We start from the raw sequence: 108,832 nt of genomic DNA, 5'->3' as shown, positions 1-108,832 counted from the left end.
CAAGCATCCCGGCCGGGACATCGTGTTCCTCCTCCGTTCGGGCGCTGTGGACCTGACGCTCGGCGACGAGACGGTGTCGCTCTCTCCCGGCGACGTCGTCCGGTTCGACGGTGATCAGGACATCTCCCCCGCCGCAACGGCGGACAGCGAGGCACTTCTCGTTCTGGCGGCGTCGTCAGAGTAAACTCACTCGAACAGGGAGATCGCCGTTTCGATCCGCTCGTCGTCCGCACTCTTCGCCGCGTCCTGTAGACTTGCTCGGGGGACAGCGAGCAATCGGTCGACGAGCCGTTCACTCAGTTCTTCAACTGCCAGCCGCTGATCAGCCGTCAGTTCACCGTCCTGCTGTAGCTGTGACAGCGTCCGTTCGAGTTGCTCCCGTTGAACCTTCGCACCACGGCTGTCGATACGAGCAATCGCTTCTTCGACATCGACAGGCGGCTCCGTGTTCTGATTCATCTGTGCCAGATGACCGTCACTGTCGCGTCCTCAGTCTCAACACTTTCGAAGTCGTAGCCTCTGTCTTCGAGTTTCGGGTAGAGGTGCTGTGGTGCACGGTCGTTGAACTGGACGAGGACGGTGTCGTCGTCCAAGTCCGCGAGCAACTCCAGCGTCTGCTTGAGCGGCTTTGGCGGCCCCAGCGACTGCACGTCGAGGCGTTCCGTCGGCGCATCATCGGGCGCACCAGTTTCCGAAACCAGGGCCGCGGTTTGCGCTGTTGGCTGGTGGTTCGACGTCATGTGTTCCTGTTCGGTTGTGAGCGGGCCGACCCTTTCCCCGAACATATTCGGCCACATTGCCAGCAGGGACAGGGTTGTACTAGACAACAATGAGCGGAATACCCGCCGACGTGGATGCAGACGCCGCACCGCCGATGACGGTTCCGCTGCGTCATTTCGTCGTCGCGCTGGCGTTTCTGGTCGCCGGTGTCACTGTCGGGATCGTCGAGGGGCGGGCCGGCCACCTCGCGCAGGTCCACCTCCTGCTTGCAGGGTGGGTCTGTGTCACTATTATGGGTGCGTTGACACAGTTCGTCCCGGTCTGGTGTGGGATCGAACTCCATTCGCGCCGCCTCGCCGCTGCGCAGTTACCACTCGCCGCGGTCGGATTCGCGGGTCTGGCCGCTGGCTTCCTGTCGGCGACACCTGCCCTGTTGCCGGTTGCCGGAGCGTTCGCGCTGCTCGGTGTCTGGACTCTTTGTTACAACATCGGTCGGACGCTACTCGCTGCGGAGCCCGACGTCACGGCGATTCATTTCGGCTGGGCACTGGTGTTTTTCGCCCTCGTGACGGCCGCTGGAATAGTGCTGGCTCTGGACCATGCTGTCGGCGTCCTTCCGCTGCTGGGAATCGGCCGACAGGGACTCTTGCTTGCCCATGGAACACTCGCCGTGTTCGGCGCGGTGCTGACGACTGTCGCGGGCGCGCTGGCCCAGCTCGCCCCGATGTTTACACAGGCCGACACCGGCAGAATCGACACGGCGGTTCAGCGGGCTGAAACGGCTGTCTATCCGTTCGGCGTTCTTGGGCTGGCCGGCGGTCGCCTGGTCGGCTCTCCCGTTCTGGCCCGGCTCGGCGCAGTTATCGTCGCTGCTGGTCTCGGCGTGGTCGGGGTACTTCTGGCACGACAGCTTATCGGAGCGCGAGTCGAGTGGTCACCGATGCTGACCCGCTACAGCGTCGCGGCGCTGTCGCTGTTTCTCTGGGCAGGGTTGACGGTAGTCGCATGGTGGAACGACCCGCTGGCGTACGCTGGGCTGCTCGGTCAGCCGTCGACGGTGCTGCTCGTCGGCGGCATCGGCTTCATCGTCCTCGGGACGCTGTATCACGTCGTCCCGTTCATCGTCTGGGTCCACCGGTACAGCGACCGCCTCGGCTTCGAGGACGTGCCGATGGTCGATGACCTGTACGACCACCGAATCGCAGCAATAGATGGCGTTGCACTAACTATCGCGTACGGCCTCCTCGTGAGTAATCAGTGGCTCGAGACACCGGACGGCACGGCGTTGGTCGCCGGAGGGCTCGCATTTCTCGGGACCGGCCTGTTCGCGGGCAACCTCGTTGCCGTCCTCGTCGAACACAGCCCGCAATCGCTGCCAACACTGCTGACCGGTCGTGAACACACGCCCGCCGAGGACCCGTAACTCAGTTCGTCGTGGTCGGCTGGTCAGTGTACAGCGAGTATGTCAGAATAAAGAACCCAACAGCGGTGAACAGTTCCTCGACAGTGACGCTCTGTGCTACCGGCATGCCGACGATCTGGTGGAGGCTGCCGCCGAGTATTGCGCCCAGTGTGACGAACCCGATACCGAGACAGAGCGCTCGCATCGCCGGTGCCTGCGTGCGGCGGTATGCGCGGTAGGTCAACGTCGTCAGTATCACACCGCAAAACAGCGTGACTGTCTTCATCCCGATTAACAACACGGCGTTCGCTCCAAGCATGGCTCTGATTGACACGTCCAGATAAATATACCGTCCGTGGCGTTTCCAGTCGATGAGAATCCTCGTGTCACGAGGCGATACGGACCAGTTGCCCGCTCCGACTGAAATCGAGAAGCAAGAGACGAAGAGATCGCCGCGCGGGTACGTCGCGTGGTCACTACCGAACGTACAGCGAGTACAGGATGATACCCAGACCGATGGCCGTCAGCGAACTCGACGTGAAGACGCCCACCGGAAGCAGGTCTTGACCGAGATACCTGCCGACCGCGATGTCGAGGACACCGCCGGCAAACGCACCGAGGGTCACCACCCCGAACCCGTACGTGAGCCACTTGTGCTGAGGGCTTTTCGTCCGGCTGTACGCCTGATACGAGTAGTACGTTATCAGTCCGCCGAGAATGAGGATCAGTGTCTTCGAGACGACGATGCCGACCTGTGAACTTGGAATGTGTACCATGGTTATGTCTCCTTTCGCACCTCAGACCAGAGGTTTTCGAGCCGTTGGTCCGGCGTCCGAGCACGATGTGAGATGTCGACGGTAAGCGACAGTTCCTCGTCGAGACTGATGACGACTTCCTCGAAGTCGATCGCATATCGGCTCGCGTGTTGGCCGTCTGACCGGACCTCGACGCCCTCGTACAGCAACGAGGACTCCGTCAGCAGTTCGAGTTTCCGGTAGGTCGTCGATAGCGGTACGCCGCTCCGGTCGGATATCTCGCTCGCCGTCAACGGTTCCTCCAGTACGCTGACAATAGCACGACAATCCTCGTCGTCGAGTGCGTCGAGGACCGCCTGTAACTCCGGCGTCTCCTCGTCAGCGAAGGGGTCCCGGACCATCCTTGCTCGACACTGCCCGTCCAAGACGTTTAATGTAACCGACTTGGGAGCGCTTACCGCCCGACACAGCCGACGTTTGCGCCACACAGCACGCAATATATGGGGCACTTATCTGTAACCGTTCGTTCGTTCCCAGCAACTGAGAACGCTTCTGTTGGCCTGAGAACTCGCTTTGGGGGTTTATACTGTGGGCCATTACGCTCAATTGCTTATGGAAGACCAGATCGGCGCACCCGGATCGGGCATCTCCCGTCGTGACTTCGTGAAAGCCTCCGGCCTCGGTGGCACGGTCGCGCTTGCGGGCTGTACCGCTCCAGGTGAGGTTCCAACCGAAGAGTCAGTCGACACCAGCACAACCCCAGCGGAATCCGACAGCGATCTTCCGACTACGTCGCCGCCTGAGATCGTCAACGTCGACGAGCAGGGTGGCGAAGTGACGCTCTCCTCTGTCCCAGCCAAACACGAGGCCCATCCCGGCGAGTCGATGGGCGGCCCCGTTGAACTCCCGAAGGTGTGGGCGTTCAAAGCCGACGACGGCGAACCGAGCGTCCCGGGGCCGATCCTGCGGACGACCGAGGGCGAGGACATGGAAGTCACATTCGACAATACGGACGGTATGCGCCCGCACACGGTCCACTTCCACGCCGTCCAGAAGCAGTGGGAAGACGACGGTGTCCCGACGACAACGGGCATCCGTATCGATCCCGGCGAGAAACACACCTACACTATCCCCGCGAACGTGACAGGCACGCATCTCTACCACTGCCACTACCAGACCCACCGCCACATCGACATGGGGATGTACGGCATCTTCCGCGTCGATCCCAAGGGGTACGAACCGGCCGACAAGGAGTACTTCATGACGCTGAAGGAGTGGGATTCCCGGCTCAACCGCCAGATGGCTGGCATGGATGCTAGCTACGATCCGCGGAACCGCCGCCCCGATACCTTCACTGTCAACGGTAAGTCGGCACCCCGGACGCTGCACCCGGAGGACGGCTCGCCGATCATCGTCGAGCAGGGCGATACGGTGCGCATCCACATGTGTAACAACGGGTACATGGACCACCCGATGCACATCCACAACCACCGCTTCCAGGTGACCCACAAGGACGGCGGGAAGATTCCGGAAGCCGCCCGCCACGATCAGGACATCACCAGCATCCCGCCCGCCGGACGGCACACGATCGAGTTCGAAGCCGACGCCGACCCCGGCATCTACCTCGCGCACTGTCACAAGGTCAGCCACGCGATGAACGGGACCGCGTACCCCGGTGGGATGATCACCGGTGTCGTCTACAAAGAGGCGATGGACACTGACATCTTCAAACAGTTGATGGATTACGCCGGCTACGACGCGTAAGGCCGCATTTCGGTAGGCTGCACGAGTTGACTGGTCTTTTTCGCAGTACATCTCGACCGAATTGTCCCTTCTCGCCGTCCGCAGAACACATGTTCCATCGGACAATAAATGAGATAGGGCTATACAGAACCAGTTGTCTTGGAAGTTGAGACTACAGCGGGTTTCGTAGATCTTTGATTCGCAGCGTCGGGCGGATTAGACTCGTCAAATCGCGCCGATCTATGTTGGCAAGGTCGAAACTGCAATCATCAAAGCCGCATTCAAACGGTTTATGAGAGTTATCGAGGTTCGTGAGTACGGACCCCCAACCGTCCTTCAAGTGGCAAACCACGAACAACCAGCTCCATCACACAACGAACTCCGGATCGAAGTCGAAGCCGCGGGGGTCAACTTCGCTGACGTGATGCACCGTCGTGGCACGTATCCCAGCGGCCCTGCTCCCCCATATGTACCTGGGTTTGAGGTTGCTGGAATCGTTGATGCCACCGGATCTGCTGTTGACGCATTCGACAGTGGCGAGAGAGTCGTTAGCTATGTTGCAAGCGGAACAGGCGGCTATGCCGAGTACGCACTCGCCAAACCTGTTCATACATTCCACGTTCCAGATTCGGTTTCGCTTCATGAGGCAGTGGCAGTTCCTATCCAATTCCTTACTGCACATAATTGCCTGTTTGAGTGGGGAGGTCTCGACGAGAATGACCAAGTCCTCATCCATGCAGCAGCTGGTGGTGTCGGTACCGCAGCCGTACAGCTTGCTCGGGAAGCCGGTGCAGACGTGTTCGGTACAGCAAGCACTGACGTGAAGCTCGACCGTATTGATGCTCTCGGCTGTGACCATTGCATCAACTACGAAGAAACACCGTTTGTCGAAGCGATTGATACCTTGACCGACGGAGAGGGCGTTGATCTCGTACTTGATGGCGTTGGCGGGGAAGTCCACCACAACAGTCTACGGGCACTCGCCCCGTTTGGGCGGTTGGTCGCCTTCGGTGTGGCGAGTGGTGAGGGAACGCAATTAAATTCCAGTGGGCTACTCACAAAGAATCTTCAAGTCTATGGCTATCACTACGGCGGTGCGCTCGCAGAAGCCCCCGACCGTGTCCTCGACCCTGCTGATGGTATTTTGCAACAACTCGCCAACGGAACGCTTGAAGCTGTGCTCGATAACACCATCCCACTCGAAAAAGCCGCAATGGCCCACCAGCGACTGGAAAATCGGACCAATGTCGGGAAAATAGTGCTTACTCTTTGAGCGGAAATATGCACACCTCCTGAACAGTAGTTCCAGATTGACATCTTTTGAGTCCTCCCGACCTGCCCACACCATATGCATTGAGATAACCAGTCTCAACGTCTGAATTGCCTGTTTATGCATACCTGTCTGGAACACTGACGGCCACACGTTCCGTCATACACGAACTCCGCATGAAATTGGCGTGATGACACCATTCCGGGTATCGGGCTGTGCTATCTGGCCCTCACAGTTCTCCAATGACGAGGCACGTCTTGCAACCGCGTGGGAACGCCGGCAACTGAGTAGTTCCCAGTTGCTGAGAACACGCTAGTCCCGTTTTTCTTGGGGAGTCTAACAGGGGGATATGGAAGAGTTCGACCACGAGGTAGACGCCCCGCGCGGCGCAACGAGTCGCGAGTGGGAGGTGTTCGTCCGTGAGGATACGGCGGATCCACTCACCCACGTCGGCAGTGTCAGTGCGCCGTCCGCTGACATCGCCAGAGAGCAGGCAGCGTCGCTGTTCGCGCGCACGGCTGTCACACTGTGGTTGTGTCCCGCCGACGAGACGCACCGCTACCAGACGGATGCTGCGACACTCGGAACGGGGAAAACGGGGGACGACGCCACTATGAGCGTCGACGAGATGGAGTCTGAGACGCTCCGGGGTGGGAACCGATGATCTCGGTCTCGAAACTGCTCTGTGACCTCGACGCTGAAGGGGACGGCCTCCGGTACGACGCGGCAGACGAGTCGACCAAACGCCAGATCCGGGATGAGAAGCAACGGCGGCCGGTCGTCGTCTGGAACGTCACCAAGCAGTGCAACCTCTACTGTGACCACTGTTACGCCGCCGCCGACACCGAAATCGCCGATGGAGAGCTCTCGACGGCCGAGGGGAAGGCACTGCTCGAAGACTTAGCTGACTACGGCGCGCCGGTGGTGCTGTTCTCCGGCGGCGAGCCGCTCGTCCGCAACGACCTCGAAGAACTGGTCGCCTATGCGAACGAGGTCGGCGTCCGACCGGTGCTTTCGACCAACGGGACGCTCATCACCGAGGAACGCGCCCAGTCGCTCAAGGATGCCGGACTGAAATACGCCGGCGTCTCCGTCGACGGCCTGCCGGAGCGAAATGACGACTTCCGCGGGGTCGACGGCGCGTTCGAGGGCGCGGTTCAGGGAATCGAGAACTGCCTCGATGCGGGACTGAAGACCGGCCTCCGGTACACGATCACCGAGCGCAACGCCGCCGACCTGGAGGGTGTCGTCGACTTGCTGACCGACGCGGGCGTGGATCGCTTCTGTTTCTACCACTTGGACTACGGCGGCCGCGGGACCGAGATTGTCGACGCCGACCTCACACCTGAGGACCGCCGGCAGGCGGTGAAACGAGTCTGTGACATGACTCGCGAGTACCACGACCGCGGAGAGGAGATCGAGACGCTACTGGTCGGGAATTACGCCGACGCGGCCTACCTCGTCGAGTACGCCCGCGAGCACATGAGCGACGCACAGGCCCAGCGAGTGTACGAGTACCTGCGGGTCAACGGCGGGGACCCGACCGGCGAACGCGTCGCCGATGTGGACTACCAGGGCAACGTCCACCTCACGCAGTTCTGGCAGGGGTACTCGCTGGGGAACGTCCGCGACCGCTCGTTCGGTGCCATCTGGGAGGACGAGTCGAACCCGCTGCTTTCGGCGCTACGCAACCGCGAAGAGCATCTCACGGGCAAATGCGCTGACTGCCGCTACGCAGAGGTCTGTCGCGGGGCCTCTCGGCTCCGGGCACTTACTGTCGAAGACGACCTGTTCGCCCCGGACCCGCAGTGCTATCTGGAGGACGCCGAGGTCCACGGGCCGCCGCTCGACACCGGCGAGAACTCGATAGCAGGCGGGAGCTCGGCTGACTGAACCGCCAGCGTCCAACCCCATTTTAATCCCCATCAAGCTGAGGGGGACGACTCATTCCTGCGTGCCGGTAATTGCTATATGCGACCGTCGATTGACGGTCGTATCGTCGGGAAACGCACGCTCAGTCTCGTGGGACAGATGGGCGTTCCTTCGGGCATTCGGCCGCCATGGACACGGCGGCCGGTTTGTTCTCTGTGAGCACTGGGGCGGACCGGGGCGTTTTTGCCCTGCCCCCCGTTATCGACACCTGTGCAGTCGGTTGAGCTACACGCGCATTCGTCGCTGTCGTACGACGGCCGGGACCCGGTCGAGCTCCTCTTAGAGCAAGCCAGCGCGGTCGGACTTGACGCGCTGGCCGTGACTGACCACGACGAAATCGATGCCAGCCTCCGGGCAGCCGAACTCGCCCCGGAGTACGGTCTCGTCGGGATTCCCGGGATGGAGGTCACGTGTGCCGCCGGACACGTCCTCGCCCTGGGGATTCAGGAGGCGATTCCGCCACACCTTCCGTTCGACGAGACGCTCGACCGCATCCGCGACCAGGGCGGGCTCGCGGTCGTTCCCCATCCGTTCCAAGAGTCCCGCCACGGCGTGTTAGAACACATCTCGAAAGACGAACTCGCCACCGCCGACGCCATCGAAGTGTACAACTCGCGGCTGCTGACCGGACGGTCGAACCGGCAGGCCGAGCGGTTCGCGCGACGGCGGGGGCTGCCGATGACTGCCGGCAGCGACGCCCACATCGCGGAGATGGTCGGGCAAGCGATCACCAACGTCGGCACGGACGAGCGGACAGTCGAAGCGATTCTCGACGCCATCCGTGAGGGCAAGACGACCGTCGAGGGCAAGCGGACGCCGTGGCGCATCAGCTTCCGGCAGGCCGCTGGCGGGGCGAAGCGACGGGTCAAGAACGGCATCGTGGAGCTCCTACAGTGATGCAGGGAGCCGATGCGGACACCGTCGCCGACGCCCTCGCAAGCGGCGACGCGCTCTCTGGTACTAGTGGGTACGCGGGCGAACTGGACGGGACGCTCGTCCGGGACGTTCTCGGGCGATACCCGCTGTTCGTGGAGCGTGCGGTCTCTGACGAGGCGCGACTCGACCCCGGGCAGTGGAGCCACGACCCGACGGCGCTGGTCGACCCGCGGTCGTTCCCTGCCGGATATGTTCGCGACGAGGCGGGGCGCAGACGCCGCTTTGCGCTCCCGTCGCCGAATCCGTTCGATACCCGTGAAACGGCAATCGAGCGGGTCCGCACTGCTGTCGAAACGAGCATCGACGCCGTCGACACTGCTTCCCTCGCAATTGCGTTCTCCGGCGGCGTGGACTCGGCGCTGCTGGCGGCCAGACTTGACGCGCCGCTGTACGTTGCCGGGTTCCCGGACAGCCACGATGTCGAGGCGGCGCGGTCGGCCGCCGACCTGCTGGGAACCGAGGTCCGCGTGGTCGAACTCACCCACGACGCCATCGAGCGGGCCGTCCCTGAGATCGCTCGCGCCACCGCACGCACGAACGCGATGGACGTACAGATAGCGCTCCCGCTGTACCTCGTCGCCGAGCGGGTCGCCGCAGACGGTTTCGACCGACTTGCGCTCGGCCAGGGAGCCGACGAGCTGTTCGGCGGCTACGCGAAAGTCGCCAAGGCTCCCGAGGACCCGCGTGTCGAGGCCGACACCGTCCGTGGGGCACAGCAGGAGGTCATCGCCTCCCTCCCCGACCAGCTGGAGCGGGACGTGCTCGCCTTGCGGGCCGCCGGTGTCGAGCCGGTAACGCCGCTGTTACACGACCGCGTTATCGGTGCCGCGCTCCGGTTAGATGGCGACTTGCTCGTCGACGGCGAGACGCGGAAAGTCGCGCTCCGGGCGGCAGCCCGGGAGTCGCTCCCGGACGAGATCGCGGATCGGGACAAGAAGGCCGCCCAATACGGCTCGCTGGCCGCCCGAGAACTCGACCGGCTGGCGCGACAGGCCGGCTACAAGCGGCGGATGGACGACCACGTCACGCAGTACGTCGAATCACTCGTGGAGTGAGCCGGCTACGCCTCGCGGACGGATTCGATTGCTCGCTGGCCGACCTCGACGACATCTGCCGGGAGTTCGTCGCTCCGGTCCTGTAAGTCATCAGCGGAGAACCATTCCCAGTCGTCGGCCGGCTGCTCGCCCGGTCCCGGTGTGATGTCGCGGCTCTCTGCCCGGCCGTAAAAAATGAAGTCGATGTGCTGGTGACCGACATCGCCCTCTGCGTTGACGTTGATGTCTTCGAGCAGGAAATGCTGTGGTTGGGGTATCGACTGGACCGTCTCGCTCTCGATGTTCTGCTGTGGAGCGATCAGGTCCACGTCGAGGCCAAGTTCCTCGCGCGTCTCGCGGAGCGCGGCCTCGTGAGGCAGTTCGTCGCGGTCGATGTGGCCGCCGGCGGGCAGCCACATATCCAGTTTATCGTGTTCGTGCAACGCGATGCGACCGTCGCTGACGACGTAGACAGTTGCGACAAAATGGCGAGTCGTCTCCATACCAACCGAACGGCACAGCCGGCCGTTTAGGTTACGATACCAGTTACGGGTGGATGTTGTCTTCGGCTTCCAGCAGTTCGTGGTAGCGGTTACGGATGGTGACCTCGGAGATGTTGGCGACCTCGCTGACCTCGCTCTGGGTCACCTTCTCGTTGGTGAGCAGCGAGGCGGCGTAGACGGCGGCCGCAGCGAGGCCGACCGGCGACTTTCCGGAGTGAACGCCTTCCTCCTTCGCGTTCTGGAGGAGCTGGCGGGCGCGCCGTTCGACCTCCTCGGAGAGGTCAAGGTCCGACGCGAACCGCGGGACGTAGCTCTCGGGGTCGGCCGGCTGGATTTCCAGACTGAGTTCGCGGACAACGTAGCGATAGGTGCGGGCGATCTCGTCTTTCTCGACGCGGGAGACGCCCGCGATCTCGTCGAGCGACCGGGGTGTGCCGGCCTGCCGTGCGGCGGCGTACAGCGACGCCGTCGAGACACCCTCGATGGAACGGCCGGGCAGGAGGTCTTCGTCAAGTGCGCGACGATAAATGACGCTAGCCGTCTCGCGAACGTTCTCTGGCAGTCCGAGCGCGGAGGCCATCCGGTCGATCTCGCCCAGCGCCTGCTTGAGGTTGCGCTCCTTGGAGTCGCGGGTGCGGAACCGCTCGTTCCAGGTGCGCAGGCGCTGCATCTTCTCTCGCTGGCGCGAGGACAGGGAGTTGCCGTAGGCGTCCTTGTCCTGCCAGCCGATGTTGGTCGAGAGGCCCTTGTCGTGCATCATGTTCGTCGTCGGCGCTCCGACGCGTGATTTCTCGTCTTTCTCCTTCGAATCGAACGCGCGCCACTCGGGACCGGGGTCGATCTCGTCCTCCTCGACCACCAGCCCACAGTCTTCACACACCGTTTCACCGCGCTCGCTGTCGGAGAGTAACGCCCCGCTGCACTCCGGACAGACGAGCGTTTCCGACTCCTCTTCGTCCGTCTGCTCTGTCTCCGTTTCGCGCTCGTTCGAGTATCGGCGGATGCTGGTATCGGTCATTTGTTGGGGGGTGGGACAACCGGGTATCGTACCCGAAAAACGTGTTGTAACCAATTGTTGTATCTACGGCGACTTAAAACTTTTGTCTGTTTCAGAAGTCCAATTTTCGAAACGGAAAACAAGAGTTGGCAAATCTTGTGTATTCCCTTCACTAATTGTTAATAGGTCTATAAGTATGCCCGGTGTTTCGAAACGCTTACCGCGCATCCAGCACTCCGGCCCGACATGAGCGACCCCGCCGTCGATCCCGAGGAGGTCCGGCATGTCGCCGACCTCGCCCGTGTCGACCTCGCAGACGACGAGATCGAGCGGTTCACTGAGCAATTTGTCGACATCCTCGATGCGTTCGAAGCGCTCGACGACGTCCCAGAGACAGAACGGGAGGCCGATCTCTCGAACGTGATGCGCCCCGACGAGACACGTGAAAGCCTCTCGCAAGAGGAGGCACTCCAGAACGCCAGCGACACCGAAGAAGGGCAGTTCAAAGGGCCGAAGGTGTCGTAGATGACGGAGTACAACGGCTACGTCACCGACGAGACCATCGAGGGTGCGGACGACGGCCCGCTGGCGGACAAGACTGTCGCGGTCAAGGACAACATCTCCACCGAAGGCGTCAGGACGACCTGTGGCTCGGCGATGCTTGAAGACTACGTGCCGCCGTACGACGCGACAGTCGTCGAACGGCTGAAAGACGCTGGCGCGACCATCCCCGGCAAGACGAACATGGACGAGTTCGGGATGGGGACGACCACCGAAACGTCGGCGTTCGGGGCCGTCGAGAACCCCGTTGCCGAAGGTCGCGTGCCGGGCGGCTCCTCCGGCGGGTCGGCTGCTGTCGTCGCCGCTGGCGACGCCGACCTCGCACTCGGAAGCGACACTGGCGGCTCTATCCGCTGTCCGGCCGCTTTCTGTGGCGTCGTCGGCATCAAACCGACCTACGGGCTGGTCTCCCGGTACGGCCTCGTCGCCTACGCCAACAGCCTCGAACAGATCGGTCCAATTGCGCCATCCGTCGAAGGCGCTGCGGAGCTGCTAGATGTCATCGCCGGGCCGGACGAACACGACGCGACGACGCAGGAAGCGCCCGAGGCCGACGGCTCCTACGCAGCGGCCGCCGACGGGGACGTCGACGGACTCTCTATCGGCGTTCCGACGGAACTGCTCGACGGGGCTGACGAGGCGGTCGTCGAGACGTTCTGGGATGCCATGGACGATCTCGAAGCTCAAGGCGCGAGCTATCACGAGGTCGACCTCCCTTCAGTCGAGCACGCCGTCGAGGCGTACTACGTCATCGCGATGTCCGAGGCGTCCTCGAACCTCGCGCGGTTCGACGGCGTCCGTTATGGGCAATCGGGCGGCTACGACGGCAACTGGAACGAGTCCTTCGCGAACGCCCGCGAGGAGGGCTTCGGCGAGGAAGTCAAGCGCCGAGTGCTCCTCGGGACGTACGCCCTCTCGGCGGGCTACCACGACAAGTACTACAAGAAGGCACAGGACGCCCGCGCCTGGGTCAAGCAGGACTTCGACGAGGCGCTTGACGACGCTGACGTACTCGCCTCCCCGACGATGCCAGTGCCGCCGATGAAACGCGGCGAGAGCCTCGACGACCCGCTCACGATGTATCTGGCCGACGCCAACACGACGCCGGTGAACCTCGCGAACCTCCCGGCGATCTCCGTCCCCGCCGGCGAAACCGACGACGGCCTGCCCGTCGGGCTCCAGTTGGTCGGACCGGCGTTCGGCGAGCGGGAAATTATCCGGGCCGGCAGCGCGCTGGCCTGAGGGCAGGCCCCGTACGCTTTTTGTTCGTTCCACCGAATAATCGGTCATGGCGGCCCTCCAATCCACGACGTGGCCCCTCCGCGCGCGTCTCGTCGCGCTCGTAGTGGTGCTCGTTGCCTTCGACGCCGTCGCTGTCGCCGTCGCGTACGTGCTCGGCCACGTCGCGTTCGGCCTCCTGCCGCTTGTCGGGTACGACACCGGGACGCTGTTCTGGACGATGGGATTCGATATCGTCGCACTGTGGCCGGTCCTTCTCGTCGGGACACCACTCGTCCTCGCCGTCCAGTCCATCTACGGCTACCGGATGACGCTCCGAGATGCTGGGACGAGCGCAACCGAATCCCCGGTGTCCGACCCCGGGTCCGTCGATGAGATGCGGGCGCAAATACGGCGCAGCGAAACCGCCGACCGCCTCCGAGAGCGGGTGGCTCGGCTGGCACAGACGGCGGACATGGCGACACCGGACGTGACAGTTATCGATGCGGAGTCGCCGAACAGCTATGTCGCTAGTCGGCCCGGCGAGCAGACGCTGTTCGTGACTACGGCGCTCGTGGACCGACTCGACGACCGGGAACTCGACGCTGTCATCGCCCACGAACTGGCTCATCTCAAGAACGGCGACGCGTTCGTCATGACTGCGGCCGCATTTCTTCCGACCGTCAGCGCGCTGTTTACTCGCACGCTCGGGAAGACAGTGCAGTACTCGGGGCTTTGTCACTGGTTCCTCGGCGGTGACGACCGGGACGGGACGTGGTTCGCTGGCGGGAACATTCAAATCGTGATGCTGCTCTTTGCTGTCATTGCGATGCCGGTCACGGCCGCGCTGTATCTCGCCAGCACGGCCTGTTACCGGCTGCTGTCCAGAATCCGGGAGTACGCCGCCGACGCCGGCGGCGTCGCCATCTGTGGTTCCCCGGCAGCACTCGCCAGTGCACTGGAGACGCTGACAGACGACCAGCGCCCGGACAGGGACATCCGAACCGCCGAGACCGGCGTCCGAGAACTCTGTGTGGTTCCACACGCCATTTCGCCCGACGAGCAAACCCCGCCGGAAGGGCGGGCCGAACGGCTCGCTCGCCGCTGGCAGAGCGTCACCGAGCGGCTGCTGCCCGGGTCCCATCCAGATGTCGACGACCGCATCGCTGCGCTGGCGGAGCGACAGTCTGCCCTCGACCAGTACGAGCAGCCGTGACGAATGGGTACAGTTTACTCGCCCGCGGCCCGAGAGAGCGTATGAGCGACGATGCCGAAGGACGACTCAGCTGGCTCCACTGGCCGACGGTGCTAAAGGGGCTGGCGCTGGGAATCGGGGCCGGCCTGATACTGGCCGTGTCACTGGGGGATTTCTATCTCGGGATACTTCTTGGAACACTCAACGGGCTCGCGTTCGGTATCGGCTGGTCGCACTCGCGGGCCTGAGTCGTGCGAATCAGAGGCCGCGCGGATGACGGCTACAGCACGTTGTCGTACACGTCGGCCAGCTTGTCGATGGCGTGGTCGACGCTGATACCCTCCCGCCGGGCAAGACAGCGCTCCCGAAGCTGCGCCTGTTCGTCGAGGACACGCTCGATAGCCCGGCGGAAGCCGTCAATGTCGCCTTCGTCGTAGGAGTAGCCGGTTTCGCCGTCCTCGATGGTGTCGCTGAGTGCGCCGGCGTCGACACCGGCGACGGGCGTTCCACAGCAGTTGGCCTCCAGCGCGACGAGACCCTGCGTTTCGACGGGGCTGGGGAACGCAAACACGTCAAGCGTCGAGTACAGTTCGGGGAGTTCTACACGGTCCAGAAAGCCGAGGAACCGCACGTCGACGTCGCTGTGTTCGGCTGTCGCTTCGAGCGATTCACGGGCCGGACCGTCACCGGCGAACACGACAGTCACGTCCAGCCCCTCGCAGGCGGTGATGATGTCTTCGAGGCACTTCTCGTAGCCATGGCGGCCGGTGTAGCCGACGATAGGGCCGTCAGGGAGGTCGTGGCGGTCCCGGAAGTCGGTCGTGTCGACCGGTTCGAACACGGTCGTATCGACGCCGTTCGGGACGACTGTCACTGGTGTATCGAGGCCGATAGACTCCCGGAGATGGGTCGCTGCGCGCTCGCTTGGCGCGATAACGGTGTCGGCACGGCCTAGGAACCAGCGTTCGTAGCTCTCGGCGCTGGAGCGGACCGCTGACTCGACAGCGCCGTTGAAGGAGACGTACTCGGCGTACTCGCTCGTGGGCGTGTGATACGACGCGACGAACGGGATATCGAGCTTTCCTGCGAGTCGCTGGCCCGCCATCCCGAGGCTAAACGGCGTGTGGGCGTGGACCAGTTCGGCATCGCGGACGCCCTTCGGTATCTGTGGCATCCCGAGTCGAAACCCCTCGTAGAACGGAAAGGGAAGGCTCCGGACCGGATACTCGTTCTCGGACGGGGAATGGTCGCTGTTCGGATAGACCACACCCATGCGACCGCCGCGGTCGCGCCAGCGGTCCCGCCACGTCTGGACCGTATAGGTCACCCCATTGACGGTCGGCAAGTACGTGTCGGTGAACGTCGCGACGTGCGGCAGTGTCATCGCCGCGGCGTAGCAGGACCAGGGCTTAAACCGTTGCCATTGGCAAGCCATCAATCAGAAAGTTGTCATACCCTAACAGGTGCCAGAGTTCTTTTCAGGGACCGTTGTGGATTGTGGACAATGGATCGGGACGGCTGGCTGTACGCTTGGGCACTCGCATCGGTCGCGCTGGGTGCGGGCTCACTGCTCGTGCCGCTGTATTTCGTCGCTATCGGCGGCGAGACGTTCATGCTGGGCGTTCTCGCCGGTGTGGCCGCCGCCGCGGGTGCGCCGGGGGCACTGGTTTTCGGCCGCGTCGCCGACAAACGGGGGAAGCGTCGGTCGCTCGTCCTGCTCGCACTGGGATTGGCGACTCTCGCGCTGGTGGTGGTCTCGCTCACGGCGGAGCCGTGGCTGGTCATCGTCGGCAACGGTCTCCTGTGGTTCGCGGCGGGCGCTGCCGCCCCGGTGCTGACGCTGCTTGTCACCGCCGGAACCGTCGAGCGGGACTGGCCGGCGCGGTTCGCCATCCTGAACCGCTACCAGGGCTGGGGCTGGGCTGGTGGGTTAGTCCTTGGCCTCGTGTGGACGGCATTGCTCTCTAGACCACTTGGAGAGATTGCCGCCCAACAGTCGCTACTGTGGGTATGTGCGGCCGCCGTCGGCCTGTCGGCGTTTCTCGCGGCGAAGTGGCTGCCGTCCGATCCCGAAGAACTTGACCGTCCACGAGGCAGTCGGATGGTGCGGGCTATCGCCCGGTCGCGTCGGCTGCCGGTCCGGAGCGCGACGTTCCCGGGCGGTCCGGGCCGGCTGTACTGGCTCACGCGGTCGATACATCCCCGAGAAGTCGCGGCCCGGTTCTCCCCGTCGCTGACGATCTACTTCGGCGCTGTCATCGCTTTCTTCGTCGGCTTCGGCGTGTTCTGGGGGCCGTTGCCGCTGTATCTCTCGCGGACGCTTGGCTACGAGTCGGGGATCGTCTTCGCGCTGTATCTCGTCTCCAGCGTCGGCTCGGCGCTGTGGTACGGCCGCGCTGGTGAACTTGCCGAACGCTACAGCCCGAGCGGGCTTCAGGTCGGAAGCCTGCTGGCCCGTGCAGCGCTCCATCCAGCTGTTGCCGCTGTGGGCCTGCTCCTCCCGGCCACACTCGTCGGCACAGCCGTCAACGGTGTCGTGTTCGCCCTCATCGGCGTCGCCTGGGCCGTCATCGCCGTCACCGCGGCCAGCGTCGTCACCCAACTCGCGCCGTCAGCGATTCGCGGCGAGGCGCTCGGGTTGTACACCGCTATCTCCGGGCTGGCGAGCGGCGTCGGGTCGATACTCGGCGGCTGGCTCGGGGGCTACGACTTCCTGCTCGCGTTCGGTGTCGCCGGTGCTCTGGTGCTGGTCGGCGCGGCACTGGTCGCGGTCGTCTGGCGTCGCTCGCCGTCAGCGTCTGTCGACAGCGAACCGGTCTCGGCATAGCAACTGTTCGCTTCAAACGCCGCTCAGGCCAGTTCTTCGTACGTCTCGACCAGCCGACGGCCGACCCGGTCTAAGCTGTGTTCTCTGGCCGTCTCCTTGGCGTTCTCACCAAGCCGCTCCCGCAGCTCGGGGTTCTCGGCGAGTCGCTCCAGCGCCTCGCGGAACTCCGCCTCGTCCGCGCAAATGAGGCAGTCGTGACCGTCTTCGTAGTACTCTCGGAACACTGGAATGTCCGAGAGGACGACCGCCTTCCCGCAGGCCATCGCCTCCAGTACGGCGATGCCCTGATTCTCGGCCTTCGTCGGGAACAGGTACACGTCGCCGGCCCCGAACGCACCGCGGATATCCTCGATCCAGCCGGTAAAGGTCACGTTCTCTGGCGGGTCGTTCACCCACCGGGAGACAGTCTTGGAGGCCTGCGGCCCGGCGTCGTAGGGGCCGAACCACGCGAAGTCGTGTTCCGTCTCCTGTGCGAGTTCACAGAACGTCGTCAGCCCCTTGCGCTCGAAGACGTTGCCGACGGCGAAGACGACCATCCCGTCCAGATCGTAGCGCCGCCGGTAGTCCTCGCGCAGGTCCTCGTGGCCCGCCAGCGCGTCGATGTCGACGCCGTTTGTCATCGGCCGTATCGGCGCATCGACGGGGTAGGATTCGAGGATATCCTTCGTGTACTCGGAGGGACAGAGCACGAGGTCAGCCTGTGAGTAGAACCACCGGAGGTAGCGCCCCAGCGCCGGCGCGATCAGGTTCGATCCGCGGAAACTGTCCCGGAAGTCCTCGCGGGTGACGTGGGCGTGGAGAACGAGCGGGATGTCTGCCTGCGCCGCGTACCGGGCCACGGCGACGGAGCCGGGTCCGATCATGTTGCAGTGAGCGATGTCGAACTCTCGGAACATCGGATCGTTGAACGCGATATTGCCACCCAGCGCCCACGCCGGATGGCCCTCCTGCCAGGGCGTCGTCTCCACCTCGATGTCGGTCTCGGACAGTGCCGCCCGCTGGTGGTCCACGGCGGTGCCGATGCCCGACCGATCGAGGCGGTCGGCTAGTTCGAGATAATTCAGGACGCGCACGTCCTGGGCAACTCCGGCGGGGACGAAAATCCTATCGACTTCACCCAAAAAACGGACCTGATACGCAGAGTGGTCCACGACCCTTTTCCGCTGGTCAAACAACTACAGGGTGGGACTTTCTGGCTGTTCACAAAGTTTCCAAACTATGACCTCACATCTGCTAGCTCGTTCGGAAGGCATTTTCCCGACGCCGACACAGTACCGCCAATGACGGACGAGGCGACCATCGCCCGTGAGCGGATCGAGCGCCTCCAGTCGCTCGCTCGCGAGGCCGTTCAGGCCGGCAACGAGGAACGCGCTCGGTCGTACGTCCGTCGCGCTCGGCGCGTCGCTGAACGCCACCGCCTGCGGTTGCCACGGTCGTTCGAGCGGTCGACGTGTGATGCCTGCGACACGTACCTCCTGCACGGCCACAATGCCCGGTCCCGAACGCAGTCCGGCCACGTCGTCATCACGTGCGACTGTGGGTCACAGTCCCGCTACCCGTACGACTGAGGATTCTTTACGACTACTGGTTTTAAGGGGCTGTCCTCGCTAAACGGTGTACATGAGTGATTCTTCTCGACAGTCGCGGATACACGACCTCGACGCGACGCTTCGCGTCGGCAAACACGGCATCGAATCCGTCGCAGACGAACTCGACGACCAGCTGGAGAACACGGACCTCGTGAAGGTGAAGTTCCTCCGGTCGTCACGGGGCGGCACGACGGCCGAGGAACTCGCCGACGACCTGGCTGAGATGGTCAATGCTGACGTGATTCAGGTCCGGGGCCACACCGCGGTGTTCGAGAAATGATGCAGGTCCAGCCCCTCGCGGACCTGCTCGCCGGGCTCGGCGTCCCAGCCGCCGGCTCCATCGCCTCAGCGGTGGTTTTCGTCGTCGTCTTCGTCCTCGTCTACATCCTGGGGAAGGCGATTGTCCTGCCCATCGTCGACCGCTCGCTCAAGTCGCGCGACCTCGATACCCACGCTCGGCGACCGCTGAAGAAGGTCGTCAGCATCGGTATCGTGTTCGTCGCCATCTCCGTCGCCTTCGGGATGGCCGAGTACGGGAACTTCCTGCAGTCGCTGGCGACCATCGCCGCGGCGGCGACGCTGGCCATCGGCTTCGCGATGCAGGACGTCATCTCGAACTTTGTCGCCGGCGTGTTCATCTACACCGACAAACCGTTCCGGATCGGCGACTGGATCGAGTGGGACGGCAACTCCGGCGTCGTTGAGGACATTAGCCTCCGTGTTACCCGCGTCCGGACCTTCGACAACGAACTGCTGACCGTGCCGAATTCGAATCTAACTGATGGCGTCATCAAGAACCCTGTCGCCAAGGAGCAACTCCGCTTGAAGTTCGTGTTCGGCATCGACTACGACGACGACATCGACGAAGCGACTGAAATCATTCTCGACGAGGCTAGGGCACACCCAGAGATAATGGACGACCCCGAGCCATCTGTTCGCCTCGTTGAACTCGGTGACTCCTCTGTCGGACTGCAGTCCCGTATCTGGATCAAGGACCCGAGTCGGTCCGACTTCGTCAAGACCCGCGCCGAATACGTCAAAGCAGTCAAACAGCGCTTCGATGCCGAGGACATCAACATGCCGTACCCGAACCGGACCATCGGCGGCGGTCTGGAGATGACCGGGCTCGACAGCGTTGTGGAACCGGCTGACGACTGAGCCACCGCTGACGCAATCTCGTCACGGGAGACCACGACACACCGACGTTTTACGAGCTGTGTGACGCTACGTGTGGTTGGAATCTCCGTGCTGGTTCTTTCCGTATTCGCTTCCCGAAAAGTAGGACAGACATCTCACAGTCATTCGCGTAGAACTGACTCCCTCAGATGGCCCTTTGCTGCTGACGAACCGCTCGCAGCAAGATGCTACGGTAGCTGAGAGATTTGAACCACAGTCGGAGCGAACTCCTCCCTGATACAAATCCCTCAGCCGACGCTTCTCGGTTCTCACTGTCGTTCGCACAAAAGTCACGGGCGCTGAGGGATTTGAACCCCCGACGGTTTGGTCCGAAGCCAAGCACTCTGTCCAAGCTGAGCTAAGCGCCCTACGTACAATGGTATGATGGTGTTATGGTTTAAACCAACCGGTTCCGCCGCGCCATGGGACCGCAGTCACGTGATTACTCCGAGACCGCTTCAGCTGTGTCAGAATCGGTGTCAGCGGCGACCTCGGCCACGACCGCCTCTGTGTCGACGCCTCGTTCTTCGGCGAGTGCCTCGATGAGCGCGCGCTGTTCGGCCAGTTCCTGCTCCATCCCGTCGACGCGGGTGTTTGTCTCGTCGACAGTGCTTCGCAAGTCCTCGAGCTGCGTCTTCAGCTCGTTGACCTTCTTGTAGAGGTCCTCGGCGATGTCGGCAACCTTCTGTATCTTTTTCGCGGTGGAACCCAGTCCCATGGCCACGGCTACGGCGAGCCGACATTTCCTCGTTTCGCTCGAACGTCGCTGTTAAGACGCCGCCGGACCGAGCGGCGATATGGACGATTTGCGGCTCGCTCCGGCTGTTGGCATCGTCGGCTGCGTTCTGTATCTCCTTGCACTCGTGGTCCCGTACGGGCTCGTCGAAACAGCGAGTGCCGTTGGGGCGTACTACAGTTCGGGGGCGCTATCCCCGCTACTGCCCGGGGTATTCGCGCTGGTCTGCATCATCGTGTTGGCGGCTGGCCGCGAAGGGCGGTCGGACCCAAGTATCGCGGCGGGCGCGAGTATCGGCATGGGCGTGTTCATCGTTGCCCTGAGCCTCCTCTGGGCAGTCACCGTTCCTGAGAGCCTCGTGCTGGGGCTGACTGAGTCGACGCTGATGGAGTACCACCGCTGGGGTGTCGTCCTCGCGGGCATACTCATTCCGGTTGGCGGGACATGGTTCGCACGGGCACTGGACCTGCTGTAGGCCGGTCTGTCTACCGGCGCGTCGTCCAGCGATCTGTGGGCGCATCCGAAAGGCCCTTATGGGGCGGCGGTGGACTTTTAGATGGACTAGGTCGGGGGGCTAGGCCCCCCTCCTCGCCCGCACTGTGGTCTTGAGCGGGGACCGAACACCGGGGGCGTCCGGTCTGACGGACGTGGACCCCGTAAGCTAACGTGGAAGCCTCGTCCCACGGGGACGGCGGTCCGCGTGGTCGCACCTGCAGGGGTGTGCCCACGTGGTTAAACGATGGCACTCCGCCAGGCACGGAAGTGAGCAGCGGACCATCGAACACCCGTCGCTCGTGGGGTCGCGGGGTGGAGGAGGCAAACGGGATTACCCGCGTCCGAACGCCGGGCCATCCTGGCTGTCCGTTCCATTCATACCTGCGTTTAATTTCCCTGAGTAGCTGTATTGCAGGCATTTTCGCGAAGTACTATCGACGCTATCTGTAAGTAGCGCGGTAACCGCTCACCAGAGGGAAACGGCTGAAAGTGTTCCCATCACCTGCTGGGCGATCACAAAAGACGGTAGTTTTGAATTGAAATGCCACAAATAAGAGGGTAAATGGGCTTCTGCATCCTCTAACCACTTCATAGGACCGTAATTTGGGCGTATCGTTAGAAATATGCGATATATAAATCTAAATATAGATTTATATGTGGATATTAATCTCATCTGCCAATAGCCCTGAACGGTGAGACTACTCTTTACTGGATATCATCAAAATCCGAGTACCCTACTGACTTCGGGTAAACGATAGTTATCGATGGCACCCTCGGAGATTACAGTGACCCGCCGGCGCTCCACTCCTGCAGTTCCTTCCGCCGGATTTTCCCGCTGGTCGTCTGTGGCAACGCATCGGCGAACTCGATCTCGCGGGGGTATTCGTACTCGGCGAGGTTCTCTCTGACGACGGACTGGATCTCCGAACGGAGCGTCTCGTGGGCCCGAGCGTCTTCAGCGGCTTCGACGTATGCCTTGATGATCTCGCCGCGCGTGTCATCGGGCACACCGATCACACCGGCCTGGACCACGTCGGGGTGTTCGAGAATCGCGCTTTCGACCTCCATCGGCCCGACCCGGTAGCCACTGGTGATGATGACGTCGTCCTTGCGCGATTTGAACCAGACGTAGCCGTCGTCGTCCTGTCGGGCCAAGTCGCCGGTGACGAACCAGCCCTCGACCTCCTTGGCTGCGGTTTTCTCTGGCAGATTCCAGTACTCGTCGAAGAACACCGAACGGTCGTGGGGTCGTAGCGCTATCTCACCGAGTTCGCCGGCCGAGAGCGGCTCAGCAACGCCGCTGTCAGCGGCGTCGGGGTCTAGTATCGTCAAATCGTACCCCGGTAACGGCTTGCCCATGCTGCCGGGCTGGGTGTCGAACCAGTTCGAGTTGTTGGCGACGACGAGGTTCAGTTCCGTCTGGCCGTAGAACTCGTTGATGGTGACTGAATCGAACGTCTCCGCAACCCAGTCGACGATTTCGGGCGTCAGCGATTCGCCGCCGACGGCAAACGTCTCGATGGCGAGGGCGTGCGCCGCTGTCGGGTCCTCGACGTCCATCAGCATTCGGAGGGCGGTGGCTGGCATGAACGACTGAGTGACATCGAACTCCGAGAGAAGGCCGAACGCGTCGTCGGCCTCGAACCCCGATGCGGGATAGCCGACGATGGTCCCGCCGTGGTGCCACGTCGCGAAGAGGGTCCCGCCGAGCGCCGCGCCCCAGGCCCAGTCCGCGGGCGTCCAGACCGTCGCGTCCGGTCCCAGCCCTTGATCGAAGAAGTTGTACGCGGCTGCGGCTCGCCCGAGCCAGAGCGCGTGTGAGTGCCGGACGCCTTTCGGCGGCCCCGTCGACCCGCTCGTGTACAGTATCGCCGTGTCGGTGTCCGGCGTGGACTCGTAGGGTTCGATATCGGCATTGTCCGGCTCGGCGAGCACGTCCTCAAAGGCGTGGACACCGCCCGCCGGCGCGTCGGTTTCGATTTCGACGACGTGTTCCAGCGCCGGGCAGTCGTCCCGGACTGCATCGATATCGTCGCGTACGGCCGGGTCGATAACGGCCACAGACACACCGGCGTCGTCCAGCCGATATCGGAGCGCGTCCGTCCCGAACAGGACCGTCAACGGCACCGAGACGGCCCCGAGCTTCCAGTTCGCCAGGTGCGTTATCGGGTTCTGTGGCTTCTGTGGCACGACAACGCCGACGCGGTCGCCGGCCTCGACACCGAGTCCGGCCAGCCCCGTGGCGAGTCTGTCCGATAGCTGGTCCAGTTCGCGGAACGTGTACTGCTCGCGCCGCCCGTCGGGGTACGCCTGTTCGAGCGCCACCCTGTCGAGATCGTCGTGTTTTTGCAGAAAATCGACTGCCGGATTGTACGACGTCGGTAAGTCCCAGGTGAACTGATCGTGGGCCTCGTCGTACCCCTCGAAGTCCGGCATCACTGTCCAGACCATGGCATATCGGTCGTCTGGGTGGCTGTTGCGTCTTTCGGTCACCGTCGTCACAACTGATCCGGCAGGTCTTTCCGTCTTCCCCTCCCGACTTCACCGTGGACTCTACCGACATTCGGGAGGAATGGGCCGAGCGATCCGGCGAATACTCCCCCGCGTATTATGCCTACTATGGAGCGGACGAGACGAGTGAGCTAGTGCAGTCGATACTTGCAGAGCATGTCGAGCAGGACGCAGCTATTCTTGAGGTTGGCTGCAGCTCCGGGCGGCACCTCGCCGCATTGTCTGAAGCTGGCTACTCGGATCTGACCGGGGTCGACATCAACGCTGATGCGTTGGACGTCCTCGCCGAGACGTATCCCGATCTCGCAGCCACCGGCTCGTTCCACGCGATGGCTATCGAGGAGTTCGTCACAGATGTCGCGGACGACGCGTACGATGTCGTTTTCTCTGTCGAAACACTGCAACACCTCCACCCGGACGTCGACTGGGTGTTCGAGGAACTGGCACGGATCGTTGATGACCTGTTGATTACCGTCGAGAACGAAGGCGGCGACCCGGGTGAAGTAAACTACGTCGACGACAACGTCCCGCTGTACTATCGGGACTGGAACGCGGTGTTCACAGACAGTGGTCTTACCGAAGTAGATTCGATGGACGGAAAGCGGGATACTGTTCGTATCTTTCAGGCGCCTGAGTAAGGTATAGTGAAAGTAAGCATGTATATGGCGCCATTGAGGGTAAGAATCAGAGATAGGCACATATATGTGCGAAACTGAGAGCCAAAAATAAGAAGGGGGCGGTAAAACGCGTGTGTTAATTAGAAACTCATGTGAAATTTAGGGATTTGTAGCTCGTTAGAAATGCATATTAACAGGGTGGTGACAGAGCGGGACCCCATTGGTCTCCATTCAACATTTGTGTATCGGATGGGAACTGAACTGCTGAACGGCGGTCTTACATGGAACCGTCCTACTATCATCACTCTCTGTTGCAGAATTGGGCCTGAGCAGCGATTATGTGTTTCACGACACGCTCACTGGGATACCAGGATAACGTATGTACGTTCGTCATTCGTAATGTTCCGTATTACTGAACGTCAGTCCGCCTGATCGGAGACAGGTCGCCAGCCGACGGCAGGAAGTGACGCTCGTGTGCCTCTATGAAAAGCGCCGTGCACGCCGAATTATATGCTACCGGACAACCGATATCCACCACAACGGTGTCCATGTCCACTCCCGACAGGCATGCAGCATACTGTTGGCGGCACAAGATTCATGTAGTGTTGCAGATTGCAACTCTGTATGAGGTACTACCAGCTACGTGACGGGAACTCACAGCGGTTAGCGGTCGAAACAGGGGACGGTGTGTACGATCTGACCAGTGTCAAACCGCAGCTCCGAACGTTCCGTGACCTCCTCAAGTCGGCCTCGATTGCAGATACCACGCCGGACGAACTCAGCGCCCGCCATCTCGATGCCGCTGAAGCGGTGTCCGAACAGCGCCTTGAAGCCGACGCCACCGATCCCGTCACCGCCGACGAAGTCTGGGCTGCTGGCGTTACGTACCAGATCAGCGAAGAAGCACGGACAGACGAAAGCGACACGCCGGAGATGTACCTTGACGTGTACGACGCGGAGCGACCGGAGGTCTTCTTCAAATCGACGCCCAATCGGACTGTCGGTCCCGGCGAAGCGGTCGGCATCCGAGCCGACTCTGACTGGGACGTACCCGAACCAGAGCTCGCGATCGTTCTCTACGAGGGAGAAATCGTCGGCTACACCGTCGGCAACGACATGAGCAGTCGGTCTATCGAGGGGGCGAACCCACTGTACCTCCCTCAGGCCAAGGTGTACGACCGCTGTTGTTCGGTCGGCCCGGCCGTCGTCACGGACATCGAAGACCCGCACTCACTGGCGCTCTCAATGTCGATCCACCGCGGCGGAGACTGTGTCTACCACGGGGAGACCAACACCAGCGAGATGAAACGTACCTGCGAGGAACTCGTCTCGTACTACACCGCGCACAACGCGGTCCCCGAACTGTCGGTGCTACTTACCGGGACCTCGCTCGTTCCCGACGACGACTTTACGCTGCAAGAAGGGGACGAAGTCACCATCGACATTGAGTCCATCGGAACGCTGAAAAATCCCGTCACGGTCGTTTGAGCGGCTAGTGAACTGAGAGCGTGACCGCAGTCGCTCTGGGAACCGCTTCGCATGGGATTCCACAGCGTGATCCCCACTCGGCCCTCGACTGGTTCCGATTGCGTGCCCATGTGTCGATCTGCTGGGTAAATTTGTGCCGACGGAATTATTACCCTTTGTTCGGCTACACGCTCTGTGGGTATCTCTACCCGCGACAATCGGCCGGAACGTATGTGTCTGTGTGCGGTGATATGTTATCGACATATCGTGACAGAAACCGGTGTGCCGTCGGTGCCACCGCTCTGTCCCAGATGTTTGAACAACTGTTTAATACGAGGGGATATCATAACGGGGTATGGCAAAGACCGCTCAAAACCCAGTCAAATCCGCCGAGACGACGTTCGAGGTGCTTGACGCACTGAAAGATCTCGACGGAGCCGGTGTCACCGAACTGGCCCGGCATCTCGACATCCCGAAGAGTACGGTCCACAACTATCTGAGCACGCTGGAACAGGAGGAGTACGTTGTCAACAGGGACGGTGTGTACGAGGTAGGGCTCCGGTTTCTGGAACTGGGAGCATACGCCCGCCACCGGGAGAGACTATTCGGGATTGCGAAACCGGAGGTCGATCGCCTGGCCGAAGAAACCGGCGAACTCGCGAATATTCTCGTCGAAGAACACGGTCGCGGGTCGTACCTGTACCGCGCTCGGGGAGACAAAGCTGTACAGGTCAAGGCTCACGTCGGAACACGCGTTCCGCTTCATACGACAGCGCTGGGAAAAGCGATTCTCGCACACATGCCGACCGGACGGGTCGATGCGATCGTCGACCGCCACGGACTCGGCGGGGAGGCCAGCAACTCGATCAGCAACAGGGCGGAACTGGAGCAAGCGCTAGCGGACGTTCGGGAGCGTGGCGTCGCCTTTGACGACGAAGAACGTCTCGAAGGACTCCGCTGTGTCGCTGCCCCGGTGCTCAACCACGATGACGAAATTATCGGTGCAATCAGCGTTTCGGGACCGACCAATCGGTTCCGTGGCGACCGGTTCCGCGAGGAACTCCCGCAGAAAGTACTCGAAGTCGCCAACGTTATCGAGCTGAACGTTACCTATTCGTGACGGCAGTGTTCAGAAAGGGTGAACGGTAGTGCAGTCTTGCGGAAGCGATAATTAAACAGCGTATTTCGACAACAGCACTGCCCTCGGGCAGTGGTTGTAGGACAGACCAGCCAGAAGGTTACTCGAAGTATGTGTTGAAAGCGTTTCGAGCAGTGTTTCCGTCCAGTGACGCGAACGAGTAGACACGAGTTCCTGCTTTCATCTCATAGATGCCGGTACTTGGTTTTGTTTGACAAATGGCCCTATACGTCCCATTCATGATGGATGAACGGCGTTCCACCGCTCTCTGACATCATGTGATACCAGATACTACCACGGTCCTGACGCAGCCGCCATCTCGATAATGGATGTACTACTGTTACTCTAAACGAAGTACATCGACTATTGGTTTCCTACCACTGGATACGCTCGAAGTAGTAGCTAAACCCACCGGCTTTCGAAGTAGTATGTCTAAATACAGTATTTCTATACAAGACTCCGAAATATAGCACTAACTCAGTGCTTAGCAAATAGACAAGAGGAAATATACTCATAGGATGGGGTAGAGAGAAGTATATTCGGCTGTACTGAGCTAGAGTCCGAGCTATCTGTCTATAGATCTTGCTTGGCAGGAACACAACGATAGCTACCGCTTCGACAGTGTCCCCGCGGTAAACCGGGGTTGTACGCTTACGCGAGGAACTGGACGCTCAGGGCCAGCAGGAACAGTACTACGATCCCGATCGATGACAGTTCGAGCCATCGGGACCGCACGTCGGCGGACCTGATACTTGCGACGAACAGCGTTCCGACGACGCCGACGACTACGACCAGTGCCAGATACACTGCGTTGAGCGCTGATGCCATATGATACCATTCCACACCGGCACAGTAAACACTAGTGGTTGAGCGCGCCCTCCACAACGATAATGAGAGCCAATCACATAGACAGGGGCATGCGTCTCGAACTGCGAATCTGTAAACACTGCTTTGAGGGTGAACACGGGAACGAGCAAAAGACAGCTGTGACACAGGACATGGTCGCCTGTGCCGAACAGGTTCGTGAGTACAAGGACCTCATTGGCCTCGATGCACTCTATATTACGAAGGTGACGGAAGGCGACCCCGGCGGTGCGGAAGCACTGGATGTCATCGTCGCCAGCATCGAGGGCGACCAGGTCGCTCTCTCCGACACACAGCTGGTTATGGAGGACGGCGACGGCAACATGCTTGTCTACCCGGAGCCGAAAGACATCCTGCAGGTCCTGACCCGGAACCTGAACCAGATCCAGGAACAGACCCGGCAGGACGTTGATGTCGAGCTATCGCCGGAAGGACAGGCACTCATCGCGTAGCTACGACAAAAAACGACTTCGGTCGGTTCAGTTTTCGGTATCGTCCGATTCAGGCTGGCCGCCGTCGGTCTGCGGTTCGCCACCGTCGGCCGCGGCCGGCCGCTCGTCCTGTTCTAACTGCTGTTCCCAGCGGATGCGCAGGACGTTCCCGTACATCGACAGCACAAGTCCGACACCGAGGACGACCATTCCGAGGTTGATACCGATAGTCAACAGGATGCTCGACGGTCCGCCCCCGATGGCGAGTTCGCGGGGCACCGGGTACCCCTCGTCGAAGATGCTCCCGATAAGCACCGAGACGATGCCAATAACGGTCATCGCGCCGAAGACGGTCGAGACGGTTCGCCAGGACGGGGACAGCGAGAGGCGTTCGATCCCCGTGGTGTCCGGCTCCTCGTCGTCGTCACCGTGGTGTTCGGGCACCATGCTGCGGGGAATGAACGCCTTCGTTTCGACGGGGTAGAACGCGGGATGCATCCCGTGCTCGAAGATGTGGAACATGACTCCCATCAGCATGATGACGCCCAGCAGGCCGTGGAACGTGACGAAGGCCATCGCGGCCGCCTTGGTCTGGAACATCGCGGCGAGGCCGGTCTTGCTCCAGATGAGCAGCCCCGAAATCGCAAGCAGCGTCAGCTCGATGGAGAAGATGAATACGACGCCCTTGCCGATGTAGGACAGCAGCGGGACCTCGTCGGCCTTGTAGCCGCCGAACTGCCGCGCGCTCGGGTGGCGTTCGTCGGCCCGGCCGAGCACGAACTGGATGTCCTGGATGAACGCGTCGACGTCGTCTTTCGCCGGGAGGATCTTCGAGAAGTTGCTCCGGCCGGTCGAGGAGATAACCTGGAGCGTGATCCAGAAGATGACGAGTGCAACCAGCCCGATGCCGGTGATTCGGTGGATTGCCGTGACGCCCGAGGCCCCGCCCATCAGCGTCAGCATCCACCACAGTTCGTCGTTGAACATGATGGCGTAGCCGGTGAAAAACAGGAGGAACACGTCCAGCCCCAGCAGCGAGTGGAATAGGGTCGTCACCCGCGTGAACTTCCCGTGGTCGAGATTGCTCATGCGCTGTCACCCCCCTGTTCGTCGCCGCGAGCAGGCGAGCCACCGTCGGCCGCGACGGCCTCGCTGACATCCTCGCCCGGTTCGCGCATCTGGTCGGCCAGCCGCTGGAACGCCGCCCAGTGGATGAACACCATCACGAGGATGAACGCACCCAGAATGACGTCGGCCGCGTGGATGAGTGCAATGAGGAAATCGAGTGCCGGGATGGTGTTGCCGAACACCCAGTCCGAGCCGATGCCGCCACCCTCGACGCTCGGGTTGACACGATACAGCGACTCGTAGCCGATTCTGAATCCCTGCGCCCAGAACAGCGCCAGCGCCGCGACAGCGAGGCCGACGACTGCGCTGACGAGCACCGAGACGCGGCTGTAGCCGCTCACCTCCGGAAGGTCTTCTGTGTTCGTCATTGGAACTCACTGGCGTCCTCGCCAAAGATGATGTCCATGGCCACGTCGTTGAAGAACGTGCCGCTGTCCCTGTTGTCCAGTTCGTCGGAGATCTGGGCGGGCGTCCCGACCAGAATAGCGTCGGTGGCACACTCCTCGGCGCAGGCCGGCCCCTTGCCGACGTCCTGCCGTTCCTCGCACATGGTACACTTGTCCATGTTGCCACCGCTGCCGACCAGGTTGGCGACTCCATCGTCCTCGTTCGGGAACTGCGGCGCACCGAACGGACACGCCGAGAGGCAGTACTGACAGCCGATACAGAGGTCGTCCCGAACCCGCACGAAGCCGTTCTCCTTCGAGATGAGCGAGTCGGTCGGACACACCGAGACACACGGCGCGTTCGAGCAGTGATAACACTGCATCGGCACCGCCGTTTCGCCGGGTGATTCGCCCTGGCCCATCGCCTGGCCGCTGCTGGCATTGAGCCCTGATGCGGCCTCCTGCCCTTCGAGCATCGTCGCGATACTGATTCGCTGTTCGTCCCGTGGGACGTCCCACGTACGCTTACAGGAGACGACACAGCCGCCACAGTCGATGCACGCTTCGACGTCCGGGAAGATGCGCGCATCCTCACCGGTACTCATCACGCCGTCGTGCATCACTTCATTGCCTGTTGACATACTAGCTCACCTCATTGCACCGTCGAGTTGTCACGGACGTCGAAGTCCTTCTGTGTCCCGACGTCGTTCACGTCCTGCGGGAAGTCGAAGTCGAGGTCCACGTCGATGTTGTACCGGTCCAGTACCTCCGGCGTCGCCGGATTGACCGCAACCATCGATACTTTGGTCTCCTGCATCTGGGTCTCCACGTCGTAGCCGCGAGACGTGATGGCGTTCGCTGAGTCACCGATCGCGTAGGGGACGTGACCGTCGGGATACTTGTCCTCTAAACTCTCGCCCTTGAACACGCCGCCCCAGTGGTACGGCAGGAAGACCTCCTGGTCGTTAGGCCGGTCCGTCACGCGGGCTTTCACCAGCACAGACCCGCGGTCCGTCGAGGAGATGACGACGAGGTCACCGCCGTCGACGCCGAGTTCCTCAGCCTTGTTCGGCGTTATCTCCGCGTACATGTGCGGCTGGAGGTCAGCGGTGTGGATGTTGTTCCGCGTCTCCGCACCGCCGCCTTGGTGTTCGACCTGCCGCCCGCTGGTCATTATCGTGTCTAGGTCCGGGCCGTCGTCCTGATTGTGGATGATGTCCGTGGCCCGTTCCTGCTCGACGAGGTTGTTCTGGTCGAGCCGGTAGAAGTTCCGCTGCTGACCGTTGGCCGGCCACTCGTTCAGCAGTTCCGTGTCCGGCCCCTCGATTGGCTCGCGGTGAACCGGCACCTTGTCGAGGAAGCTCCAGACCACGGCGCGTGCCCGGCCACGCCCCGTGGGCGCATCGGGCTGGTTGAAGTCGTACTCCTCGTAGAACTCGGGGTCGACGCCTTCCCCGATCATCGTTTCGAGGTACTCGTCGAACACCGGGCTTCCGGTGTCAGGGTCGTTGAGCGCCTGTGCAGCGGTGTACACCGACTCCTGATTGTCGAGTGCGTACTGTTGCGGGATGGTGAGTTCGTCCGGTTGGACCTCCTGATTCGGGTCGACGAGGCTCTGGGGCGGCGTCACCTTCCAACCCGGATACTCAGGGATGCCGTGGATCATACCGTCCGCAGCCGTGTCGTCGTCGTCGGCCCATGCGGGGTTGTACGGCGCACGAGTCAGGTCGAGCGCTTCTTCCTGGCTCTCGTAGCGGTCGCCGACAGCATCGAGGGTCTCCTGCATCGGGTAGTCGTCGTCTGTCGGCATCGCCTCCCAGTCTTCGGGTGTAGGTGCCGAGACACCCCAGCGGGTCCGGAAGTCCTGTCCACCGTTGTTGGGGTCTAAGTCGTCGTTCCAGATGATCGGGGTCCCCGGATGGTCTTCGCCCCAGCACGGCCAGGGGAGCATCCAGTATTCGCCCGCCACAGGCGTCCCTTCGGCCCCTTTGAGGTCCTCGTTGGAGAACGCGTAGTCGTACTCCAGATGTTTCTGGAGCCGTTCGGGTGTCTGCCGGTAGCCGATCGTGTTCGTTCCGAGGTTGAACTCACGGACGACACCTTCGTACGAGGACTTACCGTTGTACAGCTCCGAGCCTGCGCCCCAGTCGAAGTGCTCGCCAAAGTCCAGATAACCGGCCAGTTCCTGCATGATCTGGAGGTCCGGCTTGGAGTTGTGCGCCGGCGAGCGGACCGGTTCGGACCACTGGACCGACCGGTTCGTGTTGGTCAGCGAGCGGTAGTGCTCGTACTGGCTGGACGCCGGCAACAGCAGCACCGGCGGGCCGTCCTCGTAATCCGGCAACACGCTCGCGACCGAGGGGAACACGTCGATGACAACCAGCAGATCGAGGTTCTCCATACCCTCTTTCATCTGCTCCATCTCGCTGATGGAGTTCGCCGAGTGCCCCCAGAAGAACGCGATCTTCGTCTGGTCGGGCTGATAGATCGGCGTTTCTTGATACCGGTCTTGCTGATCGAGCGCCGATTCGAACCAGCGGGCCACGGTCAGCCCGTTCTGGAACATCATCGAGTTCTCCGCTGGGTTGTTCGGCCCGTGGTCGGTGTTCGGCGGCAGCGAGTTCGCGTCCTCGCTCCCTTCGTAGTTCGGGCTCTGGCGGACGTACTTCTCCGGCGGCATCAGTTCGAACCGGTTGTACATGTCCGCAAACGATGTGTCGCCGCTGGTCTCGGGCGTCCGGTCCCAGATTTCAGCCCACCACGACCAGCCACCCGGTGAGAGACCGTAATACCCCGGCAGGATATGGCTGGCGACCGCGAGATCGGTCGCCCCCTGGACGTTCGCGTGGCCGCGCATGACCTGAAGGCCGCCGCCACTCCGGGCCGCACTTCCGGAGGCGAGGCTCGCAACGGCGTACGAGCGAATGTTCTGGGTCCCGTTGTTGTGCTGGGTCCCGCCCATCGCCCACTCGATCTGGATGTGGGGCCGGGCCTCGTCGATCATGTCAGCGATCCGCTCGATGTCCTCAGCGGACACCCAGGTAATTTCCTCGACGGTCTCCTTGTCGTACTGGTCGAGTTCCGCGTCGACGTCTTCCCAGCCCTGCACGCGGTCGGTGAGCATGTTCTGCCCAGTTTCGTCCGCGTCGGGGTCCATCGCGAGCCCGTGCTTGTCGCGGAGTTCTTTGATGATCCCCATCATCAGGGCCACATCGGTGCCGGGACGGAACCGCATGAACTCGTCGGCGTGGGCCGATGTCTTCGTGAACCGGGGGTCCAGATTGAGGATGGTCCCACCGCGTTTCTGTCCTTCGAGGATGTGCTGCATCGCGATGGGGTGTGCCTCGGCCGGGTTCTGGCCGATGATGATGTTCAGGTCGAAGTTCCGGTAATCCTGAACAGTGTTGGTCATCGCGCCGTAGCCCCAGGTGTTTGCCAGCCCCGTGACCGTCGTGGAATGACAGATACGCGCCTGGTGGTCGATGTTGTTCGTGCCCATGAACGCCGCCAGCTTCCGGATGGCATAGGCCTCCTCGTTGGAGTGGTGGGCGCTGCCGAGCAACATCACGCTCTCGCGGCTGTGCTCCGCGTCGACGTCGACGGCCTCCGCTGGGGCGGTGTCGTCGTCGGGCCACAGCGCCCGGATATCCGTCGCCAGGCGGTCATAGGCCTCGTTCCAGCCGAGCTTGCGCCACTCCCCGTCCTCCTGAATCATCGGGTGCTTGAGGCGCTTCTCGGAGTGTTCGGTCTCGTAGATGCCGGCCCCTTTCGAGCACAGCGACCCCGAGTTTATCGGGTGTTCGTGCCACGGCTCCATGCCGACGAAGGAGTTGCCCTCCTTCTCACCACGGAAGCCACAGCCCACTGAACAGTAGTTGCAGATCGTCTTGGTCAGTTCGGTGTCCGTGTCTGTCCCGTCCGTTTCCTCGCCGTCCTCCTGGAGTGCCCGACCAGCGCCGCTGACGCCGAGCGCGACCCCGCCCGCGAGGGCGCTCGCCTTCATGAACGAGCGCCGGTCGAGATCCAGTGAGACTGGTTCCTGTTGTGTACTCATGGTAAATGGTGCCCACCCATTACCGATGCTGTCCGTATTTGCCACGAAATCTGGTTTGTCATTGTCTCTCTAGACGTGCCACAAATTCGATGTCATCCATGATAAAATGTGACATAGTTAGGTATCATAATCCCTGTAATTTTCCGGCCGTCCAAATATTTGGGGTTGAATTCATGAATAGATGTGTGAACACTCCGCAAGGTCTATTACTGGGACAGGGTTTTGCATGATTAATGGATACAGGCGCCTTCGTGTGTTCCTGTGGGGGATCGTGTGACATCGACCTCGAAGCGGTACGGGACGGTGTCGACGATGTCGACGTCGTAGCCAGTTCCGAACTGCTCTGTCAGGACGGCCTGGCCGGGATGTCACAGGTAATCGAGGAGTACGATCTCGATCAGGTCATCGCGACGACGCCGGAACCGTCGTGTCAGGACCGCATCCGCGAGCTTGCCGACGAACACGGCCTTCATCCCGAGGCATCGGTGTTCGTCGACCACCGGGAGACCAACGCCTGGGTCCACGACGAGGCGGCGGCAACCGACAAAACGGCCCGCCTTATCAACGCGACCCGGGCGGGGCTTCGCGAGGAAGCGCCATCGCGGACGGTGTCGAAAGACGCCGGCAACCGCGTTGCTGTCGTGGGCGACCCCGGCGCGGCGCGGTCACTGACCGATGACGCCGACGTGACGTTCATCGCGGATGGGCGGGAGTTCGCCGACGTGGAAGGGCTCGGCGACGTGACGATGGAGCGCGGGCGCGTCGTGGATATCGACGGCTCCTACGGCGAGTACGAACTCACGCTGGAAGCCCGCGTCACCGACGACTGCATCGACTGCATCGACTGCGTTCGAGAGGGGCCGGACGGAATGGTGACCGAGTTCCCCGTCGACATTCATCCCGACGCCCCCGACGGCGAGTGGACAGACACCTGCCCGACCGACGCCATCGATCTGGACGGCGTTACCCGTACTGTCGAAGTCGACCAGGTCATCTACCCCGGGGGCCGCGACGACGCCCGCGGCGGCCGGCTTGGCTTCTACACCGGGCCAGTCGATGCCGGAACCATCGCCGCAGTCGAATCGCAACTGGGCGGTATCGAGAAGCCGCAGTTCCTCGACCTCGAAATGGATGTCTGTGCGGCCGGCGCGTCCAGCCAGGAGGGGTGTACGGCCTGCGTAGACGCCTGCCCCCACGGCGCAGTCGACCGGCCGACCATCGACTCCGTCGAGTTCGACGAGGTGGCCTGCGAGAACTGCGGGGCCTGCACGAGCGCCTGTCCGACGGGCGCAACACAGCTCCGCGAGCCATCGAACCGACGGCTCGCCCGCGAAGTCGAGGCGCTGCTGGAAGACGACTCGGATGAGGGCTTGCTTTCGCGTGGTGACAGCGAAGGTATCGACACGCAGGTCGTCGCGTTCGTCTGCTCAGAGTACGCCGCCGAACGGCTCCGCGCGCACGGACGCAAGGCCGTGCAGTCGGGCGACCTCGACTACCCGCCCATCCTCCCGGTTCAGGTCAACTGCACGGACACGGTCGGCGAGGCCCACGTCATGCACGCGCTCGCGGCCGGTGCGGACGGCGTCGCCATCGTCGGCTGTGGCGGCTCCTGTCTCCACTCCGGCCCGGACCCCAAGCAGGACCTCGTCGACCGGCTCAATCAGGCGACGACAGATCTCGGGCTGGGTGACCGGGTCGGCTTCTTCGCGCCCGAGGCCGGCAACCCCGAGGCGTTTGTCGAGTCGCTGTCCGGGTTCGTCGAGTTCGGGCTCGACGAGACGCCGATACCGGCCGGCGACTACGAGGCAACGGGCCGCAGCGACACCGATCGCGAGGAACCCCGTCCCAACCCCGACTTCGACAGCCACGGCTGGACGCTGGAGAGCGTTCGAGCCATTCTCGAACACGTCGAGCCCGAACGCGATGTGATTCGCGGGCTGAAGGACTTCGGCGTTATGGATGTCAACGACGCGTGTACCCTGACGCCGACCTGTACGAACCTCTGTCCGACCGACGCCATCCAGCGGACGGGTGAGGGCGAACTGGCGTTCAACCACGCGGACTGCGTCAACTGCGGCCTCTGTGAGGAGGGCTGTCCGGAGACGGCGATTACGATGCACGACGGGCTGGACCTCTCCCTGCTCCCCGAAAACAGGGGCGGCGAGGCCTGGGTGACCGTCCACGAGGGCGATATGCTGGAATGTGTCCGCTGTGGCAAGCCCTTCACCAGCGTCGCCTCCGCCGACAAGATCGAGGAAGAGGTCGGCGATCAGGTCGAGGGCCTGGCTCCCGATGCCGACCACTCCGTCTTCGAGTACTGCAGCGATTGTCGGAGCCGTCTGCTGTTCGATCAGGGGGAGAAACGATGAACGACGCTGCCGTCTACGAGGCCCGCCTCGAACTGGTCGATTTCGTCATCGACGTGTTCTGGGACGTGCCTGAGGAAGCGTTCGTCGAGCGGCTGTTGAGCGGCGAGGTACAGCTGCCGGAGGACTCCATCAACGACCAGCTCGACGAGGGCTTCGAGATGCTCGAGGCGTGGATCGACGGGAACGCGGACCGGTCGGTTTCGGCGGTGCAGGACGACCTTGAACGGGAGTACACGGACCTGCTTGTCGGCCCGCGGCCGCCGGTGTTGCCCCACGAGACGAACTACCGCGAGGACACGGAGTTCATCGGCGAGGGACTCGCCGAGGTCGATGCCAGCTACGCCGCGGCGGGGTGGTCACCGCCCGAGGACTACCCCGAGGAAGACGACTTCATCGCCGTCGAGATGGCGTTCCTGCGATATCTCATCGAACGCCAGCGAGAGGGCGACGAGGAGACCGTGGGCTACGAACGGGTGTTCATCGAGCAACATCTCAGCGAGTGGGTCGTCGACTTCACTGACGAGATGCGCGAAGAAGCCGACGAGGGGCTGTTCCTCGCAGCGGCGCTCATTTGCGAGGGGCTCGTCCGCTTCGAGGACGAGATCGTCGCGCAGATCGGATAGCAGGGCGCTACCGGATTCGGAGCACGAGCCCCACGCTGGCGACGAGCCCAACGACCATCAGAACCTTCACCGCAGGCAGTAGGAACGCCATGGCCTGTTCCATGAAAAAGAGCGAACGCCAGGAGTGGACCGACCGTGCGATGACCGCGACGGCTCCCGCGCCCGCGACCAGCACGCAGAGGAGTGTGACCGAGGCGACCGCGACGACGCCGAAGGGATTCGCACGCAGTCGCTTACGCATCGGGGACCACCCGCCGGCCGACGACGAGAACCGCGTAGAGCGGGACGAGGACGACCAGCAGACGGCTGACGAATAGACCGATGAAGCTGATCGTCGATTCGAGGTGAATCTGCCAGTGCCAGCTCCCTTTGAGTTCGGCGATGAGGCCGATCGTGCCGACGACAAGCAGTGACAGCGCCAGCAGCGTAGCGAGGGTGTAGACCAGAATCCGAAGATATCCGAGGAGTGAGACGGCGGTCAGCCGGGAGTTCGATTGCTCGGTGGCCATCAGGTACCCTCTCCGGTCCAGTGCTGCTGATAGATATCGTACGTGATGACGGCGAGAATGACCAGCCCGACACCGAGGACCGCTGCGCCGGTGTCGGGTGGAAACGGGAGGTCCAGCCCCGATTTGGCATGCATGAGGGTTGTTAACATAGAATGCGATACGGACTGCCAAACAAAAACCATTGCGACCTGTTATCTTGAGACAAGGTTTTTCTCCACGTAGCCCCACCCCTGTGATAGTATACCATGACTTCGCGCCGCGGGCTGCTGCTTCGACTCTCCGCACTCACCGGAGCGGCTGGTCTCAGCGGCTGTTCGTCCCTGCTGGCCAGGCAAGCGGAGTCGCCGACAGGTGACCTCGAACCCAACCCACGGGCCGACGAACTCCCGATACGGCAACATGCTTGGAACGAGCGCCTTCGGAGCGACGCCGCCGGCAACAACCTGATACCCCGTCACTTCCGGCTGTTCATGCTGGATCTTGATACGGAACCGTCGGACGCGGCCGCAGAGACCGTCGAACTGGCGATGCGGACACTGGAAGACGCCTACGAGTTCGACAGCGGGGGACTCCTGCACATGCTCGCTTGGGGGACGAGTTACTTCGAGACCTACGGGTCGCTGGGCTCCTCGCCGATACGTAGCCCGCGAGTCCTCTCCCGGACGGACGACCCCGACCTGCAGTCTTTCGATGCGATGCTCGTCCTTGCGAGCGACGTTCCGTCGAACCTCACAAGCGCCGAGTCAGCGATGTTCGACACGCGGCCGACGCTCGCGGACGCGGAGATCCAGGGCCGACTCGGCGACGTGTTCTCCATCGTCGACCGTCGCGGCGGATTCATCGGTGGGGGACTCCCGGCGGCCCACGCCGACGCAGAAGGCGTCCCCGCCGATATCCCCGAAGACTCCTACATGTTCTCCGGCTTTTTCGCCGGCCGGGCCGGCACGCAGGCCAGCGAGGACCGCGTCACCATCGACGACGGCCCCTACGCCGGCGGGACGACGATACACCTCTCGCGAATCAACGAGGCCTTCGACAACTGGTGGGAACTCGCCCAGTCCGACCGCGTCCAGCGGCTGTTCTCGGCGGAGTTCTCTCCGGAGGACATCGACAGAGGTGACCTCCCCTTCGCCGACATGGTTCGCGAGCACGCGAGCAGCGACGGCGAAGTCGGCCACTTCGAGAAGGTCGCCCGCGCCCGCCAGGATGGTGAGCCGATTATCCTCCGGCGGGACTTCAACACGATCGACGGCGGTCAGGCCGGGATTCACTTCCTCTCGCTCCAGGCACGCCCGCGTGACTTCGAGGAAGTACGGGACGCGATGAACGGCTGGTGGCTCCGGGAAGAACACGAGGAACTCCGGGATCGGCAGAACAACGGGCTGCTGGAATTCATCGAAGTCGCGTCACGCTCGAACTTCTACGTCCCGCCGCGTGACAAACGGGCCTTCCCGGCCCCGTAGCTCTCGCTCACGCGTCGGTTCAGATGGAAAAAGCAGCGCGCAACCGACAGCAGCTCACTCCTCGTCGTCGTTCGTCGTGTCGTTCTGGTTCACGTCACCCGGCCAGACACCGTGGTCCCAGACCTCGAAACCGTTGAACGTCTCTGTCGCACCTTGGGGCTTCCACTCGGTTGATTCGTGTGCCATTGTATATCAACTGTCACAGTGGCCGGGCTTAAGTTTTGGTGCCGTCACTCAGACGGCGTCCCCGGCGGTTTCTGCTCGTCAGTCACGTCATCGAGGAACGCGTTGGCGTAGAGGTCGACGTGCATCTTCAGGGCCGTACTCTCGTCGATCCCGCTCTCTTCGGCCTGTCGACGGAGCAACGCGGCCAGTTCCTCGGTCGGTTCGTACCGTATTTCGCGGCCGTCGACCTCGAACGCAACGTCGTGGGACTGGGAGACGAGGTGTTCGATCTCCAGTAACGCCTGCTCGACTTTGGTCTCCATTGCCTCGTCGATGTCCTCTAATCGCCGGTCGGCCCACTCCTGGGCGGCCTCATACAGGCGGTCGCTCACCTCGAAGGTAAGCGTCAAAACGACACCCCCTCGCCCTCGAACTCGGGCGTCCACAGTGTCGTCTCCTCACACACCGGACAGTCCTGCCGGCGCGGCTTCCCCTCGAACGCCGAGAGGTCTATCATCTGCCCGCATTCCTCACAGCTGTAGTACGTCATTCTTCGGATGGGGGCCACGACTGTGGGGCCGGGTCTGACTCGGTAATCTCGGAGTAAAGAACCACGAGCGCCCCGAGTACGATGGTCAACACAAGCACACCGGCGATCCCGCCCAGTGTGTTCTGGCCGACGAATGAGGTTGTTCCGGTCATGAGGTCAACGGTCGACGCGACTTCGAACAGTGTCAGTAACAGCCAGACGAAGGCCCCCAGTACCACGAATGTGAGTATCTTCGACTGTTGGACCGCGGTTCGGAGTGTCATTTTCGTTCGTGTATGACAAAGACCAGCAAGCATTATAAATATACGGCGTCACCCGTCGACGAGGTCCCAGTCCGCTTTCTCGGCGGCGTCGGCGAGCGGGACGAACTCCCAGCCAGTCCGCTCTGCAATCGGCTCGTCGTCCGGGCGGCCGACGAGGACCATCCGCTCGGCGTAGAACATCGAGTGTTCGTCGATGTCGGCAAGCCGCTCGGCCGGTTCCTGGCCCGCACCGCTGAAGAAGTCGGCGTCGATGCCGTGGTCGCGCTGGAACTTGTTGATGACAAACGCATCCACGTCGCCGACGATGCCGACCCAGTCGGCCCATCCTCGCGCCTCGCGAAACACCAGTTGCGGGTCGGCGAACTGTCGGGCCGCGTCGTAGGTCACGGCCAGCGTCATGTCGTCGATGCCGCCACCGTGCGGGCCGCTCGCCTCGACAGACTCCTCGCCAGCGGTGGGATCTTCGGCGACGTTCGAGGCCGGGTCAGTGTCAGTCGCGGGTGCGCCGCCTGCGCCGCCGCTGTCCGTCGGGATGCCGACCGGCTTGTTCTTGTTCTCCCGGGGGACGTGGGGGACCGCCTGGCCTCCGGGGTCCGCGCTGGCAGTGTCTGCTCCGTTCCCCTCCATACCAGTGTCTGCATCAGTCTCCGTACTCGTGGCCGCGCCGTGGCTCTCAGCCTCGGCGTCGCTGTCGGGACGTACCGATACAGTCCCGTGGTCGGGTTCGTCCTCGGGGTCGCCCTCCCCGCTCCAGAACCAGTCGCCCCTGTTCGGCGTCTCCTCGTCGTCCTGTACGTCGAGTTCGTCGAGGTCGATTTCGTCTGTCATTCTCCGAGTGTCGTGTCCGCTGGTCGTGTCGCTCGGTCGACGGCATCCGTGAGGCCGAGTCGCTCGATGGTCTCGGGTGTGGGGCAGCCGTCGGCGTCCCAGCCCCGCTGGCTGTAGTAGGCGTCGAGCATCGCATCGAAGGACTCGGCGTCGATTGCCGCGCCCGCGTTCGGGCCCGAGTCGAGCGGTTCCTGCAGCTTCGCCGGGAGTTCGTCGTCGGCCCGCGAGATCCCCTCGCGAACGTTGAACAGGCGCGTAAGCGTCCAGACGCGCTCACCGACCGTCGCGAGGTCGCCGTCCGTATCGAGGCCGATAGCGTCGAGCCACTCCGCGCCGAGGTCGTCGAACACGTCGCCGACGAAGTCGTCGACGACGAGACACCACAGCGCCGAGCGCTGGTCCTGTTCGCGGATGACGGCCGCGGCCGCCCGCTCGGGACTCCAGTCACCGTCGAAGGCTTCCCGCTCGATGGGGAGCGCCCGCCGGTGACAGGCCCCGCGGTCGCTGGTCGCGTACGCAAGTGCCATGCTCCGCGCGCCGCGGGGGTCGTAGGCGGGCAGTTCCATGGCCTTGATCGTCGGCAGGAGGTCGTCCCCGCCAAGACGGGCCGAGGCCGCGTCGACGCCGTCAGCCAGGGCGTCGCCGAGCGGCGTCTCCCGTGCGACGATTTCTTCGAGGAGTGCCCGCGCATCCTCGGGACTCCCGTACTCGAAGGATTTGTCGAGCAGGCCGGCGTCGCTGGCCTTGATGGCCCACGCGACGGCGCTCCCGGCGCTGATGAGGTCTAAACCCAGTCGGTTGCATGTCTCACCGAGCGCTGCCACGGCGTCGAAGTCGTCGATGCCGAGCCCAGCCCCGAGACTCATCGCCGTCGCCCCGCGAGGGATAGTCTCGCCGTCCTCTGTCTGGACGCGGAACCCGCCGGGGTTGTCCTCGTCGTCGTACTCTCGGCCCGCGGCGAGTCTCTGCACGGCCTCGATACCGACGCCGTCGGCCCCCTCGAACTGACCGTCCTCCCAGCCACGCGTCGAGAGCGCGCCGACTTCGTTGGCGAAATCGATCGTCTCGACGGTCCCGCTGGCGTGGAGCCACTGCCCGGTGTCGCCCTCGCGGTACCGCTGTGCGTACTGCTCCCGTAGTTCCGCGAGGTCCGTCGGCGGCTCGCCACGGACGACGACGGCCTTCAGCTGTTTTGCGCCCATCACAGCTCCGGCACCGCCCCGGCCGGCGTGGTGTTCGCCGCCGTCGGAGGCGATTGTCGCGAACGCGACGCCCTGCTCACCCGCCGGACCGATACACGCCACCGCGGCCTCTGGGAACGCCTCATCGGTCTCAGCCGTATCCTTGCCCCACGTCTCGGCGGGTTCGACTGTCGCGCCGTCGTCCGCGACGACGAGTGTGACCGGTTCCGGTGCACGTCCGGTGACCAGAACTCCAACGTGGTCCTGCAACGCGCCAGCCAGCGTATCCGGGAACGTCCCGCCCGCATAAGAGTCGAGGAAACCGCCGGTCAGCGGCGACTTCGTGACCGCGGCATATCTTGTCTCGCCCGGCAACAGTCCGGAAACCGGCCCAAGCATGAACAACAGGACGTTTTCAGGGCCTAACGGATCGGTGCCGGCGTCGAGTTCGTCGTACAGGTATCGAGCGCCGAGTCCCTTCCCGCCCACGAACTGACGGCGCCAGGCCGCCGGAACCGGACGGCTCTCGACCGACGCCGACGACAGGTCGACGTGGAGCATCCGGTCCCGGTTGGCTACTGTCATCATACCTCACTCCTCCGTCTGTCGACTAAAGGATTGTCCCCACCAATCATGCACGAAGCACCTTTCCGCCAGCCCCGAGAAGCCGGGATATGCGCGCTGGAGTCATTGTTGCAGGCGGCCGGTCGACGCGGTTCGGCGACAGCGACAAGGCCGTCGCCGACCTCGCTGGGACGCCGATGATTCGGCGCGTCGCCGACCGCCTCGGCGAAGCCGTCGACGAACTCGTCGTGAACTGCCGGGAGGACCAGGTCGAGGCCATCGACGCGGCGCTGTCGGACCACGCGCTCGACCCGACGTTCGCGCTCGATGAGGACCCCGACCAGGGGCCGATGGCGGGCATCGCGACCGGGGTGGGGGCCGTCGACAGCGAGTACGCCGCCGTGGTGGCCTGCGATATGCCGTTTGTCGATCCGACGTTCGTCGACTACCTGTTCGAGCAGGCGGCATCCCACGAGGCCGCAGTGCCGCGCCCGGACGAGTGGTTCCAGACGACACAGGCGGTGTATCACGCGGACGCGATGCATGACGCCTGCCGGCGAGCGCTGGAGCGCGGCGAGCACAAGGTCGTCGAGCCGCTGTTCGATCTCGATTACGTTGTCGTCGAGCGCGAGGACGTACTCGAACACACCTCACTGGATACGTTCAAGAACCTCAACACCCGCGAGGAGTTCGACGCCGCGGCCAAACGCTTCTGAACGAGCGGGGCCGGTGTCGCCTCGCTCTCAGACGACTGCCACCAGCGGGTCGTCGCTCCGCATCTCAGCGAGGACGACGCGCGGGACGTCGACTCGATCATGAATCGCCTCGGCAACGGTCCGCGCGCTCGCTTCGAGTCCCTCGTCGTCGACCATGTTGAGCAGCGGAACCGCGGTCGCGTTGGCTGGCACGTCTTTCAGTCCGCCCTGGTCGCTCGCAAGGACCGCGGCAACATCTCTCGGTCGAATCTCGTCGCCGGGGTCAAGCCCTGTAATCGCGGCCACCTCGTCGACTCGGTGAACGATGTCGTCCGTCAGCGGTTCGCCGACGACGTGTGCGCTCGCGATGGGGACGACCGTCGAAGCCGTCGATGGGAGCTGTGGCTCGCGGTCGCTCGGCGCTTTGAACTCCCGCATCCGCGCGCCGTCGGCTTTCACCAGAATCGGGTGCCCGATGTCAGCCAGGTTGGCAACGGTTTCAGGGTCGTAGCCGCGGTAGCGGTCCGGTCGCTCCTGTACTGGCACAACACCCAGCGGCCACGTAGACGCCGTATCGATGGCTGTCTGTGGAGTCTCCGTCACGACAACGTCCGCGACCCAGCCGTCGAAAATCGGAATCCGGACTGTCGCGGTGACGACTGCGCGCTCCAGTCGCGCTGCGAGCGCTGCCATCGTTGTCTTCTTTCCCCCAGCGCCGACGAAGCAGGTGGTCCCGTGTCGCGCGTCCAGCGCGTCGACGATGTCCATACCCAGTGCAGGGCGGTGGTCTGGTTAATCGTTCCCCTGTATCCGACGACGGAACCGGAACAGTCACGCCATTTAAGAGGCTGTGCTGTGAACAGTTAGCAAGGATATGCTCGAAGACGACTTCGGTCGCGAGGTCTCCGGTGTCCGCGTCTCCCTCACCGACCGGTGTAACTTCGACTGCGTCTACTGCCACAACGAGGGACTGGGCGACACACGGGGCCCGATGGAGGCACAGGACGACGAACTCACTGCCGACACCATCGTGGCCTTCCTCGAAGTCGCCGCCGAGTTCGGGGTCGACTCGGTGAAGTTCACTGGCGGGGAGCCGATGCTCCGGGAGGACTTAGAGGAGATCGTCCGGCGCGCCCCCGACGAGATGGAGGTGTCGATGACGACCAACGGCACCTTCCTCCCCGGCCGCGCCCCGGACCTCGTCGACGCGGGCCTCGAGCGGGTCAACGTCTCGCAGGACGCCCTCGACAGCGAGGCCTTCGCCGAACTGACCCAGAGTGGGGCCTACGACCGCGTCCTCGAAGGCGTCGAAGCGGCGCTTGACGCCGGTCTCGAACCGGTGAAGCTCAACATGGTCGTCTTCGAGCCGACCGCGGGCTACGTCCCGAAGATGGTCGATCACGTCGCCGAGAACCCCGGTCTCCAGCTCCAGCTCATCGAATACATGCCGGAACTTGCCGGCCACCCGGAGTGGGCCATCGACATCGACCGCGTCCACGACTGGCTCGAGGACCGCGCCGACACGGTCGAACATCGTGAGATGCACGACCGCAAGCGCTACTGGATACACAGCAGCGATGCGGCGGCCGAAAGCAATGGCACTGCCACTTCGCTGGCCGCGTCCGACGGCGGGATACGGACGGAACCGATCAACAACCGCAACAGCGGGATGGTCGAAATCGTCGACCCCGTCGGCAACGAGAACTTCTGTGCGAACTGCCACCGCGTTCGGCTCACCCACGACGGCTATCTCAAGGGCTGTCTGAACCGAAACGACGACCTGCGTGACATCGGCACGACCAAGGGGTCGATGCGCGCCGCGTTCCGCGAGACGGTCGACACCCGCGTCCCCTACTACGGCGAGTACATGGTCGAAACCGAGGACGGCGAGTGGGAGATAAACGAGGAGTACATCGACACCGACGGGGACCGTGCGCCCTACGAGTACTCGGAGTAGCGGCCACCGCGGACGGGCACGCTCACTGTTTCGCCGTCGATCTAGACCGTCATGAGTTTCCCGTTCCGCGAGCAGACGACGGTTTCGCTGTCGTGGAATGAACTGACCGGCGCAATCGGGGACTCGGCGACGGTGCTTCCGGTCATCGTGGCTGTCGCCGTGCTGACGGAGCTATCGCTCCCGGTCATGCTCGTCTGGTTCGGCGTGTTTCAGGTTGTCTGGGGGCTGTACTACGGTGTTCCGATATCAGTCGAGCCAATGAAGGCCTTCGCCGCGCTGGTCATCGCCGGGACCATCTCGACTGGGGAACTCGTCGTCGCAGGGCTCTTGCTGGCTGGTATCCTGCTCGCGCTCGGAACCACGCGGTCGCTCGAAACAGTCAATCAGTACGTCGATGACACCGTCGTTCGTGGGGTACAACTCGGCGTCGCGCTGGTCCTGCTGGAGACGGGTGTCGACCTCGGGGTTAGTGATCCGAGACTCGTGGCCGTCGCCGTCGGCGTGGTAGCCGTCCTTGCACTCCTGGGCTACAGCGGCCAGAGCGCCTTCGCCGTCTTCGTCCTGGGTGCTGGCATTGCCCTCGCGGAAACCGGAATCCCGACGCCGACCGTTCCAGCGGTTGACGCCATGTTCATGCTCCCAAGCATGACGCTGTCGGTACAGACGGCGGAGGCCGTCCTCGCCCAGATCGCGGTCACGGTCGGCAACGCCGCCCTCGCCACGTCGGTCCTGCTCGCAGACTACTTCGACCGGGACGTGTCGGCGGACCAGCTCTCGAACAGTATGGGGCTGATGAATCTGGTCGCGGTCCCGTTCGGCGCGTTCCCGATGTGTCACGGAAGCGGCGGCGTCGCCGGAAAGTACGCCTTCGGGGCCAGAACGTCCGGCGCGAATTTGATACTCGGCGCGGGCTACGTGCTGACCGCGTTCCTCGCCGTCGGCGTCATCGCGGCCTACCCGACAGCCCTACTCGGAGTCATTCTGGTATTGATCGCCCTGCAGTTGGGCTGGACCGGCGTTTCTAAGGCGGACGACGTGGCGGTCGTCGCTGCAATCGGTGGCCTCGGCGTGCTCGTCAACCTCGGTCTCGCGTTCGTCCTCGGTATCGTCGTCCAGCAGCTTCGTGCTCGATTGTGATGGTACGATTGCCCCCACACGCTTGTATTAGGAGGCCGAAGTGTCGACCAATAGATGCGCCCCGCAACGGAACTCGAAAACCTACTCGGAGAGGCGGACTCTCTCACCATTGTCTGTCACAACAACCCCGACCCCGACTGTCTGGCCAGCGCGCTCGCGCTCGGTCGCATCGCGGCCGCCGTCGGCATCGACGAGCGGCGGATCCTCTACAGCGGCGAGATATCACACCAGCAGAACCGGTCGTTCGTCAATCTACTGGAGATGGACCTCCGGGAGTTCGACGCGGCCGACGTGACCGACCGCGAATCCTCGGAACTGCTCGCCTTCGTCGACCACTCGATTCCGGGGTCGAACAACCGGGTCCCCGAAGATGTCTCGGTCGACATCGTCATCGACCACCATCCCGCCGAGGATATCAGCGCCCGGTTCGTCGACCACCGCGTGGAGATCGGGGCGACGGCGACGATACTGACCGAATACCTGCGGGACCTCGAAATCGAACTCGACGACCGGCTGGCAACTGCGTTGCTGTTTGCCATCCGGCGGGAGACGCTCGGGTTCCTCCGCGGCGTGACGCCGGACGAGTACGGCGCGGCCGGTTTTCTGACCGGAACGGCCGATTCGGATCTGTTGCGACAGCTCTCCTCGCCATCTGTCAGCGGCGCGACCGTCGACGCCATCGCGGACGCAATCGAGAACCGGACGGTCAGGGGCTCAGTGTTGATATCGCACGTCGGCAGGACGGGGGAGCGGGACGCGCTCCCGCAAGCAGCCGACTACCTGGCGACGCTTGAGGGCGTCGAGACGGCCATCGTCTTCGGTATCGTCGAGGACACCATCCAGCTCAGCGCCCGCTCGACGGACTCCCGAGTCAACATCGGTGATGTTCTAAGCGAGTCCCTGGGCGATGTCGGGAGCGCAGGGGGCCACCGCGAGATGGCTGGCGGCGAGGTGCCGCTCGGTATCTTCGCCGACTACACGAGCGACGACGCTGTCCTCGTCGACATCGTCGAGCAAGTGATCTCGGCACGGCTGTTTGCTGGATTAAACCTCTCGGAAGAGAGCTAAACGGCGTCTGCCGTTCAGGACAGCCGGAACGTTTCGAGGTTCTTCGGGTTGTGCGTCCGCATATTGAACTTCTGGTACAGCGCCGAGGACAGCTGGTTCGTCGTTGACGCGTCACCGTGGACACAGAGGACCTTCTCCGGCCGCGGGTGCATCGTCTCGACGAACGACTCAAGTCCCTGCCGGTCGGCGTGGCCAGAGAAGCCGTCGACCGTCTCTACGTTGAGCCGGAGGCTCACCCGCTCGGCGCGTGGCCCGCTCGTATCGCCCATGGTGATTTCGTCCTGCCCGCGCTGGATCTGGCGACCGAGCGTCCCTTCGGCCTGGTAGCCGACGAACGCCATGGTGTTGTCCGGCTCGCTGCCCAGCAGCCGGAGCCAGGACATCACGGGACCGCCGGTGACCATCCCGGAAGTGGTCAGGACAATGCACGGCTCGTCGTCGGCGATGTCCTGTCGCATCTCGTCGCCGCCGTCGACCTGCTCGAACTGCTCGGCGAGGAACGGGTTCTCGTCCTCGTAGAGGATGCGCTGGCGGAGGTCGTCCCGGAGGTACTCCGGATACGCGGTATGGATGGCTGTCGCCTCTCGAATCATCCCATCGAGGTACACCGGCATCGTCGGGATCTCGCCCTTTCGCATCGCCTCTTCGAGGACGAGCATGAGTTCCTGGGACCGACCTACGGCGAAAGCCGGAATCAGCACCTTGCCGTCGTTCTCGTAGGTCTCGTTGATAACGTCCTTGAGAACCCGCTCGGAGTCTGATTGATCGGTCTGATAGTCGTTCTTGCCGCCGTAGGTCGATTCCAGTACAAGCGTCTCGACCCGCGGGAAGTCGTTGACAGCGCCGTCGAGCAGGCGGGTGTCCTTGTAGTGGATGTCCCCGGAGAAGGCGACGTTGTACCGCCCTTCGCCGATGTGGAAGTGACACACCGCCGACCCGAGGATGTGGCCGGCGTTGTGCATCGTGAGCTTGATGTCGGGCGCGATGTCGGTGACGTTGCCGAACTCCAGTGGAATCGTGTGTTTCAGCGCGTCACGGACCTGCTGGCTCTCGTAGGGCGGGGTGCGGCCCTCCTTGGAGGCCACGTCGAGGTAGTCCAGCTGGAGCAGGCCCATCAGATCCCGCGTCGGCGCAGTCGTGTAAATCGGCCCGTCGTAGCCGTACTTGAATAGGATGGGGATGAGCGCGGAGTGGTCCAGGTGCGCGTGTGTCAGGACGACGGCATCGAGGGAGTTCGGCCCGGCCGCGAGGGCTTCGGGTGCCTGAAGATATGGGACCTCGCCCTCGGCACCGGGCTTGTCGCCACAGTCGATGAGGATACGGGACTCCGGCGTCGAGAGGATGAAGGCGGCGCGTCCGACCTCGCGACAGCACCCGAGCGTGGTGAGCCGCACCCAGTCTTCGTCGCTCGTGGTCGGTCGGTTGATCTGGCGGCCGACACGCTGGAGGATGTCCCGTCGTTCTTCCCGTTCCTGCTTGAGGTAGTTACGGACGTTCGAGACGGTCGAAGACTCCATCGGCGGCGTCCGGACGACCTCGGGGGTCCAGCCGACGGAGGCGGAGATCTCGTCCAGCGTCGCGCCATGGCGACCGATGACGCGGCCGGGCTTTTCGGCCTCGATGAACACTTCACCGGTCTGGCGGTCGAAATCCAGGTTCTGGACACCGGCGTCCTCGGGAATCGTCTGCGTGATTCGTGCCCGGGCTTCGTTTGGCGGGACGAGGGCTTCCTGCGTAGGGCGGACGTTGATGCGTTTACGCAGCGTCTGTGCGAGGTTTCTGACGATCCCGTCGCGGTTGGCGACCGTCTGTGCGTCCGGCGTATAAATAACCAGTTCCGGTCCCTCGAACGCGACGGATTCGATTTCGATGTCGTCCGGTGTCTCTTCTTCGACCTGTGCTTTGATTCGATCAAGTGTCTCGTCTGCGGAACTCATAAGTTTGGAGATGGAGGCCCGATAGCCGTCGGTAAAACCACGGCTCTCGACTGCCGTTATCTAGCGGGAGTGCAAGCACGGTAAAGAACCTTTGCTTGTCTCGGTATGTCATCGTATGGTCGTGTCTCGGCAGGAACCGGCGAGTTTTAGTGTAAGACTCCGAGTTGTAGGTGTATGGGCTTTGGTAGCTACGATGAATCCGAACAGAAGGACAACGACGTAGATGCAGACGACAGCGAGGGCGTTGCGGTCCACGAAAACGACCACGACGGATCGGTCTCTTTCGAGACGGAGGCGACCACGAGCGACCTCGTCGACAAACTCGGCGACATGAAAGACGAAGACGACGAGGCGTAAGGGCCTCGAATACCAGTCAGAACGGCGATTCCTGCCCGACCTTTTCCGCGAGTTCGCCGCGCTCGTCGAGTTGTTCGAGAATGTCACTGCCGCCGATGAATTCCCCGTCCACGAACGTCTGTGGAATCGTCTCGCGCCCGCTGTGGCGCTCTAGCGCCTCCCGATAGGCGTCGGTTGCCTTCAGAACATCCACTGTCTCGATGTCGTCGCGGTGCTGTTGCAGCAGTCCGAGGGCCTTCTTCGAGTAGCCACACTGTGGCATCAGCTCGTTGCCTTTCATGAACAGCACGACCTCGTTGTCCTCGATGACGCTGTCTACTTGGTCCGTGACCTCTTCCGGCGAGAGTTCTTCGGGCTCGAATGCCATACCCTCACTAACGGCGTCGGCAATAAAGGCGTACCGACGGGTCGAGCGGAACCGCACCGCCGGGGCGCACGGCTACTCGGCTTCCTCGGGCGTCAGCGTCGTCAGCTCGATGGCGTGAATGTCGCGAGTGAGATGGTCCCCCAGCGCGTCGTGAACAAGCTGGTGCTGGTCGACCAGCGACTCGCCCTCGAATGCCGGCGAGACCACGCGTACGGCGTAGTGTTTGTCGTCGTCGGGGTCCCGCGGTGTGGTGACCGTCGCCCGCGCCTTCGGAAGCGTTTCCTCTATGAGTTCGGCGACCGCATCCTCGTCCATACGCGCTCTGAAGAGAGCGGCAGGCAAAACAGTTGGCGTCGCGGCCACCGACTGAGCGATAGCTACCGGCCGAATGCGACCAGTCCCGGGGCGGAAGCCAATCGTCACGACCAGTTTGATAGCCCGTCTCGTTTGTCCTTGCGGAGACCGGCCGCCTCTCCCTGCCGGCTGAACCACAGGTGTTTGTGCCCCGGGCACCTAACTCGACTATGAGCGACGCAACGCTCGTCTACGACGACGACTGCGGGTTCTGTACGTGGTGGGCGGACTTCATCGGCGAGCGGTCCGACCTCGCAATTGTCGGGTTCACCGAGCTCGATGCCGACCTGCTTGCACGCCTGCCGGACGACTACGAGTCCTGTTCGCATCTGGTGACCGAGGATACCGTCTATTCCTGCGGGGAATCAATCGAAACCGCACTTACACACACGGAACTCGGTAAGCCAGCACGGCCGCTGGTTTCGTTCCTCCGCCAGTTCGAAGACTACGAGCGGTTCCGCGAGCAGGCCTATCGGCGGGTCGCCGACAACCGTTCGAAGTGGGGAAAGGTCATGTCGAAGACGCCGCCAGCGCGCAGAAATAGTTCGGACTAACGACACAGATAGCGGACCGGTGGACACCGTTCTCACATCGAGCAGCGGTAGTTCGCGACAGCCGTCCGTCGACTCACCCCATCAGTTGTTGGTGGGTCGGTTTCATACAGCGGTCCTGAACGACGCGGCGGCCGGCCGCTTCGGCACGTTCGACGGCGTCGTCGTCGTGGATGCCGAGCTGGAGCCAGATGACGGCGTCGTCGTCGCGGTCCAGTGCTGCGTCGACGATATCGCTGACCTCGTCGCTTGGCCTGAATACGTCGATGATGTCTATGTCACCGGGGACCTCCGCCAGTGAGTCGTAGGCCTTCTGCCCGAATATCTCGTCAGCGAAGGGATTGACCGGAATCACGTCGTACCCTTGTTGGTTGAGGTACTTCGGAATCTCGTGTGCGTCCTTGCCGGGGCTGGTCGAGCACCCGACGACGGCGACGCGGTCCAGTTCGAGGATCCCTTGGAGTTCGTCGTCCGAAGTAACAGGCATATACGACAGTTCGTCGGGCAGGAACAAAAGCGATTGCCTGCGGAACCTATCCTGTGGGCTCGTCGGCCTCTGTCGGTTCCTGCAGGTAGGTTTCGCCCCACGCTGCCATTTCGGTGATCACGGACTCCAGTGACTCCCCGTGTTCGGTGAGGGAGTAATTGACGCGAAACGGCTGTTCGTTGATTACTTCCCGATCGACGAGCCCCTTTTCCTGCAGGTCTTCGAGGCTGTCGGAGAGCACTTTGGACGAAATCCCATCGACGTTCTCTTTGAGTTCGTTAAATCCTGAGGGGCCGTTATCAAGCAGTCGGTGGATGATAACGGGGTGCCACTTCTTCCCGATAAGGGACGCCGTCGTGGTGATGGGACACCAGTCCTCGCCAGCACACCAGACGGAGAGCTTCTCCGGTGAATCACTCATATCTTGCCGTGTTTTCGGGCGCGGCTGGCTAATAACTACCCCTGTACAGGTAGCCAGAATACATCGTCCGGGACCCACATCGAGAACAGTAGTTGAAACCGATTCTCTCAACGCACGGATTGCTACCTGTTACGTCTGCCCGCTGAGGAACATGCAAGCCATACCGAACGACAGACCCGCCGGTCTCGGTAGCCGTGACTTTTACCCGCGTCGAGGAGCCAGATTCGCTATGGATCTTCAGGTCGCTGGACTGGAGGATCTCGAAGAGCGGGTTCGAAAGGCAGCCGATCGAATCGGTGAACTTCAGGCGGGGACGCGAGTCCACTCGGACACGTTCTTTTCCCAGCAGTTCATGCGCAACCACACTGAGTTCGACTCGTTTGACTCGTTCTGTACGCAGAGCCCGCTCACTCTCAATGACATCAGCGACGTCCAGGACGCCCCTCGCGACCAGCTCAACGAGTACATCGCCGCCACAACCGACTTCGAGACGTGGGAGGGGATGAAAACGCAAGCGGCAGAAGAAGATATCATCGACCAGATCGTTTCCTGATTACGCGATTCCGGGCACCGCGTGCAAGAGGATATACAGCCCGTAGCTGATAATACCCGCACCCACCATCGATCCGACCCACGATCCGACAGTGATGCCGACTTTCCGGGGAGAGACACCACTTCCTCCGGATGAACTCGCGGCGAGACCACTGCCGACAATACTGGCGATCATCACCTTGTTGAACGAGATAGGAATCCCCAGCACGATCGCGAGTTGGGCGATCAGAAACGCCGGAATCAGGGCGGCGATCGACCGTCGCGGTCCGAGTGAGGCGTACTCGTTCGAGACGGCTTGAACGAGCCGTGGTCCCCGGATCCACGCACCGAGGAGGATGCCACCACCGCCAAGCGCGAGCAAGTAGATCGACGAGAGCTGGAGGTCCGTCTCGAAGATAGTTTCGAGTGGTCCGGTCGCGAGCCCGACTTGCGTGCCACCGCTGGTGAACACGACGATGAGTCCCAGTGCGACCAGAAACTGATTGATTCCCGCTGTCTCATCGCGGTGCAACAGTGCGCGTGTCCCGGCGAGTGCGAGAAGTCCACAGACGACACTTACGGCGACCATCCCGAGCGTGTAGGACCCGCCGATAGATGTGGGCAGCAGGTGGTACGTGGTAGCGAGGTATCGGGCAACAGACCCCTGAGCGCCGCTCGCTGTCGGAATGACGGTAAGCTGGATGTTGGCCAGGGCATACCCGACTGCCCCACCGAGGACGGGAATCCCGATGATTTCTGGCACGGATTCGCTCCGAAGGCCACGCGCGAGTCCGTATGCAAGAACACCCTCAAAGATGGGAATCGCGAACCAGAACCCGAGGATGACGACGTATTCGTCGATGGCGAACCCCCCACCGAGTGCGATGCCCGCGCCGATCATCGCTCCCGTGACAGTGAACGCCGATGGAATCGGATACCCGTAGGTGTTCCCGATCGTGATGAGTGTCGCCGCGGTGAGTAATGCTGCTGCGGCGGCGAGCGGCGTGATCGTCACGCCGGTCACGAGGTCTTTCCCGATGGTCTCGGAGATGCTGCCTCCCTGAAGGATTGCCCCCAGCCCGGCCACGACCCCGACAAGCAGGGCCGCGCGGAGAACCGAGAGTGCGTTTGCTCCGACGGCGGGAGCAACGGGGGCCGAGTTACTGTTTGCCCCGACGGTGAAGGACATGAACAGCGCCGCGAGCAGCGCAATCGCGAGAACGAGAATCACGGACGCCATGGATTCAGTGCCCCCGATACGGTCTCTGGTAGTGAGTTATCGAGAACGATCGGTTACAGCCACGTATCCACATTTGTCCACAAACCGTATCACGGGACGGATGAACCCATCGAACTGACCTATATCGGCTGGTGGTGGGCCAATCGTCTCGATAAGTAATCTGGTTTATTCAAGTGCTGTATTCAGATGGCCGCCAACACAAACCTCACAGTTCGACGTGGTTCGATCGCTTGAGAGAGACCACACGTAGAATAGCCATCTGCTCACTTCCGGTAGCCTCTGTCAGAACCGTCTCGTGAGCGGGTGCCGCTAGGGCAATTGCTGTGGATCGTCGAGCCAGCCGTTCACACTGTTTCAAAAAATACGCCACACAACGGAACCGGTACCGAAACCACTCCGACCGTTCCCCATTCTGGTCCTTTGCTTTCAGTCGGAAGAGAGTAGCCATATTTTTCTCTGGTTATTCAGTGTATTCTTGTATGGCTGCCGTCACCGTGTGGAACGAAAACCAGCACGAACGGGCGACAGGCCCGGCCAATGCGATGTACCCCGACGGGATCCACACGACGTTGGCTGCAATGCTTGCTTCCTACGGCCACGCCGTTCAGACAGCGACACTCGATGACCCTGCCCACGGACTAACCGAGGCTGTACTCGCCGAAACTGATGTGTTACTGTGGTGGGGGGATGTCGCACACGATGCCGTCAGCGATGCGACTGCGAGCCGCGTCGAGCAGGCCATCCGTGACGGGATGGGGTTCATCCCGCTCCACTCCAGCCACGAATCGAAGCCGTTCGAGGCGCTCATGGGTACAACTGGCACCCTGCGCTGGCGCGAAGAGGGCGAGCGTGAGCACGTCTGGATCGTCGAATCGGACCATCCCATTACCGACGGACTTCCAGAGGAGTTCGAACTCGAACGTGCCGAAATCTACGGAAAGGGGTTCGACCTACCGATACCGGACACTCTAGTGACTGTAAGTTGGTGTGACGACGGCACGGTGTTTCCCAGCGGGTGTTGTTACTACCGCGATGCAGGGCGGATATTCTACTTCCAACCCGGCCACGAGACGTTTCCAGTGTACCACCAGCCGGTCGTCCAGAAGCTCCTACACAACGCGGTTACGTGGGCTGCGCCGAATGAGACCGATCACCACCGCGCTGGACAGTCTTGACAGTAAGGACACGCGGCGTGTTGTCTGCCGAGTTTCAGTTTACTTCCCCCTGTTCGATTGACTGGTCGGAACGGATAGACTGTGTAACAATGTGATTAGGAGCCATCTTCAACGACGGTAGGCGCTGTTTTCTCTCGGGAGGGTGACCGAAGGCGACTGCAAACTTAGGAGGGTGGACCATGACCGTGAGTCAGTATGCGAGGACAACAGCGGAGCCGTAGACCGATTCCAAAGGGTTTGTATCTGATGACTCCGGAGAGTGGCCTATGACAGAGAACGTGGTCGTGCTCGGAGCGGGGTACGCTGGCGCGGGGGCAATCAAGAGTTTAGAGGACGAGTTAGATGGTGAGACGGACATTGATGTCACGTGGGTTTCTGAGACGGATTATCATCTGGTCTTGCACGAGTCTCACCGCTGCATTCGGGACCCGAGCGTCCAGGAGAACATCGCTATCCCCGTTCACGAGATCAAACAGCCCTCGACCGCATTCATTCAGGACGAGGTCGTCGGCATCGACACTGATGCTCAGGAAGTCAACCTCGCCGATTCCGACACCGTCGAGTACGACTACTTGCTCGTGGGGCTGGGCTCCCAGACGGCCTTTTTCGGCATCGAAGGACTCGAAGAGTACGCCCTGACGCTCAAGAGCCTCGACGACGCCCTTGACATCCACGACAAGATCCAACAGGCCGCCCGCGACGCTTCTACAAACGACCCAGCACAGGTCGTCATCGGCGGCGCTGGCCTCTCCGGTATCCAGACCGCCGGCGAGGTTGCCGAGTTCCGCGACGAACACAACGCGCCCATCGACATCCACCTCGTCGAAGGCCTCGATCAGGTCCTGCCCAACAGCGACCCCGAACTTCAGGGTGCCCTGCGCAAGCGCCTGGAGGCCGCCGACGTGAACATCAAGTGCGGGGAGTTCATCGGCGAGGTCGACGAGGAGACGGTCTACATCGGCGATGAGGACGAACTGGACTACGACGTACTGGTCTGGACCGGCGGCATCACCGGCCGCGATTGCATGCAGGACGTTGACCTCGACAAGGACGAGCGCAACCACCGCGTCCACGCGGAAGGGAACTTCCAGACCGAGGACGAGCGCGTCTTCGCTATCGGTGACTCGGCACTGATTGACCAGCCCGGCGACCAGCCCGCCCCGCCGACCGCTCAGGCCGCCTGGCAAGCCGCCGAGGTCGCCGGCGAAAACCTCGCCCGGGCGGCGCGAGGACAGCCGCTCAAGACCTGGACCCACAAGGACAAGGGCACAGTCGTTTCGGTCGGCGAGAAAGCTGTCGCCCACGACGTGGTGAACATGCCTATCGAAACCTTTGGCGGGCTGCCTGCGAAACTGCTGAAGAAAGCGATCGCCGCCCGCTGGATCAACGATGTCACCGGCGTGGGTCGGGCCGCCAAGGCCTGGCCCGACATGTAGTATCTTTTTACTGCAGGGGATTTCCTCGCGCCTCCGGCGCTGCGGGAACCCCCTTTGCAAAAATCTACGCTAAAAACGACCTTCTCGCTCCCGCTGGTCGCGAGAAGTGAAACCGCTCGCCACTGGCGAGCGGTATGCCATCTCCTATCGCGCCGCTGAAATGCGTTCGGTGCGGGCTACCAGGCCGACTCCAGCACGTCGACAATATCCTCTCGGGTTGGCTCCAGCCCCGACGGGATGTTCGTCATGAAGGCGTCTTCGAGGACGGCATCGGCAACTTCGGGGAACTCCTCTTGGCCAGGTCCGGCTACGTCCCGGAGTCGTGTCGGCAGCCCCAGCGCTCTCACCACCTCACTGACTCGGTCGACGACCGCAGCACCGGAGTCGGAAGCATCGCCGACGCCGAGCGCGTCGGCCAAGAGCGACCGCCGACCGTCGACCTGCTCGAAGAGATATGAGAGTGCGTGTGGGGCAATGACTGCGTGGGCCGCGCCCTGCTGGACCTCGTAAGTCCGGGTCAGCCCGTGGCCGAGGGCATGGATCAGTGAGAGCGTCGTCCCGTCTGTCCGCGAGATGCCGTACTGGACGAGCATGATCCCTTGAGTGATCGACTGGTACGCCCACGGGTCGTCGTCACCGGTACCGAACGCGAGCAGGCCTTCGGTGAGCAGACCGAGGCCACGGGAGGCTGTAGCGTCGGTTATCGGCGTTGCGGTGGCTGCGTATATTGTCTCGAGACCCTTATCGAAGCCGTTCATCGCCGACGCCGCGAGGACCGACCGGGGCGTCGTCGCGATCAGTTTGGGGTCGTAGCAGACGGCTTCGGGCATCAGTTTCGGATCGCCGACACCACCACTGGCCGGTTCGTCTACGGGGGAGGTGTCGGGCGCGGCTGTGACCCCGGCGACGATAGAGAGATCAGCGCCGGCCAGCGTTGTCGGGACGGCGATAATCGGTGGCAGCTCTGCTTCGGGGACAGCTATCGTTCCGGAGTCGACGAAGGCTCGACCGATGGTCGCGGGGTCGCGATCGGTCGACGCGAGAACGCTGATGATTTTCGCCACGTCGAGACTGCTCCCACCGCCGACGGCCACGAGACAGTCGGCATCAATCTCCCGGAAGCGTTCGAGACCATCGTAAGCGGTGCCGAGTCGCTTGGCTGGCGTCGTTTCCGCGAAGATGCCGGCCAGTCGGTCGCCGAGTCCCTCTCGAACGGGGGCCATCACGGCCGGCGTCTCACCGACGGTAGCACCACAGACGACCAGTGCGCGGTCGTAGCCCTGTGCGTCTAACTCCGTGCCCAGTGTACGGGCGGCATCGGGTCCGTACCGAAGAACGGCGGGATCGTACTCGAATCGAAACGGGGCATCGAGGTCGCCGGGGACCGGTGTGTCGGTCATCTGTGACATACTCCGTCGCGCTCGTCTTTAGGCCTTCAGGTCGTCAGCGCCGTCGCTCCCTACTGGGGCTCCATCCCGGCTATCCCGTCGGCCAGCGAGCCGAGATCGTCGAGGGCCTCAGCGAGCGCGTCGACGCTGTCTTTCTCCCGTCGGTCCGGGTTCGCGAGCACCCGAACTGATTCGGTCCCGAGCGGGACGAACCCGAGGTCGAGTTTCGCCGCCGTGGCACGGAGGCCGAGGCCAACGTCTGCATCACCTGTCAGGACCTTCCGAGCGGGACTCTCGTGCGCCTTCGTCGTGAGTTCGTAGCCGTCGATAGCATCGACAACTTCGGCACGGCCGATGCCCCGGTCCTCGCCGATATCATCGAGCGCGTCGTCGAAGCTCCGACGCAGTCCGGAGGCGGTGTCACGGTTGACGAAGCGGTAGTCTCCGTCGATGAGGTCACCCAAATCGGACACGTCGGTATCAGCACCGATGACCAGCCCCCACTCGCGCCGCCAGCCGCCAATGTCGGTTGCGTCGTGGTCATCGGCTGCCGGTCCCGCAACGACCGCGATGTCCGGGACGCCGTTGCCGAGGCGGCGGAGCCCCTCCGTCGACCCGAGCGGGAGATACCGCGGGCGAGAGACGGTATCCAGCAGGCGCGAGAGGAGCGGGTCGTCCTCACCCATGCCCAAGAGCGTCGGCGGCCTGACTGCCGGGGAGAACAACGTTACGTCGACTGCCTCCCCTTCGGCAAGGTAGTCAGTCCCCGGTGGCACGTCGACGAAACCGTCGGCGTCGACGAGGCTCGTCGTCGCGCCACTGCCCTTATCGACGGGGTAGACCAGCAGCGACTCCGTTTCGTCCTCGACCAGACCGGCTGGCATGAGGCGTCTGCGCCCCTCGCCGTAGCGTTCCTGGACGGCCATCGTGCCAGACACCGTTGCTGTCTGTGGCGGGTCCCGACCAGCGGCATCCCGGACCGCCGGGGCGACGAAGGTCTGGAAGATAGTCAGTGCTGACACTGGATACCCTGGCAGACCGACGTACGCCGAGTCGCCGATGGTGCCCACGAGCATCGGCTTGCCGGGTTTGACGGCGACGCCGTGAAGCCTGAGTTCGCCGCGTTCCTCGATGACGCGGTAGATGACATCCACCGCGCTCGCGCTGGTCGACCCCGACGAGAGGACGAGGTCACATTCGTCGGCCGCTTCGTGGAGCAACCGCTCCATCTCCTCGTAGTCGTCGCCGGCGTGGGGGTACATCACCGGGTCGCCGCCCGCCTCCGCGACCGCCCCAGCCAGCGTGTAGCTGTTTACGTCGTATATTTGGCCGGCAGCGCTGTCGAGCGGGTCTCCGGGCCGGACGAGTTCGTCGCCGGTCGAGAGGATGCCGACCTGCGGCCGGCCACGCACCGGGACCTCGTCGACGCCCAGCGCCGACAGGAGTCCAATTTCACGCGGTGTGATGCGCGTTCCGGGACCGAGTGCTCGCGCCCCGGCCGCGATGTCCGCGCCGGCGAGCATCACGTTGTCACCGGGTGCGACGGACGTGCGTATCTCGATGCCGTCGTCCGTTTCGGTCGTCCGCTCGACCATCACGACAGCGTCCGCGCCGGGGGGCATCACCGCGCCGGTCGATATTTCGGCGACCGAGCCCGGCTCTACCGTCACGTCGGGTTCCTCGCCGGCGTGGACCTCCCCGGCGACGGACAGCGCGACCGGGTCGGCCTCGTCAGCGCCGAAGGTGTCTCTGGCGTGGACAGCGTAGCCGTCCATGCTCGCACGGTCGAACCCCGGCACGTCGATGCCGGCGTCGATCCGCTCAGCGAGCACGCGGTCGCGGGCGTCAGCCAGCGGGACCGTTTCCGGGTCGGGGTCGATGTCGAGGCCCGCGACGACCTTGTGGGCCTCTTCGGGCGACGCGAGGTCACGGAACTCCCGCCGGTCGCTCACTGTGACCACTCCCAGTCCTCGACGATCACGGTGTCACCGGCGTCGTACCCCTCCACGGACTCCGGCACGACGACCCAGCCGTCGGCGAGTGCGACGCTTGAGAGGACACCGGAGCCGCTGGCCCGCGTCAGCGTCGCGGTCGTTTGCTCGTCCACGTCCTCGTCGTGCAGTTCCACCCGCGCGTAGGTTCGGGTCCCCGGCTCGCTGGCGATCTTCCGCGTCAGTTCGGCTTCGGTCGTCGGCGGGTCGGTCGACGGGAGATGGCCGGCCCGCCGAAGCGCCGGTCGGAGGAACTGAACGGCGTTGACGATGCAGGCGACCGGATAGCCCGGGAGCATCAGAATCGGCGTCTCCTGAGACACGCCGAGCGCGACCGGGTGGCCCGGTTTCAGCGCGACGCCGTGGACCAGCACCTCGCCGATTCCGTCGACGACCTCCGGCAGCAGATCGCGCTCGCCGACGGAGGACCCGCCGGTCGTCACCACGAGGTCGTGATCCAGATCATCCGTGATGGCGGCCCGAAGTGCGTCGATATCGTCGGTGACGATGTCGCGGTAGGTCGCGTCGCCGCCCCAGCGCTCGACGTACTGCGTGACGGTCTGGCCGTTCGTCTCGATGACCTCGCCTGGGTCTGGGTCGTCCTGCACCAGTTCTTCCCCCGTCGGAATCACGCTGACAGTCGGCCGCTCGTACACTTCCACAGTGTCGTTCCCGACCGATTTCAACAGCCCGAGGTCCGACGGTCGGAGTCTGTGGCCGTCCTCGTACAGTGTCTGCCCTTGCTCCACGTCTTCGCCGACAGGGGCGACGTTCTCCCCACCGGCGACCGCATCAAACACTGTGACACTGTCGCCGGTCACCTCAGTCTCCTCGACCATCACGACGGCGTCGGCACCCGCCGGGAGTTCGCTTCCCGTGTGCACGCGGGCCGCTGTGCCCGTTGTCACCGCCTCATCGACCCGAAGTGATGCCGGGGACCGCTGGCTCGCGCTGAACGTGTCTTCGGCTCTGACAGCGAAGCCATCCATCGCCGCGCGGCGGTAGTGGGGCACCGCTCGCTCAGCGGTGATTTCACCCGCGACGACACGCTCGTCGGCATCACGCAGCGAGACGCGCTCCGTCCGTCCGTGTGGCGTCACTGCGTCCAGCAGCGTCTCCCTGGCCGTCGTCACCGGGGTTCTGTCCTTGAATCCGGCTGACTTCCGGGACTCGTTGCTCATATGTGTACGAATGGCCGGCACACCAAAAAGCTCGCCAGATTCAGGGGGCTTCGGTCGGAAGCAAACGTATGGCTGAGTCGGACCTGCGCTGTCGCCTCTGCGGGAGCGACCTCTCGAAAGGACTGGTCGCAACCGACAGCCGGCACTGCTGTCTCAACGCCACCCCTATCGCTGGGACCTGCCCCGAACACGGTCCGGTCGGCCCGCATCACGCTGTGGAGGACTAGCCGGGCCGAGCATCGCGGAGGTTCAAGTACGGGAACGGGACCACGCCTCAGTGTGCTTCCGGGACTTCCTGCCGCTGACCCGACAGCGACGGTCGCGCTACTCGCTGCGGTTGGGGCAGGGGTCGGGCTGGGCACACTCAGCGGACTCGTTCCGGGGTTGCACGCCAACACGTTCGCGCTCTTGCTCGCCGCCGCGGCGAGCAGTCTGCCAGGACCGCGGCTCTACGTTGGCGTCGCGATGCTTTCGGCCGGCGTGACACACACTTTTCTCGACGTGATTCCGGCGCTGGCACTGGGTGTGCCCGACCCGGCGATGGCCGCCAGCGCGCTGCCGAGCCACCAGCTAGTCATCGAGGGCCGCGGTCGGGAGGCGCTTCGCCTATCGGCGCTGGGGAGCGGGCTGGCTGTGGTGTTTGCTGTCCCACTAGCGGTTCCACTCACCCTCCTGATAGAGCGTGCGTACCCATTGCTTCGGCCGCGGCTCCCGGTGCTGCTTGCAGGGGTCGCTGCCCTCCTCGTGGTCACGGAGCACGGCCGCCGCCAGCAGGTCGGCGCTGCGTGTTCGCTCGCCGCGAGCGGTCTGCTCGGCATCGGTCTGCTCGATGCGCCAGTGACCGGAGCGTTGCCTGTATCGGACGTGCTGGTCCCACTGTTTTCGGGGCTGTTCGGAGCACCGGTGCTCCTGGCGGCTATCGAGGGAGAGGGCGTCCCGCCACAAGCCGACGCGACGGTGACGACGCCGCGGCGAACAGTCGGCGTTCTCGCGGGTGTCGGGACCCTCTGTGGCGGCGCTGTCGGCTACATTCCGGGCGTCTCCAGCGCCATCGCGGCCACGCTGGCACTGGGGCTTGTCGCCGAGCGTGGGCCACGGGCGTTCATCGTGACGGCGAGTGGCGTCAACACGGCGACGGCGGTGTTTGCGCTGTTCGCGCTCATCTCGCTCGGAACGCCCCGAACCGGCGTCCTCGTCGCGCTGGACCGGGCCGAGGTACCGCTTGTGCTCCCGGCGTTGCTCGCCGCGGTCGCTATCGCTGCCGTCGCCGGCGCGATACTCGTCCCGACACTGGGTGACCGGTACCTCCGAATGGTCGGCAGACTGGACCCGACACGCCTCTCGCTGTCGGTGATTTCGGTACTCGTCTGTCTCTCCGCGCTCTTCGCTGGCCCCGTCGGTATCGGAGCGTTCGGAGCCGCCACACTGGTCGGACATCTCCCGCCGCGATTCGGGTCCCGCCGGGCGACCCTGATGGGAGTCTTACTCGTTCCGCTGGCGCTATAGGTAGTCCCGCTGGCGGAAATGGCCGAGCAAGACGGCGACGACGATCACCATCCCAATCATCACCGCGGGATAGCCGAACGCCCAGCCCAGTTCCGGCATATTGTACGGGCTGTCGGCGAAGTTCATCCCGTAGACGCCGACGACGAAGGTCAGCGGGATAAAAATCGTCGCGACGACGGTCAGCACTTTCATCACCTCGTTTGTCGACTGGGACACCGTGTTCAGGTAGATGTCCCGCGCCCCCGCCACCAGGTCGCGGTAGGTCTCGGTCAGGTCGACAATCTGGACCAGATGGTCGTACACGTCCCGGAAGTACTTCTCCGTCTGTGGCTGGATCTGTTTGGGGTCGCCACGGGCGAGCACGCCGATCGCCTCTCGCGCCGGCCAGACCTGCTTGCGGAAGGACAACAGGTCGCGCCGGACGTCGTTGATCCGTTCGAGCGTATCGATATCGGTTGAGGTCGTCACCTCCTCCTCGATCTGTTCGATATCGGTCTCGATCTCGTCCAGCAGGTCGAAATACGCGTCAACGATGACATCGATGACCCGGTAGGCAGTGAAATCCGGGCCGCGGTGGAGGAGTCGCTCGTCCCCGCGACCGACAGCGTCCATCACGCGCTGGACGGACGGGACGGCACCCGTCGACAACGTGACGATCCAGTCGGAGCCGATGAACAGGCCGAGTGGCGTTGTTTTCACCTCCTTGTCGAACGTCGTATCGCCGGGCGTGAGCGATGCGGACTTGACGAGCACGAACGTGTAGGCGTTGAACTCCTGGACGTTGGCTCGGACGTCGTTCTTGATGTCCTCGATAGCCAGCGAGTGGAGATCGAAGGCGGAGCTGACAGCCTCAACCTCGTCGGGTGTCGCGTCGGTGGCGTGAACCCACGTCGTCCCGACAGCGGTTCGGGCGGCCGCCAGGTCCTCGTACTCCATCGCCTGTCCGTCGGCGTACACCACTGTGGAGATCACGGTGTGTCCTCCGTCGGCGTAGCGTGGCCGACGGCAGCCACCGTCAGCCCGACCATGACCGCTGTTACTGACGCGGATCGGCCGAGGTAGGCGACGCTCGTCCCGATGGCGTAACCGACGATGCCGACGAGCGTGAGCACCACACCGGCGACAAACAGCCGATTCATGCCTCCGTCATCACTGGCCCACAAGAAAACAGTGTCCCCGCGATTAGTTGCCCGAGTGCGAAAGACCGCCGAGCAGCGTATCGACGCGGGGACCCTCTTGATCGTCGAACCGCTCGGGATAGACGGCGACGGCGACGACGACATCGCCCTCGTGTTCGAAGCTCGTGAGGTGAATCAGGACGTCGATTTCCTGGCCCTCGATAGCCGTCGTCCCAGAGAACACAGCCACCTCACGGGACTCGCCCAGTGCGTCTACCGTACGGTTGCGTTCGAACTGGACGTCGTTGATCTGGTCGTTTCGGCTGGCGACTTCTTCGACGAGGCGTTCGTTGGACCAACTCGCAGCGGGGTTCAGCGTCTGTCCCGCCACACTGGCGCTGGGCGTCGAGAAGACGATGAACCGCCCGGCGTTGACCTCGCCGACCGGTCCGAGGTCGATGCCGCGCTCGTACTGTCGGATGTGGTTCGTGACGCGGATGGTTCGCTCCTGGCCGGCGACGGTGACCGTCCGCTCGATGGTCTGTTCGTCAGCCATCGACTGCTCGTAGCCGGTCTCTTCGAGCGCACTGTCGCTGACTGCTGCCGGTGCGGAGTCGAACTCGACCGTCTCCCCGGTTAGCAGGCCGACACAGCCCGACGAGACGACGAGTAACCCGACGAGAAGCGTGAGGATGCCCTTTCGCATTGTTGTTCCTACACTGTGTCCAGTATATAAAGTACGTGGCCGCCCAAGCTATTCTCTGAGATACAAAACGGCCGTTACACGCCCAGTATCGGTCGCTCGACCCTTTCAGAGCCGGTAGGTCGGCCCGTCGTCGGTGTCTTGGACCTCGACGCCGAGCGCTTCGAGTTCGTCCCGGAGCTCGTCGGCGCGTTCGTAGTGACCGGCTTCTCGTTCCTGTTCACGGACATTTAGAACCAGGTCAACGACGTCACCGGCCAGCGACACGTCGCCGCTGTCGTCGTCGCCGAACGCCAGCCCGAGGATGCCACCGCCGAGTTCCTCGAACACTTCGACGGCGCTGCGAAGCCCCTGATAGTCCCGTTGCTCGTGGGCGTCCAGGTGGGAGTTCACTGCGGCCGTCAGGTCAAGCAGCGCGGTCATCGCTTCCCGCGTGTTGAAGTCGTCGTTCATCGCCGCCTCGAACGCCGAGCGGGCGTCGTCGACGGCCCCGCGCAGGGACTCGTCGGTCATCTTCGCGTAGGCGTCAACGTCGTCGCAGGCCTCGACCGCACGCTCGTAACCGCGAGAGAGGCGATCCCAGCGCTCCTCGGCCTCCGCGATGGTCTCGTCGCTGTAGGTGGCCCGCGAGGTGTAGGCCGTCGACAGCAGGAAGGTCCGGAGCATATCCGGACCGAACTCCTCGACGGCATCGGCGACGGTAAAGTAGTTGCCGACAGAGGAGGACATCTTCTCCTCCTCTGTCTCCAGCAGTCGGACGTGGAGCCAGTACTTCGCGAACTGCTTGCCGGTCGCGGCCTCGCTCTGGGCCACCTCGTTCTCGTGGTGGGGGAACACGAGGTCCTGCCCGCCGACGTGGATGTCGATGGACTCGTCGAGGTGCGTCATCGACATCGCCGAGCACTCGATGTGCCAGCCGGGTCGCCCCTCGCCCCACGGCGAGTCCCACGTCTGAGCGGCCTGGCAGGCTTCCTCGGCGGGTGCGGCCTCGGGATGCTGGTGCTCGGCGATATCTTCCGGGTCGACGCCGCCGGCCTTCCAGAGCGCGAAGTCGGCCGGGTGGCGCTTCTCGCCTTCGGTGTCCGCGCCCTGTGATTCGATGTCGTCGACGGACTGGTTCGAGAGCTTCCCGTAGTCCTCGAAACTGGTCACGTCGAAATAGACGGAGCCGTTTCGCTCGTAGGCGTGACCCTGCTCGACGAGTCGCTCGACGAGGTCGATGATCTCCGGGACGTGCTCTGAGACGCGGGGGTACACCTCCGCGCGGCCGAGGTTGAGTGACCGCATGTCCTCGATGATCTGCTGGACGTAGTGGCGGGCCACGTCGGCCTCGCTATCGCCGTCCTCGCCGACGCGGGCGACGATCTTCTCGTTGACATCGGTGAAGTTCTCGACGTGGTGGACGTCATAGCCCAGGTGGTCGAGCCAGCGGGCCATCACGTCGACGTGGACCCAGCCGCGCGCGTGACCGAGGTGGGGCGGGTCGGAAGTCGTCAGCCCACAGTAGTACAGCAGCACGGAGTCGGGGTCGCGCGGCTCGAAGGGCTCTTTCTCACCGGTCAACGTGTTCGTCACGCGAAGCGTCATTATCGGGGGAACTGTGTCCGCCCGCTTTAAGCCGTCGGAAGGCGGCTCACTCCTGTACTGTCGCTTCGACCACTCGGAGCGCGTCCGGCCCTGCGCGGCGGCTCACCACAACGACGAGCGCGTCGCCGGTGACGCCGGCAGCATCGACGGAAACGTCCGCCGCTCGTAGGCGTCCCAGCACCTCGGCGAGTGCTGCCGGCACAAGGTCACCGGTGGCGATGATGCCCGTCAGCGAGCCAGCGTCCTCGGCGAAGGCGGTGTCCGCAACTTCGAGAACGATAGCCGACTCCGCGTCGGACGACTCGACCCGACCAAGCCCGCTCTGCATCGAGACTCTGGCATCGCTGTCGTGTGGTGGGTCAGCGGACAGTTCCTCGGCGAACCGGCGGAGCGCAGTCGCGATGGCTTCCTCCTCACCCTCAATGCCAAGCGTGCGTGCGGCGGCCGTGTAGTTGACGACGCCGGCCCGAAGTGCGTCGTAGAGGAACGGGCGCTCGCGGACGGCGTCTCTGGTCGCGGCTGCGAGTGACATTGGCGTCAGACACGAACGGCGCGGGCAAAAGCGGTTCTATCAGGCGCGAGGGAACGCGGTGCCACTGGATAGCTAGTGAGGGGGAGAGCCGATCTATCGTGATCGCGATACGGCGTGGTTGACCCGCAGAATTGTGGCCCACTCCCAGCAAGTGAGAACAGTCATAGGGGATTGTGCCTCTGGACGCCCACTCTCTATATGAGGGAAGGACAATGGCTATTGCACAACGCGAACGGCAAGTGTTCGGACAGCCCCTGGAACCGGCGGACCGAGTCATCGGTGGCATTGTTGTCGCTGCTGGCGCGCTGGGACACGCCGCACTGCTGGCAGCCGCCGGACTGTTGTTCTACGTCCTCCTGTTCGGGCTGTGACTAGGTGGAATCGGTCGGCAACGACATACTTTCGGCACGCAACACTACACAGCTCGCCGGTTATCCGAGCAGGTCAACGAAGGCCCTAAGGACGGCTCGCACCAACCAGTGGATATGGACGAAGCACTCGTTATCGCGGCCCACGGCTCCCATCTAAACGCCGAGTCGAGTACGCCCACGTACGACCACGCCGACACGATTCGAGCGACCGGGGCGTTCGGCGAGGTCCGTGAGTCCTTCTGGAAGGAGGAACCGTCGTTCCGGGAGGCGCTGCGGACCGTCGATGCCGACGAGGTGTATCTGGTCCCATTGTTCATTTCGGAAGGCTATTTCACCGAACAGGTCATCCCCCGCGAGTTCCGACTGGAGGACTGGGACCCTGAGCTGTGGGACTCTGACGGGACGAGCGCGACCAACGCGACGCTGACCGCCGAGGACACGGACCAGACGGTCCACTACTGCGGCCCAGTCGGGACACACGACTCGATGAGCGACGTGATCGTCCAGCGGGCCGAGTCCGTCACCGGCGACCCCGACGTCGGCGAGGGGTTCGGCCTCGCCGTCGTCGGCCATGGCACGGAGCGCAACGAGAACTCCGCGAAGGCCATTCAGTACCACGCAGACCGCATCGAAGAGCGCGGCCGATTCGACGAGGTGCAGTCGCTGTTCATGGACGAGGACCCCGAGGTCGACGATGTCGCGGACTACTTCGAGAGCGACGATATCGTCGTCGTGCCACTGTTCATCGCCGACGGCTTCCACACGCAGGAGGACATCCCCGAGGACATGGGCCTGACCGACGACTACCGAACGGGCTACGACGTGCCGACCACCGTAGAGGGCCACGACATCTGGTACGCCGGCGCGGTCGGGACGGAGCCGCTGATGGCCGATGTAGTGCTCGAACGGGCCGCCGACGCGGGCGCCGATGTGAGCAGCGCCATCGAGCAGGTGCGTGAGGAGACTGGCGGCGCAAAGCCTGCGACTGGTGACTGATAGGTCGCCGACCGCCGCTACTGGGTCAGATAGCAGCACTGGTTCGCCGCTGGTTGGCCGGAACCAGCCGACTTTTGCCGACTGAGTTCCGTTTTCCGGTATGGACGGCGAGTACGTGGACGCGCTGGTGGCAACTGCCCCGGATGGCATCGCCTTCGACGACCTCCACGTGGCCCACAACGGCGGCGGGTACACGTTCCAGACGCCGAACGTGGACCACAGTGGTATCGATGAAGAGACGCTCCGGACGGTAGCGGCGGAGTCACCGCACGTCCGAAACTGGTATTTCTGGCACGCCACAGCGCCTCAGAAGGCCGACCGCTGGGCGTTCCTCCGCTGGCTTGAAGGCGCTGAGCAGCGGGATGTGGCCGAGCGCTACGATGCACTCGCCGACGGGATTGCTGCGACCTGGGGGGAACTCCACCTGAGCGTCACGCTCTCCGACGGGGAGCGGACCTACAGCATCCGCCACCGTGCCGACGCCGATGTCGGGACCAGCGCGCTTGCGGCCCACGACGATCCACTCGACGCGCGTGAAATTGCGAAACACGACGACGACGGCGGCTATCGCCCGCTCAAAACCGCGCCGTCGCTCCAGACCGGCTGGACGTTCCCCGAACTATCGGCGAGTGAGTTCGTCACGACAGTCGACGCCTTCTATCCGGCGACCGTTGCGAACTGGCACCGCGAACGGGAGGGTGAACTCGACGTGACCCACTGGCGGGATACCGTCGACCGGCAAACCGGGATTTACGGCGTCGTCAAGACCTGGGACCGCGGCGACGGCTACGAACACGTCAACTGGGTCGCCGAGGCCTGCTGTGACGACTCCCAGTGTCTCAAGCGCCGGGAGTGGCAGTACGACGAGGAAACGGACCTCGATGTCGACGGCGGATCGGGTGAGTTCCCCTGTCGCGAACCCTGCTCGCTCGTCATCGCCGGCGCACGCCAGTGGACGAAACTCGAAGGCGAGACGAGCCAGACCTACGAGTTCGAGCTTACGCCCAGTGAGAAAGAACAGATCGAGGACATCATCGATGCGGTCGCTGACGGCGAGGCAGACGACATCCGCGAGGCGGATATCTACGAGGGGGCCAACCGGTATCGCACGCGGTTCCTGCGCGCGAAGCTGTTCGACGACGAAGGGAACCTCGGCGGCGTCGAGACGGAGCAGTAACCGGGGTTTCAGGACGAGCGAACGGCGACGGACAGAAGTCCCAGCACGATTGCGACCGCGAATACGGCAGCAACGGTCAACAGCACGCTCTCGGTGAGAACCAGCGTGATGAGTCCCGCAATCAGGACGGTGAAACCGCCAGCTGCCAGTATCGGCCCCGCGGACAGGTCTTCGAGGCTGGGTTCCGATTCCGCCGTCGGTTTCGGCTGTGGCTTCGACAGCTCGTCGTCGACGATGACCGGTTCGTTCTCGGTCCCGCCTTCCGGGATGTAGATGTCGATGTACCGGGTCTCGGCGCCGTACCCTGTCACGATCTTTAGCTTGCCACGGACCGGCCCGTCACCGTCGACAGTTATTCTGACCAATCGGTCGGTTTCGGCCCGTACGTGGTGGTTCGTGGCGTCGAGCGACGCGATGGAAGAGAGCGAGTCGTCGAGGTGGAGATGGACATGCAGGGCCTCGCCGTGATTGACTAATCGCACGTCGAAACTCCCTGTCGCGTCGAACTCGTTTGGAACCTCCAGACTGTGGATGTCCGTCCGATTGAGGTGCACGGGCAGGGAGTCAGGCACGGATGTGACTCCGCGTGGCGAGGAAAAAAAGGTTCAGGCCGGTGCCTCGTCGCGCATGTCCGGCGGGAGCAGGTTCGGAATGCCGTCCTCGATGGGGAACGTCTCGCTGCACTCGGTACAGGTGAGCTGGCCCGACAGGATTTCGCCGTCGTCGCGCTCCGTCACTTCGAGGTCGAGGTCGTGCTTGTCCAGAGGGCAGCAGATAATTTCCATCAGGTCCTCTTTCATATATTCAGCCAGGACCGGCGGTCGCAAAAGTCTGCCGCTCTCCCAGTGAGAGTCGTCCCGTCGCTGGCTAATCGCGTGTAAACGCTCGAACGGCGAATCGGGGAAAATCCGTTAGAACGGATGCTCGCGGACGATGGTTTCGCCGCGGCCGGGACCGACGCCGATAGCGTAGGCCGGCGTGTCGAGTTCGGACTCGATGTATTCGACGTAGGCCTTCGCGTTCTCCGGTAGCGCGTCGTACCCCTCCTCGGCGGCGTCCGCCCAGTCGATCTCGGGCCAGCCGTCGAAGGACTTGAGATTGGCCTCACAGCGCTTCCACTGCTCGGTGGTCGCGGGCATCGACGCCAGCTCCTCGCCGTCGAGCGTGTACGTGTGGCCGACCTTCACTTCGTCGAGGCCGGCGAGGACGTCGAGGTGGTTGATGGCGATTCCAGTGAAGCCGGACACGCGCGTGGAGTGGCGCAACATCGGCAGGTCGAGCCAGCCGACACGTCGTGGCCGCCCGGTAACGGTACCGTACTCGCCGCCTTCCTCTCGGATGTAGTTCGCCAGCTCCTCGTTTTCACCCTCGCCCTGCTCGTCGTAGCCGGGCGTATCGCCGACGACGCCGCCGAGTTCGGTCGGCAGCGGGCCGCTCCCGACCCGGGTGAGGTACGCCTTCACGATCCCGATGACTTCGCCGTCGCCGACGACGCCGGGGCTGAGTCCGGTCCCGGTCGCCGCGCCGCCGGCGGTCGGGTTCGAGGAGGTGACGTAGGGGTAGTTCCCGTGGTCGATGTCGATGATGGTCCCCTGTGCACCCTCGAGCATGACGTTCTGGCCCTCGTCGATGGTCGCGCTGAGGAAGGCCCCGGCGTTGACGGTCATGTCCTCGGCCTCGAAACGGCGGCCGAACTCGCGGAACTCCTCGAAGATGGCGTCAACGTCGAAGGCATCCGGGTCGTCAAGCTCGTCGACGTCGAGGTCGTACACGTCCTCGACGACGGCCCGCTTCTGCGGAACGACGTATTCGAGGCGCTCTCGGAGTACGTCCGGGTCGAGCAGGTCGCCGACGCGGACACCACGCCGACCGGCCTTGTCCTCGTAGGTCGGGCCGATACCCCGGCCCGTCGTCCCGACTTCGTCATCCGTTTCGCTTTTTAGTTCCTCCTCGATACCGTCGAGCACGCGGTGGAACGGGAGAATGACGTGTGCTCGTTCGGCGATGCGAACGTCCGGGTCGAGGCCGCGTTCCTGAAGCGTGTCTATCTCGTCGAACAGCGTTCGCGGATTGACGACACACCCGTTGCCGAGTACGCCGACCTTGCCGCGGATGGCTCCGCTCGGAACCAGCGAGAGCTTGTACTCCTCGCCCTCGTGGACGACGGTGTGGCCGGCGTTGTCGCCGCCCTGATAGCGCGCGACGACGTCCACGTCGTCGCCGTACAGGTCGACGATGCCGCCCTTCCCTTCGTCGCCGAGCTGTGAGCCGACGATGGTTACGGTCATCGCACGCACCTTCCATCCACCGTGATAAACAGATTACGGTCCGGAATCCACGCTCGTGAGCAGTACCCATGTGAATCGTTACGACGGTTTTAAGACACCCCTGTTCAAACGTATCAACGTTGTAGCGATTGGGCGAGGGAGAACCTTTAAATACCGCAAACACAAGTTAACAATTGCCATGATAGACAGGCTTGAAAAGGAAGTTGACATGCTGGAGCGCCACTTGCAGGTGCTTCGCATGGTTATCGAGAACGAGCCTATCGGTATCGTGAAGATGTCCAACGAAACCGGCTACCCGCACCACAAGGTGCGGTACTCCCTGCGCGTTCTCGAAGAGGAGAACCTCATCGAGCCCTCCAGCCAGGGTGCGATCACGACCGAACAGACCGGTGAGTTCGTCGACGACCTCGACGAGAAGGTCGACGAAATCATCGACAAGCTCGAAGGTATGAAGATCGAAGACGCGGCCGAAATCGAAGGCTAAGCTTCTTTCTCAGAGTTCCGGGACCGCCAGGTGGAACTCCTGGTTTCTCGCTTCTAACAGACAGAGGTGAAAGCCCTTCTTGCGCGAGATGTTCACGAAACTCTTGCGCTTATCGCGGTTGAACAGCCCGCTAGAGGTGGCTTCTTCGGCGGTTTCGAGTGCGCCCGGCTCGAAGAAACTGCTCGTGACGAGAAACGCCGACGCAAGCGACCCGGAGGCGTTGCCGACCCGCTCGGCGTTCCGGATGAGGTCCGACATCTGGCCTTCGGAGGCCGGCTCGCGCGAGTCGTTGATGTTTGCGACGACCAGCGGGTTCCCCATCCGGTCCCGGACGACCACGTCGAACCGTTCCTGCGAGCGGGTCTCCTGACCGTCTTCCGTGTATGTCACCGTGACGTTGCCGTTCAGTTCGGCACGGTCGATGGCCGGAAGCCCTTCGTAGAGGTCTTTCATCGCTCCCGCGTGTCCGGTGTCCCGAATCTCGTAGAGGAGGTTCCGGATGAGCCAGTTGACGAAGCGGTACTGGATGCTGTCTTCGAGGTACTCCTCGAAGGGCGTCCCGTTGACCGTGGCGCCCTCTGCCTCGAACTGCGTGTGATACTCCAGCCTGAGATTCGCCTCGACCTCTTCGCGGCTCGCTTCGCCGTCCTTGGCTTCCTCCAGCGTCGCCTTACCCTTCGAATCGTACCTGACGAAGAGGTTCGTCCCGTTTATCGCCTCGCCGGCGCTGAGCCGGGTGCTACCTGCGGCGGCGTCGTTTTGCTCGTCGAGTTGCTCCTCCAGCCGGTCGATTTCGGCCCGTGCGTCGGCTAGCTCCGACTCTAGACGGTCGCGCTCGTCCCGAAGCTCCTGGTTCGTTGCCTCCAGATCCGTGAGTTCGGATTCGAGGTCCGACACCGTCTCGGCTCGCTGTTCGAGCTCGGACTCGAGCTCTGCCACACGCTCCGGGTCGCGCGGTGTCGGCTCTTCGTCGGCAGGCGACTGTCCCTGGTCCCCTGTCGACGGCTGGGATTGCGGCGTATCGGCCGGCTGCGCCGACTCCGGGTCGTTCGCAGTTGTGCCACGGCTTTCCTGAGCCGGTGTTGGTCCCTGCACGCTGGATTCGGTCGACGGCGTCGGGTCGTTCTGGGCCGGCTGGTCGCGTCGCGGTGTCGATGCCTGTTGCCCACCTGTTGGCGGCGTCTGCGTGGGAGAAACGCTGGTGGCTGTGCTTTCCTGCGCACCGCCGGACTTGTTCGGGTCCAGCGACGGGACCGAGCGCGTCTCCAGATCCGCACTTGACCCGCCAGAACCGGCGTCCGGCGTCGGCGTTGCCGCTCCGGTCCCGGACTGTGTCTGGGACGGCTGTGGCTCGGGGCTCTGTGTCGATTTCGGGTCTTCCGGTTCGGCGCGACGGTCTGCCGAAGCCGCCTGATCGCTCTGTTTCGGGGTGCTTCGCGCGCTGGCGTGCTGGGATTCCTGTCTCTGTGATGGCTCAGTCGCCGATGGTTTCGGCTCGGTCTCCCCGGCAGTTTCCCTCACTCCGGCCTCCTGTTCAGTGGCCTCGTAATCAGGTTCCGTCTGTGTCGCGGTATCGGTGTCTGTCGTCGCCCGGTCTGTCGCTTTGCTGTCTGGCCGGTTGTCTGCATTCGGCTTTTCGTCCACGCTCGATTGCTCGTCAGACTCGGAACTGCGGCGGGACCGGCCAGGAGTCGCACCGGCGGCTTTCGATCCCGGCGGGCCGCTGCTTGCAGGGCCGCGGTCCCGCGTCGACTCTGCTGCGGTCTGGGCCTGTCCGGCGTCGTCGGTTCCATCGGCTTCGGTATCTCCGACGGGGTCCGGGGACGGGTCTACCGGTTCATCGCTGGCGACGTCCTGTGGTGTCGGTTCGTCTGGTACCGCCGTATCTGTCGGCGTGCTGTCTATCGCATCTTCGTCGGTAGCGGCTGTCTCGTCACCAGCCTCGAGCGGGTCAACGCCGGCAGCCGCCGGGTCCGCTGACTGCTCGTCCGTGTCGTCTTCCGGCGGTTCCGGAATCTCGATCGGCTCGATGTCGACCGGCATGACCTCGTAGATGCCGACCTCGTCGTTGGCCGTGTCGAACGCCTCGTCGTCGGTGATGAGGTTGTCGGAGTTGCCGACCCACGCGACGCTCATCGAGCGGCCTTGGTGGTAGACGGTGTAGTAGTCGCCTGAGAGGACGTTCTCGGAGAGTTCGATAAAGCCGGTAAAGTTACCGCTCGACAGCGTCTGATCGACTTCTGCAAGTGCCGTGTCTTCGGTGTAGTACTGTGCTTTCACCTCGTCGGCGCGTTCCTGCATCACTGCAAGCAGTGGCAACGCCTCGTGGGGCGACCGTTTGGCTGTTCCCGACGCGTCCTCGAAATCCTCGATGGTGCCGTCGAGGACACCGACGACGGTCCCGTTCAACATGAACAGGCGCGTCGGACCCGTGATGACCGCGCCGGAGAACTCCTGTCCGGCGAGGTCCTGCAGGCCCGCGAACCCGCCGTCGAACGGTACCGACTCCCAGCCGTCGACCCGTTCGACCGTGCGTGTACTCATTACTCCCACCAAGCCGGATGGTGGACAAATAGTTTGTGCCCACGGGCGCGGTCCGATGGACATATGACGATTCGGGCGCAATTGCTGGTATGGCAGAGGAGCCGGGACTAAGCGATCAGTATCCGACTGCGAGTCCGTGGCCGCTGTTCGTCGCACTGGGATTAGCACTGTCAGAGATCGGCGTGTTCGTCGGACTCTTTCCAGTGGCCGTCTTCGGACTGATACTGTTCGGCGGGAGCATCGCCGGTATCCTCACGGAATCCGGATACGCGGAACGGCCGTGGCCGACCCTGCTTGGGGTGGGCGTGGTGCTTATCATCCTCGCCGCCGCGTTTACGCTCTGGCAAGTCCCAGTCGCCGATATCGCGCTGTCGAACGTCGGGACCGGGCCACTCTTTACTCGGCTGGTGGCCGTCGCCGCGGCGGGTGCTGTGATGATCGCAATGGGCGGCGTCGCCTCAGTTATGGAACAGACCGCGGCCTGAGACGGGTACTAGCCCGATTCGGAAACCAACACTCTATTTACTGGCCTGTTCTAACGGGCAGGCATGGCTCTGTTCGGGTTCGAAAAAGATACACTGCTCGACCTCACTGTGAACGTCATCCCGCTCGGGATCCTCTTCTTCTTCATCGTCGCGTTCGCCGCGTTCCCGGCGTTCGGAACCGATCCCGTCTTCACCGGGCTGCAGTTCGCACTGATTATCTCGATGTTCCTGCTGCTCGCTGTCCTGACCTACTACGCGGGGAAGGCCGTCGAGAACGCCGAGAAAGAAAGCGGCGAGCTGGGTCACGAAGACTGAACTGACGGCTTCGGACAGATCGCTTCGAAAGCTGGCCGTCCCTGCCACCGGGTGACAGTGTGAGTGGTCCCTTATTTCTGAAGCTGTAATGCTGGATGGGAGCCGTATTTTATGGTCGTTGCTGCAGGAATCGACCCTTTGATAATGTCCCAGTCCTGAAGGACGACTATGGTAGCAGGAGATATTGTGCTGACGGGGCTGATGGCCGTCCTCCTCGTCGGCGTCGCCGCGCTTCTCACCCGTGTCGAGAACTGGCGTTCGTATACGCCGCTCGCGGGTGGCGGGGCCGTCACGGGTGACGAGACGGCGGTCATCAACCGTGAGAAACCCGCAGGTATCATTCGCTGGCTAACAACTGTCGACCACAAGGACATCGGTCTGTTGTACGGGGTGTACGCGGTCATCGCATTCGCCGTGGGTGGTATCATGGCGATGCTCATCCGCCTCCAGCTCGTTACGCCCGGAGGGGCCATCCTCAGCAACAACGCCTACAACTCCATCCTGACGAGTCACGGTATCACGATGCTGTTCCTGTTCGGGACGCCCATCATCGCGGCGTTCGCGAACTACTTCATCCCGCTGCTCATCGGGGCCGACGACATGGCGTTCCCGCGTATCAACGCCATCGCGTTCTGGCTGCTCCCGCCGGCAGCACTACTGATCTGGGCAGGGTTCTTCCTCGCGCCGGTGACCGAGAACATGATCGAACCGGCCCGGACGGCCTGGACGATGTACGCGCCGCTGTCCGTCGAGCAGGCGAACCCTGGTGTCGACCTGATGCTGCTCGGACTCCACCTTTCGGGTGTCGCAGCGACGATGGGAGCGATCAACTTCATCGCGACCATCTTCACGGAGCGCGACGAGGAAGTCAACTGGGCAAACCTCGACATCTTCTCGTGGACGATCCTCACCCAGTCCGCGCTGATCCTGTTCGCCTTCCCGCTGTTGGGGAGCGCTATCGTGATGCTGCTGCTGGACCGGAACCTCCAGACGACGTTCTTCGCCGTCGAGGGTGGCGGCCCGCTGTTGTGGCAGCACCTGTTCTGGTTCTTCGGCCACCCCGAGGTGTACATCCTCGTCCTGCCGCCGATGGGACTGGTCAGCCTCATCCTGCCGAAGTTCTCCGGCCGGAAGCTGTTCGGCTTCAAGTTCGTCGTCTACTCGACGCTCGCCATCGGTGTGCTGTCCTTCGGCGTCTGGGCCCACCACATGTTCTCGACGGGTATGGACCCGCGACTCCGGGCGTCGTTCATGGCTGTCTCATTGGCTATCGCAATACCGAGCGCGGTCAAGACGTTTAACTGGATCACGACGATGTGGAACGGTCGCCTGCGCCTGACGACGCCGATGCTCTTCTGTATCGGTTTCGTCTCGAACTTCATCATCGGCGGCGTAACCGGTGTGTTCCTCGCCTCCATCCCCGTCGACCTGATCCTGCACGACACCTACTACGTCGTCGGGCACTTCCACTACATCGTGATGGGAGCCATCGGCTTCGCGGCCTTCGCGGGCATCTACTACTGGTTCCCCATCTTCACCGGCCGGATGTACCAGCGCACCCTCGGGAAGGCGCACTTCTGGTTCTCCATGATCGGGACCAACATCACGTTCTTCGCGATGCTCGCGCTGGGCTATCTGGGGATGCCGCGGCGCTACGCCACCTACCAGTTCGATGGTGCTATCGCGCCGCTGACGCAGGTGTCGACGTTCCACCAGGCGGCGACCGTCGGTGCGCTCATCCTGTTTATCGGCCAGCTGTTCTTCGTCTGGAACATCGTCCAGTCCTGGCTCGAAGGCCCGAAGGTCGAGGACGGCGACCCGTGGAACCTCGAGCGCGACGGCATGCTGGACCGTGAGTTCCAGTGGTTCGAGGAGCAACTCGAAGCCGACAGTCCGGAGAAGGACCCGTCGCTGCTTGCTGACGGCGGTCAAGAAGAACAAAACGACTCGTAAGCGTCCCGAACTCTGTTTTTGTCTGCCTTGCTTCGTTCACAGCCACGACCGAACTGACAGTGCTGTTAGCTTGCGCCGGAAACGAGTACCATCGCCGTCACGAACATCATGAGTGCGATTCCGGTCAGGACGAGAAACAGTAGTTCCTTCTGTGACATAGGATAGCTACGGCGTGGAAGTGAAAAAGGCTAATCGTCTCCGCGCCGTTGTTCTCACATGAGCGAAGTTGAGGCCAGGTCTGGACGGCAGATCGTCCTTCGCCTGTACGTCGCTATTGTTGTTCTTGCCGGTGTAATGGGGTTCGTACTCGGCAGCATCCGACCGGAGAACCTCGAACCGGAACTGTTCGGTGTAATCGCGCTACCGCCGACGCCGTTTGGCGTCGCAATCTACGGATTCGTCACTATCGGTATCGTCCTTGGCGTGTTACTTGGCCTCGTCGTGTACGTCTCCGAACGGGTCGACGACGCGGCCGGATCCTGAACCGGTCACGCCACGCTGGCCGTCTCCTGATAGCTTCCGTATTCTGCCTCGAAGACAGCCATGATCTCGCCCATCGTCGCGTAGGCTTTCACCGCATCGATGATGACGGGCATGACGTTCCCGCCGTCGGTGATCACCTGCTGCAGTTCGTCGAGCGCTGCTTCTACGGCCGCGTCGTCGCGCTCTGCCTTGACTGTCGCAAGCTTGTCCCGCTGGCGTTCCTGCACGTCTTCGTCGACGGTGAGGATCTCGGGTTCGGTGTCCTCTTCGACGGTGTACTTGTTGACGCCGACCATGACTTCTTCCTCGCTCTCGACGCGCTGCTGGTACTCGTAGGCGGCGTCCTGAATCTCACGCTGGAAGTAGCCGTCCTGAATCCCTTGAATGACGCCGTCGCGGACCGATCCGTCTCCGAGGTCGTCTCTGATGTGATTGATGTAGGCCATCGCCTTCTCCTCGACCTCGTCGGTCAGCGACTCGATGGCGAAACTGCCGCCCATCGGGTCCACGATGTCGGCCGCGCCCGACTCCTCGGCGATTATCTGCTGTGTTCGGAGCGCGACCCGCACCGCCTGCTCGGACGGGAGCGCCAGCGCCTCGTCGAAGCTGTTGGTGTGCAGGCTCTGGGTCCCGCCCAGCACACCCGCGAGGGCCTGAATCGTCACGCGGACGATGTTGTTCAGCGGTTGCTGGGCGGTCAGTGACTGGCCGGCAGTCTGGGTGTGGAACTTCAGTTGTTTGCTCGCGTCGGCCTCCGCGTCGTACCAGTCGTCCATCACGCGGGCGTAGATGCGGCGAGCCGCGCGGAACTTCGCGATTTCCTCGAACATGGAGTTGTGCGAATTGAAGAAAAAGGACAGCTGTGGGGCGAACTCGTCGACGTCCATCCCGCGGTTCAGACAGTCTTCGACGTAGGCGAAACCATCAGCAAGCGTGAACGCGAGTTCCTGTATTGCCGTCGAGCCGGCCTCGCGGATGTGATACCCCGACACTGAGATGGGCTTGAACTTCGGCGTCTCCTGACTGGCGAACTCGATGGTGTCGGTGACGAGCTTTAGCGACGGCTCCGGCGGGATGACCCACTCCTTCTGTGCGATGAACTCTTTGAACATATCGTTCTGAAGCGTCCCTCGGATCTCTTCGCGCGGGACCCCTTGCTGGTCGGCCAGCGCAATGTACATTGCGTAGATGACGGGGGCGCTGGGATTGATTGTGAAGGAGGTCGAGACCTCGCCGAGGTCGATGCCGTCGAACAGCCGCTCCATGTCCGCCAGCGTGTCGACGGCGACACCCTCCTTGCCCACCTCGCCGTCGGCCATCACGTCGTCGGAGTCGATCCCCATCAGCGTCGGCATGTCGAAGGCCGTCGACAGCCCCGTCTGGCCCTCGTCGATGAGGTAGTGGAACCGCTCGTTGGTCTCGTCGGCGGTCCCGAAGCCCGCGAACTGTCGCATCGTCCACTGCCGGCCGCGGTACATTGTCGGATAGACACCGCGTGTGAACGGCTCCTCGCCGGGGAAGCCAATATCTTCCTCGTAATCGAGGTCATCTACGTCGCGTGGCGTGTACAGCCGGTCTACATCGAGGTTTGAGACCGTCGCGAACCGCTCCTTGCGTTCGCCGTAGGCGTCCAGTACGGGGTCCAGTGTCTCGGCTTCCCACTCGTCTTTCTGCTCGCGGATGCGCTGGAGGTCCGACTCGTCGAACATACTCCGGTGTATGTCATGATTTAGTAAGAAGGTTCGGGGGAAGCGAGATGTGACCGTCAATCACACCGTTGCGGACTAGTCCTGAAGCCGTTCCGTCGTCTGCACGAGCGGGTGGTGTGCGTAGTCGACGACCTCGATATCGTCGATCGACTCCAGATCGGAGTCCGCGGCCGTCTCAGCCATCCCTAGTTCGACCGTCTCGTCGAGGACGATGACGTAGGCATCCATCTCATCGATGTCGAGCCGCGCGGCGGCTTTGACGCGGTGGTGGCCGTCCGCCAGCAGGAGGTCGCCACCGTTGTCGATGACGACAAGCGGTTCCGCCAGCCCACGCTCCAGTTCGTACACCCGGCCTTCGAGTTCGTCGGCATAGACCGTCGTCTGTGTCGGCGTCAGCTTGGCAAGGTCCACCTCACGGCGGCCCTCGTGTGTCGTGATACCGTGGATGTTCTCGAGCGTCCTGCTGAGCTTGTCCACCTTGCCCGGGGTCGCCCGCTCGATCTGTGAGCGGATCACGTCGGCGTTCGAGATGATGCCGACGAGGTGACCGGCATCGTCGACGACTGGGAGTTTCTGGATGCCCGACCGCAGGATAACGCGCGCCGCGTCCTGAACGGCCATGTCCGGATGCGCCACAAGGATGTCGTCGGTCATCACGCGGAACATCGGCTCGTGGTCTTCCGCCAGCAACAGGTCGCGCGCGCTGACGAACCCCTCGACGCGGCGGCCGTCAGTCACTGGAAACCCACTGAAGTGGTCGTTGTCGGCGATACGTCGGGCGACCTCCCCGACAGTGTCGTCGAGTTCGACGGTGGCAACCTCGCGTGTCATGTAGTCTCCGACCGTCGGTCGACTCGATTCCTCCATCGGCACGGAGTTCTCGACCGACAATAAAAAAGGCTCGCCTACGACGGCTCGCTGTCGTCGGGTTCGACGAGCGTTTCTGGGCTGTCTTCCCCATGTTCTGACTCGTCGTCTGTCGGCTCAGCCACGTCGGCTGCCTGTTCCGACTCGTCACCTCCGTCCTTGTCGCCGTTTTCCAGAAACATCACATCGCTGTTCCAGTCCGTTGCGGTGTCCTCGTTTGACCCTGCAGGCGCGTCTCCAGCCGTCGCGATGGTGTCTCCGCTGTCCCGTCCAAGCGCCGTCGATTCCGTGAACGCGGTCACGTCGTAGTCGGAGCGTGCGTAGACACGCCCGAGCAGCCGGTGGGATCGCGACTGGATGGCGTCGAGAAATCGGTCCGAAACGATAGAGCGGACGATCTCCTCCAGCGACTCCTCGCGGTCGTCGACGGTTATCATCCCCAGATCGATCTGTGCGCCCGCCATATCGGCGTGACCGCCCGCGGACCCGATCTGTCCGAAAGCGTCCCGGAGTGCTTCGCCGAGATCGATGTCCGCCCCACGCGCCCGAGCCGAGGCGTAAATCGTCCCGTCGACGACACCGTACACCATCGTCGCCTGGACGCCTTCGAGATCGAGTAGCCTGTCGGCCGCCTGTGCGAGCGCGTCACGGTCACTGATCTCGCCAACACCGGTCAGAAGCACCGACCCTTCTTGCTCGCGGTTCGCAATCGCGCGGCCGATGACTGACAGCGTCTCCGCGCTCACACTCGGGTCTTCGATGCGCTGTAGCGTCGCCATGTCGGCGTCTGTCACGAGATGCGCGGCGGCCTCGAAGTCCGCGGCAGCGACTTCCCGCCTGAAGTCCTTCGTGTCGACCTGAATGCCGAACAGCAGGCCCGTCGCGATGGGTGTCGGAATATCGACGTTGAACCGCTGGAGATAGTCGACCAGCAACGTACTCGTCGCCCCGACGCCGCTCCGGAGGTCGACGAAGCGGGCTTCGATCGGGACCCGCGGCGGGTGGTGGTCGATGACAATATCGATCGGGGTCTCCGGCGGAAGCTGGTCGTTGACGCCGGCTCTGGAGTGGTCGACCAGCGCGAACGCGTCGAACGCTTCCAGTTCATCCGGCGAATCGGTATCAAGGTTTCGGAGGTCGAATTCGAGGAGATTGACGAACGCCCGGTTCTCCTGATGTGAGATCTCCCCGTAGTAACAGATCGTCACCTCGCAGTCGGCCCGTTCAGCGAGCGCTCCGAGGGCGACAGCGCTGGCAATCGCGTCCGGGTCGGGGTTGTCGTGCGTGACGACGGCGAGATGGTCGTCGATGTCCCGGAGAACCTGATGGAGCTGTCTGGCCCGCGTTCCTTCGTCGCCGACTGACTGGGTGACGTAGTCGGTAACGACAGACTCCGGCGTGACGACCCGGTCCGCCACGCTGTCGAGTCGGTCGCGCTGGTCTGCCGTCGCGCCGCGGCCGGCGTACGCGAGGAGGAACACGTCGGGAAAGCAGTCACGCGCGGCCGTCGCCGCGTCGCCGTTCCGTTCCGGGTCTTCACTGGCGACGATGACGCTCTCCGGATGAAAGTCGAGACCGGCGAGAACAGACGGGTCAGTCTGGTCGGCTTCGAGCACGTTGATGCCGTCCGCCCGGAGCGTTTCAGCGCGGTGCTCGTCCTGGGTCACAACTGCCAGCTCGCCGCGGTCGTCGCTAATCGCGTCGAGAAGGTCCGCGGCCGTCGGACCGAGTCCGAGCACCAGCCGAGAAAGCATACCGTGCAGTCAGCACTGGAGCGTCTAAAAACCCGTTACTTCAGCCGTTCCTGCAGAAACGACGGATGCGCGGCGGTAACACCGTCGAGGGCGAGAATCTTGTCTTCGATGACGTCCGCCAGCGAGTCCCCGTCCATCGCCCGGACTTCTGCCATCAGCATATGATCGCCGCTAGACGTGTACAGCTCTTCCATCTCCGGAATCTCCTTGAGGTTCCGCGTGGCCTCGACGTAGCAATCGCTCGCGATGTCGATGCCGACCAGTGCAATCGACTGGCCCGCCAACTTCTTCGGGTCGACATCGGCGGAGTACCCGACGATGACGCCCTCCTCCTCGAGTTTCTGGATGTATTTCCGGACTGTCGGCTTCGATACCTCCGCTCGCTCCGCGATTTCTGCGTACGAGGCCTGTGCGTCCTCTTCAAGGACCGACAGGATTCGACGCTCCGTAGACTCGGCACTCATGGACTAATCTTTTCGGTGCATGAAAAAATATCTTCCGAACCAGAAACCCACGTTCGGGGGGTATCCGTAGTCCGGCAGCGAGCGTTATTTGTGGTGTTCGAGGAGGTTGTCGTAGGTCCGCTCCCACTCGGCGTCCTCGTCGAAGTACCGCTCTGCGAGCGGTTCCTCTGGCATCTCACCGATCTGGCGCTTCTCTTGGCCGTAGGATGGGCGGCTGTCGTCAACGTACATCCGTCCAGTCAGGACTTCGCCCTCGTACAGTCGTTCCTCGGTCTTGCGCATCATCTCGGCGGCTTCCGCGCGGTCCGAGACGTCGAAGTCGAACTCGTCGGACTGCTGGACGTCCGTGTACGGGACGTAGTGCTTCGCGTCCTTGTTCCAGGTCGGACACTGGGTCAGGAAGTCGATATGCGCGAAGCCGTCGTGTTCGATGGCTTCGGCGATGATCTCCTTCGCCTGGTTCGGGTTGACAGCCGCGGTCCGGGCGATGTAGGTCGCGCCGGCGTTGAGCTGCTGGGACAGGGGGCGGATCGGCGACTTCGCCGAGCCGTGGGGCTGTGTCTTGGACTTGTGGCCCTTCGGCGATGTCGGGGATGTCTGACCCTTTGTCAGCCCGAAGATCTCGTTGTTGAACACGATATACGTCATATCGTGGTTCTCACGGGCCGTGTGGATGGTGTGGTTCCCACCGATACCGTAGCCGTCGCCGTCCCCGCCGGCCGCGATGACTTCGAGGTTAGGGTTGGCGAGCTTCGCGGCCCGGGCGACGGGCAGCGAGCGGCCGTGGATGGTGTGGAAGCCGTAGCTGTTGAAGTAGCTGTTGAGCTTCCCGGAACACCCGATACCGGTGAACAGTGCGACCTCATCGGGGTTCTTGCCGACTTCCGGCATGGCCTGCTTCAGCGCCTTGAGGACGCCGAAGTCGCCACAGCCCGGACACCAGGTCGCCTGGGGTTCGATGCCGGGTGTAAACTCGTCACGCTCGATTTCGCGTTCTTCGTTGATTGCTGAGAATGCACTCATAGGTTAGTCACCTGCCGCGGGTACGTACTTCATGTTGCTCGCGGCGAGTTCCTCGCCGTCGATGCTGGATTCGAACCCGTCGACGATCTCGGCGGGCTCGAAGGGGTTGCCGTTGTACTTCAGGAGGCTCGACATCTTGTCGCCGTACTTCCCGAGTTCCTTCTGGGTCAGGCCGCGGAACTGGGCCGTGGCGTTCATCTCGACGACGAGCGCCTCGTCGACTGATTCGAGCCACTCGGAGACTTCTTCCTTCGGGTACGGAGCCATGTCGGAGACGCCAAGCGCCTTCACGGAATGGCCGTTCTCGTTGAGTCGGTCGACGGCCTCGAAGACGGTCCCCTGCTGGCTGCCCCACACGAGGATGCCGTAGTCGGCGTCCTCGGGTCCGTGGTAGGTCTGGTGGGACGTGTTTTCGTCCAGATCAGCACGGATGTCATCGAGCTTGTTGAGCCGACGGTTCATCTGGGCGATGCGGTTCTCGGGGTCCTCGCTGATGTGGCCCGACGGATTGTGCTCGTTGCCCGTTGCAAGGAAGCGACCGTCCTTCTGGCCCGGCACGGAGCGCGGGCTGACGTTCGAGCCGTCCTCGGGTTCGTGGAGGAACCGCTGGAACTTCCCGGAGGAGTGGTGTGCTGCGTCCTGAATCTCCTCTTCGGTGAGGACCGATCCGGGGTCGGCGTTCGGTTCCTCGTCGAAGTGGCTGGCCGGGAGGTTCCGGAGTTCGCCCTGAATCTTCTGGTCGTAGATGACGATAGCCGGGATCTGGTACTCGTAGGCGATGCGGAACGCCGAGCGGGTCTGCGTGTAGCATTCGCGGATGTTCGCCGGTGCGAACACGACGCGAGCCGAATCGCCCTGTGACGTGTACAGGACGTGTTCCAGATCAGCCTGCTCGGGCTTGGTCGGCATCCCCGTCGAGGGACCGGCTCGCATCGCTTCGACGAGTACGATCGGCGTCTCGGTCATCTCCGCCAGCCCGAGCGGTTCGGACATCAGCGCGAAGCCACCGCCGGAGGACCCGGACATGGCTTTCACGCCGGCGTGGGACGCACCGAGCGCCAGCGCGGCGGCCGCGATCTCGTCTTCGACCTGTTCGGAGATCCCGCCGAACGAGGGCAGGTGCTGTGACATGATCGTGAACACGTCGGTCCACGGGGTCATGGGGTAGCCCGAAATGAAGCGACAGCCCTCGTCGATTGCGCCGTAGGAGATGGCGTTCGAGCCCGAGAGAATGACCTGCTCCTCATCGTGGGAGCCCTCGGGGACCTCGATGTCGTGGTCGACGTCGAGTTCGCTGGCGGCTTCGTAGGCGTCGTGCAGGACGTTGAGGTTCGCCTCCTGCATGTCGCCGCTCATGTTCTGTTTGATGAGCTTCTCGAACTCGTCGGTGCTGATGTCGAGAATGGCCGCGGTCGCGCCGATACCGGCCGTGTTCCGCATGATCTCGCGGCCGTGTTCCTTGGCGATACCGCGGAGGTCCATCGGGACGACGTGCCAGTTGTTCTCCTCGGCGGCCTCTTCGAGGCCGATCTCGTCGACGTCTTCGTCGTCGAGCAGTCCCTCGTCGTAGAGGAGAACGCCGCCTTCTCGGAGGTCGTCGAAGTTCTCGTACAGCGGTTTGAGCTCTTCTTTGCCGTAGTAGGCCTCTTCCTGTGGGTTCCGGGCGAAGGAGTCACCCAGGGCTAGCAGGAAGTTGTAGCCGTCCCCGCGGGACTGTACCGGTTCGTCCTTCGCACGTACTTCAACGTACGTGTGGCCGCCACGAATACGCGACGGGTAATGACGATGTGTGAACACGTTCAGCCCCGACCACATCAAGGCCTTCGCGAAGTTCTGGCTTGTCGAGTCGATTCCGTCACCGGAACCACCGGCGATTCGCCAGATTAGTTCGTTGTCTGTCATGGTGAAATCCTCGGCCCCAGCTCTGGTGCCGTACCATTCCGTTGGGGGGCCATGACTAAAGATTTTCCACTATGTAACCACTCATTAATCGTTATCTTTCGTCTCAGGCACCTCAGATTGCCGTTTTCGAAATGGGGTTCGGCGCTATTGGGGAATATTCACAGGGGCAGTATATCCGTCTGAGTTGCACGTGTCAGCAACTAATAGTAAGCCGAGTAACTCCCTCCCACAACGACTAACACAGTGAATACCGATGTACAGTCGAGGATGTCGTTAACGGAACTCATCACTGGCGTCGAAGATCACCAGAAGACGCTGACCGTCTTCAACGCTGGGCCGACAGTGGCCGAAGACCTACGCGAGCGCTTCGCGGACCGCAACGTTCGCGTCCAGACCGAGCAGACTGAGAGCGGGCGCCCGGGCGAGTTTATCACTCTCAGCGAGGGCGAAGAGGTCATCGCGGCCGCGAGTCTCACTTCGTTCACTGACTCGCTTGACGAAGGCCGTCAGTACATCACGCGGGACAACAGCCCGTACGCGTCGATTCTCGACCACCTCGACGAGACGATGTTCACCTCGTGGTCCATCCAGCGGATGACCGCCGCGTCCCGTGAAATCGAGGACCGCGCGTGGCGCGTAGGACAGGGAACGTTGCACGCCGGCTTCCAGACGCTCTCGACGCTTCAGGGCGAACTCGACCTGTACGAACGACTGGGTGAGACCGACGTGGACGTACACGCCTATGCTGTCCCTGACGTCGAACCACCCGAGTACAGCACGTTCTCGCTACATCTGGAACGGTCGGACGAGATCGCCGACTCGTGGTTCGTCGTCTTCGACGGCGGCGGTGACCCGTCCCAGAAATGCGCTCTGCTGGCCGAGGAGCGCGAACCACGCGAGTTCTACGGCTTCTGGACCTACGACGAGTCGACGGTCGACTGGATCATCGACTATCTGGAGGAGACGTACGGGTACCTCGAACAGTGAAAGTCGCGCTCGAACCGGCTAACACGGCTATCGCCACGGTTTGGCGTTGGCTACCATCTCGCCTGTGACATGCCAAACGTCGCTGAGTCCCGAGAGTTCCGTATCGAAGAGACCGGCGAACGCGTCAACGGTCTCGAACTGGAGTTACACCTGTTTTTCGGCGTGTGGGCCGTCGTCGAGCGCCACGAAGACCGGTGGGTCGTGGCGACTGAAGACGGCGAGCGCCGGACGCTCGTCGCCGTCTCGGACTGACCTGACACGGGCCGCGTCTCAGTCCATCGTCCCGGACACGTCCTCAAACACCGCGAGGTCGTGGCCGAGCAGCACTTCGGCCCCCGTGGCACGCTGGCGGTCCCGGCATCGTTCCAGACTCTCCTTCCACGCGCCGTTGTTCCACAGGAGGCTCGTCGCCATGGACTGTCCTGCGTAGTTCGCCTCGACGTACGCTTCGTCGCCGACGACGAGAAGCGGCTGGTTCGGGCGGTCGATGAAAGCACCCATGAGCCCGGGCGTGTGGCCGGGGAGGTGGAGCAGTTCGATGCCATCGGTAAGATGATAGCTATCGCCGTGGACGATCTCCCAGTTCAGGTCGCGGTCGAAGTCGCTGGCGAGATAGGCGATAGAACCGTCGTCCGTGTTAGCGCTGTAGTACGCGAACGGGAGTTCCTTACGGTGGACGTAGATCGGCACGTCCGTTCCTGCGAAGTTGTGCAGGCCGCCGGCGTGGTCCATATGCAGGTGGCTCATCACGACAGCATCGATGTCACCGATGCTGTAACCCGCATCTTCGAGATCTGCTGGCAGAGTGTGCTCGGCAGCATCGACGTGTGCGAACGCCTCATACAGCGGCGTCGGCCAATACCCGTCGCCGGCCTCTGGATGAGAGCCGGTGTCCCAGAGGACAGTCATCGCAGGTGTCTCTACGACGAGGTTCCAGACGACGTACGTTTCGTACTCGTGTTCCGGGTCGCGGTCCGAGGCCGTTGCGACGCTGTGGCCGTCGACGACGAAGTTTCGGTCAGCCTGTACGCGGCCCCGGTCGACGAATGTCACTGCGAGGTCGTCCATACAGTGTATACGGGCTGTCACAAAGTAAAGAGCGGTGCCGTGCACCGCGGGTGATGGGCTAACTCGCTATATGACCAGCCGTTCGCTGTGGAAGGGATTTCATGCTGTATCGGTGCCGAGGTACTTTTATAGCGAAATATCTGGAAAAAGCGGGACCCACACACACCACCCTGCAAGTGTTCTCGATGTTTGCGGGGATGGGGGTGGGGAGGGGGAGGGCCCTGACACGTACTTAAAAGAGAATCGGATTGTTCGATTCTACTGAGATTGCATGATTAGGGTGCTATCCGTACATACGGATATGAGTGTCCTGAAGCACCTATAGATTGGATTCTATGGAAGGGACCATTCGATCATCAACATGGATAAATTGCATATACCGTAAAGTTTATCAAAAGCCCACTAGTTCTAGATATAGTCTAGAACGAGATAGTCAAGGATCGCAGGACTCAAGTGTACTGGACGGAGGATCGGCGCAGCAGACTGCTCGTGGCTGTTTTCGAGATGGATCGGAGGAACACTTGCAGGGTGGTGTGTGACTGTTCGGCGTGAAAACACTTGAAACACTTGTACGGTGGTCACTGGTTTTATATAGAGTCACTCGAAAGGTGGGATACGATGGTCGACGTGAACGAGAACCCGTTCGATGGGACTGACGCGATCTTCGAACGAAAGCAACCGCTGAAAAAAGACACGTTCACGCCGGATACGATCTTTCACCGCGATGAGGAGATCGAGTTCTACATTAACGCGCTTCAGGACGTCATCGTCGGCCACGACCCCAACAACGTCTTCGTTTACGGCCCAACAGGGGTCGGAAAGACAGCTGTTACGAAGTGGGTCCGGGACAAGCTCGAAGAGAAAGCCGAGGCCGAGGACATCCCGCTCACCGTTGTCGGCCCGATAAACTGCCGGAACTACCGATCGGCGTACGCGCTGGTCAACACACTCGTTAACGAGTTCCGGGACCCGGAGAACCAACTCCCCGAGAGCGGCTACAGCACTGACAGCGTCTTCGAGTTTCTTTACGAAGAGATCGAGGCTGTCGGCGGCAACGTCCTCATTATTCTGGACGAGATCGACAACATTCCAGCGGACGCGCGAAACGACTTCCTCTACGAACTACCGCGGGCTGAAGCGAACGAGAACACGCCGATCACCGATGCGAAGGTCGGACTCATCGGTATCTCGAACGACCTCAAGTTCGTCGACGTGCTGGAACCCAAGGTGAAGTCGACACTGGGGGAGAGAGAGATCAAGTTCGGCCCGTACGACGCGACCGAACTCCGGGACATTCTGGGTTACTACGCCGACATCGCGTTCCGGGAGGACGTGCTCGGCGAAGATGTCGTGCCGCTGGCGGCCGCCTTCTCTGCACAGGAACGCGGTGACGTTCGGCAGGGACTCCGAATCCTGGAAAAGGCCGGGGAGTACGCGCGGATGGAGGGCGCGGATGGTGTGACCGAAGCGCATACGCGACGGGCGACAGACACCATCGAAACCGACGAACTGCTGGATTACTTCGAGCACGACCTGAGTTCACAGCAGGCGCTGACGTATCTCGCGACGACGCTTGCGCTCATCGAACCGAAACACGAGGCGTCGACGAAACGGATATACAACCTCTATTCTTCGATTGCGGAGTCGAGCGGCCGCCGCGTGAAGTCCGAGCGGAAAATCTACGAGTTCCTCGACCAGCTTTCGATGCAGGGGCTAGTCCGCTCGGCCGAACGTAACCTCGGCCGCAAGGGTGGGCGCAAATACATTTACGAGGTCACTGACGATCCGACCGATATCATCAACGCTGCACTCCAATCCTCCTACAGCGATGCCGTACCGAGTAACGTCAACGGGATTCTCGAACACTATCTGGAGGACGAGGCCACCGAGTTCGAGGCACCGGACACTACCGACGACGAGCAACAGAACCTCTGGCAGTTCACGTAGCCAGCGTCTTTGTACACCCCCTCCGGGCTCACACGGCAGAACACTTGCACGGTGGTGTGTGTGTGTTCAACGACGGTCTCTCTATTGTGCAGTCCAGAACAGTTGCAGGGTGGTGTGTGTCTGCCCACAATAGACCACGACCCCGGAGTGCTAACGAGCGATTATGTGGTATTTGCCCTCCAGTGCAGTGTGTAGAACACTTGCAGACCGGTGTGTCAGCCCGTCCTGTCGCCGCACCGCGGTATTCCGTTTCGAAAACACTTGCAGGGTGGTGTCAACCCCGATTCGGCGGAAAACACGCCCAAAACGGCCGTTTCCGAACACTTGCACGGTGGTGTGTCCTATCCATTCTATCCTGTTTCTATCGGTGCGGGAAACACTTGCAAGGTGGTGTGAAAGCCCACACAGAGACGCCGAACTGTAGCGTAGTAACACTTGCACGGTGGTGCTTTAGTGGAACCCAGGCACGAATACACCCGTGTGAACACTTGCACGGTGGTGTGTGAACACCTGTGCACTGTTTTGGTCCGGTTGTAGTCGAACTGGAAACACTTGCAGGGTGGTGATAGAACACTCGTAGGGTGGTGTCGGATCGCTTGTGTAGGGCTGTCAGAACACTTGTAGGGTGGTGTGCTGGCCCATTATCACCGGGCTGTCCTCCAGCAACCGTCCCGTTCGGCGTTCCTGTGCTGTTCAGGCCAGCCAATAATGAACTGTCATACACTGATAATGGCAGCGAGGCTTCGCCAGAGAACACTCGAAGGGTGGTGTTCCCGCGAAAAACACACGTTGTTTGCGACGCAATCAATCAAGCGCTGGTGATCGACTGAGCCCTCCCCATTACATCGGGGCCTGGTTGTAGATGAGGTTCCGCTGGATGTCGTTGGCCCCCTCGTAGATGACCGGAATCCGGACGTCGCGGTACACGCGGGAGATACGATTCTCCGTCAGCACCGACCGCCCTCCGTGGAGCTGCATTCCTTTCTCCGCACAGTCCATTGCGGCTTCGGTCGCGTTGGTCTTTGCCAGTGCGGCCCAGTAGCCGGCGTTCTCCTGATTGGCGACGCGCTCCGCCGCGTGCCAGGTGAGCGCTCGGGCGGACTGGAGGCCGAGTTGCATGTCGGCCAGTTTGTGCTGGACCGCCTGGAACTCGTCGACAGTCTTGCCGAAGGCCTCGCGGTCGTGGACGAACTCCCAGGCTTCTTCGATGGCCGCCGCGGCGAGACCGATGCCGTGCCCGCCGACGACGACGCGGCCGTGATTGAAGAACTCGGCGAGCATGTAGAAGCCGGCCCCTTCGACGCCGATAAGGTTCTCCTCCGGAATCCGGCAGTCGTCGAGCACGATGTGGGCCTGCTTGGACGCCCGGAAGCCCATCTTTTCGGGGATGTGCTCGGCGTGGTAGCCGTCGGCGTCCGTCGGGACGATGAACATCGAGTAGTTCCCGTAGCGGTCGTTCGGGTCGTCACCGGTCTTGGCGTACAGCGTCACCCAGTCCGCTTCGACGCCGTTTCCGATCCAGTACTTTTCGCCGTTAATCACCCACTCGTCGCCGTCCTTCTCGGCGGCCGTCGTCATCCCGGCGAGGTCGCTCCCCGTCTCCGGTTCGGAGACGGCGAGGCCGGTAAGCTGGTCGCCGGCGGCGACGGGTTCAAGATACTCCTCTTTCTGCCAGTCCGCGCCGTGGTCCTCGACGATCTCTGCCCCGAAGCTGGCGAGTTGGATCGTCAGCGCGATCCCTGCGTCGGCTTTGTACAACTCCTCCGCCATCGCAAGCATCTGCTGGAGGTCGTAGCCGCTCCCGCCCCACTCCTCGCCGATGTCCTGGGCGACGAGGCCGGCCTCCCTGGCTGCTTCGAGCACGTCCCAGGGATACTCCCCGGACGCGTAGTACTCACCTGCGACTGGTTCGATATGCTCCGCGGCGAACTCCCGAGCCTCCTCCTTGACCTCGTGTGCGTGTTCCGGAACGAGTTTCTCGGATAGCAGATCCATGGGAATTATCATGGTTTGTGTACTCATATACTCCGTGGAACTCAGCCAAACACCGTCGTAGTTGTTTCTCGGAAAATCCTGATAATCGGCCAGCACGCTTTTCCATGGCTGTAGCTTTCCTCGGACATGAATCGTCGAGACTACCTGCTCGCCGGAGCGACCCTCGGAACCGCCGGGCTTGCGGGGTGTTCGTTTCTGGCTGCAGCCGAGGCACCACCACCGGACGTTCCGAAACAGCGTCTCGAAGACGGCGGCTGGACGCGAACGGATCAGTCCTCGGAGACAGTGTTCGACCGGAGCTACGGCCCGGTTACGGTCGAGGCCGTCTCCAGTACGGTCCAGTACGCCGACGAACAGCTACAGGAGCGTGTCGCCAGCCGAACCCTCGACCAGGTCCAGACTGCGCTCTCCGTGTTTTTCGCCACCCGCGTCGATTTTAGCCCCAATCTGGACAATCTCCCGGCTGGCGTGGGTCGCGAGGAACTGCTGGCGGAAGTCAGAACGAACGCGCGTGATAGCTTCGAACAGCAGATGGAAGCGCAGGGGCTGACCGACATCGAGAAATCCGGTGAGGGGACAATCGGTATCGACACTGGTGAGACAGCCGAGACGGTCGAACTATCTGCCGTATACCCATTCGAAGGGATCTCCTTCGACGTGACCGACGATGAGGCTGTCGAGATACCGGCCAGCGACATCGACATCTCGGCGATGTTTGCCGTCTGGCATCACGGCGATTTCGTCGTCATCTCCGGGGGCGCGTACCCCGCCCAGAACTTCGAGCAAGTCGTCGAAAACGACCTGAGTGACGGAATCACAGTCACTGTCGATGTTGATCTCGGACTTCAGCCCGACACCTATCGGACCGAAGTCCGGAATCTCGTCACTGGCGTCGAGTAAATCCCATCATTCACGCCCAGTAACCGCTACTGTTGCTGGAGACATTCGCACTCCGCGACAATCTCCTATTCTGGCGCGGCGTCGTCAGGGACGCGACCCTCGACGAGTGATTCGTCGGCGTACTCGTCGCGGAGCGACTTCTTGTCGAACTTCCCGGTTGCCGTCTTCGGTACCTCGTCGATGGTGACGAAGTTGTCCGGGACCCACCATTTGGGGTAGGAATCGAGAATGTACTCCCGGAGTTCATCGCCAAGCGCCTCCTCGTCAGCGTCGGCCGTCGGAACGATCATCGCGAGTGGGCGCTCCTGCCAGCGCTCGTGGGGGACACCGATGACTGCCGCCTCGTTAACATCGTCGTGGGATAGCAGTTCGTTTTCCAGTTCCAGCGAGGAGATCCACTCCCCGCCGCTCTTGATGACGTCTTTTGCCCGGTCGACGATCTTGATGTAGCCGTCCTCGTCGACGGACACCACGTCACCGGTCTTCAGATAGCCGTCCTCGAACTCCTGTTCGTTCGCTTCCGGTCGCTTGAAGTACTCCGTCGTCACCCACGGCCCGCGGATGTGGAGTTCGCCGAAGTCCTCGCCGTTGTGCGGGACCTCGTTGCCGTTGTCGTCGATGACACGGAACTCCAGCCCGGGCGTGACGAGCCCCTGCTTTGCCCGCTTGTCCAGTTGCGTCTGGTAGTCGGCGTCCTCCAAGTCACTCCGCAGGGACGACACCGCACCCACTGGGGCCGTCTCGGTCATCCCCCAGGCGTGGACGAGTTCCACGTCGCGGTCGTCGAAGAACCGGATCATCGCTTCGGGTGCGGCACTGCCGCCGACGATAAGACGTTCGAGCGAGGAGAGGTCGACGTCGTTCTCCTTGACGTACTCCATCAGTCCCAGCCAGACGGTCGGGACGCCAGCAGTGACGGTGACGTCCTCCTCTTCGATGAGCTTCGCGAGGTCCGCCGGTTCCGGCTGTGGGCCGGGATAGACGTGCTTGGCTCCGCCAGCAGTTGCCGAAAACGGGAGGCCCCACGCGTTGACATGGAACATCGGGACGACGGGCATCACGACGTCGTCGTCGTCGAGTGGAATCCCCTGTGGAGACTGAATCCCCATCGTGTGGCTCCACAGCATCTGCTGGGTGTACTCGACGCCTTTCGGCCGCCCGGTCGTACCGGACGTGTAACAGAGACCGGCGGGGCGGTCCTCCTCCAGTTCAGGCCAGTCGTACTCCGTCGGCTGGTCGGCGATGAACGATTCGTAGGAAACGGCATCGAGCTCCGTGTCTGGAACGGACTCGCTCATCACGACGAACTGCTTGACCGTTTCGAAGGACTCCGGATCATCGACGGCGGCACCCTCCAGTTTCGGCAGGAGCGATTCGTCGACGAAAATGAGTTCGTCCTGCGCGTCGCTGACGATATACTGGATGTGTTCGTCGGGCAGGAGCGGATTGATAGTGTGTAGCTGCGCACCGGTTCCGGGTACTCCGAAGTACGTCTCGAAGTGACGGCTGTGGTTCCAGCAGAACGTTCCGAGCCGTTCGCCGTCGCCGTAGCCGGCTTCCTCGATCGCGTTCGCTAACTGTGCCGTCCGTTCGGCATATTCGGCGTAGTCGTGGCGGACGATGCCCTCGTGGGTACGAGAGACGACCTCTGTGTCCGGATACAGTGTTTCTGCACGCCACAAGAACGGTCGTAGAGTTTGCGGGCTGCCTCCTGGCATATCATGATGCAGGGGCTCACGATACAAGAAACACTGCTAAATCTTTCATGATGGAAAAGGAGTTCATCCGCAGTGCCCGCCGTCCCCATCGTTGTGACCTGCTTACACTTCGATTTCCTGCATCAGGTCGACCAGCTCTTCCAGTTCCGGAAACGTGTACACTTTGACGTTGATGTCGGACTCCAGTGCGTGGACGCGGGAATCGAACATCAGCGCCATCTCGTTGTCCCGGTCGCCGACGAGCTGGTCCACCATCCCGCTGCCGGGACCGAACGTAAAGTTCGGCGTGGAGATATCGATGGTGGTATCCAGAACGTTCGCCCAGCCGTCGATGAAGCCGCTGGTCATGATGTTGCCGATCTCCTGAATCGCCGAGCGTTCCATGTCGGTGAAACCGCTCGCGTTGGGGTCTGTCTCACCCATATCGCCGATCATGCCGGTGGCGAGGTCCTTCGCACTGGCGGCGTTGAACAGGAACAGGATATGCCCGTGGGGCTTTTCGACCATTTCGATACTGATACCGATCTGCTTCTCGTCGCCGACGTGTGTTTTGATATCCGGGATATCAATGAAGTTGATCTTCGTGATCTCCATCTCCGTCTCCATCCCAGTCATCTGGCTAAGGTGGTTCGCAACGGTGTTACCGCCTTCTTTAGCCATCTGATTGAACAACCCGAGCTTCCGAATATCTATCATCAGACTCATTCGTTAGGACCAGCGTTGCCGCTGAGTTGTGTGGCCTCATACATAAGCTATGCACCCGCATTTTCGTCGGCGAGAATCGGAGCGTGTCGATACAGCTGTACTCACTCCACGCGGATGCTCACAGAGACGCCCTCACCGAGCGGTAGCAGCCCTGTCTCGAACGCTGGGTCGTCGCCGACGCGTTCGAGATACGCGGCGATACCGCGACTCGTTTCGTTGGCATCGATATCGTCGCCGTCTAACAGTGCCTGTACCGCCTCGAACTCCAGCGGCCCGGCTTCGATCATGTTATCGGCGACCACGGCCCCACCGACCGGCACTTTGTCCCGGACAGCTTCGAAGGCCTCCGTGTATCGGTGTTTTTCGTTGTCGATGAGAACCACATCGAACGGACCGTCGTAGTTCTCGACGGTTTCGATTGCATCCCCGTGTTCGAAGACGGCCCGGTCGGCGAACCCGCCGCGGTCGAGGAATTCGCGGGCTTCTGCCAGCTCATCGGCGTCAACCTCTGTCAGGACAATCTGCCCGTCGGCGGATACCGCGGGTGCCATCCAGTACGCCGAATAGCCGAAGCCGGAGCCGAACTCGAAGACACGGTCGGCGTCGACCATCCGGGCAACGAGGCGGAGCCACCCGCCGACTGCGGGGCCGACCGTCGGGAACCCTTCCCGGTCGGCTTTAGCATCCATTTCCCCAATGACCTGGTCGCTGGCTGGCGCTAGCGTACGGGCAAATTGTTCTGTGACTTCAGGGAGGGGGGTTTCGTCCATACCGGGCTATGCCGGGAGCGATGACATAAATGAGTGGGTCGGCACCGGGGCTAGCCGAGTTCGAGGCGTTCGACGTACCGGATGACCGACTCCAGCGCAGGATTGGAGTAGTACTCGACAGTGTTGGCCGCTGTCTCGTAGGAGAGAATCCCGAGGTCATCCAGCCGCGGCAGGTGATTGTGTGCCAGCGACACGCCAACCTCGTCGCGTGACTTGGGCGTCTCCCTGGCCGGAATCGCTTTTTCACGTTCGTAGACGCGGTCGACGAGGTCGTCAAGTGGGACCTCGGTGTCCGACCGGTCTTTCAGATGATACAGGAGACTGCGCCGCCGCGGAGCGGAGATCAGTTCCAGTACTTGGTCGAACGAGTACGGTATCGGAATGGTTTCGGGCTCTTCCGGGTCGCCCTTCTTGACGCCGCCGGGTGGGGTGACGGTATCCCGGAACGTCGGCGTCTCCTCTGCGTCCTTCGACGCTGTGACGGTCCAGCCGTGGTCCGGGAGGTATTCGTACACGACATCATACAGCGGTCGAAACATCTCGACTGTCTCTTCGGTATGGGCCTCCGGGTCCATGTGATGATGGCTCAAAACCCCCATCTCGGCACACTGTCGGTTCAGCGCGGTTACCAGCGCGATGACGCGGTCACGCTCCCAGGACTCGAGTAGTCCGGTTAGCGAATGGAGGCAGAGCAGTAGCGGCGCATCCGCCTGTTCCAGTCGACCGAGATGGCGAGAGACGGTCGCGCCGATGTCTATCGGTGCCACTGTCGCGGGAAGGGTATCGAGCGTCAATGAGGGAAATGCGCCGGACGCCGCTGCCTGTGAGTTGGCCGGTAACTCGCTGCCGGCATCGACGATGATCGCCTCTTCGGGCATCTCGTCGTCGAGGTGCTGCTGCCACAGCGAGAGGCGGGAATCGGGGGACTCGGACACTGTGACACAGATCGCCTTCGACTCACTGACCCCCTGCTCGGCCAGAAACCCGGCACACCCCTCTCGCTCTGCGTCGCTCGATTCGTGCGCCAGCACCAATACGGACGACGCATCTTTCAGAGGCTGGTCCACTGTCCCACTCCCGGAGTTCATTGCATACTGTATCGTATCAGGAACCATAAACCCATCAACAAATAAGCATTCCCGTGACATACGGTAACTTTCGATAAGCCCCGGTTAAATATGAGACAGTGACTGTATCGACTCTCGCTGTGTGACCAGTTCGTAGCGTGTGACAGTGCGCCCCGATTCCGAGGATTTTTGCAGTACTACGCTGTATTATCGACCATGCCAATCATGTCGAGTAGCGACTTTTCTATCCACATTGAGGAGTGTGACGAGTTTGACGACGGGATGCCGATAAGTTCGCTTCCGGACGAAGTCACGTCCATCGACGACCTCGACTGCGAGTGCTGGAGTGGGTTCGAGTCGCTGGACGAGATCTGACACCAGGTGTAGCTGTCTAAATTGCCAGAATTCGATTTCGATCGACCGCCGTTGCGGATCTCGCTGCCGACCGCCCCGTCGGTGAGCTTTTGAGTGCAGTATCTCAGCCGATCTCTGACCACTATCCGAAGTGGCCGTAGGTACGATCGCCAGTATAAACGATACGCCTTCTGGATTACCGATTCAGTACGGGCAACGCACTCGTCTCGCTAGCATTGTCACGCCAGGCCGTCCCGATCAGACATCCCAGTACGCCGGTTCGTTACCGGGCTTCCACTTTATCGAGCACCCTCTGGATGGTTTCTCGACTGCCGTAATCTGATCGCCATCGAGCAACGTTTCGACGTGTGCGGCCATCTCTCGCTCGCTCGGTTCGTCGTCCGGGTTCGGCGCGTCGTCGAGGCGGCCGTGGTACGCCAACTTGAACGTCCCATCGTCGTTCCGGAACAGGAACGGATCGGGGGTACAGCGAGCGCCGTACGCGGCTGCGACGTCCTGAGGCACGTCGAATAGATACGCGTCGTACTGTATTTCGCCGCGCTCGACGAGTTCCTGCATCCGCTCGAACGAGTCCTCGGGGTACTCCTCAGGGTCGTTGGAATTGATTCCGACAACCGCGAGGTCGTCGTATTCCGTCGCGAGGCGGTTTAGCTCCCCGATCTTCGCTTTCGCGTACGGACAGTGGTTGCACGTAAACACGACCAGTAGTGCGTCCGTGTCCGCGAAATCCGACAGTGAGTACGTCGTCCCGTCCGCTCCCGGCAGTTCGAACGTCGGTGCTTCGTCCCCACGTCCGAGCACGTCGGACTCCGAATCGAGTGAGACCATCGTCGTCCACTACGGCTGTCGCCGCTAAAAGTCCACGGACGCTCTACACTGATTTCTGAGGCGACCGCTTTTTGTTCAATTGTCCGCTTCTTCCGACGTCGCTGCCGCAGTATCAAAGGCTTTCGCTGCCTCGAACGCGGCGCTCCCGTCATCGACTGAGAACAGCGTCTCTTTCCCCTCCGCTTCGTGTTTTTCCAGTAATCCGACCGTCACCAGCTCTTCGAGCGTCCCATCGAGGTACAGCGTCTTCAGCGGCACGCCGGCTGCCTCGCTCAAGGCCGTTTTCGTGTACTTCTCGTCCGAATCGAGGCGGAGTATTGTGTCAATAACCGTCGCCGCCTTGTCGTGGTTCGCAATGTGCGCCCATCCCGTGTCAGAACCAGCCCGCTGGCCACCCTCTTCGAACATTAGTCGACACCTAACCGGCAGAGATATTAAAACCGTCTGGTGTATTTCGGCCCAAATGATGTGACCCCCTCCCACTATTGAGCAAGGCTTTTGTCCGCGTCACTCTGCTGGCACTGTATGAGCAGTCGCCGCGAGATACTCGACCTGCTACGTGAGAACGCTCGCTACACGACCGAGGACATCGCTCGGTTGACCGATTACTCCGAGAGCGAGGTAGCCGAGATTATCGACGAGTTCGAGGAGGCAGGTATCATTCGCGGCTACCAAGCAGTCGTCGACTGGAACGCGGTCGAGAGCGACGAGGAACGCGTCCGCGCCACCGTCGAACTCAACGTCACGCTGGACCGTGAAACCAGCTACGACGACATCTCTGAGCGGATCGCGAAGTTTCCGGAAGTGACGTCGTTGCGCCTCGTCAGCGGTGACTACGACTTCGATCTTGAGGTTGAGGGCGATTCGATGCGCGAAGTGTCGCATTTCATCAGCGACAAAATCGCACCGATTCCCGAGATTACGCAGACGGTAACCCACTACATCATGGAGTCGTACAAGGAGCAGGGGATGGAGTTCGACGATCACGACGACGACGACCGGCTGTCTGTCTCACCATGACGTTCGAGCCAGCAGACAGAGTCGACAGCGTGCCACCCTCGGGCATCCGTCGGTTCTTCGAACTGGCCGAGGAGATGGACGACATCATCTCGCTTGGGGTCGGTGAACCGGATTTCTCGGCCCCGTGGGCGGCCCGTGAAGCCGCTATTGCGTCGCTCGAACGCGGCCAGACGTCCTACACCGCCAATCGCGGAAAACGGGAGCTCCGGGAACGCATCGCGGACTACGAAGCGGCGGCACACAACCTGCAGTACGATCCCGATGAGGAAATCCTCGTCACAGCGGGGGCAAGCGAAGGGCTGGATCTCGCGTTTCGGGCACTGCTGAACCCCGGCGATTCGATCGCTATCGCCCAGCCCTGCTACGTCTCGTACGTCCCCGGTGCGACGTTCGCCGGTATCGACGTTGTCGACGTTCCGACACGCGCGGCAGACGAGTTCAAGCTCACCCGAGAGGTGCTGGAATCGTCCGGTGCGGCCGAGGCTGACGCGCTCGTGTACTGTTACCCGAACAACCCGACCGGAGCGACGATGACGGCCGAGGAGATGGCTGATGTGGCGGCCTTTTGTCGCGAAAACGATCTCCTTGTGTTCGCCGACGAGATCTACGCCGATCTCACGTACGAACATGACCACACGTCTATCGCTACCCTCCCCGGGATGCGTGATCGGACCGTCGTGTTCAACGGCTTCTCGAAGGCGTTCGCGATGACAGGGTTCAGACTGGGGTACGCGATGGCCCCTCCAGAGGCTATCGAGGCGATGAATCGAATTCACCAGTACTCTATGCTTTCGGCCCCGACGACGGCCCAGCACGCCGCTATCGAAGCGCTCGACAACTGCCGCGACGAGGTTACGGAGATGGCCGCGCAGTACGACCGCCGACGGAAGTACGTCCTCACGCGCTTCGAAGAGATGGGACTTGACTGCTTCCCGGTGTCCGGGGCGTTCTACGCGTTCCCGGAGTGTCCCTGGGACGATGCCGGTGAGTTCGCCGAGAGTCTGCTGCAAGAAAAGCGGGTCGCAGTCGTGCCCGGAACTGCCTTTGGCGAGGGCGGATCGGGCCACCTCCGTGTGTCGTACGCGACCGGTCTCGACGATCTCAAAGAAGCGATGGCCCGGATCGAGTCATTCCTTAATTGACAACTACTCCCGGCGAAACATTCAGTACGGTCCACTTACTACCGTGAGGAGACCGTGATACAATTACCCGGAAGCTCTTTTTCAGTGACAGTTGGTGGGGGTAAAGTTTTTTCCTGCCTAACGGGAGATGAATAACAATGGCTATCGATGATACTGGGGGAGGTGAGTCAGATCAGGTCAACGGTGGGGGAAACCTGACTGACGAGCCTGTACGGGTCGGCGAATACACGTGGGATGATCTTCGGCGGGAGGTACACGATGGGGGGCGGTTCGATCGGAGCGTGTACCTCGGTTTCGAGCCGAGAGAACTCAGTCAGCGACTCGAAGACGCGGCAAGTGCCGGGAAAACACTGCAAGCGCCGTTCGAAGAGTATCTCGACCCGACCACGACACCAGTCGCGAAAGACATCTACACGTGGGAGCATTTCAAACAGGAGTACTATTACGAGGACGGCAGTCTCCCCCGTGACAGTGACGGCGAGGTCATCCCTTTTGACGAAAGCGAGTATCTGAACTTCGACCCCGCACACACGGAGAACAGACTGTCCGCCGCCGAAGACATCGCCAGTGAACTGGATGAGTACGTCGACGAAAACACCGTCGACGTGAATCCGGAACTGGACGAAGACGAGTTTTTCTCGACACGGGACGGCCACACGACCGTCGTCAACCGCTACGACCTCGAAAAAGCCGTTCCCCAGTCGAAGAAATCTCACTTCAACGAACTGGAGCGGTACTGGGTCAACAAGCCCTACGCCTGCGTCATCATCTTCCACTCACGAAAAGAGAACGAGAAAAAGTACTACGTCATTGAGCCGTATCTCACCGATATTGAGATCGACCTTCGGGAGTTCCTCTCGGGCAAGCTCAAGACCGCGATCAAGTATTCTGAGGACGACGTGATCGTTCAGGGGACCGACGCCGACCGGGCACAGGTCATCCAGCGGGAGGCCGAACAACTCCTCTCGCGGTACGACCTCTACAACGGTTCGGTCTCCAGTAGCGATGAAGAGAGCGTTCTCGGACAGGTCAAGGAACTGTTCGGGATCGAATCGGAGACCCAAAGCGAAACCACGGGACCGCTCTCAGGTATTTCGACACGTCCCGAGCCGGCTATCCTCGAAGACGACGACCCGAAACTGAACGAGTATCAGGTCGAGAAGCTGCTGTACATGCTCAAACGGGACTTCGTCGGCTACGCCCGCATCGATGGTGTCAAACACGACATCAACGTGGAGGACATCTCCTGTGACGGGTACAACTCCCGGGTGTTCGTCTATCACACCGACTACGAGCAGATCATCTCGAACGTCCAACACGGCGAAGGCGAACTCGATGACTTCGTCGTGAAACTCGCCCAGCGCTCGGGCAAGGGTATCTCGAAGCGACAGCCACAGGTCGACGCGACCCTGCCGGATGGATCGCGTGCGCAACTGACGCTGGGTCGTGAGGTGTCCGACCACGGGACGAACTACACTATCCGGCAGTTCAAAGACGTGCCGTTCACGCCGATCGACCTCATCAACTGGAACACCTTTTCGCTGGACGAGATGGCGTTCCTCTGGCTCTGTATCGAGAACAACAAGAGCCTCATCTTCGCCGGCGGTACTGCTTCGGGGAAGACGACCAGCCTGAACGCCGTCTCGCTGTTCATTCCGTCGAACTCCAAGATCGTCTCCATTGAGGACACGCGTGAGGTCGAACTCCCACAGCGGAACTGGGTGGCAAGCGTCACGCGTCCCTCCTTCGGTGAGGACGACAAGGGTGACGTCGACGAGTTCGATCTGCTGGAGGCCGCACTTCGTCAGCGTCCGGACTACATCGTTATGGGTGAGATCCGTGGCGAGGAAGGACGAACGCTGTTTCAGGTCATGTCGACCGGGCACACCACCTACACCACGTTCCACGCTGACTCCGTCGGCGAGGTTATCAAGCGGTTCACCACCGAACCGATCAACGTCTCGAAGACGCTGTTTACGGCGCTCGACCTGGTGTCGATCCAGACCCAGACGCGGGTCGACGGCAACAAGGTCCGGCGGAACAAGTCGCTGACCGAAATCAACGAGTACTCCGCGGAGAACGACGAGATCAACGTTCGGGACGTGTACGAGTGGCGCGCTGAGACGGACGAGTACATCCAGATGGGGAACTCGAACACGCTCGAAGAGATCAAGTTCGACCGCGGGTGGACCCAGGATAAACTCGACGAGGAACTGTTCAAGCGCAAGGTCGTCCTCGCGTACCTCATCGAGAAGGGGCTGAACACCTACACGCAGGTCGCGGCGACCATTCAGGCGTTCATCAACGACCCCGACACCATTCTCACGCTCATCGCCAACGATCAACTCGAACTGTCACTCGAGGACCTCCGGGAGATGGAATCTGTCAAGATCGACATCGACCCGGAAAAAGAGGAGATGGTGCCTCGGCCGGACGCGCCCCCGGAGATGGTCGAGGAGACCAAGCAGGTGCTAGACAACGCCCAGCCGCTGTTCAACACGTACAAGAGCCGCGAAACGCCGGACATCGTTTCGGCGCTGATGGACGATTCCGAGGAGAGCGCTGACGAAGACAGCATCGACTTCGGCCAATTTGTTCCGAAAGCCGGGGCGGAGGCAGATAGCGAATGAGCCTTGACACACCGGGCCAGCAACAGGTCGGCAGCGGCGGTGCGCTCGGTGACACGTTCTACCCGGCGTACCAGATGGTGTTCGACGACGAGGGCGACTTCGTTAGCAGCATTGAGAACAAACTCGCGGAGGCCCGGATGGCCGACAACGTCGAGATGTTTCTCGCACGCGCGCTCGCAGTCGGTGTCATTGCGGGACTGGCACTGTGGCTCGTCGGCACGTTCCTCGGGTATCTGTTGGTCCAGTTGCTGTTTACCGGCGGGCAAGCGCCGACACTCATCGGAATTCCAGTGTCAGAGAGCGTCTCAGAGATTCTCGCCGTGCTGAAACTCCCCTTCCTCGTCATCGTGACTGGGCTCGTCTTCGGTGCTATCGGGTTCGGTATCGGATTCGGATCGCTGGTCTCGATACCGTATTTCCGTGCAAGCGCGCGCGAGCGCGAAATCAACGTCCTGTTGTCCGACTCGATCTCGTTCATGTATGCGCTGTCCGTGGGCGGACTCAACCAACTCGAAATTCTGCAGTCGATGGGGAAGGCCGAAGACACGTACGGTGAGGTCGCAAAGGAGTTCCAGTCCATCGTGCTGGAGACGGAGTATTTCGATACCGACTACCGGACCGCTGTCCGGAACCAGGCGCTGCAAACCCCGTCGGACGAGCTGTCACAGTTCCTGACCGACATGCTCTCTATCATCAACTCCGGCGGGGACATGACCTCCTTCCTCGAAGATCAGAAGGAAAAACACATGCGAACCGCCCGGCAGGAACAGGAGAAGATGCTGGAGACGCTGGAACTGTTCGGCGAGATGTACATGACGCTCTCGCTGTTCCCACTGCTTCTCATCATCATTCTGGTCATCATGTCAATGATGGGTAACGCCCAGAAATCCCTCATTTACGGGACCGTGTACGGGCTGATTCCCCTGACAGGTCTGGGCTTTCTGGTCCTCGTCTCGACTGTCACGCAGGACTCTATCGGGGACGGCTATCTGCGTTCGAGCCCTGGCGAGAAGGAACTCGTCGTCGACGAAGGTGTCGGCGTGTTCAACCTCGGGCTCATCGAGAGCTACACGGGAACCTACAGCGTCTTCGACCGGATCAAGAGCCGAGAGGGAACCCACGAACTCCTCGCTATCCTTACGCGCCCCGACCTGTTCTTCCGGGATCATCCGCTGTTAGTGCTGTGGCTGACGGTTCCGCTGTCAATTCTCTCTATCGTTGCGGCGATCGTCATCGGCTGGGCCCCGCTATCGCTGGATGGGATGATCGCCGTCCCGGTCCGCTCGACGTTCTTCTGGGTGTACGTCCCGATGTACATCAACTTCATTCCGCTGATGATCTTCTACGAGTGGAACCAGCGCTCACGGAAGGCGATAATCGGAAAGCTCTCCGAGAACCTCCGGAAGCTCGCGTCAGCCAACGACACCGGGATGACGCTGCTGGAGTCGGTTAAGGTGGTCTCCGAGACGTCCTCCGGAAAGCTTTCAGAGGAGTTCGAGACCATCCACGCAAAGGTAAACTACGGCACGAGCCTGAAAGACGCGCTCCGGGAATTCAACAACAAGTACAACGTCCCGCGGCTGGCGCGGACAGTCAAGCTCATCGCAGAGGCACAGGAAGCCTCCAGCCAGATTCAGGACGTGCTCTCGACGGCTGCACAGGCCTCGGAGAACCAGGACGACATCGAACGCGAACGAAAATCCCGGACGCGGATGCAGACGGTCATTATCCTGATGACGTACCTGACGTTGCTCGGCGTGATGGCGCTGCTGAAGACACAGTTCCTCGATGTGATGTCGGGACTGGCGACGCAGGCCTCCGGGTCAAGTAGTTCGAGCGCGCCTGGCGGCGGCTTCGGTGGCAGCGTCGACACGGAACTGCTGTCGATGCTGTTCTTCCACGCAGTGACGCTACAGGCACTGCTCTCGTCGTTTATCGCCGGCTATATTCGGGAAGTGAAACTTGTCGCAGGCGTGAAATTCGCAGTCGTCCTGTCGACGATCGCACTGGTGGTGTGGATCGCCGTGGGCTAGCATCCGACTCGCGGTTCGACAGCGGACGTATCAAACAGCAAATGGGGTGTGTGGGACATGGATACAAGAGCACAAACACCGCAGGACTTCGCCGTCGGGGTGAGCGTCCTGCTCGTGACGATAATCGGGGTATTGGCATTCGTACAGGGTAGTGCAGTCGGTGTGTACGAGTCCCCAGATGTACAGCGTAACCAACCAATTGCGGACAGGGCAGCAACGTACCTTGTCGAAAGCCACTCGGTTGAGGGGGCGCGGAACCTCATTCGCTACAACACGAGCGGTGGAATCAGCGAGTCCCTCAATGCGTACACAGACGATCTCCACGGTCTCAAGGAGAAAGCCGGCCTCATCGTTGCCACGGAACGCCGTGTGAACCCACGGGTGAACGTAACGGTGGTCAACGCGTCAGCGCTCAAAGCAGGGACACGGGACCCAGCAGTCGATAGCCACGACCAGCCGCTCGCCTGGGGACCGTCGACCGACGGTCGGACGAACGTCGCGACCACATCTCGTGTGGTGAAACTGACCAACGCAACCGGCAAGTGCGACCCAGTCTGCTGGCTCGTCGTGAGGGTGTGGTAACGATGCGTGGCCAAGCCTACACGCTGGAAGGGGTGCTCGCGGCTATCGTCGTTGTGACGGCGACCGTCTACGGCCTGTCGGCAGTCGATACCGGCCCGTTCCAGACGGGTGCCCAGCAGCGGACCGCGGCACTGGAAACCCGCGCGAGCGACACGCTATCACTGGCAGCAGAAACCGGAGCGCTGCACAACGCGACGGCGTGTTACAGCGTCGGAACGCCGACACTCAACGGCAATCAGACGGGCAGTTCTACCGAGTTCGAGATGATGCTGAACCAGACCTTCGACCGCCAGGGCGACCAGTACAATCTCTACTTGAGCTACTGGGACCGTGATTCGGACGCGCGTCAGACTGCCCTTGTATCGCAGGAGTCTGATGAGAACGTCGCTGAGAGGCCGGCTGATGCGGCCGTCGCAACCGAAACGGTGACGCTGACCGACGATATGCCAGCTCGAATCGGCGACTGCAGCAGTACTGGACCGCCCCTCTCGACCGTCGACGGGTACTTCGCTCCTGACGCAGAGCCCGACTCTATCGTCTACAACGTCGTGGAGGTGCGTCTGGTCGTATGGTAGCCAACGAGCGCGGGCAACTGCTGTTGGTCGGCGGTATCGCTGTCGCTATCGTCGTGTTCAGCACGATTCTGTTTGCCCACAGTCTCGCGGTCACTGACGGTATCACGACCACCGGGAGTGCAGAGACTATCGAGCGTTCTGCTGACCGCGAAGCCTCCGTTGAGCGGGATCTTGGACGGCTCGCAGGTGAAACACGGGCCGATGATCTTGATGGATTTGAGGAGCGATATAAGTACGCGCTCCGGAACTACACGAAGACACACAACCGGGTCGTCGCAAGCAGTGGCGGGACCTATCTCAACGCGACGCTGAACGAGTCGGCGTCGAATGGAACTGAAGTTAGCCCGCCCACAACGGATAAATTCCTGAAACCAAGTGGTGGCGGCGGATCCAGCTGGAGGCTTGCCACTAATGTGACTCCTGTTGCCGCCTTCAACGTGACTGTCGACGACGTAGACGGGGCCAGCAATCCTACAACCATTGTTGTCGAGAACGCGACAGACAGTTGGACGATGACACTTGATGGGACACCACCAGGAACGCAAAAAGAGATATTCGTCAATACCGTTTCACGGTGTTCCGGGAATGGGACCGCTCGCATCGATCTCCTTGATGGGACCTGTCAGGTTGGGGCTGATTCTGGGATGTATCCTCCTTTCACTGAACAATTCGAAGGACCGTATAATATAACGATTAAACACGGAAGCCACTCTGATGTCAGATACCGATTTGTCGCTGTCGGTAACTTCTCTTCAATTGATCCCGGACATAGAGACCCTTATATCGTCGTTCCAGCTGTTGACTTGACGTACGACACACCGTCTGCAAGCTACAACCGAACAGTTCTGGTGGAGGCGGACGACAGATGACCCTCGGTAGTCTCCTGTCTGACAGCCGTGGTGTCTCGCCCGCAGTCACGCAGGCACTCACTATCGGTATCACGTCGCTGCTGGTGACCGGTCTCCTCATCGGCGGGAGCCAGATGGTCGATTCACAGCGTGATCGAGTGACAGAGGAGGCACTGGAGAACGTCGGCGACGGTATCGCGCGCGACCTGATTCGCTTGGACGCCTTCGACACTGCGTCTCTCAATTCGACAGTGTCGTTTCGTGCCACGTATCCGGAACGGATCGCTGACCAGTCGTACAATGTCGAGGTCTCGCCTGATATGTCACGTACGCGCGTGTACGTGAATGCAACAGGATTGAATCGGTACGCTGTCGTCCGATTTGCGAATGAAACTAACGTCTGCCCATCTGTCGTCTCCAGCGGCCCACTGGCTGTCTCGTATAATGCGTCCGCCAACTGTATGGAGGTGACACGCGGATGACCACCCAACTCTCAAGCCAAAACAGGCACAACCGTGGTGTGTCCGACCTGCTCGCGTTTACGCTCACGTTCAGTATCATCATCACCGGCATTGCGCTGGTGACGCTTGGCGGGCTTGGAGCGTTCGATGCCATCCAACAGGGGGCGACAACCGATGTCGCAGAAACGTCGATGATTGGGTTCGCAGAAACCACGGACGACCATATCCAGAGCGGCGCCCCTCGAAGGACCACGAGTATGAAACTCCAGGGGCACGGACTCTCGCTCCAGGCGTCAACGCTGAACGTAACTGTCGACGGACGTTCAACAAATATCTCGACCGGAGCGTTCGTTCGGGAAACTGACTCGGGGACTGATATCGTCTACACCAGCGGTGCGGTGTATCGAGTCCAGCAGGAGGGACTGGTCGTCTCACGGAAACCTAGCTTTCGTTGTGCTCCTGATAGCGGCAGCGTATACCTCTCCGTGCTTTCGCTTGACGGACAGACCGACTTCTCGTCGTCGGGCCGTCTCACGATCGAGACCGCTATCCAGAATAAGACGCTTGTTTCGCCACAGGCTGGCAAGTCACCATCCGCGACAACCGTCTCGATCAATGTCTCGGAGACTGCGTATCCGGATGCATGGCACCGCCTGTTTGAGCAGGAACTATCGGACTGGTCAGGCCACTCAGAACCGCATACGTACCAGTGTACCGGCATCAACCGCGCTGTAGTCCACAACACGACAGTCGATATCCGGACTATCACCTGACGTGCCTCTATCTGCGGCCGAGAGACCCGCCGCTATCGGATACAGTACTAAGCGGTGAAAATCCGTTATGCAGCGGTCATCAGCGCTGCGATAAACGACCACCGGGTCCCGCTGTTTGCTTCCTCTTGTTTCGCCATAGCCGCAGTCTTGTCTCGTGGGTGCTTCCAGTTCATCACAGAGATACATACGTGCTCGACACGCATTAAGTGTTCGAAATCTAATATATTGTCGTGGTCTTTCATGATTGAGAGCGCTTCGCAGGTAGATCCCCCTCTAGTTCCTCTCAGGCGTTAGCGTTCTCGCCTCGTCTTTATATAATTATATTCACACGAGTGCACGCGAACCGAACAGCCCGAGCGCTAGGCGAAATCCGTGATACAGACGATTATACGTCGGTAAAAGACTCTATATCTGCATCTGAGAGTAGTGAGTGTCGTATGTGAGCGGCAGTTGCGTGTGAGCCGTTGGCAAGGTAGTACTATTACCCTCCACTCCATATGATTGGATACTAATGAAGAAGCAAGAACTCATTCACCTTCACAGTCTTCTCGCGCAGGTACAGCACCACTACGAACACGAAGCGGACACCTCTGTTGAACACGACCTGTACGCCGATCTCGGTGTCAAGCCGACGTCGATCCACAAATCGAAGACAGACCACAAGGAAGCGGTGTTTGCGCTCGCTTCTGGACTGACGGATGCGATGGTTGAGGAAGCCGACGAACCACAGGCGCTGACTGCCGACTGAATCGACGTACTGTCGTCAGTTCGTTCTCACCGTTTCACTATTCCCAGTAGCTACTGGTCAGCCCTTGCCGTGGCACGGCCGCATGGTACACGCTATCTCGCCTCTCAAACGACTTATACGGGAGGCCACCGTTATTTATATTGTGAGCGACGATTCAGGGCGGCGGAATCTCCGCATGCCTACAAACGACGAGATGTTTGCAGTGGTAACAGAGCACCTTGGCGGGAACCACGTCCGCATTCGCTGTGAGGACGGCGAAACCCGACTCGGACGGATTCCGGGCCGGATGAAGTTCCGAACCTGGATTAACGAGGACGACATCGTCCTCGCCGAACCGTGGGACTGGCAAGACGAGAAGGCTAACATCGAATGGCGCTACAAGGGGCAAGACGCCGACCAGCTCCGTTCGGAAGGCCACATCGACTCGCTGACTGCCTAATTTTACCACTGTACCCGCGTCCTGGTTCACGACGACGGTGAGACAGCTCTCCATCGCGATCCGAATTGTCCCCTGTTCTAATTGTTGACTCCTGCGTGTCCTGTCGCTTGTTTCGTCATATCATCTGGTACACTAAGAGTGTCTACTGTCGGGCTTGTACCCCTCCCGATTGATATATAATGGATTGCTGCCCCCTCCTCACTGACCACTATGTCAGAACCCAAACACAAGTATACGTCGGATCATAGACATCCTGTCGCTGTCTTGCGGTTATGCGTGTCACGGCATCACGTTACGTATGCGTCGTGTGTGTGCTGCACAGAGCGTGTCCGAGACGATTCATTTATATGTTCCCCCGTCTTCTGAACTAATGCGAAGGTCGCACCGGGCAGCGAGCCCGGGTCGACATGCTCGGTCGGCCACCTGGGTCGGCCTGAGCCACGAACGGATCTCGTCTTCCCCTTCTGGGGTTTGCGAGATTCACCCC

General features: G+C 62.1%; 117 protein-coding genes, 1 tRNA gene and 1 other RNA gene (1 of these 119 cut by a window edge). 60 read left to right on the top strand and 59 right to left on the bottom strand.

Annotated features, from left to right (window positions below; genetic code table 11):
* On the top strand, positions 1-184 hold the 3' portion of the coding sequence (locus ACYJ11_RS00595) for a cupin domain-containing protein (protein WP_461646363.1). Its footprint begins 134 nt before the window's first position; only the last 184 of its 318 coding nucleotides appear in the window; the start codon falls outside the window, past its left edge; the stop codon is at positions 182-184.
* A 2-nt stretch (positions 185-186) separates the two neighbouring features.
* Here the strand turns inward: ACYJ11_RS00595 and ACYJ11_RS00590 are convergent, their stop codons facing one another.
* Together ACYJ11_RS00590 and ACYJ11_RS00585 are read right to left on the bottom strand one after the other, a co-directional pair.
* On the bottom strand, positions 187-459 hold the full coding sequence (locus tag ACYJ11_RS00590) for a glutamyl-tRNAGlu reductase (protein ID WP_005538392.1): 273 nt from the start codon (positions 457-459) through the stop codon (positions 187-189).
* Positions 456-740 (bottom strand): DUF2249 domain-containing protein, encoded by a 285-nt coding sequence (locus tag ACYJ11_RS00585; RefSeq protein WP_240940339.1) that lies wholly within the window; start codon positions 738-740, stop codon positions 456-458. The genes ACYJ11_RS00590 and ACYJ11_RS00585 overlap by 4 nt, the downstream gene beginning before the upstream one ends.
* A gap of 89 nt (positions 741-829) precedes the next feature.
* On the opposite strand from ACYJ11_RS00585, the gene ACYJ11_RS00580 reads away from it, so the two are divergent.
* A complete protein-coding gene (locus tag ACYJ11_RS00580; RefSeq protein ID WP_461646362.1) occupies positions 830-2,143 on the top strand; it encodes a hypothetical protein in 1,314 nt (437 codons plus the stop codon).
* Position 2,144: 1 nt separating this feature from the next.
* On the opposite strand, the gene ACYJ11_RS00575 is transcribed toward ACYJ11_RS00580, so the two are convergent.
* The 3 genes from ACYJ11_RS00575 to ACYJ11_RS00565 form a co-directional block, all read right to left on the bottom strand.
* Positions 2,145-2,441 (bottom strand): DUF7521 family protein, encoded by a 297-nt coding sequence (locus tag ACYJ11_RS00575; protein WP_170095781.1) that lies wholly within the window; start codon positions 2,439-2,441, stop codon positions 2,145-2,147.
* 157 nt (positions 2,442-2,598) lie between these two features.
* Positions 2,599-2,898 (bottom strand): DUF7521 family protein, encoded by a 300-nt coding sequence (locus tag ACYJ11_RS00570; protein WP_005538399.1) that lies wholly within the window; start codon positions 2,896-2,898, stop codon positions 2,599-2,601.
* Between the two features lie 2 nt (positions 2,899-2,900).
* Positions 2,901-3,278 (bottom strand): helix-turn-helix domain-containing protein, encoded by a 378-nt coding sequence (locus tag ACYJ11_RS00565; RefSeq protein ID WP_004516178.1) that lies wholly within the window; start codon positions 3,276-3,278, stop codon positions 2,901-2,903.
* A gap of 211 nt (positions 3,279-3,489) precedes the next feature.
* Between ACYJ11_RS00565 and ACYJ11_RS00560 the strand changes: the two genes are divergently transcribed.
* The 6 genes from ACYJ11_RS00560 (at position 3,490) to ACYJ11_RS00535 (ending at position 9,813) form a co-directional block, all read left to right on the top strand.
* Positions 3,490-4,641 (top strand): multicopper oxidase domain-containing protein, encoded by a 1,152-nt coding sequence (locus ACYJ11_RS00560; RefSeq protein WP_461646361.1) that lies wholly within the window; start codon positions 3,490-3,492, stop codon positions 4,639-4,641.
* A gap of 271 nt (positions 4,642-4,912) precedes the next feature.
* Entirely contained in the window at positions 4,913-5,893 is a 981-nt protein-coding gene (locus ACYJ11_RS00555; RefSeq protein ID WP_461646360.1) for a quinone oxidoreductase family protein, read from the top strand.
* A gap of 346 nt (positions 5,894-6,239) precedes the next feature.
* On the top strand, positions 6,240-6,554 hold the full coding sequence (locus tag ACYJ11_RS00550) for an Htur_1727 family rSAM-partnered candidate RiPP (RefSeq protein WP_461646359.1): 315 nt from the start codon (positions 6,240-6,242) through the stop codon (positions 6,552-6,554).
* A complete protein-coding gene (locus ACYJ11_RS00545) occupies positions 6,551-7,783 on the top strand; it encodes a TIGR04347 family pseudo-SAM/SPASM protein (protein ID WP_461646358.1) in 1,233 nt (410 codons plus the stop codon). The genes ACYJ11_RS00550 and ACYJ11_RS00545 overlap by 4 nt, the downstream gene beginning before the upstream one ends.
* 249 nt (positions 7,784-8,032) lie before the next feature.
* Positions 8,033-8,719, top strand: a complete 687-nt coding sequence (locus tag ACYJ11_RS00540; protein WP_461646357.1) for a PHP domain-containing protein — start codon at positions 8,033-8,035, stop codon at positions 8,717-8,719.
* Positions 8,719-9,813, top strand: a complete 1,095-nt coding sequence (locus ACYJ11_RS00535) for an asparagine synthase C-terminal domain-containing protein (protein WP_461646356.1) — start codon at positions 8,719-8,721, stop codon at positions 9,811-9,813. The genes ACYJ11_RS00540 and ACYJ11_RS00535 overlap by 1 nt, the downstream gene beginning before the upstream one ends.
* Positions 9,814-9,818: 5 nt before the next feature.
* Here ACYJ11_RS00535 and ACYJ11_RS00530 read toward each other — a convergent pair whose 3' ends face one another.
* Both ACYJ11_RS00530 and ACYJ11_RS00525 read right to left on the bottom strand, forming a co-directional pair.
* Entirely contained in the window at positions 9,819-10,295 is a 477-nt protein-coding gene (locus tag ACYJ11_RS00530; protein WP_461646355.1) for an NUDIX hydrolase, read from the bottom strand.
* A gap of 43 nt (positions 10,296-10,338) precedes the next feature.
* Positions 10,339-11,313 (bottom strand): transcription initiation factor IIB, encoded by a 975-nt coding sequence (locus ACYJ11_RS00525; protein ID WP_188979319.1) that lies wholly within the window; start codon positions 11,311-11,313, stop codon positions 10,339-10,341.
* 225 nt (positions 11,314-11,538) lie between these two features.
* Here ACYJ11_RS00525 and gatC point away from each other — a divergent pair, with 225 nt between their 5' ends.
* Genes gatC through ACYJ11_RS00505 form a run of 4 tightly spaced genes read left to right on the top strand, consistent with a single transcriptional unit; the run spans position 11,539 to position 14,514 of the window.
* Positions 11,539-11,817 (top strand): Asp-tRNA(Asn)/Glu-tRNA(Gln) amidotransferase subunit GatC, encoded by a 279-nt coding sequence (gene gatC / locus ACYJ11_RS00520; protein ID WP_005538420.1) that lies wholly within the window; start codon positions 11,539-11,541, stop codon positions 11,815-11,817.
* Positions 11,818-13,095 carry an Asp-tRNA(Asn)/Glu-tRNA(Gln) amidotransferase subunit GatA gene (gene gatA / locus ACYJ11_RS00515; RefSeq protein ID WP_461646354.1) on the top strand — a complete coding sequence of 426 codons (1,278 nt, stop codon included), beginning with the start codon at positions 11,818-11,820 and terminating at the stop codon, positions 13,093-13,095. It begins immediately after the preceding gene.
* Between the two features lie 46 nt (positions 13,096-13,141).
* Positions 13,142-14,287, top strand: coding sequence for a M48 family metallopeptidase (locus tag ACYJ11_RS00510; RefSeq protein WP_461646353.1), 1,146 nt, complete (start codon positions 13,142-13,144; stop codon positions 14,285-14,287).
* 41 nt (positions 14,288-14,328) lie between these two features.
* Positions 14,329-14,514: a hypothetical protein gene (locus ACYJ11_RS00505; protein WP_004516202.1), complete on the top strand. Its 186-nt coding sequence runs from the start codon at positions 14,329-14,331 to the stop codon at positions 14,512-14,514.
* Positions 14,515-14,546: 32 nt separating this feature from the next.
* On the opposite strand, the gene ACYJ11_RS00500 is transcribed toward ACYJ11_RS00505, so the two are convergent.
* A complete protein-coding gene (locus tag ACYJ11_RS00500) occupies positions 14,547-15,650 on the bottom strand; it encodes a glycosyltransferase (protein WP_461646352.1) in 1,104 nt (367 codons plus the stop codon).
* On the opposite strand from ACYJ11_RS00500, the gene ACYJ11_RS00495 reads away from it, so the two are divergent.
* Positions 15,636-17,093, top strand: coding sequence for an MFS transporter (locus tag ACYJ11_RS00495; protein ID WP_461646351.1), 1,458 nt, complete (start codon positions 15,636-15,638; stop codon positions 17,091-17,093). The two genes, ACYJ11_RS00500 and ACYJ11_RS00495, sit on opposite strands and share 15 nt — an antisense overlap.
* Positions 17,094-17,116: 23 nt before the next feature.
* Here the strand turns inward: ACYJ11_RS00495 and ACYJ11_RS00490 are convergent, their stop codons facing one another.
* The gene (locus ACYJ11_RS00490) at positions 17,117-18,166 is read right to left on the bottom strand and encodes a glycosyltransferase family 4 protein (protein ID WP_461646350.1); all 1,050 of its coding nucleotides are present in this window, start codon (positions 18,164-18,166) and stop codon (positions 17,117-17,119) included.
* A gap of 207 nt (positions 18,167-18,373) precedes the next feature.
* Between ACYJ11_RS00490 and ACYJ11_RS00485 the strand changes: the two genes are divergently transcribed.
* From ACYJ11_RS00485 to ACYJ11_RS00475, 3 genes are read left to right on the top strand one after another with little or no spacing between them, the layout of a single operon-like run.
* Complete coding sequence (locus ACYJ11_RS00485) at positions 18,374-18,661, top strand: ribonuclease P protein component 4 (RefSeq protein WP_005538431.1); 288 nt, start codon at positions 18,374-18,376, stop codon at positions 18,659-18,661.
* Between the two features lie 52 nt (positions 18,662-18,713).
* Positions 18,714-18,962: a YhbY family RNA-binding protein gene (locus ACYJ11_RS00480; RefSeq protein ID WP_004591849.1), complete on the top strand. Its 249-nt coding sequence runs from the start codon at positions 18,714-18,716 to the stop codon at positions 18,960-18,962.
* The gene (locus ACYJ11_RS00475) at positions 18,962-19,840 is read left to right on the top strand and encodes a mechanosensitive ion channel family protein (RefSeq protein WP_461647356.1); all 879 of its coding nucleotides are present in this window, start codon (positions 18,962-18,964) and stop codon (positions 19,838-19,840) included. Before ACYJ11_RS00480 ends, ACYJ11_RS00475 begins: the two co-directional genes overlap by 1 nt.
* A gap of 311 nt (positions 19,841-20,151) precedes the next feature.
* Here ACYJ11_RS00475 and ACYJ11_RS00470 read toward each other — a convergent pair.
* A tRNA-Arg gene (locus ACYJ11_RS00470) sits at positions 20,152-20,226 on the bottom strand.
* A gap of 74 nt (positions 20,227-20,300) precedes the next feature.
* Positions 20,301-20,576 (bottom strand): DUF5798 family protein, encoded by a 276-nt coding sequence (locus ACYJ11_RS00465; RefSeq protein WP_005538442.1) that lies wholly within the window; start codon positions 20,574-20,576, stop codon positions 20,301-20,303.
* Between the two features lie 79 nt (positions 20,577-20,655).
* Between ACYJ11_RS00465 and ACYJ11_RS00460 the strand changes: the two genes are divergently transcribed.
* Together ACYJ11_RS00460 and ffs are read left to right on the top strand one after the other, a co-directional pair.
* On the top strand, positions 20,656-21,069 hold the full coding sequence (locus ACYJ11_RS00460) for a DUF7548 family protein (protein ID WP_188979335.1): 414 nt from the start codon (positions 20,656-20,658) through the stop codon (positions 21,067-21,069).
* 79 nt (positions 21,070-21,148) lie between these two features.
* An RNA gene (ffs, locus tag ACYJ11_RS00455) (signal recognition particle sRNA) lies at positions 21,149-21,461 on the top strand.
* 408 nt (positions 21,462-21,869) lie between these two features.
* Here ffs and ACYJ11_RS00450 read toward each other — a convergent pair.
* Positions 21,870-23,540 (bottom strand): acyl-CoA synthetase, encoded by a 1,671-nt coding sequence (locus ACYJ11_RS00450; protein ID WP_461646349.1) that lies wholly within the window; start codon positions 23,538-23,540, stop codon positions 21,870-21,872.
* Between the two features lie 95 nt (positions 23,541-23,635).
* Between ACYJ11_RS00450 and ACYJ11_RS00445 the strand changes: the two genes are divergently transcribed.
* The 3 genes from ACYJ11_RS00445 (at position 23,636) to ACYJ11_RS00435 (ending at position 26,804) form a co-directional block, all read left to right on the top strand.
* Positions 23,636-24,238 carry a class I SAM-dependent methyltransferase gene (locus tag ACYJ11_RS00445; protein ID WP_461646348.1) on the top strand — a complete coding sequence of 201 codons (603 nt, stop codon included), beginning with the start codon at positions 23,636-23,638 and terminating at the stop codon, positions 24,236-24,238.
* A 603-nt stretch (positions 24,239-24,841) separates the two neighbouring features.
* Entirely contained in the window at positions 24,842-25,705 is an 864-nt protein-coding gene (locus ACYJ11_RS00440; RefSeq protein ID WP_461646347.1) for a fumarylacetoacetate hydrolase family protein, read from the top strand.
* A 334-nt stretch (positions 25,706-26,039) separates the two neighbouring features.
* Positions 26,040-26,804 (top strand): IclR family transcriptional regulator, encoded by a 765-nt coding sequence (locus tag ACYJ11_RS00435; RefSeq protein ID WP_461646346.1) that lies wholly within the window; start codon positions 26,040-26,042, stop codon positions 26,802-26,804.
* 669 nt (positions 26,805-27,473) lie between these two features.
* On the opposite strand, the gene ACYJ11_RS00430 is transcribed toward ACYJ11_RS00435, so the two are convergent.
* The gene (locus tag ACYJ11_RS00430) at positions 27,474-27,650 is read right to left on the bottom strand and encodes a hypothetical protein (protein WP_461646345.1); all 177 of its coding nucleotides are present in this window, start codon (positions 27,648-27,650) and stop codon (positions 27,474-27,476) included.
* A gap of 89 nt (positions 27,651-27,739) precedes the next feature.
* Between ACYJ11_RS00430 and ACYJ11_RS00425 the strand changes: the two genes are divergently transcribed.
* A complete protein-coding gene (locus ACYJ11_RS00425; protein ID WP_461646344.1) occupies positions 27,740-28,138 on the top strand; it encodes a hypothetical protein in 399 nt (132 codons plus the stop codon).
* A 27-nt stretch (positions 28,139-28,165) separates the two neighbouring features.
* On the opposite strand, the gene ACYJ11_RS00420 is transcribed toward ACYJ11_RS00425, so the two are convergent.
* From ACYJ11_RS00420 to ACYJ11_RS00405, 4 genes are read right to left on the bottom strand one after another with little or no spacing between them, the layout of a single operon-like run.
* Positions 28,166-29,206, bottom strand: a complete 1,041-nt coding sequence (locus ACYJ11_RS00420) for a cytochrome b/b6 domain-containing protein (RefSeq protein WP_461646343.1) — start codon at positions 29,204-29,206, stop codon at positions 28,166-28,168.
* Positions 29,203-29,613 (bottom strand): hypothetical protein, encoded by a 411-nt coding sequence (locus tag ACYJ11_RS00415; protein ID WP_170095864.1) that lies wholly within the window; start codon positions 29,611-29,613, stop codon positions 29,203-29,205. Before ACYJ11_RS00415 ends, ACYJ11_RS00420 begins: the two co-directional genes overlap by 4 nt.
* Entirely contained in the window at positions 29,610-30,272 is a 663-nt protein-coding gene (locus ACYJ11_RS00410; RefSeq protein WP_170095865.1) for a 4Fe-4S dicluster domain-containing protein, read from the bottom strand. Before ACYJ11_RS00410 ends, ACYJ11_RS00415 begins: the two co-directional genes overlap by 4 nt.
* 11 nt (positions 30,273-30,283) lie before the next feature.
* A complete protein-coding gene (locus ACYJ11_RS00405) occupies positions 30,284-33,685 on the bottom strand; it encodes a formate dehydrogenase subunit alpha (RefSeq protein ID WP_461646342.1) in 3,402 nt (1,133 codons plus the stop codon).
* Between the two features lie 233 nt (positions 33,686-33,918).
* On the opposite strand from ACYJ11_RS00405, the gene ACYJ11_RS00400 reads away from it, so the two are divergent.
* Positions 33,919-36,054 carry a hydrogenase iron-sulfur subunit gene (locus ACYJ11_RS00400; RefSeq protein WP_461646341.1) on the top strand — a complete coding sequence of 712 codons (2,136 nt, stop codon included), beginning with the start codon at positions 33,919-33,921 and terminating at the stop codon, positions 36,052-36,054.
* Positions 36,051-36,677 (top strand): TorD/DmsD family molecular chaperone, encoded by a 627-nt coding sequence (locus ACYJ11_RS00395; RefSeq protein ID WP_188979353.1) that lies wholly within the window; start codon positions 36,051-36,053, stop codon positions 36,675-36,677. The genes ACYJ11_RS00400 and ACYJ11_RS00395 overlap by 4 nt, the downstream gene beginning before the upstream one ends.
* A gap of 7 nt (positions 36,678-36,684) precedes the next feature.
* Here ACYJ11_RS00395 and ACYJ11_RS00390 read toward each other — a convergent pair whose 3' ends face one another.
* Genes ACYJ11_RS00390 through ACYJ11_RS00380 form a run of 3 tightly spaced genes read right to left on the bottom strand, consistent with a single transcriptional unit; the run spans position 36,685 to position 37,335 of the window.
* Positions 36,685-36,918, bottom strand: a complete 234-nt coding sequence (locus ACYJ11_RS00390) for a hypothetical protein (protein WP_005538457.1) — start codon at positions 36,916-36,918, stop codon at positions 36,685-36,687.
* Positions 36,911-37,186, bottom strand: coding sequence for a hypothetical protein (locus tag ACYJ11_RS00385; RefSeq protein ID WP_461646340.1), 276 nt, complete (start codon positions 37,184-37,186; stop codon positions 36,911-36,913). Before ACYJ11_RS00385 ends, ACYJ11_RS00390 begins: the two co-directional genes overlap by 8 nt.
* Positions 37,186-37,335 carry a hypothetical protein gene (locus ACYJ11_RS00380; RefSeq protein WP_461646339.1) on the bottom strand — a complete coding sequence of 50 codons (150 nt, stop codon included), beginning with the start codon at positions 37,333-37,335 and terminating at the stop codon, positions 37,186-37,188. The genes ACYJ11_RS00385 and ACYJ11_RS00380 overlap by 1 nt, the downstream gene beginning before the upstream one ends.
* Before the next feature lie 96 nt (positions 37,336-37,431).
* On the opposite strand from ACYJ11_RS00380, the gene ACYJ11_RS00375 reads away from it, so the two are divergent.
* Entirely contained in the window at positions 37,432-38,649 is a 1,218-nt protein-coding gene (locus tag ACYJ11_RS00375; protein WP_461646338.1) for a DUF7405 family protein, read from the top strand.
* Positions 38,650-38,703: 54 nt separating this feature from the next.
* Here ACYJ11_RS00375 and ACYJ11_RS00370 read toward each other — a convergent pair whose 3' ends face one another.
* From ACYJ11_RS00370 to ACYJ11_RS00345, 6 genes are read right to left on the bottom strand one after another with little or no spacing between them, the layout of a single operon-like run.
* Positions 38,704-38,835 carry a hypothetical protein gene (locus ACYJ11_RS00370; protein WP_277347954.1) on the bottom strand — a complete coding sequence of 44 codons (132 nt, stop codon included), beginning with the start codon at positions 38,833-38,835 and terminating at the stop codon, positions 38,704-38,706.
* 44 nt (positions 38,836-38,879) lie between these two features.
* The gene (locus ACYJ11_RS00365) at positions 38,880-39,224 is read right to left on the bottom strand and encodes a hypothetical protein (RefSeq protein ID WP_005538465.1); all 345 of its coding nucleotides are present in this window, start codon (positions 39,222-39,224) and stop codon (positions 38,880-38,882) included.
* Positions 39,221-39,364 carry a hypothetical protein gene (locus ACYJ11_RS00360; RefSeq protein ID WP_170095872.1) on the bottom strand — a complete coding sequence of 48 codons (144 nt, stop codon included), beginning with the start codon at positions 39,362-39,364 and terminating at the stop codon, positions 39,221-39,223. Before ACYJ11_RS00360 ends, ACYJ11_RS00365 begins: the two co-directional genes overlap by 4 nt.
* The gene (locus ACYJ11_RS00355; RefSeq protein WP_461646337.1) at positions 39,361-39,627 is read right to left on the bottom strand and encodes a hypothetical protein; all 267 of its coding nucleotides are present in this window, start codon (positions 39,625-39,627) and stop codon (positions 39,361-39,363) included. Before ACYJ11_RS00355 ends, ACYJ11_RS00360 begins: the two co-directional genes overlap by 4 nt.
* A gap of 48 nt (positions 39,628-39,675) precedes the next feature.
* Complete coding sequence (locus ACYJ11_RS00350) at positions 39,676-40,455, bottom strand: DUF7124 domain-containing protein (RefSeq protein WP_461646336.1); 780 nt, start codon at positions 40,453-40,455, stop codon at positions 39,676-39,678.
* Positions 40,452-42,224 (bottom strand): aldehyde ferredoxin oxidoreductase family protein, encoded by a 1,773-nt coding sequence (locus ACYJ11_RS00345; RefSeq protein WP_461646335.1) that lies wholly within the window; start codon positions 42,222-42,224, stop codon positions 40,452-40,454. The genes ACYJ11_RS00350 and ACYJ11_RS00345 overlap by 4 nt, the downstream gene beginning before the upstream one ends.
* Positions 42,225-42,310: 86 nt before the next feature.
* Between ACYJ11_RS00345 and ACYJ11_RS00340 the strand changes: the two genes are divergently transcribed.
* Complete coding sequence (locus ACYJ11_RS00340; protein ID WP_461646334.1) at positions 42,311-42,916, top strand: molybdenum cofactor guanylyltransferase; 606 nt, start codon at positions 42,311-42,313, stop codon at positions 42,914-42,916.
* A gap of 27 nt (positions 42,917-42,943) precedes the next feature.
* Here ACYJ11_RS00340 and yqeC read toward each other — a convergent pair whose 3' ends face one another.
* Positions 42,944-43,663 carry a selenium cofactor biosynthesis protein YqeC gene (gene yqeC / locus ACYJ11_RS00335; protein ID WP_461646333.1) on the bottom strand — a complete coding sequence of 240 codons (720 nt, stop codon included), beginning with the start codon at positions 43,661-43,663 and terminating at the stop codon, positions 42,944-42,946.
* 106 nt (positions 43,664-43,769) lie between these two features.
* On the opposite strand from yqeC, the gene moaA reads away from it, so the two are divergent.
* From moaA to ACYJ11_RS00320, 3 genes are read left to right on the top strand one after another with little or no spacing between them, the layout of a single operon-like run.
* Positions 43,770-44,852, top strand: a complete 1,083-nt coding sequence (gene moaA, locus ACYJ11_RS00330) for a GTP 3',8-cyclase MoaA (RefSeq protein WP_461646332.1) — start codon at positions 43,770-43,772, stop codon at positions 44,850-44,852.
* 51 nt (positions 44,853-44,903) lie between these two features.
* Complete coding sequence (locus ACYJ11_RS00325; protein WP_461646331.1) at positions 44,904-45,989, top strand: putative sulfate/molybdate transporter; 1,086 nt, start codon at positions 44,904-44,906, stop codon at positions 45,987-45,989.
* A gap of 54 nt (positions 45,990-46,043) precedes the next feature.
* Positions 46,044-47,057: a DHH family phosphoesterase gene (locus ACYJ11_RS00320; RefSeq protein ID WP_005538474.1), complete on the top strand. Its 1,014-nt coding sequence runs from the start codon at positions 46,044-46,046 to the stop codon at positions 47,055-47,057.
* Between the two features lie 14 nt (positions 47,058-47,071).
* On the opposite strand, the gene ACYJ11_RS00315 is transcribed toward ACYJ11_RS00320, so the two are convergent.
* Positions 47,072-48,994 carry a beta-CASP ribonuclease aCPSF1 gene (locus tag ACYJ11_RS00315; protein ID WP_461646330.1) on the bottom strand — a complete coding sequence of 641 codons (1,923 nt, stop codon included), beginning with the start codon at positions 48,992-48,994 and terminating at the stop codon, positions 47,072-47,074.
* Positions 48,995-49,168: 174 nt separating this feature from the next.
* Here ACYJ11_RS00315 and ACYJ11_RS00310 point away from each other — a divergent pair, with 174 nt between their 5' ends.
* Positions 49,169-49,351: a DUF5786 family protein gene (locus tag ACYJ11_RS00310; protein WP_004591885.1), complete on the top strand. Its 183-nt coding sequence runs from the start codon at positions 49,169-49,171 to the stop codon at positions 49,349-49,351.
* A 16-nt stretch (positions 49,352-49,367) separates the two neighbouring features.
* Here ACYJ11_RS00310 and ACYJ11_RS00305 read toward each other — a convergent pair whose 3' ends face one another.
* Both ACYJ11_RS00305 and ACYJ11_RS00300 read right to left on the bottom strand, forming a co-directional pair.
* Positions 49,368-49,718 (bottom strand): glutaredoxin family protein, encoded by a 351-nt coding sequence (locus tag ACYJ11_RS00305; RefSeq protein ID WP_004591886.1) that lies wholly within the window; start codon positions 49,716-49,718, stop codon positions 49,368-49,370.
* A 72-nt stretch (positions 49,719-49,790) separates the two neighbouring features.
* Positions 49,791-50,033, bottom strand: a complete 243-nt coding sequence (locus tag ACYJ11_RS00300) for a BolA/IbaG family iron-sulfur metabolism protein (RefSeq protein ID WP_005538476.1) — start codon at positions 50,031-50,033, stop codon at positions 49,791-49,793.
* 209 nt (positions 50,034-50,242) lie between these two features.
* Here ACYJ11_RS00300 and ACYJ11_RS00295 point away from each other — a divergent pair, with 209 nt between their 5' ends.
* Entirely contained in the window at positions 50,243-50,626 is a 384-nt protein-coding gene (locus ACYJ11_RS00295) for a thiol-disulfide oxidoreductase DCC family protein (protein ID WP_461646329.1), read from the top strand.
* A 73-nt stretch (positions 50,627-50,699) separates the two neighbouring features.
* Here ACYJ11_RS00295 and ACYJ11_RS00290 read toward each other — a convergent pair whose 3' ends face one another.
* A complete protein-coding gene (locus tag ACYJ11_RS00290; RefSeq protein WP_461646328.1) occupies positions 50,700-51,110 on the bottom strand; it encodes a CoA-binding protein in 411 nt (136 codons plus the stop codon).
* Positions 51,111-51,156: 46 nt separating this feature from the next.
* Positions 51,157-51,531, bottom strand: a complete 375-nt coding sequence (locus ACYJ11_RS00285; RefSeq protein WP_170095885.1) for a winged helix-turn-helix transcriptional regulator — start codon at positions 51,529-51,531, stop codon at positions 51,157-51,159.
* A gap of 229 nt (positions 51,532-51,760) precedes the next feature.
* On the opposite strand from ACYJ11_RS00285, the gene ACYJ11_RS00280 reads away from it, so the two are divergent.
* The gene (locus ACYJ11_RS00280; protein ID WP_188979379.1) at positions 51,761-52,084 is read left to right on the top strand and encodes a hypothetical protein; all 324 of its coding nucleotides are present in this window, start codon (positions 51,761-51,763) and stop codon (positions 52,082-52,084) included.
* Here ACYJ11_RS00280 and ACYJ11_RS00275 read toward each other — a convergent pair whose 3' ends face one another.
* Positions 52,085-53,302 carry an inorganic phosphate transporter gene (locus ACYJ11_RS00275; protein ID WP_461646327.1) on the bottom strand — a complete coding sequence of 406 codons (1,218 nt, stop codon included), beginning with the start codon at positions 53,300-53,302 and terminating at the stop codon, positions 52,085-52,087.
* 479 nt (positions 53,303-53,781) lie between these two features.
* On the opposite strand from ACYJ11_RS00275, the gene ACYJ11_RS00270 reads away from it, so the two are divergent.
* Together ACYJ11_RS00270 and ACYJ11_RS00265 are read left to right on the top strand one after the other, a co-directional pair.
* Complete coding sequence (locus ACYJ11_RS00270) at positions 53,782-54,477, top strand: ThuA domain-containing protein (protein WP_461646326.1); 696 nt, start codon at positions 53,782-53,784, stop codon at positions 54,475-54,477.
* A gap of 266 nt (positions 54,478-54,743) precedes the next feature.
* Positions 54,744-55,913 (top strand): NAD(P)/FAD-dependent oxidoreductase, encoded by a 1,170-nt coding sequence (locus tag ACYJ11_RS00265; protein WP_461646325.1) that lies wholly within the window; start codon positions 54,744-54,746, stop codon positions 55,911-55,913.
* Positions 55,914-56,089: 176 nt separating this feature from the next.
* On the opposite strand, the gene ACYJ11_RS00260 is transcribed toward ACYJ11_RS00265, so the two are convergent.
* Genes ACYJ11_RS00260 through ACYJ11_RS00250 form a run of 3 tightly spaced genes read right to left on the bottom strand, consistent with a single transcriptional unit; the run spans position 56,090 to position 60,473 of the window.
* Positions 56,090-57,313 (bottom strand): iron-containing alcohol dehydrogenase family protein, encoded by a 1,224-nt coding sequence (locus ACYJ11_RS00260; protein WP_461646324.1) that lies wholly within the window; start codon positions 57,311-57,313, stop codon positions 56,090-56,092.
* Positions 57,314-57,372: 59 nt separating this feature from the next.
* On the bottom strand, positions 57,373-59,253 hold the full coding sequence (locus ACYJ11_RS00255; RefSeq protein ID WP_461646323.1) for a molybdopterin biosynthesis protein: 1,881 nt from the start codon (positions 59,251-59,253) through the stop codon (positions 57,373-57,375).
* Positions 59,250-60,473 carry a molybdopterin molybdotransferase MoeA gene (locus ACYJ11_RS00250; RefSeq protein ID WP_461646322.1) on the bottom strand — a complete coding sequence of 408 codons (1,224 nt, stop codon included), beginning with the start codon at positions 60,471-60,473 and terminating at the stop codon, positions 59,250-59,252. The genes ACYJ11_RS00255 and ACYJ11_RS00250 overlap by 4 nt, the downstream gene beginning before the upstream one ends.
* A 68-nt stretch (positions 60,474-60,541) precedes the next feature.
* Between ACYJ11_RS00250 and ACYJ11_RS00245 the strand changes: the two genes are divergently transcribed.
* Both ACYJ11_RS00245 and ACYJ11_RS00240 read left to right on the top strand, forming a co-directional pair.
* Positions 60,542-60,700, top strand: a complete 159-nt coding sequence (locus ACYJ11_RS00245; RefSeq protein WP_461646321.1) for a hypothetical protein — start codon at positions 60,542-60,544, stop codon at positions 60,698-60,700.
* A gap of 52 nt (positions 60,701-60,752) precedes the next feature.
* Complete coding sequence (locus ACYJ11_RS00240) at positions 60,753-61,979, top strand: tripartite tricarboxylate transporter permease (RefSeq protein WP_461646320.1); 1,227 nt, start codon at positions 60,753-60,755, stop codon at positions 61,977-61,979.
* Here ACYJ11_RS00240 and corA read toward each other — a convergent pair.
* From corA to ACYJ11_RS00215, 5 genes are all read right to left on the bottom strand, one after another.
* Positions 61,974-62,951, bottom strand: coding sequence for a magnesium/cobalt transporter CorA (gene corA / locus ACYJ11_RS00235; RefSeq protein WP_461646319.1), 978 nt, complete (start codon positions 62,949-62,951; stop codon positions 61,974-61,976). The two genes, ACYJ11_RS00240 and corA, sit on opposite strands and share 6 nt — an antisense overlap.
* Positions 62,948-63,118: a hypothetical protein gene (locus tag ACYJ11_RS00230; RefSeq protein ID WP_170095895.1), complete on the bottom strand. Its 171-nt coding sequence runs from the start codon at positions 63,116-63,118 to the stop codon at positions 62,948-62,950. Before ACYJ11_RS00230 ends, corA begins: the two co-directional genes overlap by 4 nt.
* 43 nt (positions 63,119-63,161) lie before the next feature.
* Positions 63,162-63,803, bottom strand: a complete 642-nt coding sequence (locus tag ACYJ11_RS00225; RefSeq protein ID WP_461646318.1) for a DUF6517 family protein — start codon at positions 63,801-63,803, stop codon at positions 63,162-63,164.
* Positions 63,804-63,908: 105 nt separating this feature from the next.
* Positions 63,909-65,387, bottom strand: a complete 1,479-nt coding sequence (cysS, locus tag ACYJ11_RS00220) for a cysteine--tRNA ligase (protein ID WP_461646317.1) — start codon at positions 65,385-65,387, stop codon at positions 63,909-63,911.
* Positions 65,388-65,433: 46 nt separating this feature from the next.
* Positions 65,434-65,919: a DUF7523 family protein gene (locus ACYJ11_RS00215; RefSeq protein WP_461646316.1), complete on the bottom strand. Its 486-nt coding sequence runs from the start codon at positions 65,917-65,919 to the stop codon at positions 65,434-65,436.
* A 212-nt stretch (positions 65,920-66,131) separates the two neighbouring features.
* Here ACYJ11_RS00215 and ACYJ11_RS00210 point away from each other — a divergent pair, with 212 nt between their 5' ends.
* The 3 genes from ACYJ11_RS00210 (at position 66,132) to ACYJ11_RS00200 (ending at position 68,463) form a co-directional block, all read left to right on the top strand.
* Positions 66,132-66,290: a hypothetical protein gene (locus ACYJ11_RS00210; protein WP_005538502.1), complete on the top strand. Its 159-nt coding sequence runs from the start codon at positions 66,132-66,134 to the stop codon at positions 66,288-66,290.
* Positions 66,291-66,404: 114 nt separating this feature from the next.
* The gene (locus tag ACYJ11_RS00205; RefSeq protein WP_461646315.1) at positions 66,405-67,286 is read left to right on the top strand and encodes a CbiX/SirB N-terminal domain-containing protein; all 882 of its coding nucleotides are present in this window, start codon (positions 66,405-66,407) and stop codon (positions 67,284-67,286) included.
* Between the two features lie 100 nt (positions 67,287-67,386).
* Positions 67,387-68,463 carry a DR2241 family protein gene (locus ACYJ11_RS00200; protein WP_461646314.1) on the top strand — a complete coding sequence of 359 codons (1,077 nt, stop codon included), beginning with the start codon at positions 67,387-67,389 and terminating at the stop codon, positions 68,461-68,463.
* Positions 68,464-68,471: 8 nt separating this feature from the next.
* On the opposite strand, the gene ACYJ11_RS00195 is transcribed toward ACYJ11_RS00200, so the two are convergent.
* The 3 genes from ACYJ11_RS00195 to ACYJ11_RS00185 form a co-directional block, all read right to left on the bottom strand.
* Positions 68,472-69,035: a DUF7524 family protein gene (locus ACYJ11_RS00195; RefSeq protein WP_431195443.1), complete on the bottom strand. Its 564-nt coding sequence runs from the start codon at positions 69,033-69,035 to the stop codon at positions 68,472-68,474.
* A 33-nt stretch (positions 69,036-69,068) separates the two neighbouring features.
* Positions 69,069-69,263, bottom strand: coding sequence for a methytransferase partner Trm112 (locus ACYJ11_RS00190; protein WP_005538510.1), 195 nt, complete (start codon positions 69,261-69,263; stop codon positions 69,069-69,071).
* Between the two features lie 111 nt (positions 69,264-69,374).
* Entirely contained in the window at positions 69,375-70,751 is a 1,377-nt protein-coding gene (locus ACYJ11_RS00185) for an adenylosuccinate synthase (protein ID WP_461646313.1), read from the bottom strand.
* Positions 70,752-70,929: 178 nt separating this feature from the next.
* On the opposite strand from ACYJ11_RS00185, the gene ACYJ11_RS00180 reads away from it, so the two are divergent.
* Positions 70,930-71,235: a hypothetical protein gene (locus ACYJ11_RS00180; protein WP_004516266.1), complete on the top strand. Its 306-nt coding sequence runs from the start codon at positions 70,930-70,932 to the stop codon at positions 71,233-71,235.
* 9 nt (positions 71,236-71,244) lie between these two features.
* Here the strand turns inward: ACYJ11_RS00180 and ACYJ11_RS00175 are convergent, their stop codons facing one another.
* Complete coding sequence (locus tag ACYJ11_RS00175) at positions 71,245-73,779, bottom strand: DUF7527 domain-containing protein (protein WP_461646312.1); 2,535 nt, start codon at positions 73,777-73,779, stop codon at positions 71,245-71,247.
* A gap of 89 nt (positions 73,780-73,868) precedes the next feature.
* On the opposite strand from ACYJ11_RS00175, the gene ACYJ11_RS00170 reads away from it, so the two are divergent.
* The 4 genes from ACYJ11_RS00170 (at position 73,869) to ACYJ11_RS00155 (ending at position 77,015) form a co-directional block, all read left to right on the top strand.
* Complete coding sequence (locus tag ACYJ11_RS00170) at positions 73,869-74,264, top strand: DUF7541 family protein (RefSeq protein ID WP_188979409.1); 396 nt, start codon at positions 73,869-73,871, stop codon at positions 74,262-74,264.
* Positions 74,265-74,327: 63 nt separating this feature from the next.
* Complete coding sequence (locus ACYJ11_RS00165) at positions 74,328-74,579, top strand: DUF6684 family protein (RefSeq protein WP_188979411.1); 252 nt, start codon at positions 74,328-74,330, stop codon at positions 74,577-74,579.
* A gap of 168 nt (positions 74,580-74,747) precedes the next feature.
* Complete coding sequence (ctaD, locus tag ACYJ11_RS00160) at positions 74,748-76,532, top strand: cytochrome c oxidase subunit I (protein WP_461646311.1); 1,785 nt, start codon at positions 74,748-74,750, stop codon at positions 76,530-76,532.
* 216 nt (positions 76,533-76,748) lie between these two features.
* Positions 76,749-77,015: a DUF7520 family protein gene (locus tag ACYJ11_RS00155; RefSeq protein WP_170095905.1), complete on the top strand. Its 267-nt coding sequence runs from the start codon at positions 76,749-76,751 to the stop codon at positions 77,013-77,015.
* Positions 77,016-77,020: 5 nt separating this feature from the next.
* Here ACYJ11_RS00155 and ACYJ11_RS00150 read toward each other — a convergent pair whose 3' ends face one another.
* The 6 genes from ACYJ11_RS00150 to ACYJ11_RS00125 all read right to left on the bottom strand — a co-directional run bounded on the left by ACYJ11_RS00150 (position 77,021) and on the right by ACYJ11_RS00125 (position 84,734).
* Positions 77,021-78,724 (bottom strand): methylmalonyl-CoA mutase family protein, encoded by a 1,704-nt coding sequence (locus ACYJ11_RS00150; protein WP_170095906.1) that lies wholly within the window; start codon positions 78,722-78,724, stop codon positions 77,021-77,023.
* A gap of 75 nt (positions 78,725-78,799) precedes the next feature.
* The gene (locus ACYJ11_RS00145) at positions 78,800-79,591 is read right to left on the bottom strand and encodes a CBS pair associated ParBc domain-containing protein (RefSeq protein WP_005538523.1); all 792 of its coding nucleotides are present in this window, start codon (positions 79,589-79,591) and stop codon (positions 78,800-78,802) included.
* A 38-nt stretch (positions 79,592-79,629) separates the two neighbouring features.
* Entirely contained in the window at positions 79,630-81,345 is a 1,716-nt protein-coding gene (locus ACYJ11_RS00140; protein ID WP_461646310.1) for a DHH family phosphoesterase, read from the bottom strand.
* A 35-nt stretch (positions 81,346-81,380) separates the two neighbouring features.
* Positions 81,381-81,809, bottom strand: a complete 429-nt coding sequence (gene lrpA1 / locus ACYJ11_RS00135; RefSeq protein WP_004956678.1) for an HTH-type transcriptional regulator LrpA1 — start codon at positions 81,807-81,809, stop codon at positions 81,381-81,383.
* An 84-nt stretch (positions 81,810-81,893) separates the two neighbouring features.
* Entirely contained in the window at positions 81,894-82,832 is a 939-nt protein-coding gene (locus ACYJ11_RS00130; protein ID WP_421643498.1) for a thiamine pyrophosphate-dependent enzyme, read from the bottom strand.
* 3 nt (positions 82,833-82,835) lie between these two features.
* Positions 82,836-84,734 carry a 2-oxoacid:acceptor oxidoreductase subunit alpha gene (locus tag ACYJ11_RS00125; RefSeq protein ID WP_170095908.1) on the bottom strand — a complete coding sequence of 633 codons (1,899 nt, stop codon included), beginning with the start codon at positions 84,732-84,734 and terminating at the stop codon, positions 82,836-82,838.
* Between the two features lie 267 nt (positions 84,735-85,001).
* Between ACYJ11_RS00125 and ACYJ11_RS00120 the strand changes: the two genes are divergently transcribed.
* Together ACYJ11_RS00120 and ACYJ11_RS00115 are read left to right on the top strand one after the other, a co-directional pair.
* On the top strand, positions 85,002-85,721 hold the full coding sequence (locus ACYJ11_RS00120) for a DICT sensory domain-containing protein (protein ID WP_170095909.1): 720 nt from the start codon (positions 85,002-85,004) through the stop codon (positions 85,719-85,721).
* Between the two features lie 69 nt (positions 85,722-85,790).
* The gene (locus tag ACYJ11_RS00115; RefSeq protein ID WP_005538529.1) at positions 85,791-85,973 is read left to right on the top strand and encodes a hypothetical protein; all 183 of its coding nucleotides are present in this window, start codon (positions 85,791-85,793) and stop codon (positions 85,971-85,973) included.
* Positions 85,974-85,991: 18 nt separating this feature from the next.
* On the opposite strand, the gene ACYJ11_RS00110 is transcribed toward ACYJ11_RS00115, so the two are convergent.
* A complete protein-coding gene (locus ACYJ11_RS00110; RefSeq protein WP_461646309.1) occupies positions 85,992-86,789 on the bottom strand; it encodes an N-acyl homoserine lactonase family protein in 798 nt (265 codons plus the stop codon).
* A gap of 618 nt (positions 86,790-87,407) precedes the next feature.
* Here ACYJ11_RS00110 and ACYJ11_RS00105 point away from each other — a divergent pair.
* A complete protein-coding gene (locus tag ACYJ11_RS00105; RefSeq protein ID WP_004516282.1) occupies positions 87,408-88,736 on the top strand; it encodes a Cdc6/Cdc18 family protein in 1,329 nt (442 codons plus the stop codon).
* Between the two features lie 840 nt (positions 88,737-89,576).
* Here the strand turns inward: ACYJ11_RS00105 and ACYJ11_RS00100 are convergent.
* On the bottom strand, positions 89,577-90,731 hold the full coding sequence (locus ACYJ11_RS00100) for an acyl-CoA dehydrogenase family protein (RefSeq protein ID WP_461646308.1): 1,155 nt from the start codon (positions 90,729-90,731) through the stop codon (positions 89,577-89,579).
* A gap of 126 nt (positions 90,732-90,857) precedes the next feature.
* Here ACYJ11_RS00100 and ACYJ11_RS00095 point away from each other — a divergent pair, with 126 nt between their 5' ends.
* Positions 90,858-91,631: a hypothetical protein gene (locus ACYJ11_RS00095; protein WP_421643597.1), complete on the top strand. Its 774-nt coding sequence runs from the start codon at positions 90,858-90,860 to the stop codon at positions 91,629-91,631.
* A gap of 65 nt (positions 91,632-91,696) precedes the next feature.
* Here ACYJ11_RS00095 and ACYJ11_RS00090 read toward each other — a convergent pair whose 3' ends face one another.
* From ACYJ11_RS00090 to ACYJ11_RS00075, 4 genes are all read right to left on the bottom strand, one after another.
* Positions 91,697-93,349 (bottom strand): long-chain fatty acid--CoA ligase, encoded by a 1,653-nt coding sequence (locus tag ACYJ11_RS00090; RefSeq protein ID WP_461646307.1) that lies wholly within the window; start codon positions 93,347-93,349, stop codon positions 91,697-91,699.
* 102 nt (positions 93,350-93,451) lie between these two features.
* Entirely contained in the window at positions 93,452-94,054 is a 603-nt protein-coding gene (locus tag ACYJ11_RS00085; protein ID WP_049944153.1) for a chemotaxis protein CheC, read from the bottom strand.
* Positions 94,055-94,155: 101 nt separating this feature from the next.
* Entirely contained in the window at positions 94,156-94,824 is a 669-nt protein-coding gene (locus tag ACYJ11_RS00080) for an O-methyltransferase (RefSeq protein WP_421643599.1), read from the bottom strand.
* Between the two features lie 50 nt (positions 94,825-94,874).
* The gene (locus tag ACYJ11_RS00075) at positions 94,875-95,912 is read right to left on the bottom strand and encodes a DUF7504 family protein (RefSeq protein ID WP_461646306.1); all 1,038 of its coding nucleotides are present in this window, start codon (positions 95,910-95,912) and stop codon (positions 94,875-94,877) included.
* Between the two features lie 195 nt (positions 95,913-96,107).
* Between ACYJ11_RS00075 and ACYJ11_RS00070 the strand changes: the two genes are divergently transcribed.
* The gene (locus ACYJ11_RS00070; protein ID WP_014040640.1) at positions 96,108-96,266 is read left to right on the top strand and encodes a hypothetical protein; all 159 of its coding nucleotides are present in this window, start codon (positions 96,108-96,110) and stop codon (positions 96,264-96,266) included.
* Positions 96,267-96,503: 237 nt separating this feature from the next.
* Here the strand turns inward: ACYJ11_RS00070 and ACYJ11_RS00065 are convergent, their stop codons facing one another.
* On the bottom strand, positions 96,504-97,094 hold the full coding sequence (locus ACYJ11_RS00065) for a thioredoxin family protein (protein WP_461646305.1): 591 nt from the start codon (positions 97,092-97,094) through the stop codon (positions 96,504-96,506).
* Between the two features lie 75 nt (positions 97,095-97,169).
* Complete coding sequence (locus ACYJ11_RS00060) at positions 97,170-97,502, bottom strand: hypothetical protein (protein ID WP_421643601.1); 333 nt, start codon at positions 97,500-97,502, stop codon at positions 97,170-97,172.
* Positions 97,503-97,619: 117 nt separating this feature from the next.
* Between ACYJ11_RS00060 and ACYJ11_RS00055 the strand changes: the two genes are divergently transcribed.
* From ACYJ11_RS00055 to ACYJ11_RS00005, 11 genes are all read left to right on the top strand, one after another.
* Entirely contained in the window at positions 97,620-98,114 is a 495-nt protein-coding gene (locus ACYJ11_RS00055) for an Lrp/AsnC family transcriptional regulator (protein WP_170095918.1), read from the top strand.
* Positions 98,111-99,256 (top strand): pyridoxal phosphate-dependent aminotransferase, encoded by a 1,146-nt coding sequence (locus tag ACYJ11_RS00050; RefSeq protein WP_461646304.1) that lies wholly within the window; start codon positions 98,111-98,113, stop codon positions 99,254-99,256. The genes ACYJ11_RS00055 and ACYJ11_RS00050 overlap by 4 nt, the downstream gene beginning before the upstream one ends.
* A 137-nt stretch (positions 99,257-99,393) precedes the next feature.
* Positions 99,394-101,886 carry a type II/IV secretion system ATPase subunit gene (locus ACYJ11_RS00045; RefSeq protein WP_461646303.1) on the top strand — a complete coding sequence of 831 codons (2,493 nt, stop codon included), beginning with the start codon at positions 99,394-99,396 and terminating at the stop codon, positions 101,884-101,886.
* On the top strand, positions 101,883-103,919 hold the full coding sequence (locus tag ACYJ11_RS00040; protein ID WP_461646302.1) for a type II secretion system F family protein: 2,037 nt from the start codon (positions 101,883-101,885) through the stop codon (positions 103,917-103,919). Before ACYJ11_RS00045 ends, ACYJ11_RS00040 begins: the two co-directional genes overlap by 4 nt.
* A 57-nt stretch (positions 103,920-103,976) precedes the next feature.
* A complete protein-coding gene (locus ACYJ11_RS00035) occupies positions 103,977-104,501 on the top strand; it encodes a DUF7287 family protein (RefSeq protein WP_461646301.1) in 525 nt (174 codons plus the stop codon).
* Between the two features lie 2 nt (positions 104,502-104,503).
* Positions 104,504-105,076 carry a DUF7288 family protein gene (locus ACYJ11_RS00030; RefSeq protein WP_170095923.1) on the top strand — a complete coding sequence of 191 codons (573 nt, stop codon included), beginning with the start codon at positions 104,504-104,506 and terminating at the stop codon, positions 105,074-105,076.
* Entirely contained in the window at positions 105,070-105,945 is an 876-nt protein-coding gene (locus tag ACYJ11_RS00025; RefSeq protein WP_461646300.1) for a hypothetical protein, read from the top strand. Before ACYJ11_RS00030 ends, ACYJ11_RS00025 begins: the two co-directional genes overlap by 7 nt.
* Positions 105,942-106,406, top strand: coding sequence for a DUF7266 family protein (locus ACYJ11_RS00020; RefSeq protein WP_461646299.1), 465 nt, complete (start codon positions 105,942-105,944; stop codon positions 106,404-106,406). The genes ACYJ11_RS00025 and ACYJ11_RS00020 overlap by 4 nt, the downstream gene beginning before the upstream one ends.
* Positions 106,403-107,158 (top strand): DUF7289 family protein, encoded by a 756-nt coding sequence (locus ACYJ11_RS00015; RefSeq protein WP_461646298.1) that lies wholly within the window; start codon positions 106,403-106,405, stop codon positions 107,156-107,158. The genes ACYJ11_RS00020 and ACYJ11_RS00015 overlap by 4 nt, the downstream gene beginning before the upstream one ends.
* 511 nt (positions 107,159-107,669) lie before the next feature.
* Positions 107,670-107,906, top strand: coding sequence for a UPF0058 family protein (locus tag ACYJ11_RS00010; protein ID WP_005538556.1), 237 nt, complete (start codon positions 107,670-107,672; stop codon positions 107,904-107,906).
* A 142-nt stretch (positions 107,907-108,048) separates the two neighbouring features.
* Complete coding sequence (locus ACYJ11_RS00005) at positions 108,049-108,345, top strand: translation initiation factor eIF-1A (RefSeq protein ID WP_049909223.1); 297 nt, start codon at positions 108,049-108,051, stop codon at positions 108,343-108,345.
* Positions 108,346-108,832 lie beyond the last annotated feature (487 nt).

It is taken from the genome of Haloarcula sp. H-GB5, assembly GCF_054850705.1.
This window is presented reverse-complemented; position numbering and strand designations above follow the sequence as displayed.

Coding starts and splice junctions, on each gene's coding strand:
- ACYJ11_RS00450 (WP_461646349.1), bottom strand. CDS start 23,540: ATGGTCTGGACAGTGATGCCGGACTTCGAGGGGTACGACGAGGCCCAC.
- ACYJ11_RS00225 (WP_461646318.1), bottom strand. CDS start 63,803: ATGCGAAAGGGCATCCTCACGCTTCTCGTCGGGTTACTCGTCGTCTCG.
- ACYJ11_RS00545 (WP_461646358.1), top strand. CDS start 6,551: ATGATCTCGGTCTCGAAACTGCTCTGTGACCTCGACGCTGAAGGGGAC.
- ACYJ11_RS00110 (WP_461646309.1), bottom strand. CDS start 86,789: ATGGACGACCTCGCAGTGACATTCGTCGACCGGGGCCGCGTACAGGCT.
- ACYJ11_RS00190 (WP_005538510.1), bottom strand. CDS start 69,263: ATGAAAGAGGACCTGATGGAAATTATCTGCTGCCCTCTGGACAAGCAC.
- ACYJ11_RS00590 (WP_005538392.1), bottom strand. CDS start 459: ATGAATCAGAACACGGAGCCGCCTGTCGATGTCGAAGAAGCGATTGCT.
- ACYJ11_RS00210 (WP_005538502.1), top strand. CDS start 66,132: ATGGCTATTGCACAACGCGAACGGCAAGTGTTCGGACAGCCCCTGGAA.
- ACYJ11_RS00535 (WP_461646356.1), top strand. CDS start 8,719: ATGCAGGGAGCCGATGCGGACACCGTCGCCGACGCCCTCGCAAGCGGC.
- ACYJ11_RS00035 (WP_461646301.1), top strand. CDS start 103,977: ATGGATACAAGAGCACAAACACCGCAGGACTTCGCCGTCGGGGTGAGC.
- ACYJ11_RS00015 (WP_461646298.1), top strand. CDS start 106,403: ATGACCACCCAACTCTCAAGCCAAAACAGGCACAACCGTGGTGTGTCC.
- ACYJ11_RS00305 (WP_004591886.1), bottom strand. CDS start 49,718: ATGGCATTCGAGCCCGAAGAACTCTCGCCGGAAGAGGTCACGGACCAA.
- ACYJ11_RS00580 (WP_461646362.1), top strand. CDS start 830: ATGAGCGGAATACCCGCCGACGTGGATGCAGACGCCGCACCGCCGATG.
- ACYJ11_RS00415 (WP_170095864.1), bottom strand. CDS start 29,613: ATGACGAACACAGAAGACCTTCCGGAGGTGAGCGGCTACAGCCGCGTC.
- ACYJ11_RS00275 (WP_461646327.1), bottom strand. CDS start 53,302: ATGGCGTCCGTGATTCTCGTTCTCGCGATTGCGCTGCTCGCGGCGCTG.
- ACYJ11_RS00435 (WP_461646346.1), top strand. CDS start 26,040: ATGGCAAAGACCGCTCAAAACCCAGTCAAATCCGCCGAGACGACGTTC.
- ACYJ11_RS00265 (WP_461646325.1), top strand. CDS start 54,744: ATGACAGAGAACGTGGTCGTGCTCGGAGCGGGGTACGCTGGCGCGGGG.
- ACYJ11_RS00485 (WP_005538431.1), top strand. CDS start 18,374: ATGACGGACGAGGCGACCATCGCCCGTGAGCGGATCGAGCGCCTCCAG.
- ACYJ11_RS00040 (WP_461646302.1), top strand. CDS start 101,883: ATGAGCCTTGACACACCGGGCCAGCAACAGGTCGGCAGCGGCGGTGCG.
- ACYJ11_RS00010 (WP_005538556.1), top strand. CDS start 107,670: ATGAAGAAGCAAGAACTCATTCACCTTCACAGTCTTCTCGCGCAGGTA.
- ACYJ11_RS00030 (WP_170095923.1), top strand. CDS start 104,504: ATGCGTGGCCAAGCCTACACGCTGGAAGGGGTGCTCGCGGCTATCGTC.
- ACYJ11_RS00245 (WP_461646321.1), top strand. CDS start 60,542: ATGGCTGAGTCGGACCTGCGCTGTCGCCTCTGCGGGAGCGACCTCTCG.
- ACYJ11_RS00475 (WP_461647356.1), top strand. CDS start 18,962: ATGCAGGTCCAGCCCCTCGCGGACCTGCTCGCCGGGCTCGGCGTCCCA.
- ACYJ11_RS00320 (WP_005538474.1), top strand. CDS start 46,044: ATGCGCCCCGCAACGGAACTCGAAAACCTACTCGGAGAGGCGGACTCT.
- ACYJ11_RS00350 (WP_461646336.1), bottom strand. CDS start 40,455: ATGACAGACGAAATCGACCTCGACGAACTCGACGTACAGGACGACGAG.
- ACYJ11_RS00130 (WP_421643498.1), bottom strand. CDS start 82,832: ATGAGTGCATTCTCAGCAATCAACGAAGAACGCGAAATCGAGCGTGAC.
- ACYJ11_RS00560 (WP_461646361.1), top strand. CDS start 3,490: ATGGAAGACCAGATCGGCGCACCCGGATCGGGCATCTCCCGTCGTGAC.
- ACYJ11_RS00395 (WP_188979353.1), top strand. CDS start 36,051: ATGAACGACGCTGCCGTCTACGAGGCCCGCCTCGAACTGGTCGATTTC.
- ctaD (WP_461646311.1), top strand. CDS start 74,748: ATGGTAGCAGGAGATATTGTGCTGACGGGGCTGATGGCCGTCCTCCTC.
- ACYJ11_RS00270 (WP_461646326.1), top strand. CDS start 53,782: ATGGCTGCCGTCACCGTGTGGAACGAAAACCAGCACGAACGGGCGACA.
- ACYJ11_RS00150 (WP_170095906.1), bottom strand. CDS start 78,724: ATGTTCGACGAGTCGGACCTCCAGCGCATCCGCGAGCAGAAAGACGAG.
- ACYJ11_RS00410 (WP_170095865.1), bottom strand. CDS start 30,272: ATGTCAACAGGCAATGAAGTGATGCACGACGGCGTGATGAGTACCGGT.
- ACYJ11_RS00460 (WP_188979335.1), top strand. CDS start 20,656: ATGGACGATTTGCGGCTCGCTCCGGCTGTTGGCATCGTCGGCTGCGTT.
- ACYJ11_RS00585 (WP_240940339.1), bottom strand. CDS start 740: ATGACGTCGAACCACCAGCCAACAGCGCAAACCGCGGCCCTGGTTTCG.
- ACYJ11_RS00155 (WP_170095905.1), top strand. CDS start 76,749: ATGAGCGAAGTTGAGGCCAGGTCTGGACGGCAGATCGTCCTTCGCCTG.
- ACYJ11_RS00400 (WP_461646341.1), top strand. CDS start 33,919: ATGGATACAGGCGCCTTCGTGTGTTCCTGTGGGGGATCGTGTGACATC.
- ACYJ11_RS00070 (WP_014040640.1), top strand. CDS start 96,108: ATGCCAATCATGTCGAGTAGCGACTTTTCTATCCACATTGAGGAGTGT.
- ACYJ11_RS00390 (WP_005538457.1), bottom strand. CDS start 36,918: ATGCGTAAGCGACTGCGTGCGAATCCCTTCGGCGTCGTCGCGGTCGCC.
- ACYJ11_RS00095 (WP_421643597.1), top strand. CDS start 90,858: ATGAATCGTCGAGACTACCTGCTCGCCGGAGCGACCCTCGGAACCGCC.
- ACYJ11_RS00530 (WP_461646355.1), bottom strand. CDS start 10,295: ATGGAGACGACTCGCCATTTTGTCGCAACTGTCTACGTCGTCAGCGAC.
- ACYJ11_RS00215 (WP_461646316.1), bottom strand. CDS start 65,919: ATGTCACTCGCAGCCGCGACCAGAGACGCCGTCCGCGAGCGCCCGTTC.
- ACYJ11_RS00565 (WP_004516178.1), bottom strand. CDS start 3,278: ATGGTCCGGGACCCCTTCGCTGACGAGGAGACGCCGGAGTTACAGGCG.
- ACYJ11_RS00020 (WP_461646299.1), top strand. CDS start 105,942: ATGACCCTCGGTAGTCTCCTGTCTGACAGCCGTGGTGTCTCGCCCGCA.
- ACYJ11_RS00430 (WP_461646345.1), bottom strand. CDS start 27,650: ATGGCATCAGCGCTCAACGCAGTGTATCTGGCACTGGTCGTAGTCGTC.
- ACYJ11_RS00060 (WP_421643601.1), bottom strand. CDS start 97,502: ATGTTCGAAGAGGGTGGCCAGCGGGCTGGTTCTGACACGGGATGGGCG.
- ACYJ11_RS00280 (WP_188979379.1), top strand. CDS start 51,761: ATGGATCTTCAGGTCGCTGGACTGGAGGATCTCGAAGAGCGGGTTCGA.
- ACYJ11_RS00575 (WP_170095781.1), bottom strand. CDS start 2,441: ATGCTTGGAGCGAACGCCGTGTTGTTAATCGGGATGAAGACAGTCACG.
- ACYJ11_RS00180 (WP_004516266.1), top strand. CDS start 70,930: ATGATAGACAGGCTTGAAAAGGAAGTTGACATGCTGGAGCGCCACTTG.
- ACYJ11_RS00085 (WP_049944153.1), bottom strand. CDS start 94,054: ATGAGTCTGATGATAGATATTCGGAAGCTCGGGTTGTTCAATCAGATG.
- ACYJ11_RS00440 (WP_461646347.1), top strand. CDS start 24,842: ATGAGGTACTACCAGCTACGTGACGGGAACTCACAGCGGTTAGCGGTC.
- ACYJ11_RS00170 (WP_188979409.1), top strand. CDS start 73,869: ATGGCAGAGGAGCCGGGACTAAGCGATCAGTATCCGACTGCGAGTCCG.
- ACYJ11_RS00200 (WP_461646314.1), top strand. CDS start 67,387: ATGGACGGCGAGTACGTGGACGCGCTGGTGGCAACTGCCCCGGATGGC.
- ACYJ11_RS00425 (WP_461646344.1), top strand. CDS start 27,740: ATGCGTCTCGAACTGCGAATCTGTAAACACTGCTTTGAGGGTGAACAC.
- ACYJ11_RS00570 (WP_005538399.1), bottom strand. CDS start 2,898: ATGGTACACATTCCAAGTTCACAGGTCGGCATCGTCGTCTCGAAGACA.
- ACYJ11_RS00380 (WP_461646339.1), bottom strand. CDS start 37,335: ATGTTAACAACCCTCATGCATGCCAAATCGGGGCTGGACCTCCCGTTT.
- ACYJ11_RS00025 (WP_461646300.1), top strand. CDS start 105,070: ATGGTAGCCAACGAGCGCGGGCAACTGCTGTTGGTCGGCGGTATCGCT.
- ACYJ11_RS00080 (WP_421643599.1), bottom strand. CDS start 94,824: ATGGACGAAACCCCCCTCCCTGAAGTCACAGAACAATTTGCCCGTACG.
- ACYJ11_RS00100 (WP_461646308.1), bottom strand. CDS start 90,731: ATGGATCTGCTATCCGAGAAACTCGTTCCGGAACACGCACACGAGGTC.
- ACYJ11_RS00295 (WP_461646329.1), top strand. CDS start 50,243: ATGAGCGACGCAACGCTCGTCTACGACGACGACTGCGGGTTCTGTACG.
- ACYJ11_RS00355 (WP_461646337.1), bottom strand. CDS start 39,627: ATGACACTCCGAACCGCGGTCCAACAGTCGAAGATACTCACATTCGTG.
- gatC (WP_005538420.1), top strand. CDS start 11,539: ATGAGCGACCCCGCCGTCGATCCCGAGGAGGTCCGGCATGTCGCCGAC.
- ACYJ11_RS00165 (WP_188979411.1), top strand. CDS start 74,328: ATGGCTCTGTTCGGGTTCGAAAAAGATACACTGCTCGACCTCACTGTG.
- ACYJ11_RS00145 (WP_005538523.1), bottom strand. CDS start 79,591: ATGGAGGAATCGAGTCGACCGACGGTCGGAGACTACATGACACGCGAG.
- ACYJ11_RS00260 (WP_461646324.1), bottom strand. CDS start 57,313: ATGACCGACACACCGGTCCCCGGCGACCTCGATGCCCCGTTTCGATTC.
- ACYJ11_RS00340 (WP_461646334.1), top strand. CDS start 42,311: ATGCGCGCTGGAGTCATTGTTGCAGGCGGCCGGTCGACGCGGTTCGGC.
- ACYJ11_RS00375 (WP_461646338.1), top strand. CDS start 37,432: ATGACTTCGCGCCGCGGGCTGCTGCTTCGACTCTCCGCACTCACCGGA.
- gatA (WP_461646354.1), top strand. CDS start 11,818: ATGACGGAGTACAACGGCTACGTCACCGACGAGACCATCGAGGGTGCG.
- ACYJ11_RS00315 (WP_461646330.1), bottom strand. CDS start 48,994: ATGAGTTCCGCAGACGAGACACTTGATCGAATCAAAGCACAGGTCGAA.
- ACYJ11_RS00125 (WP_170095908.1), bottom strand. CDS start 84,734: ATGACAGACAACGAACTAATCTGGCGAATCGCCGGTGGTTCCGGTGAC.
- cysS (WP_461646317.1), bottom strand. CDS start 65,387: ATGACGCTTCGCGTGACGAACACGTTGACCGGTGAGAAAGAGCCCTTC.
- ACYJ11_RS00480 (WP_004591849.1), top strand. CDS start 18,714: ATGAGTGATTCTTCTCGACAGTCGCGGATACACGACCTCGACGCGACG.
- ACYJ11_RS00500 (WP_461646352.1), bottom strand. CDS start 15,650: ATGACACTGCCGCACGTCGCGACGTTCACCGACACGTACTTGCCGACC.
- ACYJ11_RS00300 (WP_005538476.1), bottom strand. CDS start 50,033: ATGGACGAGGATGCGGTCGCCGAACTCATAGAGGAAACGCTTCCGAAG.
- ACYJ11_RS00120 (WP_170095909.1), top strand. CDS start 85,002: ATGTCGTTAACGGAACTCATCACTGGCGTCGAAGATCACCAGAAGACG.
- ACYJ11_RS00345 (WP_461646335.1), bottom strand. CDS start 42,224: ATGATGACAGTAGCCAACCGGGACCGGATGCTCCACGTCGACCTGTCG.
- ACYJ11_RS00505 (WP_004516202.1), top strand. CDS start 14,329: ATGAGCGACGATGCCGAAGGACGACTCAGCTGGCTCCACTGGCCGACG.
- moaA (WP_461646332.1), top strand. CDS start 43,770: ATGCTCGAAGACGACTTCGGTCGCGAGGTCTCCGGTGTCCGCGTCTCC.
- ACYJ11_RS00090 (WP_461646307.1), bottom strand. CDS start 93,349: ATGCCAGGAGGCAGCCCGCAAACTCTACGACCGTTCTTGTGGCGTGCA.
- ACYJ11_RS00185 (WP_461646313.1), bottom strand. CDS start 70,751: ATGACCGTAACCATCGTCGGCTCACAGCTCGGCGACGAAGGGAAGGGC.
- ACYJ11_RS00075 (WP_461646306.1), bottom strand. CDS start 95,912: ATGAACTCCGGGAGTGGGACAGTGGACCAGCCTCTGAAAGATGCGTCG.
- ACYJ11_RS00045 (WP_461646303.1), top strand. CDS start 99,394: ATGGCTATCGATGATACTGGGGGAGGTGAGTCAGATCAGGTCAACGGT.
- ACYJ11_RS00370 (WP_277347954.1), bottom strand. CDS start 38,835: ATGGCACACGAATCAACCGAGTGGAAGCCCCAAGGTGCGACAGAGACG.
- ACYJ11_RS00115 (WP_005538529.1), top strand. CDS start 85,791: ATGCCAAACGTCGCTGAGTCCCGAGAGTTCCGTATCGAAGAGACCGGC.
- ACYJ11_RS00465 (WP_005538442.1), bottom strand. CDS start 20,576: ATGGGACTGGGTTCCACCGCGAAAAAGATACAGAAGGTTGCCGACATC.
- ACYJ11_RS00055 (WP_170095918.1), top strand. CDS start 97,620: ATGAGCAGTCGCCGCGAGATACTCGACCTGCTACGTGAGAACGCTCGC.
- ACYJ11_RS00385 (WP_461646340.1), bottom strand. CDS start 37,186: ATGGCCACCGAGCAATCGAACTCCCGGCTGACCGCCGTCTCACTCCTC.
- yqeC (WP_461646333.1), bottom strand. CDS start 43,663: ATGGACATCGTCGACGCGCTGGACGCGCGACACGGGACCACCTGCTTC.
- ACYJ11_RS00175 (WP_461646312.1), bottom strand. CDS start 73,779: ATGAGTACACGCACGGTCGAACGGGTCGACGGCTGGGAGTCGGTACCG.
- ACYJ11_RS00325 (WP_461646331.1), top strand. CDS start 44,904: ATGAGTTTCCCGTTCCGCGAGCAGACGACGGTTTCGCTGTCGTGGAAT.
- ACYJ11_RS00140 (WP_461646310.1), bottom strand. CDS start 81,345: ATGCTTTCTCGGCTGGTGCTCGGACTCGGTCCGACGGCCGCGGACCTT.
- ACYJ11_RS00250 (WP_461646322.1), bottom strand. CDS start 60,473: ATGAGCAACGAGTCCCGGAAGTCAGCCGGATTCAAGGACAGAACCCCG.
- ACYJ11_RS00555 (WP_461646360.1), top strand. CDS start 4,913: ATGAGAGTTATCGAGGTTCGTGAGTACGGACCCCCAACCGTCCTTCAA.
- ACYJ11_RS00360 (WP_170095872.1), bottom strand. CDS start 39,364: ATGACGTACTACAGCTGTGAGGAATGCGGGCAGATGATAGACCTCTCG.
- lrpA1 (WP_004956678.1), bottom strand. CDS start 81,809: ATGAGTGCCGAGTCTACGGAGCGTCGAATCCTGTCGGTCCTTGAAGAG.
- ACYJ11_RS00050 (WP_461646304.1), top strand. CDS start 98,111: ATGACGTTCGAGCCAGCAGACAGAGTCGACAGCGTGCCACCCTCGGGC.
- ACYJ11_RS00290 (WP_461646328.1), bottom strand. CDS start 51,110: ATGCCTGTTACTTCGGACGACGAACTCCAAGGGATCCTCGAACTGGAC.
- ACYJ11_RS00510 (WP_461646353.1), top strand. CDS start 13,142: ATGGCGGCCCTCCAATCCACGACGTGGCCCCTCCGCGCGCGTCTCGTC.
- ACYJ11_RS00205 (WP_461646315.1), top strand. CDS start 66,405: ATGGACGAAGCACTCGTTATCGCGGCCCACGGCTCCCATCTAAACGCC.
- ACYJ11_RS00105 (WP_004516282.1), top strand. CDS start 87,408: ATGGTCGACGTGAACGAGAACCCGTTCGATGGGACTGACGCGATCTTC.
- ACYJ11_RS00405 (WP_461646342.1), bottom strand. CDS start 33,685: ATGAGTACACAACAGGAACCAGTCTCACTGGATCTCGACCGGCGCTCG.
- ACYJ11_RS00230 (WP_170095895.1), bottom strand. CDS start 63,118: ATGAATCGGCTGTTTGTCGCCGGTGTGGTGCTCACGCTCGTCGGCATC.
- ACYJ11_RS00065 (WP_461646305.1), bottom strand. CDS start 97,094: ATGGTCTCACTCGATTCGGAGTCCGACGTGCTCGGACGTGGGGACGAA.
- ACYJ11_RS00525 (WP_188979319.1), bottom strand. CDS start 11,313: ATGACCGATACCAGCATCCGCCGATACTCGAACGAGCGCGAAACGGAG.
- ACYJ11_RS00550 (WP_461646359.1), top strand. CDS start 6,240: ATGGAAGAGTTCGACCACGAGGTAGACGCCCCGCGCGGCGCAACGAGT.
- ACYJ11_RS00285 (WP_170095885.1), bottom strand. CDS start 51,531: ATGAGTGATTCACCGGAGAAGCTCTCCGTCTGGTGTGCTGGCGAGGAC.
- ACYJ11_RS00420 (WP_461646343.1), bottom strand. CDS start 29,206: ATGAGCAATCTCGACCACGGGAAGTTCACGCGGGTGACGACCCTATTC.
- ACYJ11_RS00310 (WP_004591885.1), top strand. CDS start 49,169: ATGGGCTTTGGTAGCTACGATGAATCCGAACAGAAGGACAACGACGTA.